Annotated in this window: 71 protein-coding genes and 1 CRISPR repeat array; of the genes, 22 read left to right on the forward strand and 49 right to left on the reverse strand. The window is 37.0% G+C overall.

The features are described from left to right. Positions 1–324 precede the first annotated feature (324 nt). Both U8521_RS10250 and U8521_RS10255 read right to left on the reverse strand, forming a co-directional pair. Positions 325–1,869, reverse strand: coding sequence for an ABC-F family ATP-binding cassette domain-containing protein (locus U8521_RS10250; protein ID WP_334333227.1), 1,545 nt, complete (start codon positions 1,867–1,869; stop codon positions 325–327). 83 nt (positions 1,870–1,952) lie between these two features. Next, positions 1,953–3,227 carry an LCP family protein gene (locus U8521_RS10255; RefSeq protein ID WP_334333226.1) on the reverse strand — a complete coding sequence of 425 codons (1,275 nt, stop codon included), beginning with the start codon at positions 3,225–3,227 and terminating at the stop codon, positions 1,953–1,955. A gap of 260 nt (positions 3,228–3,487) precedes the next feature. Between U8521_RS10255 and U8521_RS10260 the strand changes: the two genes are divergently transcribed. Next, positions 3,488–4,939 (forward strand): amino acid permease, encoded by a 1,452-nt coding sequence (locus tag U8521_RS10260; protein WP_334333225.1) that lies wholly within the window; start codon positions 3,488–3,490, stop codon positions 4,937–4,939. 700 nt (positions 4,940–5,639) lie between these two features. On the opposite strand, the gene U8521_RS10265 is transcribed toward U8521_RS10260, so the two are convergent. The 4 genes from U8521_RS10265 to U8521_RS10280 all read right to left on the reverse strand — a co-directional run bounded on the left by U8521_RS10265 (position 5,640) and on the right by U8521_RS10280 (position 13,269). Beyond that, entirely contained in the window at positions 5,640–7,421 is a 1,782-nt protein-coding gene (locus U8521_RS10265) for an ABC transporter ATP-binding protein (RefSeq protein WP_334352668.1), read from the reverse strand. Next, a complete protein-coding gene (locus tag U8521_RS10270) occupies positions 7,421–9,139 on the reverse strand; it encodes an ABC transporter ATP-binding protein (protein WP_334352669.1) in 1,719 nt (572 codons plus the stop codon). Before U8521_RS10270 ends, U8521_RS10265 begins: the two co-directional genes overlap by 1 nt. A gap of 183 nt (positions 9,140–9,322) precedes the next feature. Further along, positions 9,323–11,968 carry a transglycosylase domain-containing protein gene (locus tag U8521_RS10275; RefSeq protein WP_334352670.1) on the reverse strand — a complete coding sequence of 882 codons (2,646 nt, stop codon included), beginning with the start codon at positions 11,966–11,968 and terminating at the stop codon, positions 9,323–9,325. A gap of 8 nt (positions 11,969–11,976) precedes the next feature. Next, positions 11,977–13,269 carry a hypothetical protein gene (locus U8521_RS10280; protein WP_334352671.1) on the reverse strand — a complete coding sequence of 431 codons (1,293 nt, stop codon included), beginning with the start codon at positions 13,267–13,269 and terminating at the stop codon, positions 11,977–11,979. Positions 13,270–13,341: 72 nt separating this feature from the next. Between U8521_RS10280 and U8521_RS10285 the strand changes: the two genes are divergently transcribed. Continuing rightward, on the forward strand, positions 13,342–14,271 hold the full coding sequence (locus U8521_RS10285; protein WP_334352672.1) for a hypothetical protein: 930 nt from the start codon (positions 13,342–13,344) through the stop codon (positions 14,269–14,271). Positions 14,272–14,294: 23 nt separating this feature from the next. Here U8521_RS10285 and U8521_RS10290 read toward each other — a convergent pair whose 3' ends face one another. From U8521_RS10290 to dnaA, 16 genes are all read right to left on the reverse strand, one after another. After that, positions 14,295–14,735 (reverse strand): Rrf2 family transcriptional regulator, encoded by a 441-nt coding sequence (locus tag U8521_RS10290; RefSeq protein ID WP_334333219.1) that lies wholly within the window; start codon positions 14,733–14,735, stop codon positions 14,295–14,297. Between the two features lie 60 nt (positions 14,736–14,795). Further along, the gene (locus tag U8521_RS10295; protein ID WP_334352673.1) at positions 14,796–15,647 is read right to left on the reverse strand and encodes an SDR family oxidoreductase; all 852 of its coding nucleotides are present in this window, start codon (positions 15,645–15,647) and stop codon (positions 14,796–14,798) included. Positions 15,648–16,113: 466 nt separating this feature from the next. Next, entirely contained in the window at positions 16,114–17,397 is a 1,284-nt protein-coding gene (locus U8521_RS10300) for an adenylosuccinate synthase (protein WP_334352674.1), read from the reverse strand. Between the two features lie 20 nt (positions 17,398–17,417). Continuing rightward, a complete protein-coding gene (gene dnaB, locus U8521_RS10305; protein WP_334333216.1) occupies positions 17,418–18,794 on the reverse strand; it encodes a replicative DNA helicase in 1,377 nt (458 codons plus the stop codon). A 7-nt stretch (positions 18,795–18,801) separates the two neighbouring features. Beyond that, a complete protein-coding gene (gene rplI / locus U8521_RS10310) occupies positions 18,802–19,257 on the reverse strand; it encodes a 50S ribosomal protein L9 (protein WP_334333215.1) in 456 nt (151 codons plus the stop codon). A gap of 12 nt (positions 19,258–19,269) precedes the next feature. Then, positions 19,270–21,270, reverse strand: a complete 2,001-nt coding sequence (locus tag U8521_RS10315; protein ID WP_334333214.1) for a DHH family phosphoesterase — start codon at positions 21,268–21,270, stop codon at positions 19,270–19,272. A gap of 269 nt (positions 21,271–21,539) precedes the next feature. Further along, complete coding sequence (locus U8521_RS10320) at positions 21,540–21,743, reverse strand: helix-turn-helix transcriptional regulator (RefSeq protein ID WP_334333213.1); 204 nt, start codon at positions 21,741–21,743, stop codon at positions 21,540–21,542. 665 nt (positions 21,744–22,408) lie between these two features. After that, positions 22,409–22,645, reverse strand: coding sequence for a 30S ribosomal protein S18 (gene rpsR, locus U8521_RS10325; protein WP_025085410.1), 237 nt, complete (start codon positions 22,643–22,645; stop codon positions 22,409–22,411). 19 nt (positions 22,646–22,664) lie between these two features. Then, positions 22,665–23,231 (reverse strand): single-stranded DNA-binding protein, encoded by a 567-nt coding sequence (ssb, locus tag U8521_RS10330; protein ID WP_334333212.1) that lies wholly within the window; start codon positions 23,229–23,231, stop codon positions 22,665–22,667. Positions 23,232–23,268: 37 nt separating this feature from the next. Continuing rightward, positions 23,269–23,565 carry a 30S ribosomal protein S6 gene (gene rpsF / locus U8521_RS10335; RefSeq protein WP_135374371.1) on the reverse strand — a complete coding sequence of 99 codons (297 nt, stop codon included), beginning with the start codon at positions 23,563–23,565 and terminating at the stop codon, positions 23,269–23,271. A gap of 200 nt (positions 23,566–23,765) precedes the next feature. After that, the gene (gene gyrA, locus U8521_RS10340; protein WP_334352675.1) at positions 23,766–26,264 is read right to left on the reverse strand and encodes a DNA gyrase subunit A; all 2,499 of its coding nucleotides are present in this window, start codon (positions 26,262–26,264) and stop codon (positions 23,766–23,768) included. A 16-nt stretch (positions 26,265–26,280) separates the two neighbouring features. After that, on the reverse strand, positions 26,281–28,230 hold the full coding sequence (gene gyrB, locus U8521_RS10345; protein WP_334333210.1) for a DNA topoisomerase (ATP-hydrolyzing) subunit B: 1,950 nt from the start codon (positions 28,228–28,230) through the stop codon (positions 26,281–26,283). Beyond that, entirely contained in the window at positions 28,223–29,353 is a 1,131-nt protein-coding gene (gene recF, locus U8521_RS10350; RefSeq protein WP_334352676.1) for a DNA replication/repair protein RecF, read from the reverse strand. The genes gyrB and recF overlap by 8 nt, the downstream gene beginning before the upstream one ends. Next, entirely contained in the window at positions 29,354–29,563 is a 210-nt protein-coding gene (gene yaaA / locus U8521_RS10355) for a S4 domain-containing protein YaaA (RefSeq protein WP_135374363.1), read from the reverse strand. It lies immediately after the preceding gene. A 240-nt stretch (positions 29,564–29,803) separates the two neighbouring features. Beyond that, on the reverse strand, positions 29,804–30,940 hold the full coding sequence (dnaN, locus tag U8521_RS10360) for a DNA polymerase III subunit beta (RefSeq protein WP_334333208.1): 1,137 nt from the start codon (positions 30,938–30,940) through the stop codon (positions 29,804–29,806). Between the two features lie 158 nt (positions 30,941–31,098). After that, the gene (gene dnaA, locus U8521_RS10365; RefSeq protein ID WP_334333207.1) at positions 31,099–32,469 is read right to left on the reverse strand and encodes a chromosomal replication initiator protein DnaA; all 1,371 of its coding nucleotides are present in this window, start codon (positions 32,467–32,469) and stop codon (positions 31,099–31,101) included. Between the two features lie 509 nt (positions 32,470–32,978). Between dnaA and rpmH the strand changes: the two genes are divergently transcribed. From rpmH to U8521_RS10405, 8 genes are all read left to right on the forward strand, one after another. Further along, the gene (gene rpmH, locus U8521_RS10370) at positions 32,979–33,119 is read left to right on the forward strand and encodes a 50S ribosomal protein L34 (RefSeq protein WP_010625561.1); all 141 of its coding nucleotides are present in this window, start codon (positions 32,979–32,981) and stop codon (positions 33,117–33,119) included. 66 nt (positions 33,120–33,185) lie between these two features. Beyond that, entirely contained in the window at positions 33,186–33,527 is a 342-nt protein-coding gene (gene rnpA / locus U8521_RS10375) for a ribonuclease P protein component (protein WP_334333206.1), read from the forward strand. 27 nt (positions 33,528–33,554) lie between these two features. Continuing rightward, on the forward strand, positions 33,555–34,409 hold the full coding sequence (gene yidC, locus U8521_RS10380) for a membrane protein insertase YidC (RefSeq protein ID WP_334333205.1): 855 nt from the start codon (positions 33,555–33,557) through the stop codon (positions 34,407–34,409). A gap of 144 nt (positions 34,410–34,553) precedes the next feature. Beyond that, complete coding sequence (gene mnmE / locus U8521_RS10385) at positions 34,554–35,942, forward strand: tRNA uridine-5-carboxymethylaminomethyl(34) synthesis GTPase MnmE (protein ID WP_334352677.1); 1,389 nt, start codon at positions 34,554–34,556, stop codon at positions 35,940–35,942. A gap of 17 nt (positions 35,943–35,959) precedes the next feature. Further along, entirely contained in the window at positions 35,960–37,867 is a 1,908-nt protein-coding gene (gene mnmG, locus U8521_RS10390) for a tRNA uridine-5-carboxymethylaminomethyl(34) synthesis enzyme MnmG (RefSeq protein ID WP_334333203.1), read from the forward strand. 252 nt (positions 37,868–38,119) lie between these two features. Further along, a complete protein-coding gene (locus tag U8521_RS10395; protein WP_334352678.1) occupies positions 38,120–39,022 on the forward strand; it encodes a Gfo/Idh/MocA family protein in 903 nt (300 codons plus the stop codon). Between the two features lie 316 nt (positions 39,023–39,338). Continuing rightward, positions 39,339–40,526, forward strand: coding sequence for a chloride channel protein (locus tag U8521_RS10400; protein ID WP_334333201.1), 1,188 nt, complete (start codon positions 39,339–39,341; stop codon positions 40,524–40,526). Then, entirely contained in the window at positions 40,523–41,602 is a 1,080-nt protein-coding gene (locus U8521_RS10405; protein WP_334352679.1) for a S66 family peptidase, read from the forward strand. The genes U8521_RS10400 and U8521_RS10405 overlap by 4 nt, the downstream gene beginning before the upstream one ends. A gap of 180 nt (positions 41,603–41,782) precedes the next feature. Here U8521_RS10405 and U8521_RS10410 read toward each other — a convergent pair whose 3' ends face one another. Then, positions 41,783–43,150: an amino acid permease gene (locus U8521_RS10410; RefSeq protein ID WP_334333199.1), complete on the reverse strand. Its 1,368-nt coding sequence runs from the start codon at positions 43,148–43,150 to the stop codon at positions 41,783–41,785. Between the two features lie 147 nt (positions 43,151–43,297). On the opposite strand from U8521_RS10410, the gene U8521_RS10415 reads away from it, so the two are divergent. Further along, positions 43,298–45,031 (forward strand): 1-deoxy-D-xylulose-5-phosphate synthase, encoded by a 1,734-nt coding sequence (locus U8521_RS10415; RefSeq protein WP_334352680.1) that lies wholly within the window; start codon positions 43,298–43,300, stop codon positions 45,029–45,031. Between the two features lie 40 nt (positions 45,032–45,071). Here U8521_RS10415 and U8521_RS10420 read toward each other — a convergent pair whose 3' ends face one another. The 6 genes from U8521_RS10420 to U8521_RS10445 all read right to left on the reverse strand — a co-directional run bounded on the left by U8521_RS10420 (position 45,072) and on the right by U8521_RS10445 (position 50,659). Next, positions 45,072–46,142, reverse strand: a complete 1,071-nt coding sequence (locus U8521_RS10420) for an ABC transporter substrate-binding protein (protein WP_334333197.1) — start codon at positions 46,140–46,142, stop codon at positions 45,072–45,074. After that, positions 46,139–46,954 carry an ABC transporter permease gene (locus U8521_RS10425; protein ID WP_334352681.1) on the reverse strand — a complete coding sequence of 272 codons (816 nt, stop codon included), beginning with the start codon at positions 46,952–46,954 and terminating at the stop codon, positions 46,139–46,141. Before U8521_RS10425 ends, U8521_RS10420 begins: the two co-directional genes overlap by 4 nt. Then, positions 46,951–47,784, reverse strand: coding sequence for an ABC transporter permease (locus U8521_RS10430; RefSeq protein WP_334352682.1), 834 nt, complete (start codon positions 47,782–47,784; stop codon positions 46,951–46,953). The genes U8521_RS10425 and U8521_RS10430 overlap by 4 nt, the downstream gene beginning before the upstream one ends. A 12-nt stretch (positions 47,785–47,796) precedes the next feature. Further along, positions 47,797–48,894, reverse strand: a complete 1,098-nt coding sequence (locus U8521_RS10435; protein WP_334352683.1) for an ABC transporter ATP-binding protein — start codon at positions 48,892–48,894, stop codon at positions 47,797–47,799. A gap of 20 nt (positions 48,895–48,914) precedes the next feature. Continuing rightward, on the reverse strand, positions 48,915–49,457 hold the full coding sequence (locus tag U8521_RS10440; RefSeq protein WP_334352684.1) for a helix-turn-helix domain-containing protein: 543 nt from the start codon (positions 49,455–49,457) through the stop codon (positions 48,915–48,917). Between the two features lie 497 nt (positions 49,458–49,954). Then, entirely contained in the window at positions 49,955–50,659 is a 705-nt protein-coding gene (locus U8521_RS10445; protein WP_135374597.1) for a glucosamine-6-phosphate deaminase, read from the reverse strand. Positions 50,660–50,840: 181 nt separating this feature from the next. Between U8521_RS10445 and U8521_RS10450 the strand changes: the two genes are divergently transcribed. The 3 genes from U8521_RS10450 (at position 50,841) to U8521_RS10460 (ending at position 52,753) form a co-directional block, all read left to right on the forward strand. After that, positions 50,841–51,680: an alpha/beta fold hydrolase gene (locus U8521_RS10450; RefSeq protein ID WP_334333191.1), complete on the forward strand. Its 840-nt coding sequence runs from the start codon at positions 50,841–50,843 to the stop codon at positions 51,678–51,680. Positions 51,681–51,766: 86 nt separating this feature from the next. Further along, positions 51,767–52,546, forward strand: coding sequence for a hypothetical protein (locus U8521_RS10455; protein ID WP_334352685.1), 780 nt, complete (start codon positions 51,767–51,769; stop codon positions 52,544–52,546). Between the two features lie 9 nt (positions 52,547–52,555). After that, the gene (locus tag U8521_RS10460; protein ID WP_334352686.1) at positions 52,556–52,753 is read left to right on the forward strand and encodes a hypothetical protein; all 198 of its coding nucleotides are present in this window, start codon (positions 52,556–52,558) and stop codon (positions 52,751–52,753) included. Positions 52,754–52,782: 29 nt separating this feature from the next. On the opposite strand, the gene U8521_RS10465 is transcribed toward U8521_RS10460, so the two are convergent. The 5 genes from U8521_RS10465 to cas9 form a co-directional block, all read right to left on the reverse strand. After that, the gene (locus U8521_RS10465; protein WP_334352687.1) at positions 52,783–53,280 is read right to left on the reverse strand and encodes a hypothetical protein; all 498 of its coding nucleotides are present in this window, start codon (positions 53,278–53,280) and stop codon (positions 52,783–52,785) included. Between the two features lie 94 nt (positions 53,281–53,374). Next, positions 53,375–54,730: a CRISPR direct-repeat array (repeat unit 36 nt; unit sequence GGTTTGTAATCAGTTGAAATGACTTACTTCTAAAAC). A 20-nt stretch (positions 54,731–54,750) separates the two neighbouring features. Continuing rightward, positions 54,751–55,455 carry a type II-A CRISPR-associated protein Csn2 gene (gene csn2 / locus U8521_RS10470; RefSeq protein WP_334333187.1) on the reverse strand — a complete coding sequence of 235 codons (705 nt, stop codon included), beginning with the start codon at positions 55,453–55,455 and terminating at the stop codon, positions 54,751–54,753. Continuing rightward, entirely contained in the window at positions 55,452–55,757 is a 306-nt protein-coding gene (cas2, locus tag U8521_RS10475; protein ID WP_334333186.1) for a CRISPR-associated endonuclease Cas2, read from the reverse strand. Before cas2 ends, csn2 begins: the two co-directional genes overlap by 4 nt. Positions 55,758–55,761: 4 nt before the next feature. Next, positions 55,762–56,637 (reverse strand): type II CRISPR-associated endonuclease Cas1, encoded by an 876-nt coding sequence (gene cas1 / locus U8521_RS10480; RefSeq protein ID WP_334352688.1) that lies wholly within the window; start codon positions 56,635–56,637, stop codon positions 55,762–55,764. A 151-nt stretch (positions 56,638–56,788) separates the two neighbouring features. Continuing rightward, complete coding sequence (gene cas9 / locus U8521_RS10485) at positions 56,789–60,838, reverse strand: type II CRISPR RNA-guided endonuclease Cas9 (protein WP_334352689.1); 4,050 nt, start codon at positions 60,836–60,838, stop codon at positions 56,789–56,791. Between the two features lie 147 nt (positions 60,839–60,985). Between cas9 and U8521_RS10490 the strand changes: the two genes are divergently transcribed. After that, positions 60,986–61,543, forward strand: coding sequence for a cysteine hydrolase family protein (locus tag U8521_RS10490; protein ID WP_334352690.1), 558 nt, complete (start codon positions 60,986–60,988; stop codon positions 61,541–61,543). Positions 61,544–61,571: 28 nt separating this feature from the next. Here the strand turns inward: U8521_RS10490 and U8521_RS10495 are convergent, their stop codons facing one another. Continuing rightward, positions 61,572–63,590: a KUP/HAK/KT family potassium transporter gene (locus U8521_RS10495; protein WP_334352691.1), complete on the reverse strand. Its 2,019-nt coding sequence runs from the start codon at positions 63,588–63,590 to the stop codon at positions 61,572–61,574. A 215-nt stretch (positions 63,591–63,805) separates the two neighbouring features. Between U8521_RS10495 and U8521_RS10500 the strand changes: the two genes are divergently transcribed. Continuing rightward, a complete protein-coding gene (locus U8521_RS10500) occupies positions 63,806–64,978 on the forward strand; it encodes an ammonium transporter (protein WP_334333182.1) in 1,173 nt (390 codons plus the stop codon). Positions 64,979–65,094: 116 nt separating this feature from the next. On the opposite strand, the gene U8521_RS10505 is transcribed toward U8521_RS10500, so the two are convergent. The 6 genes from U8521_RS10505 to U8521_RS10530 form a co-directional block, all read right to left on the reverse strand. Then, positions 65,095–65,856: a DUF1003 domain-containing protein gene (locus U8521_RS10505; protein ID WP_334333181.1), complete on the reverse strand. Its 762-nt coding sequence runs from the start codon at positions 65,854–65,856 to the stop codon at positions 65,095–65,097. Positions 65,857–66,158: 302 nt separating this feature from the next. After that, positions 66,159–67,346, reverse strand: coding sequence for an NAD(P)/FAD-dependent oxidoreductase (locus U8521_RS10510; RefSeq protein ID WP_334333180.1), 1,188 nt, complete (start codon positions 67,344–67,346; stop codon positions 66,159–66,161). An 85-nt stretch (positions 67,347–67,431) separates the two neighbouring features. Then, complete coding sequence (locus U8521_RS10515; RefSeq protein ID WP_334352692.1) at positions 67,432–68,580, reverse strand: cation:proton antiporter; 1,149 nt, start codon at positions 68,578–68,580, stop codon at positions 67,432–67,434. An 8-nt stretch (positions 68,581–68,588) separates the two neighbouring features. Next, positions 68,589–69,188, reverse strand: coding sequence for a TetR/AcrR family transcriptional regulator (locus U8521_RS10520; RefSeq protein ID WP_334352693.1), 600 nt, complete (start codon positions 69,186–69,188; stop codon positions 68,589–68,591). Between the two features lie 334 nt (positions 69,189–69,522). Beyond that, the gene (locus U8521_RS10525) at positions 69,523–70,455 is read right to left on the reverse strand and encodes a glycosyltransferase family 2 protein (protein WP_334333177.1); all 933 of its coding nucleotides are present in this window, start codon (positions 70,453–70,455) and stop codon (positions 69,523–69,525) included. A gap of 122 nt (positions 70,456–70,577) precedes the next feature. After that, a complete protein-coding gene (locus U8521_RS10530) occupies positions 70,578–72,482 on the reverse strand; it encodes a hypothetical protein (RefSeq protein WP_334333176.1) in 1,905 nt (634 codons plus the stop codon). A 125-nt stretch (positions 72,483–72,607) separates the two neighbouring features. Here U8521_RS10530 and U8521_RS10535 point away from each other — a divergent pair, with 125 nt between their 5' ends. Next, on the forward strand, positions 72,608–73,801 hold the full coding sequence (locus U8521_RS10535) for an acetate/propionate family kinase (RefSeq protein ID WP_334333175.1): 1,194 nt from the start codon (positions 72,608–72,610) through the stop codon (positions 73,799–73,801). Here U8521_RS10535 and U8521_RS10540 read toward each other — a convergent pair. After that, the gene (locus tag U8521_RS10540) at positions 73,798–74,709 is read right to left on the reverse strand and encodes a 1,4-dihydroxy-2-naphthoate polyprenyltransferase (RefSeq protein WP_334333174.1); all 912 of its coding nucleotides are present in this window, start codon (positions 74,707–74,709) and stop codon (positions 73,798–73,800) included. The genes U8521_RS10535 and U8521_RS10540 overlap by 4 nt on opposite strands. An 84-nt stretch (positions 74,710–74,793) precedes the next feature. On the opposite strand from U8521_RS10540, the gene U8521_RS10545 reads away from it, so the two are divergent. Together U8521_RS10545 and U8521_RS10550 are read left to right on the forward strand one after the other, a co-directional pair. After that, positions 74,794–75,765: a polyprenyl synthetase family protein gene (locus tag U8521_RS10545; protein ID WP_334352694.1), complete on the forward strand. Its 972-nt coding sequence runs from the start codon at positions 74,794–74,796 to the stop codon at positions 75,763–75,765. A 21-nt stretch (positions 75,766–75,786) separates the two neighbouring features. Beyond that, positions 75,787–76,116 carry a bacteriocin immunity protein gene (locus tag U8521_RS10550; RefSeq protein WP_334352695.1) on the forward strand — a complete coding sequence of 110 codons (330 nt, stop codon included), beginning with the start codon at positions 75,787–75,789 and terminating at the stop codon, positions 76,114–76,116. A gap of 412 nt (positions 76,117–76,528) precedes the next feature. On the opposite strand, the gene cydC is transcribed toward U8521_RS10550, so the two are convergent. The 4 genes from cydC to U8521_RS10570 are packed head-to-tail and all read right to left on the reverse strand — an operon-like array spanning position 76,529 to position 82,450. Next, positions 76,529–78,268, reverse strand: a complete 1,740-nt coding sequence (cydC, locus tag U8521_RS10555; protein WP_334352696.1) for a thiol reductant ABC exporter subunit CydC — start codon at positions 78,266–78,268, stop codon at positions 76,529–76,531. Continuing rightward, positions 78,265–79,998: a thiol reductant ABC exporter subunit CydD gene (gene cydD / locus U8521_RS10560; RefSeq protein ID WP_334352697.1), complete on the reverse strand. Its 1,734-nt coding sequence runs from the start codon at positions 79,996–79,998 to the stop codon at positions 78,265–78,267. The genes cydC and cydD overlap by 4 nt, the downstream gene beginning before the upstream one ends. Continuing rightward, the gene (gene cydB / locus U8521_RS10565) at positions 79,998–81,011 is read right to left on the reverse strand and encodes a cytochrome d ubiquinol oxidase subunit II (protein ID WP_334352698.1); all 1,014 of its coding nucleotides are present in this window, start codon (positions 81,009–81,011) and stop codon (positions 79,998–80,000) included. Before cydB ends, cydD begins: the two co-directional genes overlap by 1 nt. Beyond that, the gene (locus U8521_RS10570; RefSeq protein ID WP_334352699.1) at positions 81,008–82,450 is read right to left on the reverse strand and encodes a cytochrome ubiquinol oxidase subunit I; all 1,443 of its coding nucleotides are present in this window, start codon (positions 82,448–82,450) and stop codon (positions 81,008–81,010) included. Before U8521_RS10570 ends, cydB begins: the two co-directional genes overlap by 4 nt. A 383-nt stretch (positions 82,451–82,833) precedes the next feature. Between U8521_RS10570 and U8521_RS10575 the strand changes: the two genes are divergently transcribed. Further along, positions 82,834–83,358 (forward strand): helix-turn-helix domain-containing protein, encoded by a 525-nt coding sequence (locus U8521_RS10575; protein WP_334333167.1) that lies wholly within the window; start codon positions 82,834–82,836, stop codon positions 83,356–83,358. A gap of 270 nt (positions 83,359–83,628) precedes the next feature. On the opposite strand, the gene U8521_RS10580 is transcribed toward U8521_RS10575, so the two are convergent. Both U8521_RS10580 and thiD read right to left on the reverse strand, forming a co-directional pair. Continuing rightward, positions 83,629–84,513, reverse strand: a complete 885-nt coding sequence (locus U8521_RS10580; protein WP_334352700.1) for a hypothetical protein — start codon at positions 84,511–84,513, stop codon at positions 83,629–83,631. Between the two features lie 28 nt (positions 84,514–84,541). Next, a complete protein-coding gene (gene thiD / locus U8521_RS10585; protein ID WP_334352701.1) occupies positions 84,542–85,351 on the reverse strand; it encodes a bifunctional hydroxymethylpyrimidine kinase/phosphomethylpyrimidine kinase in 810 nt (269 codons plus the stop codon). A gap of 133 nt (positions 85,352–85,484) precedes the next feature. Here thiD and U8521_RS10590 point away from each other — a divergent pair, with 133 nt between their 5' ends. Beyond that, positions 85,485–86,243: a MerR family transcriptional regulator gene (locus U8521_RS10590; protein ID WP_334352702.1), complete on the forward strand. Its 759-nt coding sequence runs from the start codon at positions 85,485–85,487 to the stop codon at positions 86,241–86,243. Between the two features lie 38 nt (positions 86,244–86,281). On the opposite strand, the gene U8521_RS10595 is transcribed toward U8521_RS10590, so the two are convergent. Beyond that, a complete protein-coding gene (locus U8521_RS10595; RefSeq protein ID WP_334352703.1) occupies positions 86,282–86,989 on the reverse strand; it encodes a DUF975 family protein in 708 nt (235 codons plus the stop codon). Positions 86,990–87,122: 133 nt separating this feature from the next. Between U8521_RS10595 and proC the strand changes: the two genes are divergently transcribed. Beyond that, entirely contained in the window at positions 87,123–87,887 is a 765-nt protein-coding gene (proC, locus tag U8521_RS10600) for a pyrroline-5-carboxylate reductase (RefSeq protein WP_334333162.1), read from the forward strand. Positions 87,888–88,049: the final 162 nt, after the last annotated feature.

An 88,049-nucleotide genomic window follows, 5' to 3' on the forward strand; every position in this document is an offset into this window, starting at 1 on the left:
AGCTGATTAAGCGCTTACGCTCATCAGCGACTTAATTATTTTATCAAGCTGACAATAGTTTGTCAAGAACTTTTTAAAATAATTTTTCTAAGAATTTAATGAAAATAATCATTGAATTCTTAGCTTGTTGCTCTCAATGAGTCAACTTAATAATCATAACAAGTTCAAAACTCAATGTCAAGAACTTTTTAAAATTATTATTTCAACAATTTGATGAACAATCATCTAAACCATTGATACGTCGGCTCTACCGCGACAACAGGTAATATCTTACCGTTTCTGGTAAACCAATGCAAGTATTTTTTCATATTTTTTTGAAAAAGATCAATTTTCTTTGATTTTTTCAATATCCAAGACTTTATCGATCCAATCACTACTATAGAAGTCTTCTTCGTGAGTAACTAAGATCAATGATCCGTCATAGTTCTTTAAACCTTTACGTAAAGCAGCTTTACTCTCATCATCCAAGTGGTTGGTGGGCTCATCCATAAATAGAAAATTCGATGTATCAAACATCAAATCACCTAACTTAACCTTAGTCTGCTCCCCACCAGATAATGAACGTAATGGTGACATGATCTGTTGATTAGTGAGCCCAGTTCTAGCCAAAACGCGTCTAACGTCTTTTCCACCTTGGTCCGGATGCCTATCACTAATAAACTTAAACGGACTCTCTAAATTGTTTTCCCAAACTAAGTCTTGCTTAAAATAGCCAATCTTTGTAACTTCTGAGAAATCAAAATTACCTTCAATTGGTTGCAAGATTCCTAAGAGGGTTTTGATCAAGGTAGACTTACCTATCCCGTTGAATCCTTTGATAACCATCTTCTCACCACTAACAATTGAGAAATTCAAAGCCTTATCAAATAGAGCCTTACCATCATAACCAACTTTTAAATCATTTACCTCTAACATCATCCGTGAACTTGGAACTTCAATATATGGGAAGCCAAAACTTGAAACAGTTTTATTAGAAGGAGGAGTTAAAACGTCCATGTGAGCTAATTGCTTCTCCCTACTTTTAGCACTCTTCGATCTAGTACCAGCCTTAAACTTTCTAATATAAGCTTTAGTTTTAGCAATTTTTTCTTGTTGCTTAACATAAGCTTTCATATATGTTTCCTTATTAGCAGCCTTTTGCTTCAGAGCCTGTTTCAAAGAACCTGTATACTTCGTAATTTTACCGAACTCAAAATCAGCCACACAGTTGATGATTCGGTCCAAGAAGTTATAATCATGGGAAATAACAATGAAGGCACCATCAAAATCATTTAGATAATCTGCCAACCAGTCAATATGATTAGTATCCAAATAGTTAGTAGGTTCATCAAGTAGAATCATATCTGGCTTCTCCAAGAGGATTTTTGCCAAAATAATCTTTGAACGTTGGCCACCACTTAATTTGGAAACATCATGGTCATATCCAATCGCATCTAATCCCAAACCAGTGGCAACTTGTTCGATCTTTGTGTCGATCTCATAGAAGTCGTTAGCATCTAAGATTTCTTGAAGTTTTCCAGCCTTTTCCAAATCTTCATCATCGGGATTATTCATGTAAATCTGATTTAACTGTTCACTTGTTTCATATAATTTTGAAAATGCTGTTTGCAGATACTCAAAAATAGTCATCCCCGCAGCAAGTTTAGCTTGTTGGTCCAAATAACCAATCGTCAAATGTTTCTTCCAGGTTATTTTTCCTTCATCCGGTTCAATCTGACCGGTCAAAATCTTAATGAAGGTACTTTTGCCGACCCCATTTTGACCAATGATCCCCAAATGGTCTTCTTTATTCACTTGTAAATCTGCCGAATCGTACAATCTTTTATCTAAGAATTGTTGTGTCAATCCGTGTACTTCTAAAACACTCATATTTCTCTCCTTAAAAACAAACAAAAGACTGAAACTATCTGTCTCAGCCTTCAAAATTGGGATTTTCCCATTATTTAGATATCTTAATAGCCACCATAACCGCCGTTAGACGATCCTGAATTTGATCCATAAGATCCTGAGTTAGAACTACCATATCCATAAGAACTGGAACTAGATCCACTTCCATAACTTGAATTACTACTATTACCATATGTATTAGTAGATTTAATCGAAGTGGAGTAGTTTTGTGTTTGATTACCAGTGTAATTAAACGAGAAACCTAATTTTTCATTATACGCGTTTAATTTAGTTTCTCTATTATTTAATTGTTCTTCTGATAGGCCTAGTTCTTTTCTTATCTTATTAGATACTCGACGCAACTCTTTAGTTGAAGCAATTTCATAAGATGATCCATTGATCATTGAGCCATATCCTTGTACGTGATCAGAACCAATGCTACCCGCGGCACCACGATAATTTAAGAATAATGATTGCATATCATTAAAGCTCAAATTAGTTGTCATTGAACTAGAAATACTATCCAAGACTTTTTGGTAATGGGTAAAGGTACTTGCACTAGCTGCACTCTTAATAATTGCCTTGATAACTTGACGTTGACGTTTTTGGCGACCATAGTCACCTTCTGGATCTTCATAACGCATTCTAGAATAGTCTAGAGCCTGCTTACCATTTAAATGCATCTTACCTTTTTTGAAATGTGATTCCTTTTCACCTGTATCACCATACGAGAAACTAAACGGTACGTCAACATCTACGCCTCCAACTGCATTGACGATTTTCTTCAATGAGTTGAAATCAACCTTAATGTAGTAATCTAACGGAATGTTCAAAAGCTTTTCAGTCGTAGCTAAGGCACTCTCTTCGTTACCGATATTATAAGCTGAATTTATTTTTTGAATTTTCTTTGTATTATTAGTTGAACTCTTCCAAATTTGAGCCATTGTATCACGAGGTACTGAAGTCATTGTAGTTTTTTCAGTCTTAGGATTGACCGTCACGACGATCATCGTATCTGAATTACCACGATAATTACTTTGATTATCACGGACACCATTATCAGTTGTATCAACACCTAGTAACAAAATTGAAACTGGCTTTTTATCCTTAATTTTAGTTGATACTTTACCATCAATAGCTTTATATGTTTTTCCCAGAGACTCTTGAGTTTGCGAATAAATCCGAAAGCCATACGCTCCAATCACAAAAGCCGCCAATAAAACAATTAATCCTAAAATTTTTAAAAGCGGATGCTTGATTTTTCTACTACTGTTATTCGACGCTAAAGCACTATTACGTGTTTTTTTTCGCCGACCTCGCATATTGTTGTTATTATTCATAGTTAACTCCATTAATTACTATCTAATCATTATCATTATATATAGATAGTCCACAATTATACAGCGAAAATTCAATCTGTAAAATGAATTTATTCTTCAACCGTATTTCTAAATTATAATTTTTTGATTTTATCTGTCAATTTCATAAAAAAATTTTTATTAAAAAATAACTCTAAGATATTTTGTGAAAAATATCTCATTATTACCGCTCTATACCTCATATTTTTCCTGTATAATCAAAATCGTAGGAGGATTTGATTATGTCAGATGGAAAAAATGCAAAGACTTTCCGATGGTGGAATATAGCCTTACTAGGCTTTACCACTGTTTGGGGACTAAACAACGTTATCAATAACTTTGCTAATCAAGGCTTAGCTGTTGTAACATCTTGGATTTTAATTATGGTTCTTTACTTCGTTCCATACACTTTAATGGTGGGACAATTGGGATCAGCTTTCCAAGAAGAAAGTGGTGGTGTCAGTTCTTGGGTCAGAGCCCTTTCAAATAATAAACTAGCTTACTTTGCGGCTTGGACTTACTGGGTAGTTCATGTACCTTACTTAGCCCAAAAGCCACAAATTATTATGGTTAGTTTGAGTTGGTTATTCAAGGGCAATGGTTCATTCGTTAATGAAACATCTCCATTTCTCGTTCAAGGCTTAAGCTTGATCATCTTTCTTGTCTTCGTTTGGGTGGCAAGTAAAGGTGTCGCAACATTGAATAATATAGGTAGTATCGCCGGGATTGCTATGTTTACTATGTCAATGTTGTTCATTATTTTAGGAGTTAGTGCTCCATTTATCACTCATGTCCAAATTGCTACACCAAACATGACTGATATCCACACATATATACCGAAATTCGATTTCCAATACTTTACAACTATTTCAATGTTAGTTTTCGCCGTTGGTGGTTGTGAAAAAATTTCACCATACGTTAATAAGACTAAGAACGCCTCACGAGAATTCCCACTAGGAATGATCATCTTAGCCGTTATGGTTGCTGTTTCAGCCGTTTTAGGTTCATTTGCAATTGGTATGATTGTTAATTCTAATCATATTCCTGAAGATTTGATGGCTAATGGTGCTTACCAAGCCTTCCAATTCTTAGGTCAAAGTTTCCACGTTGGTAATTTCTTCGTTTGGGCTTTTGCGATTACAAATACTTTAACCAGTGCCGCAGCGCTAGCAATTTCAATCGATGCACCACTTCGTATGCTTTTAGGAGATGCTGATGCAAAATTCATCCCTAAAGCTCTTTCTAAGAAAAACGAACATGGTGTTGCTATCAATGGTTATAAATTGACTGCTGTACTAGTTTCTATTCTTATCATTGTGCCTGCACTAGGTATCAATGGTATGAACGATTTATATAACTGGTTGCTAAATCTTAATTCAATTGTTATGCCTATGCGTTATCTCTGGGTATTCTTTGCCTTCATGATGCTATCCAAACAAATGGACAAATATCAATCAGATTATATGTTTGTTAAAAACAAGGCCATTGGTTTTGGTTTAGGCCTCTGGACATTCTTCTTAACAGCTTTTGCATGTATCATGGGTATGGTTCCTAAGATGGATATGGCTAAAGATCCATCATCATGGTGGTTCCAATTAGCTCTAAACATCATTACACCACTTGCCTTGATTGCATTGGGATTGATTCTTCCAGCTATCGCAAAGAGAACTAATCCAGTGGAAGATTTTAAATAAGAAACCTTAAAAGAAACTAAAAAACTGAAAAGTTTTTTGGTTTTTTTTGTTTGTTAAGTATGCCGTCCTCCATAGCAAAGCCGATTTTGGCTGGAACGTGATGGGCCGACTTGAAGCCTTTTTCAAGACCGGAAAAAGTCTCCAAGCTCGACAAGTGCCAAGTCAAATTTCAACACTGAGCCAAATCAGCTTTGCTATTCCGGACTGAATTTCACTTCCTTTAGCTATTTTCTTTCCATTCATTTAGGAGTCCTAATTCTATTCATATATGATGCTTGATATTTTATAGTTGTATTGTTTTCCTTATTCAAAATAGAAATATGTACAGTATAAAAAAGAAGACATCGCTAGTTTGTTGCAATTTGCTGCATCTCTAGTAATGTCTTCTATTATTTTTTATAAAATTTTACTAACCTAAATTCAAATGAGCATAACGTATCCAGACTATAAATCAGTTCAACACTTAATCCAAATAGACATAATATCCCCTTCAGAATTCACTAAAATACTGCATAGATTTGAACTCCAGTCCGGAGTAACAGCTCTAGGAAATGCTCAGCCGTGAAATTCTTGTTAATGCTTTAGCATTTACAAGAAGACCAATCTTGGAGACAATTCCCGCTTTTGGAATTGGCTTCAAGTTGCGTCCACAGCGTTCCAGCGTTTCCCAGAGCTGTTGCGGAGGACGGCATCCAAACCTCTATTCAGTAACCATCTGATCACGATACAATCCAGCATAGAAGCCATTTTCTTTCAATAGATCTTCATGATTACCTTGCTCAATAATTTGACCACTCTTTAAAACAACAATCTTATCAGCATTTAAGATTGTCTTGAGACGATGGGCAATAACAAAGCTCGTCCTTCCTTGAATAACTCGATCCATTGCTGCTTGAATATTAGCTTCTGTAACAGTATCAACATTTGACGTTGCTTCATCTAATATCAATAATTGCGGATTAGTCAAAATCGTTCTAGCAATTGACATCAATTGTTTTTGTCCCGCTGAAAAGATGCTTTGTTCATCGGAAACTTTTGTCTGATATCCATCTGGTAAACTAGCGATGAATTCATGAATATTGGCTTGTTTAGCTGCATCAATCACCCGATTCATATTCGCATCAGGATCACCAAAGCGAATGTTATCAGCGATTGTCCCGGAGAATAATTGTGGATCTTGTAAGACGATTCCGACATTTTTACGTAAATTCTTCAATGAGAAATCACGAATATCTACGCCATCGATAGTAATTGATCCACTGTCAACATCATAAAAACGATTCAACAAGTTCATGACGGTGGTCTTTCCTGAACCAGTCGGTCCAACTAAAGCAACCATTTCGCCCTTGTGAACTGAAATTGACACACCATGGAGAATTTCTTTACCTGGCAAATAACTAAAGTGAACATTGGAAATTTCTAGTTCTTTTTTGATACCTGGCAAATCTTTTCCATCCACTGGGGTAACTTCATCAGGTTGTCTTCTAACTTCATCGACACGCCGAGCTCCGGTAATGGCTAATTGAATCATCCCGTACAAACTAGTCAATGACATAATTGGTTGATAGTATTGTTGGGCATAATTGACAAACACTACTACTAAGGCCAAGGCAGCTCCAGTTGATAAAGTACCGTTTAAGGCGAACCACGAACCGAAGAAAATGACAATAGCTGTATTTAACAATGACATCCCTTGCATCAACGGATTCAATACACCTGACCAAATCTGACCAGACATGGCTGATTTTCTAACTTTTTCATTATGTTTCTTAAAGCCTTTAATCGAATCTTGTTGCAATCCATTAGTGATGATGACTTTTTGAGCTGTAACTTGTTCATTAATATAACCATTCAAAACTCCGATATCATCTTGTTGGTTATTAACAGCGACACCAGCTTTTTTCATTACAAATCCAGCTATGATCAAGGCAACTGGTGTTGAAGCCATCGTTACCCAAGCCATGGTCGTATTTTGATTAAACATAACAATCAATAGACCAATAAATTGAGCTACTGCTAAAAATATTTCAATCAAAGCTTGATTCAAAGCATTGAAAATATTATCCAAATCGGAAGTATATCTAGCCAAGATATCTCCATCACTGTGTTGATCAAAATATTGAACTTTCATTCGTTGCATTTTTCTAAATAAACCGACACGCATAGTTCCGGTTGAGTAAGCTGTTATTCTAGCTAAAATCCAACTGGAAATTAACAAAGTTGAAGCATCACCCAAATAAAGTCCTAAATAAATCAATAACGTTTTATGGAAACTTCCTAAACTAGCTTGGGAACGTGTCGCTGTATCGCCCCATTGTTGTAAATAAGTTGTTAATTCTGAAACTGCTCGTCCTAAATAAGTTGGGGCGATTACGATACAAGCAGTTGAAATACCGATTAAAATTGACGTCATTAAAAAGCCAAACCAGTATTTCTTTAAATAATGCCAATAGTATTTACCGGCGTTTTTCAAATCACTCATTACATTGCCCCCTCTCTAGCTTTTTGGGTCGTGTAAATCTTTTGATAAATTGGATTATTTGCGACCAGTTGTTTGTGATTTCCATTACCCACAACTCGACCATTGTCCATTACCAAAATTCGATCTGCTCGTAAAATTGAAGAAATTTTTTCAGCAATCACGACAGTTGTAGTCTTCTTTAAATCACGGTCTAAAGCTTCCTGAACTAATTTTTCTGACTCAGCATCCAAAGCTGAAGTTGCATCATCCAAAATCAGGATTTTTGGCTGAGCAATAATTCCTCGAGTGATTGAGAGACGTTGCTTTTGACCACCAGAGAAATTAGATGAACGTTCCTCAACTGGTGCGTCATATGTTTGTGGCAAACGTTCGATAAATTCCGCCGCTTGAGCAATATTTGCGGCCCATTGCATTTGTGGCAAAGTTGCATCAGGTTTAACTTGTTGTAAGTTATTTGAAATTGTTCCTGAGAATAATGTAGAACGTTGCAACACGTAAGCTACAGTATTACGCAAAGTACTTTCTGAGAGCTGTTTAACGTCTTTTCCACCAACTTTGACAACACCTGAATCAGGATCATAAAGTCGTGCGATCAATTGAGCTAAAGTCGTCTTCCCAGAACCGGTGGCACCAACGATACCAATCATTTCACCAACATTAACTTTAAAACTAATATCCTTTAAAGTTGGTGCATCATCCCCTGGATATGTGAAAGTAACATGATCAAACTCGATATCACCTTCTACTGGATTTTTATCTCCTTCTACATAAACCATACTTGGCTTAGTTTCCAACACTTCACCAATTCTTCCGAGTGAAATATTAGCTCTAGAAGCGGCAATCATTAGGAAACCACCGTTGATTACCGCAAATAAAATTTGCATTAAATATGAAATAAAACTAGTGATAGCAGCTAAGTAAGTCGGATGAACTGTGATATTTTGACCAACGATATAGACCGCTATAACGACGGCAATATTAGCTGTTAAGAAGAAAGCCGGCATCAAAATAGCAAAATTATAACCAATTTTGGCCGTAACATCAGTCAATCGATCAGAAGCCTTAGAAAATTTAGCAATTTCTTGAGGTTCTTGAACAAATGACTTTACTACTCGAATCCCCATCAAATTCTCTCGAGCAACGGTATTGACATCTTCAATATCCTCTTGAGTTTGAGCAAAATAATCACTCATCTTCTTATATGAATACCAACTGACACCTAAAACGATAACCATCATACCAAGCAAGACCCACCACTGTTGTGGCATTGTAATCATAGCCAGTGCGAAGGCTCCAATGAACAACAATGGGATTCGACTAACTTGTTGAAACGCCGCCATAACGATTTGTTGAACTTGATTAATATCATTAGTCATTCTGACAACTAAATTTGAAGCTGAAAACTTCTCAACATCCGCATAGGCAAATTTTTGAACTTGCTTATAAAGATCCGCTCTTAGATCAGTCGCTACACCTAAAGCAACATGAGCGGAATAAATTGTATTAATTACTCCAGAGATGATCCCGACGATTGCTAAAATAATCAAAACAATTCCTTGTTTGATAATCGTCGTCTGATCTCCTTTTAAAATGGCATTCATTATTACTTGTAATAATCGCGGCTGCCAAAGTGTCGCGAAGACCAAAGCAATAACTGATATCAGCGCTATATAAACATCTTTGCGATAGCGCTTAATGTACGGCATTAAAACCTTCATAGTATCCCTCCCTCATTCTCTATTCAGTTAAAAAAAGACAAGATGTCAGTAGTATTAACTACTAGCATCTTGTCTAGCCACATGGGCCCTCCGATGAAACAAAACTGAATTGAAACTTTAACTGCAATAGTACACTGATTGAAATTTTAATTCAACTATATTACTCAAATATATATAAATACTTTAGTCAGAGTTATCACTTGAGGTTTCGACATTGATTTTAACGTCATCAACCTTGCCACCGTAACTTCTAATTTCATTCATAATATCAATTAATTTTTGCTTTTGATCGGCTTTATCAGAGTCATTATTCTTATAAGCCTCTTTAACCTTTTGTAACTGTGCATTGTATTGTGGCATCAATTTGTCAACCATGGCCTGGCGCTTTTGTTCACGTTGTGTCTCAATGGCTTCTTTTTCTTCTTCATATTTAGCGATCTTCTTATTGTCCTTGGCTGTTGCAAACATGGCCTGACTCAAATTTAGTTCCTTTTGCAATTGCAAAATTTGTTGATTAAAGTCATTTTTAGCAGACTGACGTTTAACATTCGCGTTCAAATAACGGATCTTCTGTAACTCACTTAATTTCTTATTATACTGTGCTTCCTTAGTGATTGGTGTATCACTGTATTTATCAATAGCCGCCTGTACTTTATCTTCACGCTTGTATTCCTCTTTCTTTGTTAGGTGATAGATAATTCGATAGTCGAGATTATACAATCGATTAGCATTTTTATCAGTTTGTTCCTTAGTGTATTTGGCAAAATCGGTGTCGATAATATCTTGAATACTTGGATGTTCATTTTTATCATCAACGGTCAATTTATTCCCGTCAACATCAATTGTATCTGGTTTCTTAAAGTTAACATCCTTTTGCTTTAACTGATCTACCAAATATTCTCCTTCAGCTTTAAAGGTCTTCATCGACAACCCTTGTTCTGTACTTGTCAAAGAAGATGGGATGTCATTACCAGTCCAGTTAGCAATCGTAAAGGTTGGTGTCATCCCGACAAAATACGAATCCTTTGTATCATCACTGGTACCAGTCTTTCCGGCCGTATACTTATAGTTATCCAAAGCAGCAGCTTTACCAAGACCATCACTGATGACTGATTGCATCGTATTGATCATCATATAACTAGCATTCTTCGTATAAACTGATTTCTTCATATGAGTATTCTGATAAATATAGCGATTATTATCGTTGTCATAAATACTACTCAAATTACTAGGATGAATGAATTGGCCTCCTCGAGAAAATGAACTGTAAGCCGAGGCCATTTCAGTCGTTGTCGTACTAAATGTTCCCAAAGCAGCAATTGCATTCCTATCTTCAACTGGACGTAAATTAGCAAATTCCATCTTAGCTAAATCATCATAAAAACTGTAGTTAGTGTCTTGTAACGCTAATTTATAAGCAATTGTGTTGATAGAATTCTCCAAAGCATGACGAATCGTTGTCTTGCCTGTATAGCCACTATACCAATTGTGAACATTACCAACAGCCGAATCGATGACTGTACTTTGAGGTAGATATCCTCGCTCAAAAGCTGGTGCGTAAGCTACTATTGGTTTAGCAGTTGACCCAGGTTGACGGTAACCACTTATCGCACGATTAACTTGATCACCACTAGTGGTTCGCCCTCCAACTATCGCTATAACGTCACCCGTTTTATTATCTATAACGGTACTTGAAACCTGTGGAGCTAGCTTTCCATGAGCATCACGCCCAGTGTAGGATTGGTAAGTTTTATTAACGATACTTTCGATCTGTTTTTGGACGTCCATATCAATCGTTGTGCGAATCGTATAGCCGCCTTCCATTAATTGACCACGAGCACGAGCAGCCTCTTGGGTATAACTGGCATCATACTTCTTTCTGGCAGCTTCATTTTTAAAAGCATACTGCATCGTAAAACCAGACGACTTCATTAACTCTTCAGTTGCATTGAAGACAGCATAATTTAGAGCATAGTTATTAGAAACATCGTTGTCATATTTCTTCTGATTAATTTTTAATCCCAGTGGTCTTTGACGGGCCGTTTGATAAGTCTTTTTAGAAATAAGTCCTCGTTGATAAAAGATATACAGAATCATGTTTCGACGTTTAATTGTCCGCTTTGGCGCACTAACTGGATCATAGTAGACCGGATTGTTAGGAATTCCTACCAAAACAGCTATTTTATCGATTGATAAATCATTCTGATTTTGGGAAAAGTAATAATCAGCTGCCGCACTAAAGCCATAAGAACTGTGTCCCATATAAACATTGTTGATATAAAATTCTAAGATTTGTTGTTTTGTAAACTTCTTTTCTAGTTGCTGGGCAATAACCATTTCTTTTAGTTTCCGCGTCAGGTTTTGAGACTGGTCTTGCAAGATGACGTTCTTAACTAGTTGTTGTGTCAGAGTCGATCCACCTTCAGTCCGACGATGCAACAATGTCGAAACTGTTGAACGAAGAATCGCATACATATCAACCCCATGATGGATGTAGAAACGTTGGTCTTCTACTTCAACTAATCCCTTTTTAATTCTCGGGTTAATATCATTTATCGATGTATAATTAGAACTTGACTGTGACAATTTCTTCAGTTCTTTACCGTTACGGTCGTATATAACGGTGGCGTTTTTGGGATGAAAGTCTGAAGCCTTCAAACCTTGACTATATGAATAACCATCTGCAATCGTATTTTTTATTTCATAACCATATTTTAACCAGAAGCTCAAAACACCAATAACGATTAAAATTACTAAGGTTAAGAGAATCCATGGCCATTTTCGTCTTTTTTTAGTTACCTTTTGATGTAACCCTATTTTTTTACGCATAATAACCTCTAATTAACATAAAATGTTATTCCCGTCGAAAGTTTATTCATCAATTCTGCCAAATCACTACTACTGATTTGTAAGCCTTGATTATAACTGGCTCCACTACTACTATAAATAAATCCTAAACTGGAGTTATTCGTGAAGTAAATTGATTTATTCAAATCGGGATTGTTCTTGATCCAAAAGACTGGTGTTGCCGAATTATAGTCGGCCGTCGTATTATCCGGATCAGTTACATCTAGCTTTTCTAATCCATCATCATCGGCATTTGTGACGTATTGTCCAAAATTACTGTTGTTAGGGTCCGTTATAACGGCATCGGTCGATCCATTATTAACTAACTTCTTAACAGTGTATTTTCCAGAACTTACTTGTGAATTTGTGACACTTATATAGCCATCTTCAGTCACATATTTACCATTCATTTTTGTCATTAAAGCCAATTTATTAGAACTAGTGTTGTAATAGAGGACATATTTACCGGTAATACCTGCTTGTGTTAATTCGTCAGCCGCTGAGCTTGAGAATTGTAAGCTTGAAACAATATCGACTTGAGCCGGAGTGTATTTTTGTGTTAAAGGTGCATCCCGCAAAGCTTCTAATTCTTGTTTTACAGCTGCTACACGACTACTTTCACTTTGATGGTTGGAGAAATACTGGTCCATTTTTTGTGTTGCTTCAGACCAGCGATTTTTAACAGTTTTATTCTTGATCAACTTGTAATAAGTATTGACCATTGAAACTTTTTTAAAATTAAGACTATCATTGTCATTATTGAAAGCTTGCCACGTTTTGTCTAGATACTTATCAGCATCTTCAGTTTGCTCAAACCAAATTTGAATCGTATCCAATCGATTACGTAATTTTTGGTATACGTCTTGATTTTTCTCTTTTAATAACGTTTTATCCAAACCATCAATTTCAGAGGCTGTAACGCCGTCACGGTAATTACTTTTACCATCGTATAAGTCAGCGACATCTTTTTGACGGTCTTTCCGAGCTTGAATATTTTTTTTGAGTTGTCCAAATCGATCAATGTTTTCAGTCGTGATAATATCGTGTCCATCACTGGCTTTAATTACTTTACCAATGAAGTTTAAAGTCGGATAATCTATTTTAGTCTTGAGAACTTCTAATTCTTTATCTTGATATTGACTAGAAATTTTGGAAGTCACGACTGCATTAACGACTCCTCTTGAGAGCATAATGAAGAAAATGACAGCTGTGATTGCACCAATAATGCCAGCACTCAATAGTAAGTAGTGTTCTTTACTTTTTAAAACTTTCTTATCTTTCATTATTTTCCCCAAATACTTAGTTCATCTTGTTATTATTATATTAAATTAACGTGCAAATAAAGGGTGTATATTTTGAAAAAATTAAACAAAAAATATATTAAATGGCTCGTTATCCTACTGATCCTCATAATGATCGTTATGAGTTATGCCTTTAATCTCGGTAAAATTAAGGATAAGACTGTTGACGCCTTGGCCCAGATCACGATTCCATTTTCACTGATCGTCAATCCTAAGAATATCGACGAAGATATTGCCCCTAAAGGTATCTCTTTAAATGATGGTGACATGAGTCAAAAGAAACAGCAAGCAATAAATCTCGTCAGTAAACTCAATGATGACTATCATAATACAGACGAGTTAAGTTTTTTATCTAATGATCAAGAAAAAGCTTTACAAAAAAAGGTTCATCAAAAACCACATCGTTATATCACTAATTTGACCTTATTAAACTTCGGTCGTGATACTCATGGTAAATACATCACCATCAGTTGCAACCGTTACGATGATACTAAAAATATCGTCAGTTACCGCTATCGTCTATATTATAAAGATGACAGTGTTACTTCGGCTAAATATCTCAATCAAAAAAATAATCAGTACCCACCACAATACGTTCTAGATAATATTGATTTAGGCAAAGCTGGTGTTGATTCGGCTCAAAATTTCCTGCAACGACTCAAAACAGCAATTATCAATTCTAACTTGACTGCCACTAATGCTACTGATCCGGGCAATTTCAATCAAATCTCAATTAATTTAGGATTGAACCCGGACAAGAGTAATACGGGACTATTCCAATTAGCCAAGAATTCTAATTCGCGTGTCAGTAATTTCAATGTCATCGGTTATCAAATTTCCGACGTGCCAAGATATTCAAGGTTTTATTTGAAACAATTGAGTAAGGACAAATCCTATTACTACACTTTAACTTATAGTCGTAATAGTAGTCGTTTCATCAATTTTCAGAAAGGTATCATTTCAACTGACGATCAAAATAAATAATTTTCATGAAAAAAGCAAGCAACCTATTTGGCTGCTTGCTTTTTTTCGTTGTTGATTAAAATATCATCAATAATGTTCTGAAGTGAAATCTGGGCCATGCTATTTTCGGCATCGGATTGAACTTTTTCATAAGCTTTAGTCAACGTCTTTTGAATATTGCCGCCAACGATACACTTAGGGTTGGTCTTTTCATCAACATGCAAGAGGTTATGATTGTCCTCAATTGATCGATAAATATCCAATAAACTAATTTTACTAGCATCTCGACTAAGTTTGGGGGCGATTTTCCCCGGTTGACTCATTAACAAACCAGATTTTTTCAATCGCGCCATCATACGTCTAACTAAACTAGGATTCGATTCAATACTACTGGCAATCGCATTGCTGGATAAATCCCCATCTCGACAAATATCAACGTAGGCCAAGATATGAACACCATCACTTAATTTGCTTGAATATTTCATTTTTTCTCCTCCCAGTAATTACTAACTAATATCATATGACATTTTACCGGTCGATAACAATTATTTCTCATTAATTACTGATTTAATTGCTTCGGGCAAAGCAGTTAATGGACGTCCTAAAACGTTTGGTAAGTCATCGCTATCCCCATCGAGATTCCCATCACGAATGAGTTCCTGGATAGAAACAACGATTTCAATTACTGCTTCATCCATTCCACTATCTTTTAAAGCGTGACGCAAGTCTTCAATACTTAATGAAACTATTTTAAACTTGGAGGCAATATTTTGAGCTAGTTCTTGATAGGTACGGGGTTTACCTGCAAATTCATAGATTTCTTTAGTATCTTTCATAACTAACACTCTGGCAGCGGCTTCTGAATATTCGTCTTCTAAGGCCCATCCAACACGACCATCTCCTGCTGCGTAAACGAAATCTTGATGATTAACAGCTGCTTTGATCTTGTCAGCATCATTCTCTAAATACCAATTATTTCTCAAAAACGAATACTTGAGGCCACTGTTTTTGATCATCTTTTCAGTAGCTTTGTGGTCATCCGCTAGTGGAGCTGTAGCTCGATCAGCGTGATAAAAACTAGTGTAGGCAATGTATTTTACACCAGCATTTTTAGCTGCGGTTACGATATTTTGATGCTGAACTTGTCGTGTCACTAGTCCTCCCGGTTGGGATGAAACAAATAATAATTTGTCGACGCCTGTAAGAGATTCTTCCAACTGTTGGGGATTAGTATAGTCACCAGGAAGGATTCTTACTTCTTTTGGGAATAATTCTTCAGCTTTTTTTGTATTGCGAGCTAAGGCGATTATTTGGTCGTTGGGAGCTAATTTTAGTAATTGTTTGATAGCGTTTTGTCCAAAATGGCCGGTTGATCCGGTTACTGCGTATGTTGTCATATTTTTACCTGCTTTCTTGATTCGAATTGGATTAAATTGATGTTACTTTTTTATTAACTTGTTGTTTTTATAATAACATGTTTTGGGATTTTGGGTATTAAAAAAGCATCGAAGAGTTGTTTGGGCTCTTGGATGCTTTTGGGAATTATGTTCTATTTTTTTATTGGTGTGGTTCTTTTGGGTTATAACCATGGTTCTATGCGGAATAGCTAAAACGCGTTCCGCAGGCCAGGACTCGGGACATATAGCTACGCTTCCCAAATCATCCGCAAAATGCGCGGATAATTCGTGAAGCTAGGCTATCTGCCCGAGTCCTAAGCGGGTCTGCTACACGCTCTATCAAAAACGCGTTCCGCAAGGGCAACTCCCTCCGAGATAACAAAATTTCCCAAATCACCTGCAAAGTGCGCAGGCAATTTGTGAAATTACGTTATCCTCCGGGAGCTGACCGCCCCTGCTACACGCTCTATCTCCAGACATCATTAACTTCAATTGTCTGTTCTCTATCTGGTCCAACTGAAACTGTGGCGTACTCTACTCCCAATTGGTCTTTGATAAAGTCTAGATAATCGATGGCTGCTTGTGGTAGATCTTTTAATGACTTGGCTTGTGTCATATCTTCTGTCCAGCCTGGGAAGGTCTTGTAGACTGGTTTACATTTTGCTAAGACGTTCAAGTTGGCTGGATATTCGTCGATGATCTTACCATTTAGATCATAGCCGGTGCAGACTTTGATTTCTTTTAAGCCTGTTAGGACATCTAAACAGTTAAGTGATAGGTGAGTTACTCCTGAAACGTTACATGAATGTTTCAAAACTACTAAGTCGATCCAACCGACACGTCTTGGACGATGTGTTACGGTTCCATATTCGTGACCGGCTTCTCTTAGAAAGTCACCTGTTTCATTGATTTGTTCAGTTGGGAATGGGCCGGCACCAACTCTTGATGTATAGGCCTTAACTACTCCAATAACTTTATCGACCAATGGAGCACCAATTCCGGCACCAGTAGTAACACCACCAGCTGGATTAGATGAAGTTACATATGGATAAGTACCATGGTCGATATCGAGCATGATTCCTTGTGCCCCTTCAAATAAAACGTTTTGACCATTCTTTAATTCACGATTTAAATAGGCAGATGTGTCGATTACACGGTCTTTTAAGTCTTGTCCAATTTGATAATACTTTTCGAAAATATCATCGAATTTCATTGGTTCAACACCGTAGATCTTAGTAAATAGTTCATTCTTTTGCTTAAGATTTTGTGTCAAAAGTCCTTTGAATAGATCTTTGTCCAAAATATCAGCCATTCTAATACCGACACGTGATGCTTTATCAGTATAAGCAGGTCCAATTCCGCGATTAGTTGTACCAACTTTAGAATCACCTTTAGCCTTTTCTTGGCATTTATCTAATTCAATGTGATAAGGCAAGATCAATTGAGCACGGTTAGAAATCTTCAAATTAGTCGTATCGACACCTTGTTCATGCAGACGTCCTAATTCTTCTTTTAGTGATTCAAGATTTAAAACAACACCATTTCCAATAACACTAGTCTTATCTGGATACAAAATTCCTGATGGGACTGATCTTAACTTGTAAACGTGATTATCGATATTCAAAGTGTGTCCTGCATTATCTCCACCTTGATAACGGGCAATAATGTTAGCTTCACCACTGAAATAATCGGTAATCTTACCTTTACCTTCGTCGCCCCATTGGGTACCTACTACAACAACTGTCGTCATATCTTCTACACCTACACTATTTAATTTTCTGGAATATTCGCTATTGATGAAAACTTATTATAAGACTTCACAAACAATAGTTTAGCAGTTCCACGAGGACCTGAACGGTTTTTACTGATAATTACTTCAACTTCACCAACATCTTGGTCCTCTGGTTCCTCTTGATTATCGTTGTCATCCCCGTCTTCATCACGATAATAATCATCACGGTAAAGAAAGGCAACGATATCCGCATCCTGTTCAATTGAACCAGATTCACGGATATCTGACAACATTGGTCTTTTATCTTGACGCGCTTCAACTCCACGAGAAAGCTGTGATAGCGCAATTATTGGTACGTGTAATTCTTTTGCTAATTTTTTCATCCCACGAGAAATTACTGAGACTTCTTGTTGGCGATTTTCTTGGCCAGTTCCTTCGATCAACTGCAAATAATCGACAATGACTAAATCTAATTTGCCACTTTCTTTCAAAAGCCTGCGACACTTCGATCTGATTTCAGCCATTTTCACACCTGGAGTATCGTCAATATAAACATTAGTCCGTGACAAACTACCCATGGCAACAACCAAACTGTTCCATTGGTTTTCGTCCAATTTACCAGTTCTTAGTGAATTGGCATCGATGCTACCTTCTGAACAAAGCATCCGGTTAACCAATTGTTCAGCCCCCATTTCTAGGGAAAATATGGCTACAGTAGCATTAGATTTAGTAGCTGCATTTTGGGCTAAGTTCAAAGCAAAAGCAGTTTTACCAACACCAGGACGAGCTGCTAAAATAATCAATTCATCCTTGTGCAAACCAGTCGTCATCGCATCGAGGTCTTTATAACCCGTTGATAAACCAGTAACTTCACTATCCTGGTCATAAAGCTTATCAATTTCTTCAAATGAAGACTTAACAACATCAGAGATTCTCCGAAAACCTTTGTGATTTCTATTTTCAGATACATCCATAATATCTTTTTCCGACTGATCGATAATGCTGTCGACGTCTTCATCTTCATCGAAACTTCTCGTAACGATTTTCGTCGCTGCATTGATCAAACGCCGCAAAACTGATTTATTTTTGACGATTTTGGCGTAATAAACAGTATTGGCTGCAGTCGGAACTGAGTTAGCTAATTCAGCTAAGTAACTAACTCCGCCAATATCTTCAATCTGATTTTGACGATCGAGTTCATTTTGAACGGTCACGACATCGACTGGCTGTTCTTCATCGTTTAAATTCATCATCGCTTGGAAAACTAATTGATTAGCGTGTTGATAAAAATCATCCGCTTCAACGTATTCCATCGCTTCAACCAAAGCATCTTGACTTAGAAAAACCGCTCCTAATACGGCTTGCTCAGCATCCTTATCATTGGGCGGTATTCTTGAAGTTATATCGTTATTCATTTATATCCTACTTCTTTTCAGCAACGTGAACTCTTATGGTAGCTTCTACACCCTCAAACAACTTAACTGGTACATTTATGTATCCAAGGGACTTGATACCATCAGAGAGCTCCATTTTATGCTTATCAACTTTAATTTTGTATTGCTTATCCATCTCGTCAGCAATCTTCTTGGTTGTTACTGAACCAAATAGTCGACCATCAGCACCAGACTTAGCTAAAACTTCAACGACTGTCTTGTCGTCTTCAATCTTTTGTTTCAAAACTTTAGCTTCTGCTTTTTGAGCTTCATAGTCTTTTTCTTCACGCTTTTGTTCGGCATTTAATTTAGCAATGTTGGCTTTAGTAGCTTCAATAGCTTGCTTGTTCTTCAACAAGAAGTTTTGTGCATACCCTGTTGCAACATTTTTAACTTCGCCTTTTTTACCTTTACCTCTAACATCTGTTAGGAAAATAACCTTCATAATACTCCTCCTTTATTTCTGAGCAGATTCCGTTAGTACATCGATCAATTGTTTCTTTGCGTCCTCAACAGTTGTATCGGCAATCTGCGTGGCAGCATCAGACAAGTGTCCTCCACCACCAAGTTTTTCCATAATTACTTGAACATTAACATTACCTAGACTCCGAGCTGAAATTCCGACTCGTGAATCTGGACGTTTGCTGATAACAAACGAAGCCTCAACATTATCTAATGATAACAATGTATCCGCTGCTTGGGCAACAATAACTGGATCATACGATTTGTCTTCTTCACCAAAGCAGACTGCCATATTACCATTAACCATCGTAATTGTCTCAATTAAGTGATTTCTCTGAATGAAGGAATCAATATTCTCTTTTAAGACATTTTGAATGACTGTTTCGTCAGCACCAACTGAACGTAAGTAACTAGCTGCATCAAAGGTTCTTGTACCTGTCCGCAATGAGAATGACTTCGTATCAACAGTAATACCAGCCAAAAGTGCAGTTGCTTCAATCTTTTCAATTGCCTTTTTATTCTTAGGTTGATATTCCAACATCTCAGTAATCAATTCACTTGTTGAAGAAGCATATGGTTCAATGTAAGTTAACATTGGATTCTCAGGGAATTCTTCACTTCTTCTGTGGTGATCGATAACAACAATTTTTTCATTTTCAGCATTAAATAATTCCGGATTGATTGAAATACTTTGCTTCGAGTGATCGACCATGACAATCAAAGTCTTCTTAGTTCTAATATTGATCGATTCGTCTGGCGTAATAATATCTTTTTTGATATCAGGATCTTTATCAATAATACCCAAAAGTCGACTGACATCTGAATGCAAAGTATTTGGATTGATCACAACTTTACATGGTGTATTATTCATGATTGAGATTCTTCTGATACCTAATGAAGAACCTAAAACATCCATATCGGGATGGGAATGTCCCATAACAATGACTTGGTCACTGTCTTTGAGAAGTTCCTGCAAAGCTTCACTGATCATTCTAGCCCGGACACGAGTTCTCTTCTCCATTGGGTCAGTATTGCCACCATAGAAACGAGCTTTTTCACCAATTTCTTTAACGACAACCTGGTCACCACCACGACCTAAAGCTAGATTCAAATTCTTTTGTGCCTCATCGTTTAACTTATGTAAGTCATCGACCCCATATGAAAAGCCCATGCTCAAAGTTAATGGAACGTTTTGCTGTGAAGTGAATTCACGAATGACATCGAGAATCTTGAAACCATTTTTCTCCATATCAAAAATACGACCCGTATAAGCCATGATGAAGAAGTGGTCATCGTCGATTCGTTTCAAAAACATTTGTTCCTTAGAAGCCCAATTAGCCAATTCATTAGTAATATAATTGTCCAAATTTGAAATATCACGATCACTCATCGATTGAGTGATTTCAGCATAATTATCCAGATAAACTTGACCAATGACTGAACGATTATCTTCATAACGTTTTTCAATCTTTGAGTAATGAGTGATTTCAAACAAATAAATTACTTTCAATTCCGTCTGGACTTGAACGAGAAAGTACTTGTCATCAATTTGAATCGTTGTACTATCTGGGTGATCTTTTTCATCGATCAGATTAGATAATTCTGATGAAATGTCTTTAACACTCATACTATTGGACGGATTAAATCCCGTTGTTTCAACAAAATAAGGATTTACCCATTGAATCTGTTTATCAGTATCGTACAAAAGTATCCCCAAAGGATACTCGACAAAACTGTTGTCCGTTCCACGATCAATGCGATACTGCAAATTATTCGTATACTTACCGGCTTTTTCCCCTATTAATAGGAATAGATAAATAAACAAAATTAGCGCAATGACGACCAAAATAGCCTGGATGTACCCACTGATAGAACCATGGAATAACCCAACTATTAAAATCGATACTAGCATCACAATCAAAGAGACCGCCGTAAGTTGAGTCGAATGATCAACTCGCGAAAGGAAGAATTTCAGATTAGATTTTATCTTTTTCATGTTAGTCCCCTCTTAGATATACTTCTTAATTTTATCACAGCCACCGACTACTTTCTTCATATAAAACATGTTAAAAATCTTCCTCTGAAATTGAAAATCAATGAAAGCAAAAACACCAATACTCCCAGACATTTTAGGAATATTGATGTTAGAAATTATTTATCGTCATTAACAACTTTAATATGTTTTCTTTCATAAAATTTTCCCAATTTAGGTATACTTTAACTTTTGATTTTTATTAAGTAAACTTCCACTATTTCAAAAATTAATTAAACTTCATCATCTTCGTCTTTCCAAAACAATGTATCTAAATCAGTTTCTAACACCCACGCTAATTTCAAACACAAATCTAGAGACGGGTTATATTTATCATTCTCAATTAGATTAATTGTCTGACGAGCGACGCCAATTTTATTAGCCAAAGCCACCTGCGATAATTTTTTTGCCTGTCGATATTCACGAACTCGATTCATAATTCACCTTTTCTGATAGTCATATATATTTGACATTTTTAGTATATAGTATGGTTGATTGACTGTCAAATATATATGACGCCTTAGAATGTAAACGCTATCTTTTTTGGGGATGGTAGTTAGATGCCGTCTTCTTCAACAACTCTGGGAAACACTAAAGCATTAAGAGAAATTTCACAGCTGAGCATTTCCCAGAGTTGTTACTCCAGACTAGCATTCAAATCTATGCTGTTACTTCACTGAATTCTGAGTAAGATATTAATTCTATTCACGATAAGATTAAAAACGATTAATAGTCTGGATACGTTATAGGCATTCGTTTCTCAGTCCTTCTAATTTCATTCAAAAATAATAGAGGATCTTACTAGAACAGTAAATTGCTGTAATCTAGTAAGATCCTCTTTATGTTAAATTTTATTTTTCTATTCTAAATTAGGAAAACAAAATAACTGATCAAAATACCAAGTCCCAAACTAGAATAGAATTAGTGTCCTTAAAGGAAAGGAAAGTACGTATTCAATAAAAGTGAAATTCAGCCTGGAATAGCAAAAAATGGTACGTAAACGACACAGGGTCGTTTGCATAATGCGCTCTAAGCGGCAAAGCCGCAAAGAGCGCATAAAAAAAAGACCACCTGAATGTGATCTTTAATTAACTCTGAAGAATTAGTCTTCAGCAACGAATGGTAATAGAGCCATGATTCTTGCTCTCTTGATAGCTACAGTAAGCTTACGTTGGTTCTTAGCACTTGTACCTGTAACACGTCTTGGCAAAATCTTACCACGTTCTGAGATAAATCTCTTAAGTAAGTCTGTATCTTTGTAATCGATGTATTCGATATGGTTAGCAGCGATGAAGTCAACTTTACGTCTTCTACGTCCGCCTCTTCTTTGTTGGGCCATTATAATTGCTCCCTTCTATTTAAAATGGTAAATCATCATCAGATATGTCGATAGGCTTACTGTTGTCAGCAAACGGATCGCTCATATTATTGTTTGAATTGTTAGATTGATTATTGTTGTTACTATTACTACCGTTAGCGTTATTAGCGCCATTGTAGTTATTGTTACTGTTGTTATTACTGTATGGAGACTGACTTGATTGATTTGAATTGTAGCTAGGAGCTTGATTTGAGTTAGAGCTTCCAGAATTTCTTCTTTCACTTTCTGAACGAGATTCAAGTAATGAGAAGTTATCTACTACGACTTCAGTTACATAAACTCTTTGACCTTGTTGGTTTTCATAGTTACGTGTTTGAAGACGTCCATCAATTCCAACTAATGAACCTTTGTTAGTAAAGTTAGAAAAATTCTCGGCAGCCTTTCTCCAGATAACACAATTAATAAAATCGGCTTCACGTTCACCTTGTGAATTAGTAAATTGTCTGTTTACAGCAACTGTAAAACTGGCAACCGCTGCACCATTAGCAGTGTATCTTAATTCAGGGTCACGTGTCAGGCGTCCAACTAGAACTACTCGATTAATCATTTATCTGCCTCCTTAAATTGTTTCACGTGAAACAAAACTAGTCTTCACGTCTAACGATCATGTGACGAAGAATGTTATCGTCGATCTTTGAAAGACGGTCGAATTCGTTAATTGCTTCATCATTTTCAGCATCTACATTAATAATGTGATAGATACCTTCTTTGTAGTTAGCAATTTCATATGCTAAACGTTTCTTTTCCCAGTCTTTTGAGTCGATTACTTTGGCGCCGTTGTCAGCAATAATCTTATCGTAACGATCGATTAATGTTTTCTTTGCGTCTTCTTCCATATCAGGTTTAATGATATATGTGATTTCGTAATGTGCTTCAGCCATGGACTGTACACCTCCTTATGGTCTAATGGTTCTAATTAAAGAACAAGGAGCATAAATTAACTGCAATTTTATACTCACAAGTTATGAGTTTATCATAAATCCCTAGTAATTACTAGAAAAAATTCTAATAAAAAATCGTTTCTGCCTGACACGCACCTTGATTGAGGTACATATCTAAATTACGCAGAAACGATTATTTTTTAATTATTATTTTCAGAATTTTCTGATGAACTTTCTGAACTTGTATCAGATTCATCACTTGATTCTTCTTCGTCTTCAGCAGCGACCTTAGTCATTGTTGAAACGACTGAATCATTATCAACTTTGATCAATCTAACTCCAAGTGTAGCGCGACCAGTCTGTGAAACGCTTTGTACCTCAAAACGAATCATAACTCCCTTGTCAGTGATCAACATGATGTCTTCATCACCGTCAACGACAGTAAGCCCGGCAATTGGTCCATTCTTTTCGGTAACGTTGGCAGTCTTGATACCTTTACCACCACGACCCTTAACAGGATATTCGCTAACAGAAGTTCTCTTACCATACCCCTTTTCAGAGATGGTTAAGATTTCTTGCCCTTCTTTAGCAATCGATGAACCGACAACGAAGTCTTCTTCACGTAACTTGATACCACGAACACCAGCAGCAGTTCTTCCCATTGGACGAACGTCGCTTTCCTTAAAGGTTACAGCATAACCTTTATGAGTTCCGATCACGATAACTTGATTACCATCAGTCAAGAAGACGTTAGTTACTTCATCTTCATCCTTCAATGTGATGGCACGAAGTCCAGAGTGTCTGATGTTAGCAAAATCAGTCACCGGTGTACGTTTAACTGTTCCGTACTTAGTTACAAAGAATAAGTAAGAATTGTCAACATCAACATCCCGATCAACATTGATAACAGTTTGAATCTTCTCACCTTTTTCAATGTTCAACAAATTGATAACTGGAATTCCTTTGGCTGTACGACCATATTCAGGAACTTCATAGCCTTTGATTCGATAGACTTTACCAGCATTAGTGAAGAACAATAAACGGTCATGAGTTGATGTATAGATCATTTGTTCAATGAAGTCATCATCATGAATGCCCATTCCTTGAACACCACGACCACCACGATTTTGTACGCGGAATTCATCAGCAGATAGACGCTTGATATAACCGTTGTGAGTCAAGACGACCAAAATATTTTCTTCTTCGATCAAATCTTCATCTTCGATGTTAGCTACTTCACTCGCACGAATTTCAGTTCTTCTAGCATCACCGAATTTCTCTTGAATTTCGAGCAATTCATCATAGATGATTTTATCAACACGTTCAGGTTTAGCCAAAATATCTTTATAGTCAGCAATCTTAACTAACAATTCTTGATATTCAGATTCAACTTTGTCACGTTCCAAACCTGTCAAACGAACCAAACGCATATCAAGGATAGCTTGTGATTGTTTGTCAGATAGCTTGTAACGATCCATCAAAGTTTGCTTAGCTACAGCAGAAGTTTGTGAACCACGAATAATTTTGATGATTTCATCAATGTGATCCAAAGCAATTCTCAATCCTTCAAGGATATGAGCTCTAGCTTGGGCACGTCTTAATTCGTATTCAGTTCTTCTTCTAATAACTTCTTCTTGGTGTTTCAAGTAGTACACCAAAACTTGTTTAAGTGAAAGAACCTTCGGTGTCTTATCAACGATAGCAACCATGTTGATACCGTATGAAATTTGCAATTGAGTTAATTTGTAAAGATTATTCAAAACAACTGAAGCACTCATATCACGACGTAGATCGATCACGATCCGCATACCTTCACGGTCAGATTCATCGTTTAAGTCAGTAATACCTTCAAGTTTCTTTTCACGTGCTAATTCAGCAATTCTTTCAACTAACTTAGCTTTATTGACCATGTATGGAAGTTCAGTGATGATAATTTGTTCGGCACCATTCTTCTTAGTCACAACGTCAACTTTAGCCCGTAGGATAATTGTTCCCTTACCAGTTTCATAAGCACGACGAATTCCTGAACGGCCCATGATAATACCACCGGTTGGGAAATCAGGACCAGGAACGACCTTCATCAAATCAGCAATCGTGGCATCCTTATTCTTCATCAAAATATGTAAGGCATCGATAACTTCTTTCAAGTTGTGTGATGGGATATTAGTTGTCATACCAACGGCGATACCAGTTGCTCCATTGACTAAGAGATTAGGGAATCTAGCTGGTAGAACCATTGGTTCTTTTTCTTCACCATCATAATTAGGTACAAGATCGACAGTATCTTTGTTGATATCACGCAACATTTCAACCGCCATCTTACTCATTCTAGCTTCGGTATAACGCATCGCAGCAGGTGGATCACCATCGATTGATCCAAAGTTTCCGTGTCCATCGACTAATGGATAACGATAACTGAAGTCTTGCGCCATTCTAACCATTGATTCATAAATAGCCGAATCCCCATGGGGGTGATATTTACCCATGATATCACCAACGAAACGAGCACTCTTCTTGTATGGTTTGTCAGGTGTAACACCTAACTCATTCATACCATAAAGAATACGGCGGTGAACTGGTTTAAGGCCATCACGAACGTCAGGTAGCGCACGTGACACGATAACACTGGCAGCGTAGTCAACGAAGGATTTCTTCATGACTTCTGTCAAGTTAACATTTTCTATTCTATGATCTGCCATTAAATTGCCATCCTCTCTAGTAGTCTACTTCTGCGTAACGAGCGTTTTCTTCAATGAAGTCTCTTCTAGGTTCAACTTTGTCCCCCATTAACATTGAGAAAATCTTGTTAGCTTCAATTGCATCATCTAGGTTTACGCGATCCAATCTTCTCTTTTCAGGATCCATAGTTGTATCCCAAAGTTGATCGGCATCCATTTCACCAAGACCTTTATAACGTTGAATCTTTGGTTCTGGCTTTGGTGGCAATTGTTCAACAAAGTCATCTTTTTCTTTATCAGTATCAAAGTATCTCATCAATTTACCTTGACGAACTTGATACAGAGGTGGTTTAGCGATGTAGACGTATCCTGCATCAACAACCGGTCTCATATATCTATAGAGCAGTGTCAGCAACAATGTTCGAATGTGAGCACCATCGACATCGGCATCGGTCATGATAATAATCTTGTGATATCTAGCTTTAGAAATATCAAAGTCTTCACCAAATCCAGTACCCATGGCTGTAAACAAAGTTCTAATTTCATCGTTAGCTAAAATTTTGTCCATTGAGGCTTTTTCAACGTTCAAAATCTTACCTCTAATTGGCAAAATTGCTTGTGTCAAACGGGAACGACCAGTCTTAGCAGAACCACCGGCTGAATCACCCTCGACGATAAATAATTCAGAAATTTCTGGATCTTTACTGGAGTTGTCGGCCAACTTACCAGGTAAATTACTGATTTCCAAACCATTTTGTTTTCTAGTTACTTCACGAGCACGCTTAGCAGCCAAACGTGCCTTCGTAGCTAGTGAACCTTTTTCGACGATTTTCTTAGCAACATCAGGATTTTCCATCAAGAATTTCATGAAATGTTCACTGAACAAGCGATCAGTAATTGTTCTGGCATCGCTGTTACCAAGTTTTGTCTTCGTTTGACCTTCAAATTGTGGATCCGGATGCTTGATTGAAACGACAGCAGTCATTCCTTCACGAACATCTTCACCAGATAATTTTTCAGTGTCTTTTAATAATTTATTTTTGTGAGCGTAATCGTTAATTACTCTAGTCAAAGCGGTCTTGAAACCAACTTCGTGAGTTCCACCTTCATATGTATGGATGTTATTAGCGAACGTCATCAAGTTAGTGTGATATTCATCAGTATATTGGAGGGCAACTTCAACAGTAATTCCATCTTGTACCCCTTCAACATAAATTGGATCAGCGAATAAGACTTCCTTATCCTTATCCATGAATTCAACGTAACTCTTGATTCCACCTTCATAGTGGAAGACTAATTTTTCAGCTGTGTCAGCGCGTTTATCAGTAAAGGTTAATTTCAAACCTTTATTTAAGAAAGCAAGTTCCCTAATTCTAGTTGTCAAAACTTTATCATCATAAACCGTTGTTTCCGTAAAAATATCAGGATCCGGTACAAAATGAACTCGAGTTCCATGGTCAAATTCACCGGCGTCACCTAAAATGTGCATCGCATGATTAACTTTGCCACGTTTGAAGTCGATTCCGTAACGCTTGCCGCCACGAACAACTTGAACATCTAGTTCACTACTCAAAGCATTAACAACGGAAGCACCAACACCGTGGAGACCTCCAGAAACTTTATATCCGCCACCGCCGAATTTACCACCAGCGTGCAAAATTGTATAAACCGTTTCAAGAGCTGGTTTTCCAGTTTTCTTTTGAATGTCAACCGGGATACCACGTCCATCATCGGTAACAGTTACGGAGTTATCAGGCTCAACAGTAACTTCAATTTTTGTTGCGAAACCAGCCAAAGCTTCATCAATACCATTATCAATAATTTCCCAAACAAGATGGTGTAATCCTTGTTTACTAGTAGAACCAATGTACATACCGGGACGTTTGCGAACAGCCTCTAGTCCTTCAAGAACTTGAATTTGACTCGCATCATATTCTTCGACTTGTTCTTCTCTTTTTTCTAGCTCAGCTTTTCTGTCTTCAGCCATTAAATCTCTCCTCCTGTTGAACTTTGCCATTATTTATATTTAAGATATTCGGATTCTTTACCAAATTAGGATCTACATCATCGATTGAAGTGGTAGTAATAAAAGTTTGAATGCCATGTTTGATCGAAGATAACAGATGTGTCTGTCTTTTATGGTCAAGTTCTGATAAAACATCATCCAATAATAAAATTGGATAGTCTCCTACTTGATCCTTCATTAACTCAACTTCTGCCAATTTCAAACTCAAGGCAACCGAACGCTGCTGACCTTGTGAACCAAAATCTTGAGCATTTTTTCCATTTACCAAAAATTTAATATCGTCACGGTGGGGCCCAATAAGTGTCACGCCACGCTGAATCTCTTTTTGGTAATTTTTCTTGAAATTATCTTTAAAAATATCATAGATGTTTTCAAGACTTTTTCCTTCGGTGTTGAAAAAAGTGCTGTAAGAAATTTTTAGTTTTTCATGATCTTCAGTTATGTTTGCATGAATCTTTTCAATATACGTTTGTAATTTTTTCAAAAATTGTAAACGCGAAAAAATTACTTCAGCACAGTAAGCCGAAAATTGATCAGATAAAACATCCAAGTAAATCAAATCTTTTGCTTGATGATGCTGAAGTTTTTTCAAATATGCATTTCGCTGTTTTAAAACTGATTTGAATTGGCTCATCGTCTTTAAATACTGCGGCGACATTTGGCCAAATTCCATATCAATGAATTTACGACGAATTCCCGGATTGCCTTTCACGATTGAAAGATCCTCAGGCGAAAAAAGGACCACGTTTAAATTACCAATATAAGTCGATAATTTACGTTGTTCCAAATTGTTCAATTTAGCTTTTTTACCTGATTTGCTAATAACGAGATCCAGCTTCAAACGACTGGAGTTATCTTTAATAACCGTTCCCGAAATTCGTGCAAAATCACTACCCCACTTAATTAAATCCTTGTCATTTGATGTTCGATGGCTTCTTGTTAAAGCTAAAAAATACATAGCCTCTAATAAATTGGTCTTGCCTTGGGCATTTTCACCTAAAAAAACGTTGATATTAGGTGAAAATTCGACCTGCAAGGATTCGTAGTTGCGATAATTTTGTAATCTTAATTCTTTGACAAACATTTATTCAATTTCAAATGTTTGGTCTCCGACAACGACCACGTCACCAGAGCGCAATTTCTTACCGCGACGATCCTCAGGACTGCCATTAAGTAAGACTGAATTTTCTTTTAAGAACCACTTAGCTTGGCCACCAGTTGAAATGACTCCAGCATCTTTTAGTAATTGACCTAAGGTAATGAATTCAGTTTCAAGCTTAATTTTTTCAGACATAATAACACCCTATTTATTAGATTTATCCATTTAATGACATACTAATATTATAGTTGTTTTCACAATAAAAAACAACTTAGAACGAAATATCAGGCGATTTGAGCAATTTTTACGTTTATGAGTATCCACCCACTAAAATTGCTAAAAAAAAGTTCTTAGGCAAAATTACGGCGTTTATCTATAACAATGTAAAAAAAATAGGCTGAACCGAAAGATTCAACCTAAGCGCGCTATTTCACATTAAAATGTTCGAACTGGTGTGATCAATTGAACGAAATTATCGCGATCTTCAACTGGTCTTAAAGTAAATGGATGAAGTGGTGATGTAAAACTCATCTCAATCGTTGTATTGCTACCAAACGATCTCAAAGCATCTTTTAAATAATCAGGATTGAAGGAAATTTCCAAATCGTCCCCTTCGAGATTATCAAAATCTAGAACTTCTTCTACGGTACCAACTTCTGGAGAATTTCCATAAAGAGTGGCTTTTTTATCCACAGCTTTAATTTCCAATTTGATAACGTTGTTACGACTTTCATGTGAAAGAAGTGAAGCACGTTCTACTGAAGCAAGCAATTTTGAAGAATCAAATGTCAAGCGAGTACTTGATTCTTCAGGAATTAGACGGTCAGTTTCTGGATAACGACCGTCGAGCAAGCGTGAGTAGAACATAATGTTGTCAAAACTGAATAGAACTTGGTTTTCAGAAATTGACATTGAAATTTCTTTTACACTGTCGCTGATAGTTCTAACTAATTCAGTCAAACTCTTACCTGGAATGATCAAATTATAATCTTCATCACTAGTGATATTGATCTTTCTTTGTGAAAGACGGTGACTATCAGTAGCAACTGCAGTTAATCCTTCAGAGCTGATCAAGAAGTTGACACCTGTTAAAACTGGGCGGCTCTCTTGAGTTGAAACAGCAATAACAGTTTGATTAACAACTTCTTTGAAGACGTCAGTTGGCAAAACCAATTGATTATCAGTTTCAACTTCTGGCAAATGAGGATAATTAACGGCATCTAAACCATTGATAGTAAATTCTGAAACACCAGATTTAATTAGAGTCTGATTATTTTCAAGAACTTCTAATTCAAAATTATCACCGGGAAGCTTTTTGATGATTTCGTTAAAGAATCTAGCTGGTAAAACAATTGAACCAGTGTTTTCAATTTTCAAATCATTTTCAGAATCATTTTTATCAATGAAAGCTGTGATTGAAATATCAGAGTTACTTCCAGTAATTGTTAAACCACTTTCGGATAAGTCTAATTTCATACCTGTCAAAATTGGTATAGTTGTTTTTGTCGAAATTGCTCGTTGAACGTTACTAGTTTGATTAATGAATTTTGTTCGATCGATAGAAAATTTCATAGGTAACTCCCTTTTTTAATTAATTAATATATAAATAGAAGTAGTAGTAGGTACTGTTGAAACTGTGGAAAACTTATTTGAGACTAGAAATAAAAAGAAATTCACATGTTATTAACAGCTGTGGATAACTTTGGGAAAACTCGAAAGTTATGAACATGTTAATTTCTGAGGTCATCTTTCAGTTCATTGATAGAGCGTTTCAAATCATCATCTTTTAGTGCTAAAGCAGATATTTTATCACAAGAATGCATGACAGTGGTATGGTCTTTGCCTCCGAATTCCATTCCGATTTGTGGCAATGACTTGTCTGTCAGTTCGCGTGATAGGTACATCGCAATTTGACGTGGGACAACGATTGTTTTGACACGCTTCTTTCCTTTTAGATCTTGGACGGAAACGTGATAGTACTTGGCTACTTTAGTTTGGATCTTGGAAATAGAAATACCATTTTTATCATTAGATAGTTTGAATGCTTTCAAAGCATCAGCGGCGACGGACTTTGTAATGTCAGTATTAATAGTAGTTGAATAAGCTTGGACACGGATCAAAGCTCCTTCAAGTTCACGGACATTCGTGTCAATCTGGGCTGCGATGTAAGACAATGTGTCGTTTGGAATTTCCAAATGTTCTGCCTTAGCTTTATTTCTTAAAATTGCAATTCTAGTTTCAAGATCAGGTGCTGTGATGTCAGCTGACAAACCACTTGTAAATCTTGAGACTAATCTGGCCTGTAATTTAGGGATTTCATTAGGTAAACGATCGGAAGTCATTACGATTTGTTTACCATTCTCATAAAGTTCGTTAAAAGTATGGAAAAATTCTTCTTGAGTTCCCTCTTTTTCAGCGAAGAATTGAATATCATCTATTAATAGTAGATCAACGTTTCGATACTCTTGGCGAAAATCATCTTGAGTTCGCATTTGAATTGAGTTAATAAAGTCATTAGCAAAAGTTTCACTCGTGACATATTTGACCTTAGCGTTTGGATCAAGTTTGATCATCTGATGTCCAATTGCTTGCATCAAATGAGTTTTTCCTAATCCAACACCTCCATAAATAAAGAGCGGATTGTAGACACCACCGGGATCCTCGGCTGCTGCTAGAGCTGCGGCATGGGCCATTTGGTTACCACTTCCGACAATAAATGAAGCGAAGGTGTATTTAGGATTCAAATGTGAATTGTGAAAAATATGTTTCTGTGTTGGTTCTGGTTGAGGAGCTTCCTCTTGAATAGGTTGCTCCTCTTTTTTTGTGACTTCATCGTCATTTTCGATAATTGGATTGAGTTCAATTCCGTTTAATTCATATGAATAGATAGCAATTTTTTCTGTGTAATTTCTTTCCCAATAATCCTTATGAAGTTTAGTGGGTACAGAAATATAAATGTTATTTCCATCAATGTATAAGGGATTTGCGCTTTCAACCCAAGTCGAATAACTAACAGAAGTTAATTGGGATCTGAGTTTATTAGTAAAATAATCCCAAAATTCTGTTAGTTTTGGATCAGTTGAATTATTTATATTTTGCAATTATTTCCCCCCAATCTGTAGTTGTGGATAATTTTTTCCCTAAAATGACATTCTATAGTTTATCATTCTATTAAATAGTTTTCCACAGAACACTTGTTTAAATTTAGAACAAATAACAACGGGTATTTTCTTAATCCACAATCTTGTGCAAAAAGAGAAGTGTTAACACTTATTCACACAGTTATCCACAATTAACAGTCTCAAAAAAGCCCATTTTATCGGTGTTACGTCCAAAAAACAAGATTTTCACCAATCCTGTGGAAAACTATAACACAGTAAAAAAGTTTGGGGTAAAACTCTGTTAAAAGTGCTGTGGATAAAATTTGTTATTAAATTAGTGCAAAAATTATCCACAGTCGAAAATGCGAAAAACTTAACACGAAAGAATTCTATTTATAGGAAATTAGCTGTTTAAATTCATGGCAAATCATGATATTATAGTTAAGCAATTGTCTGAAGAAGTGTTATTTAAAAAATAATTTTATAAAAAAGAGTCAGGAGGTTTACTGATGACTACAAAGAGAACATTTCAACCAAAGAAGCGTCACCGTGAACGCGTCCATGGTTTCATGAAAAGAATGAGTACAAGTAATGGTCGCAAAGTTTTAGCAAGACGCCGTAAAAAGGGTCGCAAAGTATTATCAGCTTAGTTTTGAAGGATCACTAAAATTTTGGTGGTCTTTTTTTATTACAAAACGAGAGTAGTCTGGTGACATATGAGAAAAAGCTATCGAATAAAAAAAGAAAATGAATTTCAATATGTTTATTCAAATGGATATTCAGTCGCTAATAAAAATTTTGTCTTGTACAAAATTGCCAAAAAGGACCAAAAACATTTCCGTGTTGGAATTTCGGTCGGTAAAAAAGTTTCCCATACGGCGGTTGGTCGTAATCGAATCAAAAGATACATTCGTCAATCACTTTTGGAACTCAAACCAGAAATCCCTGACGAATTGGATTTTTTGATTATCGCAAGGAAACCATCATTTGATTTGGACATGTTTGAAACGAAAAAGAATATTGTGCATTTATTAAAATTAGGTAAAATATTACAATAGGGTAAGTATTTTAATAAATAAAAAATAATGGGTGTAAAAGTGAATAAAAAAAGCTTAAAGAAGTACATAGGTATTGCGCTATTACTTAGTGTTGTATTAGTTTTAGCGGGTTGTTCTAATTTGAACGAACCAATCACAAGCCACAGTACTGGATTTTGGGATCATTATGTTTTGTATAATTTTTCCAGATTCATTCTTTGGTTAGCCTCTGTCGCTGGTAACAGTTATGGCTGGGCAATCGTACTTTTCACAATCATCGTGCGTGTTGTCTTGTTGCCACTTAACTGGTTCCAAATCAAGAGTATGAATAAACAAATGAAGATCCAACCTCAAATGAAGGCTCTTCAAGAAAAATATTCTGCTAAAGATGTGGATACGCAACAAAAATTGAGGGAAGAAACGCAAAAACTTTATAGTGAAGCTGGAGTCAATCCAGTGGCTGGTTGTTTGCCATTATTGATTCAAATGCCAGTTATGTTTGCCTTGTATCAAGCAATTTACAAGACAACACAATTGCGTGATGGGACATTCTTATGGATGCAACTAGGAAAGGCTGATCCATATTACATCATGGCCATTTTGGCCGGTGTATTTACTTTCTTGAGTACTTACATTTCCAGTCTTTCACAACCACAACAAAATTCGACAACGAAGATTATGACTTACGTTATGCCATTCTTCATTTTCGTTCCCGCATTGACATTCCCATCAGCTATTACAATTTATTGGGTTGTAACTAATGCTTTCCAAGTTCTTCAGACATTGGCTTTCCAAAATCCGTTCAAGTATCGTCGTGAACAAAAAGAGGCTGAAGAAGCTGAAAAAGAGAAACAACGTAAGATTAGAAGAGCTAAGAAGCGTATTTACAAGAATCGTAAGTAAATAATTGACAATTTCGAAAAAACTGTTTAAGATGTTCTAGAAATTGTACATAACATATATAGAAAAGTAGTCAAGGTGCTTTTCCGTCAAAGAGGCGGATTATGCACTTTTTTTATGCTCAAAAATAGAGAAGGGAGCTATTTTATGCCAAGTGCAGTAACGGAATACGATACAATTGCTGCGATTTCGACTCCTCCTGGGGAAGGTGCCATTTCAATCGTGCGTCTTTCAGGAGACCAAGCAGTTGACATCGCCGAAAAGATTTTTAAAGGAAAAGATTTACGAAAAGTAGCTAGTCATACGATCAATTACGGACACATAATTGATCCAAGTACTAAATCATTAGTTGATGAAGTTATGGTTTCAGTTATGCGTGCTCCAAAGACTTTTACTCGAGAAGATGTCGTTGAAATAAATACCCACGGGGGTATAGTTGCAACGAATAAAGTCTTACAACTATTGATTGGTTCAGGGGCTAGAATGGCCGAACCTGGTGAATTCACTAAGCGAGCTTTCTTAAATGGCCGTATTGATTTGACGCAAGCTGAATCAGTTATGGATTTGATCCGTGCTAAAACTGATAAAGCTATGCAAGTTGCTGTTAATCAATTGGATGGTAATTTACATCATTTGATTGCCAATTTACGTCAAGAAATTCTCGACTCACTAGCTCAAGTGGAAGTAAATATTGATTATCCAGAGTATGATACTGACCAAATGACAACGAAGATGTTGTTGGAAAAAGCTCATACGGTAAGTAAAAGTATCGATGAACTCTTAAAAACAGCTGACAGTGGTGAAATTTTGCAACACGGACTCGCTACGGCAATTGTCGGAAAGCCAAATGTTGGAAAATCTAGTTTGTTGAATCGCCTCTTGGATGAAGATAAAGCAATCGTAACTGACGTTGCTGGTACGACTCGAGATGTCGTTGAACAATATGTCAATATCGATGGTGTTCCTTTGAAACTGATCGATACTGCCGGAATTCGCGATACTGAAGATAAAGTTGAAAAAATTGGGGTTGAACGTTCAAAAGCTGCCTTGAAAAAAGCTGATTTAGTTATCTTAGTTTTAGACTCAAGTCGAGAGCTAGAAGGTGATGATATTGAATTACTTGATGCAACTAGCGATAAACGTCGAATCGTTATTTTTAACAAGACTGATTTGATACCCGTTATAACGCCTAATTCAGTTGTTCAACTGAAAGCGGATGATATTATTTTGCAAACTTCAGCCATTAAAAATGATGGAATTGAAACAATCAAACAAACAATCAGCAAGATTTTTAATTCCGGAATTGAAGACAATAGTAGCAATGTAATTATTACTAGTGCTCGTCAAGCTGGTTTGTTACGTAAAGCCAAAAATAGCCTTGAGAGCGTTATTTCTGGAATTGAAGCAGGAATGCCTATCGACTTAGTTCAAATTGATATGACGGACTGCTGGAACACTCTCGGGGAAATTACTGGAGAAAGTTATCCTGATGAGTTGATTACACAATTATTCTCACAATTTTGTTTAGGAAAATAGTAAAGGTGAACAGATAGATGGAAGTAAAAGAATTTGATTCAGAAACTTATGACGTCATCGTCGTAGGTGCTGGCCATGCTGGTTCAGAGGCTGCATTAGCTTCTGCCAGAATGGGTCAAAAGACACTCTTAATTACAATTAACCTGGATATGGTGGCCTTTATGCCATGTAATCCTTCAGTTGGTGGACCTGCTAAGGGAATCGTTGTTCGAGAAATCGATGCGCTTGGTGGCGAAATGGGTAAGAATATCGATAAAACTTACATTCAAATGAGAATGCTTAATACCGGTAAAGGCCCAGCTGTTCGTGCTTTACGTGCTCAAGCTGATAAGAATATGTACCACCGCGTTATGAAAGATACTTTGGAAAAGGAACCTAATTTGACTCTTCGTCAAGGTATTGCTGAAAAATTGATCGTTGAAGATGGCGTCTGCAAAGGAATCGTCACAGCGACCGGAGCTAGATATCACGCTAAATCGGTTGTCTTAACTGCTGGTACGTCTTCACGAGGTAAGATCATTATTGGTGAATTGATGTATTCATCAGGTCCTAACAACAGTATTCCTTCAATCAAATTGTCAGAAGACCTTGAAAAGCATGGTTTCAAGTTGACTCGTTTCAAGACTGGTACACCACCACGTGTTAACAAGGATACGATTGATTTTGATCAAACAATTGAACAACCTGGTGACAAAGAACCAAATCACTTCTCATTTGAGACACCAGACTCAAATTATTTACAACATCAAATCTCTTGTTGGATGACTTATACTAACGCTGATACTCACAAGATCATTCGTGATAACCTAGACCGTGCACCAATGTTTTCTGGTGTCATCAAGGGTGTTGGTCCTAGATATTGTCCTTCAATCGAAGATAAGATTGTTCGATTCGCTGACAAGCCAAGACATCAAATCTTCTTGGAGCCAGAAGGTAAAGATACTCAAGAATATTATGTGGGTGATTTCTCAACTTCAATGCCTGAAGAAATTCAATTGAAGATGTTGCACTCAGTTGCAGGGTTACAAAATGCTAAGTTGATGCGTCCTGGCTATGCGATTGAATATGACGTAATTGAACCTTGGCAATTGAAATTGAATTTGGAAACTAAAATTGTGAAGAATCTCTTCACTGCTGGCCAAATGAACGGAACTTCTGGTTATGAAGAAGCTGCTGGACAAGGGATTATGGCTGGTATCAATGCGGCACTTCGTGCTCAAGGTAAAGATCCATTTATCTTGCATCGTAACGAAGCTTATATCGGTGTTTTGATCGATGATTTGGTAACTAAGGGAACTAATGAGCCTTATCGTCTATTGACAAGTCGTGCCGAATATCGTTTGATCTTGCGTCATGACAATGCTGATCTTCGTCTAACGGATAAAGGTTACAAGCTTGGTTTGATCAGTGACAGTCGTTATAACGCCTTCAAAGAAAAGCGTCAAACCATTCGTATGGAATTAGACCGTCTATCTCGTAAGATGATTACTCCAAAGATGGCTTTACCATTCTTGAAAGCTCATGACTTGAAACCACTAAAAGATGGAATTTTGGCTGATCATTTCTTGAGAAGACCAGAAGTTCACTATCAAGATATTATTGATATGATTGGTCAAGCTGATTATCCAGTTGATAATCGAGTAGCTGAACAAGTTGAAATTGCTACTAAGTATGCTGGTTACATCAAGAAAGAAGAATTCCAAATCGAGCGTTTGAAGCGTATGGAATCAAAGAAGATCCCTGCAAGAATCGATTACACTAAGATTGACAGTTTGGCTACCGAAGCAGTTCAAAAATTGAGTAAAATCAATCCGGAAACAATTGCCCAAGCTAGTCGTATCAGTGGGGTTAATCCGGCTGATATTAGTATCTTGAGTGTTTATATTGAACAAGGTAAGATTGCTAAATTACCTGAAGCAAAATAACCGTTATAACGTTACATTAACGAATGCTAATAAAGAAAAACGTGAAAGAGACGTGTCGCAAGCGACACGTCTCTTTTTTTTCAAAAAGAAAGTAAAGTTAAATTTCCGCTTCCATTTATCATTTGATAAATAAAAAGTTCTAAGCAATAAATAGCGTTATGCTTAGAGGATGACATGGTTGCTGATGGTGGTAAAATTATAGACAGACAATCAGAAAACGATTACAAGTATTAATGATAATGGAGTGATAATATGGAAAAAATTGGCGTGATTGGACTTGGAAATATTGCACAAAAAGCTTATTTACCTGTCATGGCAACTTTACAAGATGAATTTGAATGGCATTTGACGACTCGGAATGCACAAAAAGGTGAGATGCTTGAACACAAATATGGCTTCAAACACTTTCACAAAAAGTTGTCTGAATTGATTGCTGAAAAGCCACTGGCGGTTTTTGTTCATACACCAACTAAGACGCATTTTGAAATCATCAAACAATTATTAGAAGCAGGCATCAATGTTTATGTTGACAAGCCGGTTTCTGAGAATTTATCAGAAGTCGAACAACTTTATCAATTGGCAGCTGATAAAAATCTGCTATTAACTTGTGGCTTCAATCGCCGTTTTGCACCATTTAATCAGGAGCTAAAAAAAGTGGCTGATAAGAGAACCATCGTCTCTGAAAAAATACGTGAAGATACACCTCAGCCAACCGCTTTTGCTATTTTTGATTTAATGATTCATTCAGTCGATACGGCAGTCTATTTGATGGATGAAAAGATTACTGATGTTAAAAACTTTTTGGTAACCAATGATGGTGATTTGGAGCAAGGTTACATGACTCTATTTGGTCAAAAATCACAAGTTCAAATTATCACTAATATGGTTGGTGGCAGTAATTTAGAACAAACAACAGTTCAAGGCAGTCAGACTCGTCAAGTCGTAACTGATCTGAATAAATTGCAAACATATCAAACGGGTGCGGTTTTGCAACAAGCTCGCCCCGACTGGGAAAATACTTTAGTAACGCGTGGCTTCAATCCAATTATTCACGCTTTTTTGGATGCGGTAACTAACGGATCTAGTAACCCAGTTAGTCCTGAATCAGCGATTTTGAGTCATAAATTGTGTGCTGATTTAGTAAAAACTATCTAAATACTATATCTTGTGACGAACATTTGTTTAGATACCAGATGTTCCATGTGAAACAATATGCCAAAAGGCTTGATAATTCAAGATTTCTCAGGGATTTTAATTGAAAACGGATTCTATTTTTTGCTTAAAAAAATAAAAATTGACCAAACACTTTTTACGTGCGATACTACATCTGGTGCCAAACCGAGGTAAGGGAACATGGTTGGCGCGCAAGCGTTTGGAAAATCATCGCACCTTGCCACTTAGGCTCTGCATTTTTGCAGGGCCTTTTTTTTATTTATTAATGATATAATCAGCAGTATTTAGAGAGTGGGTGATGGTAATTAAAAAAATTGCTTTTGTTAGTTACGGACTGTTTTTAAGTGCTGTGATTGGATTGATTGCGGCTGTCTTTTTAGTCCTAGAGAATTTCATCACGGAAATCATTTGGCACGGGCAAAATCATCTCGTTCAAACTTTTGTTGTTTTGGTGGGGAGTGTCATTTTGTATTTCCTCTTAAAAAAGTGGCCAAACCTTCCTAAAACAACGCATGATTCGATTAAGGAATTAAAAGAAAATCAGACGATCGATTATCAAGATGTCTTTTTGAATTTATTGATCACCATCGTTATTTTGGGTTTTGGAGCTGGTGTCGGTCCAGAAGCTGCCTTATTGAGTGCAATTATTTCGTTATCGATCTGGCAAGCGGATAATTTACGTTATTTTTATTTCAACTATGAAGAATTGTTGCAACTACCTTTGAAACAAGTTTTTAGACGGTTGCTTGATCCATTCAATTATCGTCAAAAGTACAATGCTCAAAAGGCGGTCAAGAATCCCAAATTGATCAAATGGAAAAAGATTTTGTACTTTGTCTTCACGGTCAATGGTATTTTGGCTTTTGGCCTATTGATCAAACAAACTGACCAACCTTCATTTATTACTAAACTTGGTCAAACTCACTGGACTTGGCAACAATTGTGGGTGGTTCCGGTGTTATTAATTATCGGAATAATCGTTGGTAAAATCTTAAAAGTGGCTGGTCAATTATTCGAAAAAATGGTCGACCAACTTAATTTATCACTAGCTGTCAAAATTTTGTTGGGTGCTTTGGGCATTATTGTAGTAGCTTTTTTTGTTCCTGATTTATTGTTCTCTGGTCAGCACAGTTTACATTTATTGGTCACGACTTGGAGTCAAAAACCGGTTTTAGAGTTGTTCATTTTAGCCTTCTTAAAGTTGATCTTTTTAGTCTGGTGTTTGAGTTTAAATTGGCGTGGAGGAAATATTTTTCCGATTACTTTTGCGGCATTAACCTCAGGATTTGCCATGGCGCAGTTGTTGAATGTTGATACGTTATTAGTCGTGGCAGTCTTTGCGACTGTCTTGATGAGTGAATTGTTATCACCAATTATCGCAGGAATCTTTTTGATACTATTTTTCCCGATTCAATTATCGGTAATCATCATTTTAGTGGCGGTAATTATGTGGCTGAAAAATAAATATTTGGGAGGGGTTTTATGATTAAACCGCAAGCTTTACAAAAGGGTGACCATGTCGCCATCGTCAGTCTGTCCTCAGGGGTCTTAGGTGAGAAATCAGTTGCTCATGAACTAAGAGCTGGAAAAGTTAGAATGAAGGAATTAGGCTTAGTGCCAATCTTCATGAAAAACAGTTTGAAGGGATTAGATTATCTGAAAAATCATCCTGAAGCTCGGGCAGAAGATTTAAAACAAGCTTTTAGTGACGCGGAAATCAAAGGGATTTTTTGCGCAATCGGTGGGGATGATACTTATCGTTTGGCGCCTTATTTGTTAAAGGATGAAAGCTTCATTAAAAATGTTCAAGAACATCCCAAATTATTTACTGGTTTTTCGGATACAACGGTCAATCATTTGATGCTCTATCAATTGGGTTTAACGACTTATTATGGACCTAGTTTTATTAATGATGTGGCAGAATTAGGGCCAGATCTATTACCATATACAAAGAAAACCTTGGAGCATTTCTTTAATAATCCAAAGACAACAGAAATTTCCAGTAGTCCAATTTGGTATGAAGAGCGAACTGATTTTTCCAGTCAGGCAGTCGGCACTTCCCGAATTAGTCATCCTGAAAAAAGAGGTTATCAAGTTTTACGTGGATCGGGCAAAGTCACTGGAAAATTACTCGGAGGTTGTTTGGACAGTCTAAACAGTCTAATAGTTGACCGTTATTATCCAGATGAACCAAGTGTCAGCCAAGAATTTCATTTATTACCAGATGCGGATGAATTTGTCGGTAAGATACTCTTTTTAGAAACTAGTGAAGAAAAACCTGACCCAGCTTTGTACAAGACGATGCTAGAAAATCTCAAGCAACGGGGAATCTTACAAAATGTGGCCGCAATTATTACCGGCAAACCACAAAATGAAATTTACTATGAAGATTATTGTCGAATCTTAAAAGAAGTAACTGCGGACTTACAAACACCACTGATGACGAATCTCAATTTTGGACATGCTTATCCAAGAACAGCTTTACCATATGGATTAGAAGCCGAGTTAGATTTGGATTTAGGTAAATTGACGATTACGGAACCATATTTTCAAAGTAAATAATGATTAATTTTGATCTGGTATTTTTAAACAATTAAAAAACAGCGCCTGTTCATATATATGTACATAGAATTAACTACGTATTTATGAATAGACGCTGTTATTTTTTACTATTTTCAGATTATCCCAATCGTGTTTTTGTGGAGGGAGGCAAATTTCGCCACCAACGAATAGCACAAAAGATTATTTTCTATACCCATACATAAAGTAAATAATTACTCCTAACAAAATCCAGAAGATAAATGTTATCCAGGAATTGATGCTGACTTGGGTCATCAAAATCAGACACAAAATAGCTGAAATTGCTGGTAGCCAGGGATAAAGTGGGACTTTGAAATCACTCTTAGGAACGTCACTGCGGTGTCTCAAACGGATGATACCTAAGGCCACGAAGACGAAGGACAACAACGTGCCGATATTGACCAAGCTAGTCAATTCTTGTAGCGAGACGAATCCACCTAACAAAATTGCTAGTAGTGAGATTGCATTGAGTGACAGGATTGGCATTTTTGCTTTGGAATCTATTTTTCCAAAGGCTTTAGGAATCATGGCATCACGGCCTAAGGCATAGATCAAGCGAGAACCGCCATAAACGGTGTTGAGCATCATCGTGAACATGCCGGCGAGGGCTCCGATACTGATGAGGAAGGTCACTTTGCTGAGTCCTACTTGTTGTAAGGCATAGACGACCGGATCAGAAACATTTAGGTCTTTATAATTGATCATTCCCGTTAACACAGCTGACAAGATGACGTATAAAATTGCGCAAATTGCTAGTGAAACCATAATACTGATAGGGATGTTCTTTTGCGGATTCTTTACTTCAGGAGCGGATGAGGGGATAACATCAAAGCCTAAGTAAGCAAAAAATACTAAGGCTGCTCCCTTTACTACTCCCATACCACCCATGGGAAAATAAGGATGATAATTTTCTGGTTTGATGTAGAAAAGTCCGATAATAATGAAAGCCAAGACGACGGCAATTTTGACGAATACCATCACTGTATTCATTCTAGCGGAGGCTTGGATTCCTCGTCTCAAAAGTAAATAGATCAGAATTAAAACGATCACGGATGGTAAGTTAATAAAGGTTCCATTACTGGGTGAAAATGGACCTGTGATAGCTTTTGGTAAAGTGACGCCTAATCCTTTGAAGAGACTGACAAAATACGCTGAAAAGCCAGATGAGACTGCTGAGACTCCTAAAACGTATTCCAAACACAAAGCCCAGCCAATCAACCAGCCAGGAAATTGACCGAAAATAATACTACCGTATGAATAAGTACTGCCAGCGACTGGGAAAGTGGATGACAATTCCGCAAAACACATCGCCGTCAAGACACAGACGATAGCTGCCAAAATAAAGGAGATCGTGATTCCTGGACCAGCTGTTCCGTAAGCGACGATACCAGGTAGAATGAAAATTCCCGTCCCGATGATGGCGCCGATTCCCATCGAAATCAAGTTCCCCTTAGTTAAAACTTTTTCAAAATGAGCATCACCGGCCACAAATTGTTTGTAGTCGGCCTTTTTAAATAATTTTTCTTTCATAAGAAACCACCTATATATAAGTACAACTTACTTAGGTTACTTGTTGGCAGGATAATTTGTCAATAATCTTCGAAAAGTTCTTGACCTAAAGTTAACTCGAGGGTCTAAGATGAAATCATTGATATTTTGCATTGAGGGGAGAAAGTAATGAATACACCAATTTTAGAAACAATTAATCAACCAGCTGATTTGAAAAAACTGTCACGCGAACAGTTGACTCAATTGGCTAAAGAAATCCGCCAAGTTCTTTTGAATAAAGTTAGTCAAACTGGCGGTCACGTTGGACCAAACTTAGGTGTCGTTGAATTGACGATTGCCTTTCACACCATCTTTAATTCACCAACTGACAAAGTAGTTTGGGATGTATCGCACCAATCATATACCCATAAGATTTTAACAGGTAGAAAAGAAGCTTGGTTGAGTAAAGACCACTTCAACGATGTTAGTGGCTATACAGAACCAGAGGAAAGTCCACATGATTACTTCAACATCGGTCACACCTCAACTTCGATTGCTCTAGCAACTGGGATGGCTAGTGCCAGAGATTTGCAAGGTAAGAGCGGTAACGTTATGGCAGTTATCGGTGATGGTTCACTTTCTGGTGGACTTGCCTTAGAAGGTTTGAACATCGCTGCTACTTTGAAATCTAATTTGATTATTTTAGTTAATGATAATGAAATGGCTATCGCTGAAGATCACGGTGGTATCTATGAAGGACTAAAAGAATTGCGTGACACTAACGGTCAAAGTTCCCACAATCTCTTTAAAGCTATGGGGCTTGACTACAGTTACGTTGAAAATGGAAATGATATTTCAACAATGCTCGATGTGTTCAAGGAAGTTAAGGATATCGACCATCCGATCGTCTTGCACGTCCATACTGAAAAAGGTCACGGCTATCAACCAGCTATTGACCATAAAGAAGCTTTCCACTGGCACGTACCATTTGACTTGGCCACAGGAAAAACTTTGCATCCGGTAACTGGTGAAACTTACACTGACGTAATTCACAACCAATTGGAAAAGGAATTCTCAGCCGGTACACCAATTACAGCTATCACGGCGGCAATTCCTGGAAGTTATGATTTGAAACGTTTTGGTAAGAAACACCCTGAAAATTACTTTGATGTCGGAATCGCTGAACAAGAGTCGATTACGTTAGCAGCCGGTCAAGCTAAGATGGGGATGCGTCCAATTGCCTTTGAGTCAGGAACTTTCTTGCAAAGAGCTTATGATCAATTGTCACATGATTTGGGTATCAACAAATTGCCAGTGACGATCATGGTTTCAGGTGGCAGCATCAGTGCTGGAGATCCAACTCACCAAGGAATTTTCGACGTTGCTATGTTGAGTAACATTCCTGGATTGACTTATTTAGCTCCAACGACTAAAGAAGAATTACAAGCTATGATGCATTACGCTTTGCATCAAAATAACGGACCAGTTGCTATCAGAGTTCCAAGCAACGGCGTTCATTCAAGTGAATTAGCCGATTTTGATGCTCACAAGATGAATGTTTTACACAAAGGTCAAAAAGTTGCTATCTTAGGCGTTGGAAGCTTGTTGCCACTAGCCCAAAAAGTTCAAAACGATTTAGATTTTGACGCAACCGTAATCGACCCACGTGATATCTCAAAACTAGATGAAGCAACTTTGACTAGTTTAGAGAAAGACCATCAACTAGTAGTCACGCTTGAAGAAGCTAGTTTAAGTGGCGGCTTTGGTGAAAAGGTCAGTCGCTTCTATGGCAATACTGATGTTCACACTTTGAATTTCGGTGCTGCAAAACGATTCAACGACCGTGAAACTACTGCTGAATTGTGGCATGAATTTAAATTAACACCAGAACAAATTGTAAGTGAAATTAACGCTAACTTGTAACAAAAAAACCTGGCATTTGTCCAGGTTTTTTTGTTGCGTATTAATGGTGCAATTTAAATTCTAGGTAACGATCGTTATATAACCCGACTTCAGCTGGTGTTAAGTCCTTATAAATTTGTAAGTGGCGAATTGTTTGATCGTCCGGATAAAACTGGCGGTCGTTTTGAATAGCTTTTGGCAATAAGGCTTTGGCCTTCTTATTGGGCGTTGCGTAACCAATGTATTCCGCGTTTTGCGCCGCATTTTTCGGTTCACTCATGAAGTTTAAGAAGGCGTAAATAGCATCAAAGTGCTTGGCAGTTTTCGGAATGACCAGGTTGTCAAACCAGAGGTTACTACCTTCTGAAGGCACGATGTAGTGCAAGTGGTCGTTTTCATCCAGCATTTCACTGGCTTCACCGGACCAATCGACAGCGATGGCGGCTTCGTTTTGAATCATGTACATTTTAATTTCGTCAGCGACGATTGCTTTAACATTAGGTGATAGCCGGTTTAGCTTATTGCGGGCTGCCAAAAGGGTAGCTGGGTTCGTCGTATTCATCGATTTGTTCATCGATGCGAGTGAAAAACCCATCACGTCGCGGGCACTGTCAATCAACATAATTTTATCACGGTACTTGGGTTGCCAAAGGTCGTTCCAGTGATTAATACTACCTGCTTTGACGAACTTATCGTTGTAAATGATTCCGAGCGTCCCCCAGAAGTAGGGCACTGAGTAGCGGTTATGTTTATCGAAGTCAAGGTTCATGAAGCGACTATCGTAGTTAGCCATACCGGTCAGGCGCTTCTTATCAAGTGGTAATAACAGGTTGGCTTTTTTCATTTTTTCAATCATGTAGTCACTCGGCACCGTTAGGTCGTAACTAGTCCCGCCCTGCTTGATTTTGGTGAACATGGCTTCATTGCTATCGAACGTTTCTACGTTGACGTGGTAGCCGGTTTGTTTTTGAAATTTAGTCAGTAGATTGGGGTCGATATAGTCTCCCCAAGTATATAAATTCAAGACTTTTTTGCCGGTACTGCCGGAAGTGGATTGCAGCTGGTTAGCACCGAATGCCAGTAGGCCACACACTGCGAATAAGGCAACGATGATACTTAGTAGCTTTTTCATTTGCGGTGCCCCCTCGTATTAGCGTGTCGGTGCCGACTGCTGTATTGGTTAATGAAGTAATAGCCGATAACTAAGATTAACGCCAACAGGAACATGAGGCCGGACAGCGCATTAATTTCCAAGTTGATGCCTTGACGCGCCCGCGAGTAAATTTCGACGGATAGGGTCGAAAAGCCGTTCCCAGTGACGAAAAAAGTGACCGCAAAGTCGTCAAGCGAGTAGGTCAGCGCCATGAAGAAACCGGAAAGGATACCTGGCATGATGTATGGAATTGTGACCTGACTTAATAGTTGCCAGCTGTTGGCTCCAAGGTCGGCGGCCGCGTCTAACAAACTCCGACTCATTTCCTGAACTTTTGGTAGGACCATCAAAACGACGATTGGAATCGAGAAGGCGATGTGGCTGAGTAAAACTGAACCGAAACCTAAGGGGATTTTAAGTGCCGTGAAGAAGATTAAAAAACTAGCACCGATAATAACGTCTGGTGACACCATTAAAATATTGTTCAGTGAAAGTAACGTATTTTTAGTAACGGTGCGGGTCGTTTGACTAATTCCCAGCGCTCCGAGCGTCCCAACAATCGTGGCTAAGATTGATGAAAGCAGCGCAACGAGTAGGGTATCCAAGAAAATCGCAATCAGGCGACTGTCGGTGAATAGGTCCTGGTAGTGTGCCCAAGTAAAACCGTGGAAATTGTTCATCGTGTTGCCTTTACTGAACGAGTAGACGATTAAAAAGATGATCGGTGCGTACAGGATGATAAAGACGAACCAGAGGTATAGGTTGCGCCATTTAAAGTTATGAATGTTCATTTCGTTCCCTCCCTTTTCGTTCGACGTTTGCTGCCACCGGTCAGGCTCATGATGATGACCATCGCAATGATCAAAATTACCCCAATGGTCGAGCCCATTCCCCAGTTCATGGTCGTTAGGAAGTGTTCTTCAATCGCGGTCCCGAGGGTGATTACCTTGTTACCACCAATTAAACGCGTCAACATGAAGAGTGATAATGACGGAATGAAGACGGCTTGGACACCAGCTTTGACTCCCGGCAAGGTCAGTGGAAAGATGACTTTACTGAAAGTCTGCCAGGACGTGGCACCGAGATCCTTACTAGCGTTAACGTAAGATGGATTCAGTTCATTGATCGAGTTATAAATCGGTAGGACCATGAACGGAATTTGAATGTAAGCCGCAACGAAAATAAAGCTAAACTTGGTGAACAAAATTTGTTGCGGGGCTATGCCGATGAATTGTAAAAACTGGTTGGCAATTCCCGCCTGACTGAAAATACCAATGAAGGCGTAGGCTTTCAATAATAAGTTGATCCAGGTTGGCATGATGATGAGTAGTAACCAGAGTTGTGGATACTTAGTAGTGTTCAGTACGTAGGCGGTCGGATAACTGATTATCAAAGTTGCAAAGGTAATTAAAAATGCATACCAAACGGAATTTAAGGTCATCATTAGGTAAGTATTGGACGAAAAATAAGTTTGATAATTGCTCAGTGTAAAGTGGCCGTTGATGTCGAAAAATGATTGGTAGACCAGTAAGACTACTGGTGCGATCACGAACAGGCCAATCCAAAGTATGTAGGGAATAAAGTAGGCTGTTTGCCGACTTAACCGTTGTTTACGTTGCATATGCTGTCCCTCCTAATCATCTTCGTATTTTTCCAGGCGGGCGTCGAAGGCCGCTTCGGTTTCGTTAAGGCGCATGACATGGATATCTTGCGGGTCAAAAGTCAATCCGATTGGTTCACCTTCGTCTGCCGGGTTGGTCGAGTGGACTAGCCATTCATTGCCGTCAGTATCGTAGGCGACAATTTCAAAGTAATTGCCGCGGAATAGTTGGGAATCAACGGTTACCACGAGTTTACCCTGAGCAGCCGCCACGATGTCCAAGTCTTCAGGTCGTAAGACGACTTCAACGGCCTCATTAGATGGTATGCCGGCGTCGGCGCATTCAAAGGATTTGCCCACGAATTCAACTTGGAAGTCTTGAAGCATTTTGCCAGGGATGATGTTACTTTCACCGATGAAATTGGCGACGAAGTGGTTGATCGGCTCGTCATAAATATCAACTGGTGAACCGCCTTGTAGGATTTCACCAGCACGCATGACGAAAATTTCGTCACTCATGGCCAGGGCTTCTTCCTGGTCGTGGGTCACGAATAAGAAGGTAATCCCAAGACTTTGTTGTAATTCACGTAGTTCGTACTGCATGTCTTTTCGTAATTTAGCGTCCAGAGCGGATAGTGGTTCGTCCAGTAACAAGACTTTTGGTCGCATGACTAAGGCTCTTGCAATTGCGACCCGTTGTTGTTGACCACCAGAAATTTCATTGATTTCACGGTCACCGAAGTCGGCGAGTTGAACCATCGCGAGGGCTTCGCTGACCCGTTTATCAATTTCAGCTTTGGAGAGCTTATTGAGTTTTAATCCGAACGCAACGTTTTCGGCAACATTTAGGTGTGGGAATAGCGCGTAGTCTTGGAAGACAGTGTTGACTTGACGTTGGTTGGCGGGAAGGTCGTTAACGACTTGACCGTCAAATTCGACGTCGCCGGCCGTGACGTCGGTAAAGCCGGCAATTGTCCGTAAGATGGTCGTTTTACCACAACCGGAAGGTCCCAGCAGCGTGTAAAATTTACCGGCCTCGAGTTCTAAATTGATATTTTTGAGGATCTGATGGTCCCCGTAACTTTTATAAACATTTTTTAACCGAACAATCGGTTGGATATTAACGGCCAAGAAAAAGACCTCCTTGTGATTTACAAATAAGACGCGTTGGTGACTAGAGTAAACGTACAGGACGTTTGACCAGCGTTACGAACTTGGTGCGTCTGGGTTGCATGATAATAAAGAGTGTCACCAGCAGTTGCGCGGTGATGCGTAGTGCCAAGCTGTAAATCTAGTTCACCGGTTTGGACCATGATAAAGATTTCTGCCAGCGAGGGCTCAAGAGCTTTGAAGCAACCATTGGGCGCGAGCGTAATGGTAACGGGTTCGAGTTTGTTTTCTTTCGAAGCCGGCACCAGCCAAGTTAAACGGTATCCCAGTGCTTCATCGTCATAAGTCGTTTGCTCCGTTGCCCGGTAAACAATCTTACGGCTGGGTGATTCCGGTGCGAAGAATGCGGCGGGGCTACTGCCTAGCACCGCGAGGATTGAGAAAAAGGTCTCCATTGAAGGCGACGATTGATTATGTTCAAGTTGTGATATATAACCTTTACTAAGGTCGGTACGTTCAGCTAGTTCCTCTTGGGTCAGTTGTTTCTGAACCCGTAGGTTGTGGAGTCGTTGACCAATGTCCATGACGCTCACCTCGATTTCTGTTTTCTTAGAGTAAACAAAAAGTTTAGTACGAGCTCTAATTATAGCGAAAAATGACGCTAGAGCAAGTTAAAAATTGCTGATGATGACATATTAGTTTGATTAAATGAAAAAATGAATCTTATGCAATAAAACCCCGACATGCCGGGGTTTTATTGCATAAGAATAGATATGGTACTCATATCATTGTAATTAGGGTGTCTAAACCAATCGTAAAGAAGCATTCATGTTCATGTTTATCTTACAATATTCAATTACTTTAATTCATTATTCTTTTAAACGTTTTTCTAAAGTGGGAACACTTATCTGATATTTTGAGAATTTCAAATATTCGAAAGTCCAAAGGTATCGGGGCTGATGTTCTTTTAGGGGGTGGCAAGAAGTAAGAACAGCACTTAAAGTGGTAAGCAATAGAGATAAGAGCGGTTTTTATTACAAAAAAATAGCCCTAAAATTAATTAGGACTACGAATTAATCGATTACTTTAATTTTGATGCAGCAGCGTCGTCAACGATGATTGTTACATCTGGGTGGTTTTGCAAAGCACTTGCTGGGCAGTCTTCTGTAACAGGACCGTCAACAGTTGCGGCAATAGCGTCAGCCTTAGCTTCACCATAAGCTAGAAGGATGATCTTCTTAGCTTTCATGATTGAGCCAATACCCATTGAGTAAGCAAAACGTGGGACATCTTTTTCATCTTCGAAGAAACGTGTGTTAGCTTCGATAGTTGATTCTGTTAGACCAACTTTTCTAGTCGTACCGTCAAATGGTGAACCTGGTTCGTTGAAACCAATGTGACCATTTCTACCGATACCTAGAATTTGAAGGTCGATAGGATTTTCTTCAATGATCTTGTCGTATTCTTTTGTAGCAGCTTCAGCGTCAGGATTTGAACCATCGGGAACGTATGAATTCTTGAAAGGCTTCTTGTTGAATAGGTGGTCTTTCATGAAGTAGTGGTAACTTTGTTCATTATCAGCATCTAGTCCCACATATTCGTCCAAGTTAACTGATGTGATGTTAGAAAAATCAAGGTCACTGCTTGTCATTTCGTTGTAAAGCGTGATTGGGCTACTACCAGTAGCTAAACCGAGAACTTTAGCACCATTTTCAAGGTCCTCTTTAACAAGTTTAAAAGCTTCTTTACCGCCCATTTCGGTATTCTTAACTTTAATTATATTCATCTTCAAAAATCTCCCATCTCTATTTATCTGGTCTAGTCCAATTTAATGCATTTTAAGGATATTGTCAACAAATTTGGGTAATTAAGTAAAAAAATTTATAAAATGTCTATAATCAATGCAAAATCTTCACAACTTAGGTATATTTTTTAATATAGAGATAAAACTAAAGAGGCAGAATAATTTGGAAAAAATATTATCTACATCCGAGGGTAACGTCAACACAAATCTAGTTGGATCAGTTAACAGTGAAAAGATTATCGTCTTACTACCTGGTATCAATGGTTCAATTGAGTATTTCAATGAAATGATTCCCTACTTAAAAGACAAATACACCGTTATAGCGCTTGATTTATTAGGTCAAGGTAAATCTTCTAAGGTCAAAGGTGGTCACTATACGATCGACTCACAAGCTTGGAATATGCTTGAAGCAATTGCCCGCTGGAAGATAACTAATCAATTAATCATTTTTGGTTATGGCGTCGGCGGACTGATAGCAGTAAATATGGCTGAATTGCGTGGCTTTACGGTTTCAAAACTAATTCTTTTGAATACGCCTGCCACTGACAAGTACGCTGAGATGGATGCTAGTTCACGAGTTGCCAATATTCCGTTGTTGGGTAAGTTGGCAAAATCTCCAGTTAAGTCCAATTTGTATTTTGCCAAAGACTTTGACAAGAAAACTTTGGCGGATCCAAAAATTGTTGACGAAGCAGCCAATCTAGTCGATCACAAGGTTGAGAAAAAGTTGCAAGGGATGTCTTCAGCATACTTGAGCGAAAAATTCTTGAACAAGCGCTTGCGTAAAATCAAGATTCCAACATTGGCACTTTATTCTAGAGACGATCAAATTTTGACGGAAGCTGGAATTAAGGATGCCAAGGCTACAATTGGTCGCGTGCCTGATTTAAAGATTGAAGATGTCGACGATGCTGGTCATTTGGCAATACTGGAACAACCTCAAACTATTGCTGAAAGTATCATTGATTTTGACGAATCTACCGTTAAAACTGAAGAAGAATAACACTTAAAAAAACACTCCAAAATGGGGTGTTTTTTGTTTTGAAAAAGCATTAATTTGTGGTTATAGTTAGGGGCAAGGAGGGTGCTATGAAAAGACGGCGGTGGCTTTATTTATTGGCAATGATTTTTGGAATTATTTGTACAAGTCAGGCAGTTTTGGCGGACGTTTCTAGTGGACCTAATACGGGAAAATTGGTGTATCAAGATAAAGAATATATCACCAATGGTCAATATGATAAATTGGTGAAGATCAATCAAGGGTTAAATGTTGGCCCGCACCCACAATCGATTAATTTGATTATTAAAAAGCAGTTTGACGAATATGGCAATGACGATATTATGTTGAATACTAGCTTTAATTTCTTGAATAAGAATCGTTCGTTGTGGTTAGGCGATTCAGAAGGTCATTCAGCAAGTTTTTCTAAAAGATGGGGCTCTGGCAGTAATTTTTTAATCGTCGATCTACAAAATAATTTATTGTGGTTTTACCCTAGTGGGCAGGCCGCGTCTTTTTTGACTGATTATGGTTATAAGGTCTATCGTTCGGGATATAATTTTAAAATTGAGCACAGTAATGCTTCGAGAAAAATTGATGTGGCGCTTGACGTGGCAGATGAGATGACACCGGAATTAAAAAAGGTGGCAAGAAGTAAAAAACGATTGCATAATTTGAGTTTTGAAGATCTATTTGAATTTTTCAGGAAATATTTGATGATATTGATTTTTCTGACGCAAATTATTGTAGCTATTATTTATACGATGACTAAGAAAAAGGGCCGTGGTCCTTATCAGCCAGAAATTAATGATTCTTATGATGCAGGATTCAATGAAGGCTATTATTATGGGAGAAATGATCCCTCAAATTAGGAGGTAAAGATGGCTTTTATCGAGTATTATTTTGGATTGATCGTTATGATTGTCACAATTCTAACTTGGCGATGGACCGTCTATTTGATGATGGATATTCCCAAAGGGTCTTCTCCTAGACAAGTTAAAATTGGTAAAATTTGTCGGTATATTATGCTATTTAGTGGCTACTTTTTTATTGTTTGCTGGATGTTTATGACAGCATGAAAAGAGCTTGATTCTTAGAATCAAGCTCTTTATTTTGTCTTAACGAGTGGAATTAAATTTTTATTCTTTTGAGAACTAGCAACTGGTACGTAAGATTTGTTGTCCTTGTAGACGAATTGGATGACGTCGTAATTATTGTCGAGTTTCTTAGCAGATTTTTGGATGATGTTCTGAATTGAGCGGATGTACAGCTTTTGGTCGGTAGTGGCGTTGTTATTTTGAACGGCTTCATAAGTAGTTTTGATGTATTTTTGAGTCTGTTTGTCAGTTAATACCACTATGATCACAGTGTGTGATTTCTTACTGGTTTTGTCGTTTATGTTGCGATCTTCTTTGACCGTGGCGACTTTGCCGTTGCTGTTGAATTGTTGATTGAGTTCTTTTTTGATTTTAGGGTATGTGGGTGTTGTTGACGGACTTGGCGTTCTCAAAGTGAAGAAGGAAAACAGGACAGCAAAAATTATTACGCCAACGATGGAGATTATTAGTGGAACTTTTGGAAGTGATTCACGATATCTTTTTTGCATGTTTAACCTCCTGTGATTACGGAAATTATAGCAGATTTTTTTGGGTTTGTTTGGGATGAAGGGGAAAATAAAACCACTGCTTGGTGTTTGCAGTGGTTTTTTGTAATTTGAGATGACTTACTTCTAAAACTTGATAAACGTTTAAAGTATCCTGATCCAAGGTTTGTAATCAGTTGAAATGACTTACTTCTAAAACTATTGAAGCCTTTTGAAGCTTCTTGTGACTGGTTTGTAATCAGTTGAAATGATTTACTTCTAAAACAATGGCGACGATTCAAACGTTAAACGTTGGGGTTTGTAATCAGTTGAAATGACTTACTTCTAAAACCCAGGCACTAAACCACACTATATTATTGACGGTTTGTAATCAGTTGAAATGACTTACTTCTAAAACTTGGTTCCTGACTTTCATAATTATGAACTTGGTTTGTAATCAGTTGAAATGACTTACTTCTAAAACCCGAACATATACATCGTATATAATTCATCCGGTTTGTAATCAGTTGAAATGACTTACTTCTAAAACAAGTGATTAGGTTGAGCAATCAAATTGATTGGTTTGTAATCAGTTGAAATGACTTACTTCTAAAACAATGGGATTACTGCAGCTGATGCAATTGGTGGTTTGTAATCAGTTGAAATGACTTACTTCTAAAACCTGCTTCAGTAGTTCAGCAGGCTATGAATAGGTTTGTAATCAGTTGAAATGACTTACTTCTAAAACTAATAAACTGTTTTTGCTAAAGGTCGTGGAGGTTTGTAATCAGTTGAAATGACTTACTTCTAAAACAATTTATTAATAATAGATTTATCAGTATTTGGTTTGTAATCAGTTGAAATGACTTACTTCTAAAACAATTTATTAATAATAGATTTATCAGTATTTGGTTTGTAATCAGTTGAAATGACTTACTTCTAAAACAAGGCAAGAGCTTGAAAATGCTCGAGAACCGGTTTGTAATCAGTTGAAATGACTTACTTCTAAAACCTGCCCTAAGTCTTTTTCTATTTTATTTTGGGTTTGTAATCAGTTGAAATGACTTACTTCTAAAACCCAGCTGCAGGCTCTTCAATTGATGTAACCGGTTTGTAATCAGTTGAAATGACTTACTTCTAAAACACCGGTACCCTCGACTAACCCAAGCATCTTGGTTTGTAATCAGTTGAAATGACTTACTTCTAAAACATAGTGAATTTAGTTGCCGCTCAAGTTGTTGGTTTGTAATCAGTTGAAATGACTTACTTCTAAAACTTGTCTTGTAAGATTTCCTTAACGTCCTTAGGTTTGTAATCAGTTGAAATGACTTACTTCTAAAACTCAATTACGTTAATACACACTATGCGGAGTGGTTTGTAATCAGTTGAAATGACTTACTTCTAAAACGAAATGTCGTTTCAATTAATGAATATGGTGGGTTTGTAATCAGTTGAAATGACTTACTTCTAAAACCGTTGATTTCTAATTAATCTCTAATAATCAAACCTAACGTGATCTTCATCAATTGAATACAATTTAACATTTAAATCATCTTCTTTCAGCGTCATTGGGAATGATTCTAGGGAAATTACTAGTAAGTTCAACGATTTTAGATAGTCATTTAACTCATTTAATTGATCATGACTAAGTAATCTTTCTAAATTATGAAATAGAAGTAATTTTTTGCTAGTAAACTCACTATAAAAGCCTACTATACTTGTAATTTTATCACAGTAGCTTTGCCAATTACTATCATCAATACGTATTTCTTTGGCTTTCAGTAGTTTCTCGAAGTTAGCGAACGGATCAAAGTTTATTTCTGAATCGTAGGCAGTTATAGCTTCAAAAACAAGGTTGTTTTCATTAGCGTTTAGATTTTCTATTTTTTCACGTAGTATCGGAGAGTCATGGAGTATTTTTTTTAAGACATATTTTATATTTGAAGTGGAATTTAAATTATATCCAGTTAAGTCGCCAATGAAAGATATGTCGGTCAACCTTTCTTCTAATATTTTTTTAGGATTGGTATAAAAGTGTACTACTCTATCAGGATCATCGACTAAGGTATCTTGTTTTTTCAATTTATTGATTCTGAACAACAATTGAGAATATTCAACTTTATTTTGAAAATTGAACAGGGTGATACCGTAGTCTAAGGGAAATGGTTCGTAAGGATAAATTGTAATGGATGCCTTCATATCACTGTCAACCTTTCAAACGTATTTTCGACAGATTCATTTTTTTTACCAGTAATGAAGGTCATGGATGCAAACTGTTTTTCAGTAACAATAAGTGACTGAATTAAACCACTTTTAGGAGCGTAAAGGGAGATTTTCTTTTCCAATAGCTGAGCAGCTTGTTTATCTATCAAAATACAAGTGTAAATTGATTCTTGCATCATCATGAAGCCATCCCCGTCGAGATGCTTTCGAAATTGGCGATAATTCTTGCGGTCTCGTGCTGTCAATGTAGGTAAGTCAAACATTATTATCAATCTCATTACTCTAGCCCTCATCTTTTATAATTACCTTTCCAATTTGTTCACGCTTGCCATTTAAAAAATCGATTGAAGCATGAACGTATTTGTTAATGCCAGTCTTCAAAGAATAATCTTTACCTTCAAAAGACACTATTTTGTCGAGTGTAGTAATTAATTCAAATTTTACGTATTCGTCAAATTGATAATCTCTTTTTTCATAAACGGTCAGATCGATTGCTTGTCGAAATGGTTCCATTAAATCACTAGAAAGATTGAAGAAGTTTTTCATGCTGTGATGGTGAATACCCAGTTGTGTTAAATATCCTTGAGAGACTATTTCTTGGTTAAAATTTGATAAGAGAATTGTATAACCATAATTTAACATCATCCCCACCCGAGTCTCATTAGTTCGAGTAAAGCCATCTCCGTAAAGAAGTGGAAAATACTTTTTAGCAATAACGGCTTCCCGGTTTGATTCGTCGTTATCTAAAATTTTGTTGTATTCTTGGTCAAGTGAGGTAGTATCGATGCCTAATTTTTTGGCGACATCGATTTGATTCTCAATTTTATTTTTAATGATGTATGTCCAAAGTTTTTGTTTTTTATCAATTGTCCAAGAAATCTGGTCTTCGATATTTTGATTACGATTCACATTAGAATAATAACCATTTAACTCTGAACAAGGATTATGATCTTGGTCACAAAAAATGATCTTAATGTTGCTTTCAACAAGTTTAGAGATTAAATAGCCAGTAATCACTGCTTGTGTGGTGCCGACGATAACACAATGTATATGATGAAATGGGATTCGCTTGATACTGTCAGTAGTTTGAACTAATAAATGATTTGATTTATAAGATAATTTAGCTTTCTGAGTAATATAAATTGTTTCCCAACCCATTTTTTCTCTCCTATTCTGGTTGTTTTTTGAATGAAATTGAAATATAATTTACTTGTTTGTAATTAGTTGAAATGACTTACTGAGTTAAAATAAACATTTATGTTAAATAGTCATTTTGACTGGCTCCCGCGTGGGGGCCTTTTTTTATACCTTAATCTATGTGAATTCTTGATTCAAAAAGTCCAGTTATTGATTGGTATATAAGATCTGAATTTGTTACATTTAATCCGCTACTCTTTCTTCCAAATCTGGATTTTTTTACGTTGTTGAATTTTAATTCAGCATTTCCCGAATTTGCATGTAAAAATTTAAGCAATTGAGATAGTGTTTTTACTTTTTCAATAGTATTTGAATCTTTAAAATTATCGAGGTTCTTTTGTAAAAATAACCGTTCATTTTGATAGTAAGGATAAAATTGCTCCATCTTCTGAACAATAGTCTCAAAGATCTCATCAAGAATTTTATCATCATAATCAGCCAAAATTGAATCATATTTATATTCTGAATTCTTTTCTAGCAAGGTAAGTAATGCAACATACTTATAAGGTAGGACCAGTTGTTGAGAGTTAGTGATTTCCATATCGGATTTCAAATTGAGATAACCATTTTTCTCACTGTAAATTAGTTGTCCCAATGGAATATCACTTTTTATTATTTCAACCGACTTTTTATGTTTGATATTTTGTTCAACGTAATCTGTTAAACTAATTTTCTTTTCATCAATTTGTTGAGCTAATCGAATTGGAATTTTGATTAGCTTATTTTTTTTGCCATCAATTTTTGCTAAGACGATATAAGCGGGGTTGTCACCGGAATAACCACCATAAATTTCAGGGTCTAATTCAGTCTTCAATGGAATTAATTTACCTTTCCCACGAGGATAGACCGTCTGATTGTAAAACTCACCGCGGCCTTTTTCGGTACGTCTAGTGACGTTGAATTGTTTGTATTGGAAAATCTTTTGAACTTTCTTTTTCATATCTAGATTCCAAATTATTTCACCCGTTTCACGATCAATCTGCTCTTCACCTTTGACCAATGGGGAAATAATGAATCCGTTCTTGTATGAGTCAGTGATATGGTGCTTTTTTCTGAATTGTTGCATCGAGCTATTGAAGAACCGTTTGTATTCTTTTTGAACTAGCATCATGTTGTCGGTTGGGAATTTTCTCATCTGATAGAGTCCTAATAAACAAGCTAGGTAAGCATCTTGGGCGTGATGATAGTCATTGACATTCCGGTTTTTAACAAATTCAGGATGTGCGAAATGAAAATCGGTTTGTTCTCTGAAGGCTTTTCTAAAGGCAGTAGCCGTATTTGCTCTAGTTTCGATACAAGTCGTACCAAATTTACCGTACATCGAATTTAGGATGTTAGAAACGTGTTTAATTATTTGTGACGTTTGAACTAGTTGACGGTTGATGAAATTAGTTTGATCTTTTTCAGTAACTTGCGTTCTAGTTAGATTTTTAAACTTCTTTGGACCCATCAAGCCGGCATCTTTCATGGCACGCCAACGGTCAATGTTTTGATTGATGATAGTTTGATCTAGTAGCAGGTCGTCTAATTTATGCTGGTTTTCTGAAGCCAGGACTAACGCCCGATTTTCCAGAGAATCATCTTTGATATAAGTTTGTGGCAAGATATGATCGATTTGGTAGTCGGAGAGGCGATTGATATCTAGTGGTTGGTCTGAATAGAGACTTTTACCCATTTGTAAGAAGTAAAGCATCAAGCGGTCGCTAGAAAGATTGTTACGGTTGGCCCTTAATTCAGATTGAATTTGTTTACTAGGTACTAAATAATCTTGTAATTCAACGGCAAATTTTTTAGCATTCTTTTCGATTTTCTTATAAGTCCGATTTACGCGGCTAGATCTAGAGTTAGTCAATTCGCTAATATCAGTTTCTCGAGTGAATTCTAGGAAAATGTGTTCAGGAGCGTGTCCCATAACTTTGACTAATTCTTGAATAATAGTTAATGATTGCGAGATACCACGTTTTAAAGCCGGTGAAGTTTTGATCTCGTCGACCATTTCTTGTGGTGTAGAAACTTTAGCTTTGTTCAAGTTATAGGATTCGACTTGCTCGTTGAAATCGTATTTGTCAGCTTTTAAAGTGCTAATGAAGTTACGATTGGTATTCCACATAATATCGAGGATTGAGCATTTAGTGGGTTGCCCTTTGACGGAAATTTCGGTTTTGAGGCCAGTCAACAGCTTCTTAGATAGGCGTCCCCAACCTTGATAACGCATGTTGGAAATTTTCTTAATTTGTTCAGGTGTATAAGCAAAGGAGTTGCTATTTAGCTTTAATTTCAAAATTTGTTTATCTTCGAAAATCGTTAGCCATTCAACTAATTGTTCCAATTGAGCCAAATTTTCCGGATCGTTGACGAATTCTTCACCAAAGATTTTTTTGAAATCATGATAAGTGGAAAGACTAGAATTGAATTTACTCTTGTCGGCTAAACCGGAGATTGTGGGATTGACGTAATAGCTTTGATTGATCAGCCATTTTTTCAATCGATCAGAAGAAACAGAACGGTGGGTTTTAAAGAGTTCATCGAAAATACGTTGTTTAACATCTACTTTTAAACTAACTTCGTCTTCAGAGTCACCATCAGAAACTCGAAGATTATTTAATTCACTGAGAACTTCGTATTTTTGATAGATCAAGCTCATTTTGGGCAGGACTGGTTCGCCGATCAAATAAGAATCGGTACTAGTCATTCGTTTGATGAATTTATTTGAAGATTTTTCACGGTCAACGACGTCATCAAAATTCCAAGGGCGAACAGGTTCGTTAACTTTCTTTTCCATCCAAGCAAATTGATTTTTGCCATCGTTTTGTAGCGGCCCAACGTAGTAAGGAATTCTAAAGCTTAGGATAGATAGCAGCTTATTTTCATTTTCTTTCAAAAATGGATAGTATTGGGCTTGATTTTCAATGATCAATTTCATTTCGTTTTCATTCAATTGGAAAGGAATTACACCATTTTCATTGGTTCGCTGTTTTAATAGATAAGTTTTATCTTCAATTTTTTGTAAGGCTTCATTAGCTAAATCTTCCGGAGCAGCAATCTCCAAGAACTTTCCCATATCCTTGTAAAAGTCTTGGATATCTTTTTTACCGGAATGTGAATAGGCGGCGTAGGCTTGTTTTGCAGCTTTAACGGCTTTCTTGTCAGACGTCTGTTGCCACATCTGTTTTAATTTGGCCAAATCCTTTTTGTGATCACAGTATTGTCTAACCTTAGCGAAACTGAGGTAAGTTTCGCCCATTAAAATGTCGTTTAAGGTAATGGCACTATAAATGGAGTTAGCTGAATCAATTAGGTTAAATTGTTCATCAGTTAAAACTGAATCCAGATCACTCAATTTAGTTTCGACAGTACTTGAGGATAGTTCAATGTCTTGTTTTTCTTCAGTTTCCAAAGCAAACAGTTTAGTCAAGTTGGCCTTGTTTCCAAGAATCAAAGTTAAAATGATTTTATAAGTTTTAATGGCATCTTTATCAGTGCCTAGAAGGGGTATGATATTGCGAATCTTTGAAGTAGGGTTACTTTTTGCTAGTAAGAGCTCACTTATTTCTTCAAAATCCGTATCGGCTGGGAACTGTAATCCGAAAGACATTAATTGTGAATTGAAATTTTCTAATAGTTTAGTTAAACCTTTATCCATATTAGAAACATCAAATTTCTGGTGTTCGTAAGTAAAATTGCCACGGTACTTTAAAATGTTGTGCAGAGCTAAATAGACGAGCCGAATATCAGCTTTAGACGTATCCTCAATTAGTCTTTTCCGTAGATGATAAATGGTAGGGAATTCGTGATGATAATTGACGTCGGTATAATTTTTGTCGATGAATAAATTGTACTGATCACGAGTTCTAGTGGAGTCATTTTTTGAAACCCAAGAATTTTGTAACCTTAATAGGAATGATGGGTCTACTTTTGCTAGTTCTTCTGAAAAAATCTCATTCAACCAATTGATGCGGTTCTTTCTTCTCCGATAACGGCGACGAGTCGAACGAAAAACTCTTCTGTCAGCAGCGGTATTTGCGGCAGTAAACAGCCGAGTTCCCCAAAGATTTTTCTTTTTAGCTTTCAGTAAATTATAGTTGTCATCCGTTACGGCCCAACCAACTGAATTAGTACCAATATCTAGTCCAATACTATATTTTTTATTTCGATCACTCATTATGAAGCCTCCCTTAATGTTATACGCTTTCATATTAGCAGAAAAATGAATATAAAAGTCCCACAATAAGCGAATAAATTGACTTACCAGATGAGATTTTGAATAATCGAGATATAACAAATATGCAGCAGAAAGTAGGATTAAAAAATGCCTTCACATCAAGCTTTATTGGTTATTGATTATACAAATGATTTTGTAGCAGATAATGGTGCTTTAACTTGTGGAGCACCTGGTCAAAAGATTGAATCGAGGATTTTTAATTTAGCTGAGGATATGTATCAAAATGGCGATTGGGTTTGGTTCCCAACAGACGTTCATAAAGCCGGCGACAAATATCATCCCGAAACGAAACTTTTCCCACCCCATAATGTTCGGGGCACTTGGGGCCGGGAACTCTTTGGTGGTGTCAAAGACTGGTTCGATAGTCATGATGACAATGAACAAGTTAAACTATTTGATAAGACCCGTTATAGCGCCTTTGCTGGAACAGATTTAGACCTGCGCCTTCGGGAAAGAAAAATTGATACTTTGCATCTAGTTGGTGTCTGTACTGACATTTGCGTTTTACATACAGCCGTCGATGCATATAATTTGAACTATAAACTTGTAATTCATGAAAATGGTGTGGCTTCATTTAATCAAGCTGGCCATGAGTGGGCTTTAGATCACTTCAAGAACTGTCTCGGTGCAGAAATCGTCAAATAAAAAAGCTTCCCAAAATCGGGAAGCTTTTTTATTTGATGTTATTTTTGATTTCTTTTTCGGCTAAATATTCATCAGTCTGAGTACCTAAGAATAATGGAACCTTCTCTTCAACGACATCGCTGAATTCCAAGCCATACCAAAGAGATGGTGAAATGGTGATATTTTGTAGCAAAAGTCTGCCACCGATCAACATCCGATCCAAGCCATTCATATGTTCTTGAGCACCTAAGTCTTGGAATTGCTGGTTCTGAATGATGAATTTGAAGGAACCAACGTGACGATTAGGGACCATTGAATAAGGAGGTGTCTGATCGTTGATGACATGTTTTTTGATCAGATCATTGATGATTTGACGAATATAAATATTGACGTGTTGAGATTTCTTGAATCCAAGATTTAATTGAACATTGACGACGTTTCTCGTATGCATCATATCGATCGTGTAGTTACATTCGTACGGTGCACTCGTTTGATTGACCGTTATGAACCAATAGACCTTAGCCCGTTTAGGTGCTTGGTCTAAAATTGAATAGATGATGGAACGTTTAATCGAATAATCCTTACCTAATTTGATCATGTAAACTAAATTAGTCGCGTATGTTGGGAATCCAGGATCCTTACTTAATTTCTCCAGTTGGGGGATGTAGTCGAGTAGACAAACATTCTCGCTTTCTGACAAATAAGCATCACGCCGTTTGTTGCCGAAGAACCAAATTACCATCACTGCTAAAATAGCCAAAGTGATTATAACGGTGACATAACCACCATGAATAAATTTCACTAGACTGGAAATTAGAAATAATCCTTCCAATGCTAGGAAAAATACCATGAAAACATTGGCCAAATGACGATGCTTTTTCATAATTAGGAATTGATGCAATAGAATTGTTGTCATCAACATCGTTAGTGTTATAGCGAGTCCATAGGCTGCTTCCATATGTTCTGAAGAACCAAAGATCCAAACGATACTGACAGTAATCGTACAAAGAATCCAATTGACCGATTCAATATACAATTGACTTTCATATTTACCAGGAAATTTTACTCTTAATCTAGGTAAAATTTTTAACCCGATAGCTTCCTGAACAAGTGTGTACGAACCAGTTATCAAAGCTTGTGAAGCAATGATGGCTGCTAGTGTCGCTATAACGATAGCAAAGATTTTGAAATCGCTAGGTAGCATTTCATAGAAAGGATTGATTCCGGAAATCTTGTTATACTGACTGTTTTGATAGTTGGAAATCACCCAAGCAGCTTGGCCGAAGTAGTTGAGCATCAGCATGGAATAGACGAATGGCCAGGTGAAATAAATATTGTGCTTACCAACTTGTCCCATGTCAGAATACAAAGCTTCAGCACCAGTTGTTGCCAAGAAGACACTGCCTAAGATGAAAATACCAACTTTATTGACAGGACTGAATAAAACCTTGATGGCATAAATTGGTGATAGTGCCTTTAAAACTTCAAAGTTACCAATGAGATTAAATAGACCGGCGATACCAATAAAGCTGAACCAAATCAGCATAATAGGACCAAAAGAACGACCGATTCGTTCAGTTCCAAATTTTTGAATGATGAAAATTGATAAAAGAATTACCGTTACGATAATTAAAACGACTGATTGATGACTAGAAAAAATGAAGTTACCAAATTGTTGGCCTTTAATTCCTTCAATCGCTGAAGTAACCGTTACGGCTGGAGTAAGTGTTCCATCTGCTAAAAGAGCGGAGCCACCGATTAGAGCAGGAATAATCAACCATTTACCTTGGGAACGAACTAAGGCATATAGGGCAAATATTCCACCTTCGGAATTATTATCGGCCTTCATGGCGATCAGAACATACTTAATAGTTGTGATCAACATTAAAGTCCAAAAAATCAGTGAAACGCTCCCGAGAATATATTCGGGTTTAGCGTCTGCCATTGTACCGGCATTACCGATAATCGAGTTCATAACATAAAGCGGGGAAGTCCCGATATCGCCATAAACGATTCCAAGGGTGATCAACATACCTAATAAAGATAGTGATGATTTTCTCTTTTCCATGACAAACTCCTTAAAAATATAAATATTTCATTCTTCTTAGAATGCGACTCCATTATAATTGTTCGAATAAAAAACTGATATTTTAACGCTCTCTGACAGAAGTTGAATTGGTATACATAGAAAAAGAATTGTAATAAAATACGGAACAATATAGAGGAGTATTTGAAATGCTTGTGAGGGCCTAGTTTAACTATCAAAAAAAGAATGTGATAATTATGAACTTAAGCTTTATGATACTTTCAATAATATTGGTCTGGATAATGGTGCCAGGAATCGCTATTTTTTACAGTGGTTTCGTGCCCCAAAGAGATGTCAATCGAATCTTATTTAATAGTTTTTTAATGTTTGGAGTTGCTGGCCTACTTTGGGTCGCCGTAGGATTCTCGGCTGCTTTTGAAGGTAATATTTTTGGAGTGATCGGTAACTTTCATCATCTTTTCTTATCAGGACTAGACTTATCGTCTACTTATGGCACAACGGGTTTGCCGACAAGCGTATACTTACTCTTTCAAATGATGTTTGCGATTTTGACACCAGCACTTTTCTTAGGAGCAGTCGCAAGTCGAGCTAGGATCAGATTCATCGTTTTATTCGTAATTTGTTGGTCATTATTGGTCTACTATCCATTAGCTCATATTGTTTGGTCCGCAAGTGGTTTTTTGGCCAGGTTAGGAGTATTAGATTTTGCTGGTGGAACAGTAATTCATATTGATGCTGGTATAACGGCGATGATATTAGCCATAACGTTGCGAAAACCGTATCAGTACAACAATGAAGTTGCCAAAGGTAATTCAATGTGGATCTTGTTTGGTACAGTACTTTTATGGATTGGCTGGTATGGTTTCAATGCCGGCAGTGCTTTGAAATTAAATACCCAGGCCATCAACGCATTCTTTACTACTACTGTTGCTGCTTGTTCAGCATTAGTCACTTGGATAGTTTTGGAAAACATTTATAAATCGCAAGTCACCGTCAGTGGCATTTGTACTGGCAGTATTTGTGGGTTAGTTGGAATAACACCAGGGACTGGCTATGTGACAATTTTTGGTAGTTTTCTCATCGGTATTATTTCCGCAATAGCTAGTTTTTATTTTATGAATTATTTGAAATATAAATTTCATTTAAACGATTATTTAGATATTTTTGGATGTCACGGCGTCAGTGGTATCGTTGGTTCAATTGCAGTAGGTTTGTTCGCCACTAAATCAGTTAATAGTAGCGTTATAACGAATGGACTGCTGTATGGAGGAGGCTTCAAACAATTAGGCCTTCAGCTATTGGGAGTGATTTTCACGATTATTTTCGTATCAATTTTGACCACAGTTATCGTATTAGTTTTGAAAAAATTATTTAGAGGAAACATAGGTGTCACGCATGTAATCAAATAAAAGAACTTTGGACATAATATAACAATTTCTTCTTAAAACAAATAGCACCAGGAAATCGTTCTGTGATTACCTGGTGCTATTTGCCTTAATGCTCGAATGCCCTGTTGTCTTGTTCTCTAATTTTTATGTGGATGTCTGGTGTTGCGAGTTCTCGTTTTACTGTTTTCAGCTTTTAAAGATTGGATTTCATTTTCAATTTCACTGAGGACCTCGATTTGCATCTTCTGGATATCTAAAATATGTGGCCATTGAACTTCATTTAGCTGATCCAGTTTTTCATGTAGAATTCTAATTTCCATCTCTGATTTAGTGTTGGTCCGGTAATCATTTTCGGAATCAAAACGGTCACGATCGGCTTGTCGGTTTTGACTCATCATAATGATCGGTGCTTGAATTGCAGCCACACAACTGAGAAATAAGTTCAATAATATGAAAGGATAGGGGTCAAAATGCATCCCGAATAGATGGAGGACATTGATTGCCATCCAGCCGACTAAAACAATTGTGAAGACGATAATAAAGCCCCAGCTACCACCAAATTTGGCAACAGCGTCGGCCATCTTTTGGCCACGAGTTCTTTTGCCATAGACGGTGTCGTTGATATTTTTGATGACGTAAGTATCTTTAGCTAGTTCTTTTTTGAGTTTGTCGCTCATTTGATGATCGATCTCTAAATCCTGATCGATGATTTTTTGCATATTTGAAATTCTGAGTTTTTGTAAATCTTTTAGGCAAATGAATGAGGACGGTTTTGCATAGTGGTTGTTTTCTTTGATCTGTGTTTTTAAAACATCGCTGAGGTCGCGAAGAAATAGTCCTTCAGTAATGGTGAAACGATTGCCGCAAATCGTGCAAATTTGATTTTTGTTAATTGCCATGATGTCACCCCTTGGAGTTATTCATGGTTAGTATATTATTTGGATTTTTATAAAGCAAAGATTGGGTGTTTTGTGGGGATTTGGAGAATAAAAAAACAACCTGACTTCTTTTTGATGAGAGAAGTGGTTGTTTTTTTTATTTTTGAATATAACCATGGTTTCTGGCAGTTTAACTGAAACGCGTTCCGCAGGCCAGGACTTGGACATATAGCTACGTTTCCCAAATCATCCGCAAAGTGCGCGAATAATTCGTGAAACTAGGCTATCTGCCAAGTCCTGAGCAGGCCTGCTCCACGCTCTATCTAAATGGTTCCTTTCTTAATAGCAGTCTTAATACCACCAATTTCCATAATTCCTCTATCAGCTGAAAGGTGCTTCAACAATGAAGCAAATGTTCCTTTGAACTTGAGGTTCTTGCTTGTGATTTCAGCAATTCCGTGGTTTTGTCCAAGTGATGCGACGGTACCCATTGACTTGTAAACGAATGGTTTCAAATCTTTGCCGTTTAATGCGGCGGCAATATTAAAGGCAGCTCCTGATCCTTCGGCGGTAGCTAATTGACCAGTTGTTGGATATGGGCGTTCTTCACCCTTTGGAATAACGGCTGAGTCGTCTCCGATGAAGTATGCTTCTGGATGTGCTTCTAGGTTCAAGAATTCGGTTGTCATGACACGATTTCTTTTGGCATCGATTCCAGAGTCTTTGATGACGTCACTACCACTGACACCAACAGTCCAGATGATTGTGCTTCCGCCAACACTCTTTTCAGTGTCGCCATCCATATAAATAACGGAATCTTTTTCAATTTTCTTAATTTTAGCTCCTGTAAGCAACTTAATGCCATTCTTATCCAAATAGTCAACGGCATAGCTTGCAAGGTTCTCATCGAACATTGGTAGGATTCTCGTTGCCATTTCGAGGCAAGTTACTTTGATTTCAGGAACATCGTATTTAGCTTTTAGAATTTTTACAGTGTCAACTAATTCACCAAGAATTTCAACACCAGTGAAGCCGGCACCACAAACGATGATAGATAAATCCTTAGGATCTTGTGAGTTCTTATAATTTGCGATGTTTTCGTTGATCTTCTTGTAAATATTTTCAGCTGATTCAAGATCTTGAAGGATCAAGGCATTTTCACTAGCACCTTCTAGTCCAAAGTCTTCAGAACGGAAGCCTAAAGAAACAACGATGTAGTCGTATTTGATATCTTCGTGATCTGAGAATTTAACAGTTTTGTTGTCTAAATCAAGCGAAGATACATTTGCCTTGATAAAGTTAACATTTGAAGGTAAAACTGAACGAATTTCAAAACTTACTGCCTCAGCACGGTTAGTTCCTGCTGCGATAGTGTGTAGAGCAGTTTTTTCGACGTGTCGATCATTTTTATCGATCAAATCAATTTGTGTTCCTGCTGGAGTGCTTTTTGCCAAATCACGAGCAGCTCTCAAGCCACCGTAACCAGCACCTAGTACTAAAATATGTGCCATAATTAACCTTCTCCTTCTATTTTCTAAATAAAAAATGTTTACGTTATCATTATATCGCGTGCACTGATTTAGTGGTAACTATAAGCTATAGCGGATTCTTATTAATTGAGTTCTTGAGAATAAATGGTGCGATGATCGTAATCAAAATGATACTGATGATTACTGCTGAATAGTATTCTTCCGATAACAGTTTGGCGCTAAAGCCGATTTGGGCAATTATCAAAGCCATTTCACCACGAGAAATCATCCCCGCACCAATGACATAGGAATCTTTTTTACCAAAGCCAGAGATTCGAGCCCCGAAACCAGCACCAATCAATTTACCGACAATTCCGGTGATGGTAAAGATAGCAATCAACCAGAAGTCACGAAGAAAACTGTCGAATTCAAGATTTAAACCAATGCTGATGAAAAATACTGGAATAAAGATTCCATAACCGATCGTTTCGATGTTACGACTAACCTTTTCGTCATAGTAGCTTGAATTTGATACTGCAATTCCGGCCACGAATGCACCTAAGACAGCATCTAATTGAACTACGTCGGCGACATAAGCCATCACAAAACAAATTACCAACGCAAAAATTGTTGTAGCATGAGTGGCTTCAACATATTTAGACAAGTGCATCAATTCGGGAATAATCCATTTGTGAAGTACGAGAATTAAAATTCCAAAACCGATCCACATAGCTAGTAGCAACAATAATTTTTTGGCCGAGAAATCACCAGTCAAAGTACCAGACATGACACTCAAAATAGAAATGGCCAAAATATCATCGACAACAGCCGCTCCTAAAATGACAGTCCCGGACGAGCTTGAAAGGTAGTTGAGACTCTTCAAGACTTCAACAGAAATGGAAACTGAAGTAGCGGCAAAGACGACGGCCATGAAGACACTTTCCTTTAAATTGATACCAAAAATTAAGGCAGTTGCCAGTGATAAAGCGACGGGGAGAATTACCCCAAAAATTGCGACATTAATACTTGGTAATAAATGTTTCTTTAGTAATTTTAAATCACTTTCTAGACCAGCTAGAAACATTAATAAGACGACACCAATTTCTGAAAAGAGATCAACTTCACTACTAGGTTTGACGATGTTTAAGACACCTTTACCTAGAATGACCCCCAAGATCAGTTGTCCAATGACAGCAGGTAAATTGAGTCGGTTAAAAATGTGGCTCACAACTAGTGTTAGAAATAACATCAATGCGAGAAGGGTTATAAATTCCATATCTACTCCTATTCTTTTTTGATGCCATTAATGAAAATATTGATAACCGTATCTAAGTTAGCAATATTACGCTTCCTTTTGGCATCATTGGGTTCAATGTAAGGTAGCAACATTGTTAAATATGTTCCAACTTGAACCGGGATTGCTAAGTCAGAACGCAAATCACTCTTGTGAGATTGAAAAATATTGAATAAAACTTTGTAATATCCACCATCCCAATTTTTACTGAGTTCTGTTTTTTCCTCAGGAGTAAAGAAGGTGTCGATGTCATTTTGCATCACAAAATAATTGATGCGGAAATTCTCAATCATGAACTTCGACATTGAAGTAAGTAGTTCTTCAAATGGTAAATCCTTTTTGTCGTTATACTCCGCTAGCAATTTCTCACTTAAACCGTTAACGACGTACTCGATAGCCTTCATATAGAGGACTTTCTTGTTTTTATAATAGTGATACATATTTGGTTGTGTAATGTTCAACTCTTGGGCAATCTTACGAGTAGAAGTTGCCTGATAACCTTGTGATAAAAACATTTCCGCTGCCACCTTCAAAATTGCATTCTTGGTGTTTTCAGCTTGACGATCACGTACATTCATAGTTTTATCCATCCCTTAATCTATTCCTGTATATTATATCTTATAGTATATGGTTTATCATGTGATAATGATTGGAATTGAAAAGAGTTATGTCCTGTTCCGCGTTTATGCTGCAAGTTTAGGAGTAAAAAGTAGTTATGTCCAAAACTTGCTGCTTTTTTAAATAACTACAGTTCCTTATTTTAATAACCATGGTTCTATGCGATATAGTCAAAACGCGTTCCAGCCAACAGGAGTCAACATATAGCTACGCTTCCCAAATCGCCCGCAAAGTGCGCGGGCAATTCGTGAATCGGGCTATCTGCTGACTCCTGACCGTTGGCTTCCACGCTCTAAAAATTACGCTCTATTTTTTGTCCTTAACAATATAAATTGGTCTCTTCTTAACTTCTAAGAAAATCTTCCCAATATATTCACCTAATATTCCGATACTTAACAACTGTATTCCACCAATTAACAAGATTATCGAAACGATTGAAGCCCAGCCGTTGACGCTGCTTAGCGGATTGACAATTTTTCTGATAATAATGGCGATAATTGCTAAAACTGAGGTGATGGAGAAAATGGTTCCCATCCAGGTGGCAAACATTAATGGTCCTTCTGAGAAGTCGACGATGCCGGTTATGGCGTATTTCAACAATTTCCAGAAATTCCATGATGTTTTGCCGGCGACTCTTTCACGGTTCTTATATGGTAAATATTTAGTTTTAAAGCCGACCCAGCTGAAGATTCCCTTTGAAAAACGATTGTACTCAGTCATTGATTTGATTGCTTCGACCATTTGTCTAGTCATTAAGCGATAGTCACGGGCACCAGGGATAATCTTAGTTTGGGACATCTTATTGATCAATTTGTAAAAACTGTCGGAGAAGAAGGAGATAATTTTGTTTTCACCTTCACGATCCATTCGGGCAGTTCCAACACAGTCGTATTCTTTAGCTTCCAGTAGGTCGAACATTTCCGGTAACATTTCCGGTGGATCTTGCAGGTCCACATCCATAACGGCGATATAGTCACCAGTAACTTCGTTTAAACCAGCGTATAGAGCGGCTTCTTTACCGAAGTTTCTTGAGAAGGAGATGAAATGGACTTCGTCACTGTGATCTCTTTGTAAATCCTTTAAGATCGAGTACGTTTTGTCTTTGGAACCATCATCGATAAACCAGTATTCAAATTTAAATTTGTTGGCGTCTTCTTTAACTTTCGTCATGGCGTCGTAATAAATATTGATAGATTCTTGTTCGTTAAAACACGGAACGATAACAGATATAGTTTTCATAATTTCTTCCACTTTCGCAAGATTGAAGATGTGACCAAAAAAAAATCAAACTCATTTAGTATGAATTTGGTTTTTTAGAGTTCAAATGAGAGACTCCTGCCACATCATACAGCCCCCCAATATTAAATTTTCAGTGATACAGGTAATGATAAAGTACCGTCACTCATGGTGTTGATGACACTGACACTGATGTCACGGTTAGTTTTATTTTCAATCGCATGCAAGTCATCCTCAGATTGCACGAAGATGTCGTGAACTTCAGACTTCTTATCCAATAAGGTTATCACATCATCGATTCTCTTAGCTACATTTTGTAAAAGAAGAATGGTGTTGTCACTTGAAATACTATTCACGCTTGTAATTAGTTGGTATAGCAAATCAGAGTTGTTACCAACAAAGACAGCATTTTCCGTATCAGGTGAGATGCTCTTGAGCCACCAAGTAATCAATTCTGACTTCTCATTGAAATCATGCTCCAAAAGGCCATTTTTATCAAATAATTGATAGCTAATAGCATTATTTTTATCAAAAATAATTGTTAAAACAATTGAACCGTCAGTCCGGTAGAAACTTTGTTCCGTCAATTGCTTGTCTTGATTGAATTTTTGCATTGAAGATAGTTGACCGTCACCGTTATAGATATTGGTCTTAACGATTTGGTCATTCTTGTAATAGTTGATACGGTCGATTTTCTTATCAAAATACTCAACCGTCATTAATAATGTTTGTTTTTGATCATAGATGAAGGTATCTTGTGATTCGACGTCAGTTCTAGTTACCCAATCTTGATTTTCGGGGATGGCCACTTTTTTATCAGTTGGATTAGGACTGGCTTGAAGTTGTTCAAAGAGGTTAACGACATTTGGAATCGCAATCTTCAAATCCTTAGCTTTTTGATCTAGAGAAGCATGTAAGTGATTGTTGTAGAAAGTTGAAACAATCGTAACTGGTTTTTGCAATTTAGTTTCCAAATAATTGACCATGCCGAATAAATCGTTTTGATCAGCATCAGAATCAAATTTATCAGCTGCTACAAAGTATTGTTTCTCCTTATCGAGATAGACATCACGAACTAAGTATGCAGAATGGAAAACATCTTTGATATACTTAGTGATGTAGTCGATGTTGTTATTAACTTCACTTAGTTCACCATCAATTTTCTTATGTTCCTCATCCAAACTTTGCAAGTGTCGTTCTAAACCAGCGATAGTTTCAATCCGATAATTGTGATCGTTCTTCATCTTGTCATTGATATCTTTAGCTTTTTGCACTAAATCTTCGATTTGATTGTTGACGTCACTAATATTAGTATTAAGTTCGTCAGCATTGCTAGTTAGATTTGCGATATTTTCTTGGGCAGAGTTGATTTGAGTCTTAAGGTCTTTTCTTTGATCATAGAGGGTGTTGATAGAATTCTTTTGTTTTTCCATCAAGACGAGCATCTTTTGTAAATCTTTCTCTTCTTTGATTGAAGTTGACATGTCAGATTCAGATTGTTCATTCTTAGCCAGGTTAGTTTGGAGTGATTCTAAGTGGGCTGTTCTGGCGTTGATGTCGGAATTCAAATCTTTGAGTCGATCTTGTAAATCGGAGAGTTTTGCCTCTAGATCCTTACGGTCGGCTTTAACGTGAGCCAGTTGTTCTTTAGCAGCGTCGTCATTTTGAGCTTTAGTGTCAGCTAGTTTTTCAGTTGATTCAGACTCATCGCGTTTTAATGTTTCAAGATAATTATCTAGGGTTTCTTTTTTAGTTTCAAAATCGTCTTTTTCTGTGAAAAGATTTGTTTTGAGATCATTTCTCAATTGAGCATATTGGTGCGATAAATCGTTCATTTGTTCTTCGATTTTTACGCGTTTATCATGAACAGACATTGGAAGTTGTTCTTCCTCAGCAGGTTTTTCAGCCACTTCGGTTGATTGAGCTTGTGAAGTAGGTGTAGGTTCTTGATTTTTTTTAGGAGAATTTGGAACCGCTTTACTAGGCTCTGGCTTCTCATCAATTTTGCGTAACATGTCTAAAAATTTCACGAATGGATTCCCCCATAAAAAGACTTATAATAGTTACTAAAGAGTAGCATTTTTTTATATCGGTGTAAAGTTTGATATAAAGCTATTTATAGAGAAAACTTAGACCAAAAAAGGAGAGTTTTTGTATGAAGATTATGGCTATAAATGCAGGTAGTTCAACTTTGAAATGGAAACTTTTTGAAATGCCTGCCAAAACAACAATTGCTTCAGGGATGATCGACCGTTTAGGTAGTCCCAAAGCAGTCTTTAAATTAAAGTACAATGGTCAAAAGATCCAACGTGAGGAAGCCATTGAATCCAATGATGTCGCCGTTTTGTCTATCTTGGATGCACTAAAAGATATGGACATCATTCAAAGATTTGAAGACATTGTCGCATTTGGTCATCGTGTTGTTGCCGGTGGGGAAGATTTTAAAAAGTCAGAAATCGTTAACAGTGCGAACTTGAAAAAAATTGAACAATTAGCAGAATATGCACCACTTCACAATAAAATTGAAGCTTATTATATCAACGTCTTTAGAAAATTAGTTCCTAAGGCAATTCAAGTTGCAGTCTTTGATACGTCTTTCTTCGTTGATATTCCTGAAACTAATTATCTCTATAGCATCGATATGGAAGACTACAAGAAGTATCATGTCCGCCGTTATGGAGCTCACGGAACTAGTCACCGCTACATTGCTCAACGCCTAGAAGAAATTGTCGATGGTGGTATCAAGGATAAGAATGTTATCATCTTGCACTTAGGCTCAGGAGCCTCAATTAGCGCAATAAAAAACGGTAAAGCCTACGATATCTCAATGGGATTCACGCCACTAGCTGGGATCATGATGAGTTCTAGAAGTGGCGACATTGACTTCTCAGTTTTGCCGTTCTTAATGGAAAAATTAGGTATTACTGATATTCAAGACATGATCGATATTTTGAATCATAAGTCAGGACTATTAGGAATCTCAGGCGTTTCCCCAGATATGCGTGATATCGAAGCTGTCGAAGACACTAATTCGCGTGCTAAATTAGCTTTGGAAATGTATCGAAACCGGATCTTGAAATTTATCGGTTCATACACGGCTGAGATGGGTGGCTTGGACGTATTAGCCTTTACAGCTGGTGTTGGTGAGAACTCAGCTCCTGTGCGTGAAGATATCTTAAGTGGACTCGAATACATGGGCTTGAAACTTGATCCTGAGAAGAATGCTCAACGTGGTGGTGAGATCAAGATCACGACTGATGACTCAAAAGTGGCAGCCTATACGATTCCTACTAATGAGGAATTAATGATTGCCCAAGATACTTATGATTTTGCTCAATATTTAAATTAAAAATTAAATAACACACCTAAGATAAAGGTGACTGTTTCTGTCAAAGTGATCAGCAAGAGATTTTTGATGATTAAGGGGAAAGTTTTCTTCTTGATTGGATTAGCGCTGAATGCTTTGGCATTTTTATATACAATTGGTGAGATCAAAAAGGTCAAAAGCATTAATTTTGGAAGTAGTCCTAAAATAACGGAACAAGTAAGAGCTAGATATCCCAAGACATAGAGTGATTTTAAAATAAAAATTGAATTGTCTTTACCGAGATAATAGACAAGTGTTTTTCTACCTAGACCAATGTCTTCTTTTTGGTCGGCAATATTGTTAGCTAACAGTAGATTAGAAATGGCAAAAACAGTTAGTAATGATGACAATAAAGCGTCACCGTAAAATTTGAAATTCAAAATTACTTCTGGCGTATGAACAGTGTTGATGTAGATAGCAATCAAGTAGATGATGTAACCCATTGTGAAACCAGAGAAGAATTCTCCAAGTGGTCCGCGATTGATTGGCCAAGGTCCGCCTGCATAACAAAAACCAACTGCAAATGAGAATAAACCTAAAAAGAGTAATGGTAGTCCGGTTCGATAAACGATGAATAAACCAATGACAGCCGCTATAACGGTGAAAGAAAAATCAAGCCAACCGACTAGATGGATGTTAAGATTGTGAACACCGATGACATTAGTTTTTTGACGAAAATCGTCCCCGGTGGCGTTTTTGTAGTCCCAGTAATTGTCGTTAATATCAACGGCCATATTGAATAGAAACATAGCGATAAAAAATAGAATCAAATCAAGAGCGTTAATAGAGTGCCAGTGATAATATGAATACAACGTTCCCATTAAAAAAGGGAAGACACTCGCAGTTTTAGCTTTAATTTCGACTAGCTCAAAAAATACTGAAGGTTTCACGTTAATCATTCCTTTGGTTTTAATAGGTTCTATTATAGAATTATTTTGAAATACAACAAAGCGATACAGGGGTAGATATATTTTATGGCGAAATCAATTTGGAAACATTATCCGCAACTAGAAGAGAAATTGGATTTAACAACAGAGTATATTCATCAAGCAGTTCACATCAATAATCTTGAAATAACGGGGATGATTCAAGATTTGACCTCAGGCGGCAAAATGTTGCGTCCGGCCTTTTTCTTGCTATTTAGCGATTTTGGCAAAAAGAAGTTGCCAACTAAAGATTTAATTCCTTTAGCAGCATCACTGGAAATTTTGCACGTTGCCACTTTAGTTCACGATGATGTGATCGATGATTCACCAATGCGCCGTTCACAACCCACGATCCATACAAAATATGGTCGTCGGAATGCAATTTATGCCGGAGATTATTTATTTACGCTCTATTTTGAATTGATTTCGCGTAATTTGCATTCAAATGTTGATATTTTACGCAACGCTCTCAGTATGAAAAAAATCTTGGTTGGTGAGTTGGACCAAATGTTGATTAATTTTAACGTCAAGGCGACGACCGAAATGTATCTCACTGAAATCTCTGGTAAAACGGCGGAATTGTTTAGCCTAAGTGCAGCGATGGGGGCCATAGTTAGTGACGGCGACCAAAATTTGATCGATCGTTGCAAGGGAATTGGCCACGATATCGGAATGGCTTTTCAAATTATTGATGATGTTTTAGATTTTAGTGATTCTGGACAAATTGGCAAACCTGCCCATGAAGATTTAAAAAATGGTGTATATTCGTTACCATATATCTTAGGTTTAGAGGCAGGAAACGAACAATTGATCGAAGTCTTATCAAAAGATAAGTTAACTAGTGAAGATGACAAAAAGGCAACAAATATCGTCATTGACAATGGTTATCTCAATCAGGCAAAAGAAATTGCCCGGAGCTATACAAATCGGGCTGTGAGTGAAATCGAGAAGTTACCTAAGAGTCACAATCAAAAGATTCTGAAAACTTTAGTTAAGAACTTGATTGATCGAATCAAGTAATTTCTTGTTGAGGAGGAAATTATGAGTGAAGAGAAAAAGTTTCAAGAAGTTAAGAAAGCCAATCAACTTTTAAATCAGTTGAATGCTTCCGTACAAGATAATAAAGCAATCAAAAAAGAGATTCTAACAGCATATACGGCTATCAATAAGTCAGAAAAAGTTAGTCAACGATACAAGCAAATCCCTGAAGCAATCCGCAATTTGAACTGGTATTTACGAAATTTAGCATTCGCTAATGAGTATCACTTTACAAAAGAGCAAAATGACATAATCAATCAACTAGAAGTAATGTCACGTTCACTAAAAGACAGTCCAATTGGAATAATTAACGGCGTAACAATGGGATTCTAGTGTTTTTAGGGGTGAAGTATGCCGTCCTCCATAGCAAAGCCGATTTTGGCTGGAACGCTGTCGGCACTATTTTGAGCCTTTGCAAAGTACGCAAAGTCTCAAAACTAGGCCTTCTTGTAAGTGCTAAAGCACTAACAAGAATCTGACGGCTGAGCCAAATCAGCTTTGCTATTCCGGACTGAATTTCCCGTCTATTAGTTATTTGCGTTCCGTTTTTTTTAGAAATAGCAATTCTATTCAGAGTCGGAGTTTGGTATTTTAACGGCCTATTGTGTCATATACATCAGAGAAAAATTTAACAGACAAAAAAAGAGGATATTACTATATTGCAAAATTCTGCAGTATTGGTAATATCCTCTATTTTTTATCTTCTATTGTTCAAGCTATTAAAAAAATAGAAGCGTTATAACGATTAAAGTCCTTGGTCCATTTGATATAGTTCTTTGAAATGTTGATTAGTTTTATAGAGCTCTTGTGGTGAACCTTGCATTTCGATGCTTTCGTCATTGATAAAGACTACTTTATCAACGTGTTTAACGCCTTGTAAATGATGGGTTACCCAGATGATAGTCTTATCTTTTAGAACTTCGAAAATAGTTTCTAGTAAGTCATTCTCAGTGATTGGATCAAGTCCAACGGTTGGTTCATCTAATAAAACGATGGGAGCATCTTGTAAGAGAATCCTAGCTAAGGCAATTCTTTCTTGTTCACCACCTGAAAAACGGGAGCCGTTTTCTCCGACGAGTGTTTCATATTTATCAGGTAGGGACTCAACTAATTTCTTTAAACCAACACGTTCTAGGGCTTTTTTGACTTCAGAATCGCTTCGATTTTCATTACCTAAGCGAACATTGTTCATTAAAGTTGTGTTGAATAAAAATGGTTTTTGATTAAGCACTGAAAAGATTTTTTCACGATTAACCTGAATCTGGTCGATACCAAGATCGTTAATTGTAATTTGACCTTCAGTAGGGGACAAATCGCCTAAAATCAGCTGTAAGATTGTTGTCTTACCAATTCCACTTGGACCAAGTAATGCTAATTTTTCGCCACGAGTGATTTTTTGAGAAAAATCTTTGATTAGAATAGAAGAATCAGTATTGTATTCAAAAGAAACGTGATTTAGATTTAACTCTTTAAAATCAGTCGCTGGCAAGTTAACTTGCTCGGGAAGGTGGCTTTTAACTGGTTTAAGCGTGTTTAAACGAATGATTGAGTCTTTATACAGGGGCCACTCTTCAAAGCCTTGACTGACCGGAATTAAAGAATCTGAAAGTGGAAAAATTGCCAAAACAACGGCTGAAACGAAGTTGGCTTGTTCTTGATTATTGGTCATCGTCAAATTGGTAAAAATCAAAAAACAAACAACAATTGCGGCGAAGATCAATTGTAATAACAAGTCACGATTACGTCGGAATGCTTTGGACTTATTCTTCGATTGATCAAGATTACGGATATTTTGTGAAGTTAAATTTTGAAAATCAGTTTTCCGTCCAGAAATTATCCAGTCATCAACCCCTAAAATGTTATCGGTCAATTGGACGTAGAGGTCACTTTTGACTTCTTTTTGATAAGCTCGACGAGCACTTTCAACAGAAACTGAAAATAATGGAACGAGAAAAACTTCAACGAACAGCAGTAAGAAAACGAAAAAGCCGAATGAAGGGTTGAAGACCCCTAAAGCTAGTGAAGCAATAATCGTTAATAAATAAGAGATTACAGCTGGGAAAATAGTTCTTAAATAAAGATTTTGAAGGTGACTAATATCTTCAGACAATAGGCCCATGATGTCACCAGTTTTATGGTGTTCGTTAAAAAATGAGGCATCACTTTCGAGCGTTTTGTAAAGGCGAGTTCTTAAATCTGAGGTAACTCTTAAAACCCAATTGTGACTCTTGAGTCGTTCGAGATACTTAAAAACTGGCCGACCGATACCAAAAGCTCGGGTCAGTAAGATTGGTACGTAGATCAAAAGAATGTTGACAGGATGAGTTGCAGCCTTATCAATCGTATAGCCTGAAGTAAACATCAAAGCAGCGGCACAAAAAGAAGTCATTAATCCTAATAATAACGCCGTTATAAGTAAGCCTTTGTATTGTTTTATGTAAGGTTTGACCCAGGAATCATGTTTAAAAGTTTTAAAGAAATTCACATCCGTTCACCTCGCATATTATTAATTAATTGTTTATAGGCACCGTTATGACGACTTAGTTCAGCTGGGGTTCCTTGTTCAGCGATTTGTCCGTTATCCATAACGATAACGTAATCCATTTCCTTGATCCAATGTAAACGGTGGGTCGCAAAAATTACTAAATGATTCTTGAATAATTTTTCCATCGGTTGTTTGAGGGCATATTCAGTTTCGATATCCAAGTGAGCGGTTGGTTCATCAAAAATCAAAATATGACGGTCGTCAGCTAAGAAAGCCCGAGCCAACATGATTCGCTGTTGTTGACCACCAGAAATACCACGTCCACCTTCACCGATCTTTGTTTCAAAGCCATCTTTTAAAGTGTCGATAAATTCCATTAAACCGGCTTTTGAAGCAGCAGCAGCAATTTGTTCCTTTGTGGCATCTGGTCGATAGAAGGCAATATTTTCAGCAATTGAAGCTGAGAATAAATAGGGTGATTGGGGCAAAAAAGTTAATTTGTTTTGCCAATTTTTTTGTTTGAAACTATCCAAATGTTGTCCATCAATGGCAATATTAGCTGAATTGGGAGTAATGAAACCGCCAATCGTTCTAATCAAAGTAGTTTTACCAGAACCAGATTTACCAATGACACCAACTTTTTGGTAGCCAGAAAGTTTCAGGCTATCAATATCAAGACTGACCTCATTTTGACTAGTTCCTTGGTAAGAAAAACTTAAAGTATCAATTGATATTTGCGAATTATTATCCCAATTGAAATCACGCAACTGATTTTCCTTAGTCGTAGTTGGCCGGTCTAAAATCTCGAAAATTGCAGCTAGAGCATTTTTCCCGTTTAAAGTAGCATGGTAATCGTTTGAAAAATTGCGTAATGGCAAGAAATATTCCGGCGCCAAAATCAGCGTTACCAAAGCGGGGAAGAGTGGAAAACTATTGTTGATCAGACCTAAACCTAAGAAGACTGCCAAGATAGCGATTCCCAATGTTGTTAACCAGTCAAGCGCAAAGGTTGAGAGGATGGCGATTCGTAAAGTATTCATCGTTCGACGACGGTATTCGTCACTGACAGTATAGATATTTTTAGCATAGCGCTTACTTAGACCTAACATTTTAAGGGTCGGTAAACCACGTAAGGCATCTAAAAAATGATTAGATAGGATCGTATATTGTTTGTACTGTGAATCGGCCTTAGCTTGGGCAGCGAGTCCTAAAATGATCATGAAAAGGATGACTAAGGGCACAATGATAGTCAGAGTAATACCTGAAGCGATATTTTGCATATAAATATAAATTAATAGAACTGGTGGAATAAGGCACATGTCCATCAATTTTGTAAAAATCAATTTGAAATAGTTTTCAATTAAGTCAATTCCATCAAGTGAGGAAGTAACTAAATTACCACTACCTTCGTCTGAAATCATCTCTGGGCCAGCAGTATAAACTTTTTCGAGTAATTGAGACCGAATCTGCTCAGCAGTCTTACTAGCATAGCCTTCGACGATTTTTGTATTGATCAGTGTAAAGACGTGTCTAAGCATAAAGACTACTGCAAATAAGATCATCGGTGTGATGATCGAACGGAGTGGTTTTTGTTCCCACGAATTAACTAGTGCTTCTGCTAAATACTTACCTTGGAATAAAATAACAAATGCTTGCAAGAGAGTTAATCCTGCAAGCATTAAGAGTAATTTTTTAGTTCCCGGTAAGCGAAATAAACGCTTATCTATCATTAATATTTCACCGTATTCTCTCTTGGATTTATTCTCTTAGTGAATAGGGAATATGACCAAACGAAGTAAATTGCCACAATTGGAACCAGAATACATGCCACAATCGTCATAATTGTGAGGGTGTATTGAGAATTAGCAGCATTTTTAATCAAAATACTATGTGCTGGATTTGTAGCAATCATAACACGTGGGAAAAGTCCGTTGAATAGCAAGACGATAACCATGCTTAGTGATAAGCCACTACCAGCAAAACTCCAGCCTTCTCTATCCTTTAGGACTCCATAGTAACCTACAAGTGAGAACAAAACAATTAGAACAGTGATCAATAATGATGAGGTAAATCTCTTAGTGAAGAAGTCAGTTTGTAGAAAAACTAAAACAGCAAAGACTACTTCGCCTAGGAATAAGATGGGATATAAAATTTGATTCAATTTACGAGCACGTTCACGTAATGGACCTTCGATTCTTAAGCGAATGAAATTCAAACCATGAACTAATGATAATAGGACACCGGCAACTCCTCCAACGACTGACAAGAGATTGACAACATCAAAGAAAGTTGGGAAAGCATCACCGTTGGCATTGATAGGAATACCTTGAACCATACTTAGTAAAATCATGCATAGGAAGAATGGTGGAATGATACTGCCGGCAAAGAATGCCCACATCCAAAGATTGCGACCAGTTCTAGTTTCAGCGTGTTTGTGGAATTCAAAAGAAACTCCACGCAAGATAAGACCAACTAAAACTAGTAAAAAGAGAATGTAATAACCTGAGAATAAAGTGGCATACCAAAGTGGTAAAGATGCAAACATGGCACCACCAGCTGTTACTAGCCAAGTTTCATTTCCGTCCCAGTGAGGACCAATCGTTGACATTAAAGCAGCTCGTTCTTCATCATTTCTAGCAAGAAATCTGGTTGACATTCCTACTCCAAAATCGAAGCCTTCCAAGAAGAGGAAGATGGCAAATAGAAGTCCGATTACGATAAACCATAATGTACTTAGTGTCATTGTCCAAAGGCCTCCTTTGCGAATGGATCAACGTTTTGTTTGGCGTCGGCTTCTTCAAAGTAAGGACCATGATGAAGTGTTTGACGACAGTACCAAATCATTACGCCGCCCAGAAGTGTGAATAGTAAGAAGTAAACGATATTACTGAATAATAAAGTACCAACAGTTGAAGTTGGTGAAACGGCATCGGCAATTGTGAATAGACCATAAACGATCCATGGGTAACGACCGAATTCAGTGATAAACCAACCAGCTGAGTTGGCAATAAATGGAACCCAGAGGCAGATGCCTAAAACAACTAGCATCCACTTGTGACTTTCAATTGTATCTTTCTTTTTACGTGAGAAGATCAGACCAACGAGAGCAACCAACATGATCAAAGCGTCGATTCCGGTCATGACTCTAAAGCTCCAGAACAAGGTCTTAGGTGGAACATAATAGTTCATGTCCTTACCAAATTTTTTGTCATATTTAGCGTGTAATTCTTTGTTGATGGTATTCATACCTTTAACAGAACCACTTAATTTGTGATATGCCAAAAGGCTCAAAACGCCAGGAAGTTCAATTTTTCCACTAGCTGTATGGTTTTTACTATCGATCAATTCAACGACCGTCCAAGGAGCAGGATCCTTAGTATCTTCGTAAATACCTTCAGTAGCGGCGAACTTCATTGGTTGATCCTTGATAATTTGTTGAGTTTGCAAATCACCAGCACCAGCTGAAGCAAGGGCAAAAATCAAACTAGCCCAAAGACCAAAACGAAGTGAAGTCTTGAAGAAATGATTCTCACCACTCTTCTTACGTAACAAGCCCCAAGCACTCATACCAGCGATAACAACACCGGCAGTCATGAAAGCGGCCAAGATAACGTGAGGGAAGACTTTCCAAAGCTGAGGATTAGCAACAACAGCACCGAAATCAGTCAATTGGATTCGACCGGTAGTGTTATTGATTCTAAAGCCAGTAGGATGTTGCATGAAACTGTTAGCAGCTAAAATCCAAATAGCCGACAACATTGTACCAATTGAAGTCATCCAAATCATAAATGCGTGAACACCTGGTTTGAAACGATCCCAAGTGAACATCCAAATTCCGATAAAGACGGATTCAATAAAGAAAGCAAGTAGAGCTTCAATAGCTAAAGGAGCACCGAATACATCACCCATAAAACGTGAATATTCAGACCAGTTCATACCAAATTGGAACTCTTGAATAATACCTGTAACAATACCAACGGCAAAACTAAGCAGGAAAATTTTCCCCCAGAATTTTGCCATATCTAAATAAACTTTGTCTTTTTTTACGGCATAAATAGTTTCCATAATGGCAACAAGGAAACCCATTCCGATTGAGAAGGGAACAAAGAAGAAATGAAAGACTGTTGTCATAGCAAATTGGAAACGTGCCAAAGAGACAATGCTTAAACCCATAGTGAGCATGGTAAAAAACCTCCTTAGAACAATATATTTTTCCCTATATATACAAATTTATCATATGATTGATTAACTTTTTAAGCAATGAATTCGACTTGTGAAAAGCGGTTTCATCAGTGCTTTAATAGGATTATCAACAGATTGATAAATTTTTAACAACTTTATATATAATTAGTGTTCTAATATAAAATATAGTCCTTTGAAATCGTTTTTATCATCATTATCGACAAGAAATTTTTACAAAAATCAATGGAATTCTTTAATAAAGGAATTTTAAAACATTTTTTAACGTTATAACGATTGATTTATTGAATATATTGAAATTAGAAAGGGATTGGATGGTGATTCTTTTCCCATTTTGATAGGTTTGAATTGAAAGGTGATTAGTTATGGAATTGAATCAAATATTACGCAGTAAACGAAAAGAATCTGGTTTAACTCAAGAACAATTAGCTGAAAAAATGTTCGTTTCGTCTAAAACTATTTCTAACTGGGAAACTGGAAAAACCTTCCCGGACATTGAAAGTTTGATTCGAATTTCGCAACTCTATCACCTGTCACTCGATAATTTATTGGTGGAAGGATCTGATGTTGTGAAAGATATAGAGAAAAAAACTCGATTAGCGAGCTTAAAAAAATACATTTGGGTACCAAGCATTTTGAATATCCTCTTAGTTTTGGTAGTCTCGCAGCAAAGAATATTAGGTAAGTTGTCCAATCTAACAACAGGATTATTATTAGTAGCTATTGCATTGAACAGCGTGGTAATTGTGTATTTTTCTAAGGAATTGAGCACAGAAAAAGAAGAAGAACCAAAGTTTAGAGATCAACAACAACTAAAAGGATTGGTAGCTTTTCTAATTTTGTTTGGATTAGCCGTTCTTTTTGGATATTTGCGCAAGTACTATTTTTAAGTTTTATAAATTGAAGCGTTATAACGTCTTGTGTTTTGAATAGTTTGATTAATAGAATATAAAAAATAGAGGATATTACTACACTGCATTTGCAGTATTAGTAATATCCTCTTTCTTTATTTATTAATTTTAATTTGTGGATCAGAATAATCTATTAGGATACCAAGTTTTACGTCAGAATAAAATTACTATTCCTAATCAAATGGAAAGTAAATCTAAGATAGATTCGTTATTCACCACTGAGCCAAATCGGCTTCGACATACTTAACTTTACTTCTTATGACGATTGCTGCGACTTCGACTACCAACGCTATTTTGGTTGTTGTTGAAGTTGTTAGGAAATTGACCTTGGTTATTAAACTGGTTTTGTTGATTAGGTTGGTTATAGGCGCCCTGATTGTAGTTTTGGTTATTCTGATTTTGACCAAATTGATTTTGATTATAATTTTGTGGAGCTTGATAATTGCCATTTTGGCGATTTTGATTCATTGCCTGATTATTGAATGGACGATTGTTGCCGCCATTTGGTTGATTTGGCATTTGATTTTGGTTGTAACCATTGTAATTTTGGTTTTGTGGATATTGTCCATATTGATTAGGTTGATTGAATTGATTGTTTTGATTTGGGTTATTTTGATAAGGATTGTACCCATAGTTTTGTTGATTAAAATTGTTCGGTTGATTATTGTATTGCCCATTCATTGGTTGATTATTAAATTGATTTTGATAGGGATTAAATTGGTTATTGTTGAATTGATTGTCATTTTGATTTTCATCTTCATCAGGTAAGGGATTAATGATTGTATCCGTTATAACGACGATTAAATCGATGGCACCAATAATAATACCGACCCAAGCCCAGATCTTTAAGAATCCAGCACCAGGCATGTTGGCATTAAACAAGCCCATTAGACCGCCCAAAATTAAAATAATGAAGCCGACGATATCAGGAACTAAACTGTAAGTCCGATTTGTCAAAATGTAGATAGCTGCCGTGATGATGTAAGTTATTGCCATCAAAATACCAGCAGCACCTCCAATGGCACCAGTACCGACTAGTGCGGCGATAAAGCCTTCAAATCCGGACTTGATCATTAAGATAATCGATAGTATAAGCAATAAAATACCGGCAGAAATTTTTGTTATTCTTACCATAATTAACCTCCGATTTTACTAACAAATACTATTGTATATCATCCTTTACAAAATGGTTAATAGGACCATATTTGTGCCCAACATCGATTTCATTTTTAATAGCATTGTAAGTAAATGTTTTTGCAATTCTAATGGCGTCTTCCATGCTCTTACCCTTAGCAATTTCAGCTACGATACATGATGATAAAGTGTCACCCGTGCCGTTAATGTGGTCAGTTTTGACAAACGGTTCAGAGATCCAGAATGACTGTCCATCTTCTAGGAGAACGTAGTCTTCAACTTCTGAAATTGAGTCGTCGCTATGTTCACCCTTTATCATAATATTTTTTGGACCTAAATTGCGTAATTTATGTGCAGCCTTAACAATTTCTTCTTTATTGTTTAATTCTAAACCAGATAATTTTTTAGCTTCGTAAAAGTTTGGTGTGATTAAGTCTGCCAAAGGGAACAACTTGTCGATCAAAGTTTGATAGGCTTCAGTTTCTAAAAGCATAGCCCCGTGTTTAGTAATAATAACAGGATCTAAAACAAAAGTTCCAAAAGGTTTGTCACTAATAGCATTGGTGACAGTATTAATGATTTCAGAATCAGAAAGCATACCCGTTTTGAAGGCAGATACATGAAAATCATCTTTGATACCTTTGATTTGACTATTGATAAATTTGGCTGGCATATTGACACTGTCATGAATACCATAAGAATTACCAGCTACTGCAGCAGTTAAAACGGACATTCCATAAACGCCACGAGCCATAAAAGTTTTTAGATCAGCTTGTGCGCCGGCACTTCCGTCAGAGTCAGAACCGGCAATTGTTAGTACTTGAATAAATTCGTTCAAATTAGTCACCCACCTAATAATTGTTTCCTTTATAGTAACAGAATCCAAAAAAATATGATTGATTTTTGTGATTTTTTCCTTGACCTTAACGCAGCGTGAACCCTTAGAATCAAATTTGTTAGGAGAGTTATTTATGAAATATACAATTAAAAAATTAGCCCAATTAGCTGGTGTCAGTACGCGTACTTTGAGATATTACGATGAAATAGGATTATTGAATCCGAGTGAGATTAATGAAAACAATTATCGAATTTATAATGAAAAAAATGTAAATAAATTACAGCAAATTTTGTTTTATCGCTCACTGGATTTTCCATTGAGTAAAATTAAACAACTTCTCGATAATCCTGATTTTTCACACCTAAAAGCTCTCAAAGAACAACAAAGTCTGTTACTAGAAAAAAGAAACCAAGTAGATGCTCTTTTAACCAATATCACCAACACAATTGCCGATTATCAAGGAGAAATTACGATGACAGATAGTGAAAAATTTGCAGCTTTTAAAAAAGAACAATTAGAGAAAAATGAAACTGAATTCGGAAACGAAATCCGTCAAAACTATGGAACCGATATGGTCGAACAGTCGAATAAAAAGTATGGTCAATTATCAAAAGAGGACTTTGATCAAATGGAAAAAATTGAGTCACAACTGATTGCTGATCTAGTGATACTCAAACAAAATCCGGACCTGGATTCCGCTTTGGCTAAAAAGATCTATCAAGAACATAAATCCTGGTTACAATTTACTTGGCCTAAATATACTAAAGAGATGCACAAAGGCTTAGTCGAAATGTATGTTAGTGACGAGCGTTTTGCTAAATATTATAACGATAAAGCTAAGACTGATATAACAAGTTTATTGAGAGATGTAGTTGATCACTATACTTTATAACGGCGTTATAAAAAAACACAACCTAAGTTGTGTTTTTTTTAGTTATTCTCATTGGCAACCAAGTCACGATAGAAGTTAGCCATGGTTAGTTTGTAATATGGGAAAATCCAGAAGAATCCGATTCCTAGAGTGATACCACCTAAAATGAACCAACCGATGAAACTCAATTGTAAGACGAAGTAACGCCATTTATTACCATTCATTAACTGGCGACTGCGAGTAATGTAGTCGGTTAGTGAATAATTATCGGCTAAGCCACGGTCGTTTAAATCTTTATAGACAAAGAAAGTTTGTGAGTAGGCGATACTCTTGACGATTCCAGGGATAATCAAAAGTAAATACCACAAGAATACAAAAATATTATTGATGATATAAATGAAAATCAACTTCCACCAATCAGGACTTCTGAAGTAAGTGAAGTTACTCTTGATTGGACTAAATTCTAAATTCGGATCTTCAATCCAATCCAAGCCACGAAAAGTTGCTGAAAGTGAAACAATTAAGAAAATCAAACTCAATAAAAAGACGATGATTCCTGATGAGAACGCCGTTGTGACAATAGCAGTAAAGTTAAAGTTTGCTGTTGTCGATGTGTAGTCACTAGAACTTCTGCTTCCACCTGAACCGGCATTTGCCAACATCAAGATTGTTGGGATCAAGTATAGTAAGACGGCTGTACTCCAACGTCCCCGGACTAAATCCTTCACCTCACCCTTTAATTGAGCGCGTGTTTTATAGTTGTTCATTATTCCCCTCCTGTTAATCAAATGATACAAAAAAACGATGAGAAACTAAAGGAAATGACAATCTATATTTCTCATCTAAAAATAATTTCTATATAATGTACAGTATAAACATTGTGAAGGAGAATAGTGCATAATGATTGGATTTATTGGTGCCGGAAGTATCGGAGGAGCCGTTATAACGGGTCTGGTAAAAAATGGATTTGATGCAAATCAAATTATTGTTAAAGGTGGTCGTTCCAACAGAACCCAACTTTTAGATGATCAATTAGGTTTTAAAATGGTAAAACGGGTTAAACAGCTAGAAGACACAGAAGTTATTTTTATTGCCGTTGGTGCCAATGCCTTGGATAGTGTTTTGACTGAATTAAAGGAAATCGCTGCAGGTAAGTTAATCGTTGCTTTCACAGGAAATGCCTCAGTTTCTCATTTGAAGCAAGCACTAGGGGAAGTCAAAGTAGCACATGCGATTCCAAACACACCAGTCAAAGTTGGAGCCGGTTTTACTGGTATCACTTATTCAAGTGACTTTACTGATGATGACAAGAAAAAAATTGCTTCGATCATGGGTTACACTGGCCAATTAGTTGAGGTTCCTGAAGCTCAATTAGGAATTTTAGGTACTGTTGCCGGCTGTTCACCAGCTTTTCTAGATGTTTTCATCGAAGCTTTGAGCGATGCTGGCGTAAAACATGGCTTAAACAGAAAACTTGCTTATGACGCTGCTATTGGGATGGCCATTGGTGCCGCCAAGTTAGCTAAGCAATCTGAATTAAACGTTTCAGCTTTGAAAGATGAAGTAACTTCACCAGGTGGTTCAACGATTCGTGGTGTGGCCGCACTTGAAGAATATGGCTTTAGAAATGCAGTTATCAAAGCTGTTGACGCTGCTGAAGAATAGGCTTACAGTGAAATTATTGGGACTTCGTGTCCGCAGTGTGTGAAAAAGCACACCTAAACCCTGCCTGTGTGGGAGGCTGCTGAAAAATCAACGTTCTTCTGTTGATTATCAGTTTCAATTAAAACAAAAAGGAACTTTAAAGTGTTTTTCACCTTAAGGTTC

This window comes from Companilactobacillus miaonis (assembly GCF_036913615.1).
In the GTDB taxonomy this organism is placed as follows: domain Bacteria; phylum Bacillota; class Bacilli; order Lactobacillales; family Lactobacillaceae; genus Companilactobacillus.

Coding starts and splice junctions, on each gene's coding strand:
- U8521_RS10440 (WP_334352684.1), bottom strand. CDS start 49,457: ATGGACATTGGTCAACGACTCCACAACCTACGGGTTCAGAAACAACTG.
- cas1 (WP_334352688.1), bottom strand. CDS start 56,637: ATGGGTTGGGAAACAATTTATATTACTCAGAAAGCTAAATTATCTTAT.
- rpsR (WP_025085410.1), bottom strand. CDS start 22,645: ATGGCCCAACAAAGAAGAGGCGGACGTAGAAGACGTAAAGTTGACTTC.
- U8521_RS10575 (WP_334333167.1), top strand. CDS start 82,834: ATGGAATTGAATCAAATATTACGCAGTAAACGAAAAGAATCTGGTTTA.
- U8521_RS10460 (WP_334352686.1), top strand. CDS start 52,556: ATGGCTTTTATCGAGTATTATTTTGGATTGATCGTTATGATTGTCACA.
- mnmE (WP_334352677.1), top strand. CDS start 34,554: ATGCCAAGTGCAGTAACGGAATACGATACAATTGCTGCGATTTCGACT.
- U8521_RS10405 (WP_334352679.1), top strand. CDS start 40,523: ATGATTAAACCGCAAGCTTTACAAAAGGGTGACCATGTCGCCATCGTC.
- U8521_RS10265 (WP_334352668.1), bottom strand. CDS start 7,421: ATGAGTGATTTGAAAAACGCCGGTAAATACTATTGGCATTATTTAAAG.
- proC (WP_334333162.1), top strand. CDS start 87,123: ATGATTGGATTTATTGGTGCCGGAAGTATCGGAGGAGCCGTTATAACG.
- yaaA (WP_135374363.1), bottom strand. CDS start 29,563: ATGTCTGAAAAAATTAAGCTTGAAACTGAATTCATTACCTTAGGTCAA.
- U8521_RS10410 (WP_334333199.1), bottom strand. CDS start 43,150: ATGAAAGAAAAATTATTTAAAAAGGCCGACTACAAACAATTTGTGGCC.
- cas9 (WP_334352689.1), bottom strand. CDS start 60,838: ATGAGTGATCGAAATAAAAAATATAGTATTGGACTAGATATTGGTACT.
- U8521_RS10495 (WP_334352691.1), bottom strand. CDS start 63,590: ATGGAAAAGAGAAAATCATCACTATCTTTATTAGGTATGTTGATCACC.
- rnpA (WP_334333206.1), top strand. CDS start 33,186: ATGAGAAAAAGCTATCGAATAAAAAAAGAAAATGAATTTCAATATGTT.
- U8521_RS10430 (WP_334352682.1), bottom strand. CDS start 47,784: ATGCAACGTAAACAACGGTTAAGTCGGCAAACAGCCTACTTTATTCCC.
- U8521_RS10510 (WP_334333180.1), bottom strand. CDS start 67,346: ATGGCACATATTTTAGTACTAGGTGCTGGTTACGGTGGCTTGAGAGCT.
- U8521_RS10455 (WP_334352685.1), top strand. CDS start 51,767: ATGAAAAGACGGCGGTGGCTTTATTTATTGGCAATGATTTTTGGAATT.
- gyrB (WP_334333210.1), bottom strand. CDS start 28,230: ATGGCTGAAGACAGAAAAGCTGAGCTAGAAAAAAGAGAAGAACAAGTC.
- U8521_RS10320 (WP_334333213.1), bottom strand. CDS start 21,743: ATGAATCGAGTTCGTGAATATCGACAGGCAAAAAAATTATCGCAGGTG.
- U8521_RS10250 (WP_334333227.1), bottom strand. CDS start 1,869: ATGAGTGTTTTAGAAGTACACGGATTGACACAACAATTCTTAGATAAA.
- dnaN (WP_334333208.1), bottom strand. CDS start 30,940: ATGAAATTTTCTATCGATCGAACAAAATTCATTAATCAAACTAGTAAC.
- U8521_RS10400 (WP_334333201.1), top strand. CDS start 39,339: ATGGTAATTAAAAAAATTGCTTTTGTTAGTTACGGACTGTTTTTAAGT.
- U8521_RS10255 (WP_334333226.1), bottom strand. CDS start 3,227: ATGAATAATAACAACAATATGCGAGGTCGGCGAAAAAAAACACGTAAT.
- U8521_RS10290 (WP_334333219.1), bottom strand. CDS start 14,735: ATGAAATATTCAAGCAAATTAAGTGATGGTGTTCATATCTTGGCCTAC.
- U8521_RS10415 (WP_334352680.1), top strand. CDS start 43,298: ATGAATACACCAATTTTAGAAACAATTAATCAACCAGCTGATTTGAAA.
- U8521_RS10280 (WP_334352671.1), bottom strand. CDS start 13,269: ATGAAAGATAAGAAAGTTTTAAAAAGTAAAGAACACTACTTACTATTG.
- U8521_RS10445 (WP_135374597.1), bottom strand. CDS start 50,659: ATGAATATAATTAAAGTTAAGAATACCGAAATGGGCGGTAAAGAAGCT.
- cas2 (WP_334333186.1), bottom strand. CDS start 55,757: ATGAGATTGATAATAATGTTTGACTTACCTACATTGACAGCACGAGAC.
- U8521_RS10490 (WP_334352690.1), top strand. CDS start 60,986: ATGCCTTCACATCAAGCTTTATTGGTTATTGATTATACAAATGATTTT.
- U8521_RS10395 (WP_334352678.1), top strand. CDS start 38,120: ATGGAAAAAATTGGCGTGATTGGACTTGGAAATATTGCACAAAAAGCT.
- U8521_RS10590 (WP_334352702.1), top strand. CDS start 85,485: ATGAAATATACAATTAAAAAATTAGCCCAATTAGCTGGTGTCAGTACG.
- recF (WP_334352676.1), bottom strand. CDS start 29,353: ATGTTTGTCAAAGAATTAAGATTACAAAATTATCGCAACTACGAATCC.
- mnmG (WP_334333203.1), top strand. CDS start 35,960: ATGGAAGTAAAAGAATTTGATTCAGAAACTTATGACGTCATCGTCGTA.
- U8521_RS10420 (WP_334333197.1), bottom strand. CDS start 46,142: ATGAAAAAGCTACTAAGTATCATCGTTGCCTTATTCGCAGTGTGTGGC.
- ssb (WP_334333212.1), bottom strand. CDS start 23,231: ATGATTAATCGAGTAGTTCTAGTTGGACGCCTGACACGTGACCCTGAA.
- U8521_RS10270 (WP_334352669.1), bottom strand. CDS start 9,139: ATGAAGGTTTTAATGCCGTACATTAAGCGCTATCGCAAAGATGTTTAT.
- U8521_RS10295 (WP_334352673.1), bottom strand. CDS start 15,647: ATGACAACATACGCAGTAACCGGATCAACCGGCCATTTTGGACAAAAC.
- U8521_RS10520 (WP_334352693.1), bottom strand. CDS start 69,188: ATGGATAAAACTATGAATGTACGTGATCGTCAAGCTGAAAACACCAAG.
- U8521_RS10425 (WP_334352681.1), bottom strand. CDS start 46,954: ATGAACATTCATAACTTTAAATGGCGCAACCTATACCTCTGGTTCGTC.
- U8521_RS10580 (WP_334352700.1), bottom strand. CDS start 84,513: ATGGTAAGAATAACAAAAATTTCTGCCGGTATTTTATTGCTTATACTA.
- yidC (WP_334333205.1), top strand. CDS start 33,555: ATGGGTGTAAAAGTGAATAAAAAAAGCTTAAAGAAGTACATAGGTATT.
- dnaB (WP_334333216.1), bottom strand. CDS start 18,794: ATGAATAACGATATAACTTCAAGAATACCGCCCAATGATAAGGATGCT.
- U8521_RS10550 (WP_334352695.1), top strand. CDS start 75,787: ATGAGTGAAGAGAAAAAGTTTCAAGAAGTTAAGAAAGCCAATCAACTT.
- U8521_RS10570 (WP_334352699.1), bottom strand. CDS start 82,450: ATGCTCACTATGGGTTTAAGCATTGTCTCTTTGGCACGTTTCCAATTT.
- cydD (WP_334352697.1), bottom strand. CDS start 79,998: ATGATAGATAAGCGTTTATTTCGCTTACCGGGAACTAAAAAATTACTC.
- U8521_RS10300 (WP_334352674.1), bottom strand. CDS start 17,397: ATGACGACAGTTGTTGTAGTAGGTACCCAATGGGGCGACGAAGGTAAA.
- U8521_RS10515 (WP_334352692.1), bottom strand. CDS start 68,580: ATGGAATTTATAACCCTTCTCGCATTGATGTTATTTCTAACACTAGTT.
- U8521_RS10545 (WP_334352694.1), top strand. CDS start 74,794: ATGGCGAAATCAATTTGGAAACATTATCCGCAACTAGAAGAGAAATTG.
- U8521_RS10465 (WP_334352687.1), bottom strand. CDS start 53,280: ATGCAAAAAAGATATCGTGAATCACTTCCAAAAGTTCCACTAATAATC.
- U8521_RS10505 (WP_334333181.1), bottom strand. CDS start 65,856: ATGGCAATTAACAAAAATCAAATTTGCACGATTTGCGGCAATCGTTTC.
- cydB (WP_334352698.1), bottom strand. CDS start 81,011: ATGACACTAAGTACATTATGGTTTATCGTAATCGGACTTCTATTTGCC.
- csn2 (WP_334333187.1), bottom strand. CDS start 55,455: ATGAAGGCATCCATTACAATTTATCCTTACGAACCATTTCCCTTAGAC.
- gyrA (WP_334352675.1), bottom strand. CDS start 26,264: ATGGCAGATCATAGAATAGAAAATGTTAACTTGACAGAAGTCATGAAG.
- U8521_RS10535 (WP_334333175.1), top strand. CDS start 72,608: ATGAAGATTATGGCTATAAATGCAGGTAGTTCAACTTTGAAATGGAAA.
- rpmH (WP_010625561.1), top strand. CDS start 32,979: ATGACTACAAAGAGAACATTTCAACCAAAGAAGCGTCACCGTGAACGC.
- U8521_RS10315 (WP_334333214.1), bottom strand. CDS start 21,270: ATGAAAAAGATAAAATCTAATCTGAAATTCTTCCTTTCGCGAGTTGAT.
- U8521_RS10260 (WP_334333225.1), top strand. CDS start 3,488: ATGTCAGATGGAAAAAATGCAAAGACTTTCCGATGGTGGAATATAGCC.
- U8521_RS10500 (WP_334333182.1), top strand. CDS start 63,806: ATGAACTTAAGCTTTATGATACTTTCAATAATATTGGTCTGGATAATG.
- rpsF (WP_135374371.1), bottom strand. CDS start 23,565: ATGGCTGAAGCACATTACGAAATCACATATATCATTAAACCTGATATG.
- U8521_RS10525 (WP_334333177.1), bottom strand. CDS start 70,455: ATGAAAACTATATCTGTTATCGTTCCGTGTTTTAACGAACAAGAATCT.
- rplI (WP_334333215.1), bottom strand. CDS start 19,257: ATGAAGGTTATTTTCCTAACAGATGTTAGAGGTAAAGGTAAAAAAGGC.
- U8521_RS10275 (WP_334352670.1), bottom strand. CDS start 11,968: ATGCGTAAAAAAATAGGGTTACATCAAAAGGTAACTAAAAAAAGACGA.
- U8521_RS10595 (WP_334352703.1), bottom strand. CDS start 86,989: ATGAACAACTATAAAACACGCGCTCAATTAAAGGGTGAGGTGAAGGAT.